Genomic DNA, 115343 nt, shown 5'->3' with positions numbered 1-115343 from the left:
GCGGAGAGCCCCGCCGCGACGGGGGAACGCGGCGGGGCCTGACGCACGAGTGCCCGTCCGGAGGCCGGTTCACACCTCCCCGGAACAGATTTTTCTGAATCCGGGGGGTTCCCGGCCTGAATCAGCTCTCGTCGAGCGGCTCCAGCACGAAGAGCGGGATCTCCCGGGACGTCTTCGTCTGGTACTCCGCGTACGCCGGGTACGCGGCCACCGCGCGCTCCCACCACTGATCCTTCTCGGCCCCGGTGACCTCCCGGGCCCGCATGTCCCGCTTGACCGGGCCGTCCTGCAACTCGACGTGCGGGTCGGACTTCACGTTGAAGTACCAGACCGGATGCTTGGGCGCGCCGCCGAGGGAAGCGACCGCCGCGTACCTGCCCTCGTGCTCCACCCGCATCAGCGGCGTCTTGCGGATCTTCCCGCTCTTCGCGCCCCGCGTGGTCAGCACGATCACCGGCAGCCCGGTGTCGAGCAGCGTCGTCCCCTTCGTCCCGCCCGAGCTCTCGTACAACTCGACCTGCTCGCGCACCCACTGCGTCGGGCTGGGCTCGTACTCGCCCTCAAGAGGCATGGGATTCCGTTCCCTTCGTCGGTCCAAACAGTGCCTGCCACCGTGACAACGCCGGTGACGCCGCGAATCATCCGTACCGCGCTCCGACTGCGCCGACGGGGTGACCGCCGTCCCTCGCTGATCACCTCTGCGGCCGCGGTGATGACCTCCGAGGTCATCGCGCAGCGCCGCCGCGCACGGCACAGTGGTCCGCGTCCCGATCACTGCCCACCCCGGGAGGGAACCACCCATGTCCGCAGACCGCACCGCCGCGACCCGCGCCGTCGTCCTGGAACTGCTCGACAGGATCGGCCAGGGCGATCCCGAGCGGATCGCCGAGCTGTACGCGGAGGGCTGCGACTGGCGGCTGGACTGGCCCGAGGAGGAGCACGGCCGCGCCGACACCCCGTGGATCCGGCACCGCTCCACCCGCGCCGACGCCGCCGCCCACTACCGTGAGCTGGCCGCCCACCACGTGCCCGAGGAGGCCGGCACCACGGTCGAGCGCGTCCTGGCCGACGGCGAGGACGCGGTCGTGCTCGGCGTCATCCGCCAGACCGCCGCCCCGACGGGACGCGCCTACGTCGCCCGGTTCGCCCTGCACCTCACCGTCCGCGAGGGCCTGGTCGTACGGCACCACGTGTACGAGGACAGCCTCGCCGTCGCCCGTGCCTTCGCCCCCGCGGACCGCGCCGTCCGGGTGCCGTGACCAGGCGCGACGAGGCGGACACCGGCCGCGGCACCCGTGCGTGCGCGCGGCCGTGGCCGGTTTCCGCCGGTCGGACCCCGGGTACTTCGGCCAGATGACGAAGGTCACCCATGTGGCCGAACTTGGCGTCGACCCATAGGTGCCTGGGGCATCTAATGAAGATCGGCACGACGCACCTCTTCGTCTGCGAGGTCTTTCCATGACGGAACTGACGGACACCACCGGCCCGGCTGCCCCGCCCGCCCCCGTCGCCTTCCCCCAGGACCGCACCTGCCCCTACCATCCGCCCACCGGCTACGGCTCGCTGCGCGACGGGCGCCCCCTGTCCCGCGTCACCCTCTACGACGGCCGCGAGGTCTGGCTGGTCACCGGCTACTCCACCGCCCGCGCCCTGCTCGCCGACCCCCGCCTGTCCACCGAGCGCCGCCGCCCGGGCTTCCCCATGCCCACGCCCCGCTTCGAGGCCGGCCGCGACCGCAGGGTGGCCCTGCTCGGGGTGGACGACCCCGAGCACCACCGGCAGCGGCGGATGCTGATCCCGTCGTTCACCGTCAAACGCGCGGCGGCGCTGCGCCCCTGGATCCAGCGGATCGTGGACGAACTGCTGGACGCGATGGTCGCCCAGGGGCCGCCCGCCGAGCTGGTCTCCGCCTTCGCGCTGCCCGTGCCGTCGATGGTGATCTGCGGCCTGCTCGGCGTGCCGTACGCCGACCACGAGTTCTTCGAGGAGCAGTCCCGCCGGCTGCTGCGCGGTCCGACCGCCGCCGACACGGTTGAGGCCCGCAACCGGCTGGAGGACTACCTCGGCGGACTGATCGACGCCAAGGCGGGAGAGGCCGAGCCCGGTGACGGCATCCTCGACGAGCTGGTCCACGACCGGCTGCGCACGGGGGAGCTGGACCGCGCCGACGTCCTGTCGCTGGCCATGATCCTGCTGGTCGCCGGCCACGAGACCACCGCCAACATGATCTCCCTCGGCACCTACACCCTGCTCCGGCACCCCGGCCGGCTGGCCGAGCTGCGCGCCGACCCGGCGCTGCTGCCCGCCGTCGTGGAGGAGCTGATGCGGATGCTGTCCATCGCGGAGGGGCTCCAGCGGGTGGCGCTGGAGGACATCGAGATCGACGGCACCACGATCCGGGCCGGTGACGGCGTGCTCTTCGGGACGTCCGTGATCAACCGCGACACGTCCGTGTACGACGACCCCGACGCCCTGGACTTCCACCGTTCCGACCGCCACCACGTCGCCTTCGGTTTCGGCATCCACCAGTGCCTGGGCCAGAACCTGGCCCGCGCGGAACTGGAGATCGCCCTCGGCAGCCTGTTCACCCGGCTGCCGGAGCTGCGGCTGGCCGCGCCGGCCGAGGAGATTCCCTTCAAACCCGGCGACACGATCCAAGGAATGCTGGAACTCCCCGTGACCTGGTAAGAGGCTCTGCTCATGCACATCGACATCGACAAGGACGTCTGTATCGGCGCCGGGCAGTGCGCGCTGGCCGCGCCGGGCGTCTTCACCCAGGACGACGACGGCTACAGCACACTCGTGCCCGGACACGAGGACGGCGGGGGCGACCCCATGGTCCGGGCGGCGGCCCGCGCCTGCCCGGTCAGCGCGATCACCGTCCAGGACAACACCGGCTGACGACCGCTCGGCGGTACGGCGCCCGGACCGACGGGCCGCCGTACCGCCGGACGGCCACCGCCGCGGCGACCGCCGTGCCAGCGCACCTCGCGGACGTACCCCGCGCTGCCCGGCGTGGACACGTCCCGGTCCCGGCGGACGATGCTCAGCCGCTTGCCCCAGCGGGCGCGGGCCGCGCGCAGCCCGGCGTCGGTGTACTCGATGTCCACCACCCGGTCGTCGAACGCCTTCGCGTACACCTCGCACTCGTCGTACTGCCCGCACTCCTCCGTCACCGCGAAGTCCAGACCGGCCCGCGCGCGCCGGCCGGCCAGCTCCGCGGTGTTCTTCTGCCCGACGGCCAGCCGCCGGGTGTGCGCGTGCCGGGACAGCAGGCGCATGAAGGCCGTCGCGTCGGACGCGGTGAGCAGTCCGTGGGAGCGGGTGTAGCTGTCGTAGTTGTCGGGCTCGACGGCGTCGAAGCCCTTGTCCGCGCAGGCGTCGATCCAGTCGTTCACCCGCCGTGCGACCCGCTCCCGCTTGGCTGGGGTGCCGATGTCGAGCAGCGGCTCGTTCCAGTCCTCGTCGACGACGGCCCGGCCCCGCGCGTCGCGCAGCAGCAGGCCGGCCGGCCAGGAGGAGCGCTCGGCGGGCTGGGCCTGGAAGGCGTTGACGTAGCAGATGTTGTACAGGCCCCGCGCGGGGGAGTCCGACCGGTCGCGGCTGACGATCCGCACGCCCGCGGGCGGGGGATAGGCACCGCCGATCTGGTAGTCGAACCCGGCGTGCCGCGGGGGCAGCCGCAGCGTGGTGCGGGGCGCCCCGTCCCCCTCCCGCTGCTCGCCGGAGGCGCACCCGGACAGCGCCGTCACCGCGACGACCAGGGCCGCCGCCAGGGCGCCCAGGGCCGTGCGCGCACCCGTCGCGCCGTGAACACGTGTCAGGGGCACGTCCGCTCCGTCCTGCCCGCGCCGGGCGGCGCGGACGTGAAAGGATCACATCGCCCGTACGCTCCGGACGTCAAGTCGGCCCCGGCCGCAGGCCGTAGGCTCGGCCGTGACCATCGTCCCGAAGGCAGGAGCAGCAACGATGCAGTACGTGAAGCTCGGTTCCACCGGCCTGGACGTCTCGCGGATCTGTCTGGGCTGCATGACCTACGGAGTGCCGGACCGCGGCACGCACGAGTGGACCCTGGACGAGGAGGCGTCCCGCCCGCTGATCCGGCAGGCGCTGGAGGCGGGCGTCACCTTCTTCGACACCGCGAACGTCTACTCCGACGGCACCAGCGAGGAGATCGTCGGCAAGGCGCTGCGGGACTTCGCCCACCGCGACGAGATCGTGCTCGCCACCAAGGTGCACGGCCGGATGCGGCCGGGTCCCAACGGGGCCGGCCTGTCCCGCAAGGCCATCATGAGCGAGATCGACCACAGCCTGCGCCGCCTCGGCACCGACTACGTCGACCTGTACCAGATCCACCGCTACGACCACGCGACCCCCATCGAGGAGACGATGGAGGCGCTGCACGACCTGGTGAAGGCGGGCAAGGTCCGCTACATCGGCGCGAGTTCGATGTACGCGTGGGAGTTCTCCAAGGCGCAGTACACCGCCGAGCGGCACGGCTGGACCAAGTTCGTGTCCATGCAGAACCACTACAACCTGCTCTACCGCGAGGAGGAGCGGGAGATGTTGCCCCTCTGCGCCGACCAGGGCGTCGGCGTGCTGCCGTGGAGCCCGCTAGCCCGTGGCCGGCTCACCCGTGACTGGGGCGCGGTGACCGAGCGCAGCGAGCACGACGACTTCGGCAGCCGGCTCTATCTGGAGAGCGACCGCGCGATCGTCGAGGCCGTCACCCGGATCGCCGGCGAACGGGGTGTACCGCGCGCCCAGGTGGCCCTCGCCTGGCTGCTGCACCAGGACACCGTGGCGGCACCGATCGTCGGCGCCGCCAAGCCGCACCACATCGAGGACGCGGTGGCCGCCGTCGAACTGAAGCTCAGCGAGAAGGAGATCGAGGAACTGGAGCGGCCGTACACGCCGCACGAGATCAGCGGCCACTGACGGGTCGGTGCGGTGCGGTCCGGGGCCTGTCGGGCGGGTGATCAGCGGTAGAGGGAGGAAATGGCGGCCTTTGACGAAATGTCAACAGAGGAAAAGCCGGGTGGGAAATCCCGAGAATCGGGAGATCGCTTGTTCCGGTGTCTCCGGCTGTGCGAAAGTGCCGCCTCAGGCGGACGTCGAGCTGCCATGACCTCGCCGTACCGTCTGGTACGGACTATTTCCGGTAATGCCCTGGAGGAATTCGGCCGTGACCGACGCAGTGCTGTCGGACGAGCAGCTCAGTGCCGAACTTAGAAAGTGGACGGGAGCGTCGCCCGCCCCGCACCCCGTCGGTGAACTCCTCGACCGGCACTGGGCGGCGGCCTTCGCCTACGCCCGGCTGTGCACCGACGGACCGCGTGCCGCCGGCATGCTCACCACCGCCGCCTTCACCCGGCTCTTCGGCGCCTCCCTCCGGCAGTCCGGCCCGACCGCCGCCTGGCGGCCCCATGTCCTGGTCGCCGTCCGCCGGATCGCGGCCGAGTGGGACACCGACGGCCGCCGGGAGCTGCTGCACCCGGCCCTGCGCTCCGGGCACGGCACCGGCGAGCCGGCCTCGGCCCGGCTGCTGCCGCCCTCGGGCCGGCGGCTGCTGTCCCGCGCGTTCCAGCGGGTCCCCGAGACCTCCCGCGCCCTGCTGTGGCACACCGAGGCCGAGGCCGAACCGCTGGCCGTGCCCGCCGCGCTGCTCGGCCTGGACGAGGACGGCGCCCGCGTCGAACTGCGCCGGGCCCGCGAGCGGTTGCGGGAGGAATGCCTCCAGGCGCACCGCGAACTCGCGCCCGAGGACGACTGCCAGCGCTATGTGCGCATGCTCGACGTGACCTTCCGGCGCGGCGGCACCGACGTCGACCCCGACCTGCGACAGCACCTGGCCGGCTGCTCCCACTGCGCCCGGACCGCCGACCAGCTCGCCCGCTTCAACGACGGCCTGGCCCTCGCACTCGCCGAGGCGGTCCTCGGCTGGGGAGCCGCCGGCTACCTGGAGTCCCGGGCGGCGGACACGGAGGAGCCGCCGGCCCCGGCCGCCGCCACCGTCGCGCCCGCGCGCCCCCGGGCCGGGGAGGACTTCGCCCAGGCCGGCTCCGCCGCACCGGGCGGGGGGTCCGTCCCCGGCCGTCCGGCCCACCGCCGCGCGTCGTCCGGCCGCCGTCCGGGAGGAGCACGGTCCACCGTTGCCGAGGGCACGGACGACGCCGGCGCGGGGGTCCCGGGTGCGGGCGGCGCCCGGCGGTCGGCGGGGCGTGGTGCGTCGCGTGTGCGGCGGGGACGAGGGGCCTCCTCCGCTGTGGCGGACGGCACCGGGTATACCGAACCGGGCGAACCGGGCGCGCGGGCCGCGGGTCGTGACGCGTTCCCTGTCCGCCGCCGAGACCGAGCCTCCTCGGCCGCCGCCGAAGGCGTCGAGCGCCTGGTGGCCGCCGTCTCCGGCGCGCGCAGCGCCCGGCGCCGCACGCCCGCCGGCCCCGTCACCGCCCCCGGCACGGACGGCGCCGGACCCGCCTCCCGCCGTTCCGTCCAGCGCGCCGCCCGCCGGGCCCGGCGCCGGAACCTCGCGCTGGCCGTCCTCACCGTCAGCGGCCTGGTCGTCGTCCCCCTGGCGCTGTGGTCGGCGCTCGGCTCCGACGACGTGCCGGCGGCGTCCGGTGCCGCCGGGACGCCCTCCCGCGCGCCGGGCGGGAACGCCGCGTCCCCGGGCCCCTCCTGGGCCGGCCGGCACACCCAGGGCCAGGGCGCCCTGCGGGGCCGGCTGCGCAGCCTCGCCTCCGGCCTGTGCGTCGGAGTCGTCGGCGACAAGGCCGTCCGGGGCGCCGAGACGGCACTCGCCGACTGCTCCGCCGCCCCGGCCCAGCAGTGGACGTACGAGACCGACGGTCTGCTGCGCAGCGCCGCCGCCCGCGACCTGTGCCTGGACTCCCGCCTCGGCTACTCCGTGCGCCTCGCCCCCTGCACGGCCACCGGCGAGGCCGCCCGCGACCTCCACTACGACTTCACCCCCCACGGAGCCCTGGTACCGCGCTCCGACCAGGAGCTGGCCCTCACCCCGGCCGCCACCGACGGCTCCGGCGCCCTCGTGCTCAAGACCCGCGTCGCGGGCACCGCCCAGCGCTGGGCCATCGACACCGCCCACCCGGACCTGCGGATGGAGAACGTCGACTGGGACGGCGGCAGGACGCCGGTCCCGACCCGGACGCCGTACCGGCCGTGACGGCGGGCGGCCCCGCAGGCAGCCACCGCGGCTGACTCAGGGGTGGTGCGGCGGCGGCGGGATCGTGTCCAGGCGCGGGGCCGGTTCCGGCCAGACCAGCAGGACCGGGCAGGGCGCGTGGTCGACGGCGAAGCGGACGGCGGGGCCGAGGCTCCGCGGACCCAGCCGGGAGCGGTCCCCGTCCCGCGCCAGCACGAGCAGCCCGGCACCCTCGGCGGCGGCCACGACCTCCCGTTCGACCCGGCCCGACCGCTCCTCGCGCACGCAGGGCCGGCCCAGCCGTTCGGCCGCCGCGCCGAGCAGGGCGGTCGCCGACGTGCCGCCGAGCGCTTCGAGGCGGTCGCCCGGGTCGTGGCCGCGCCGCCCGAGCAGTCCGGCGAAGGCACCGTGCGCCACCGCCGGCACGTCCGGTCCGCTCACATGGAGCAGCACCACCTCGGCGTCCCGCGGTGCGTGGGCGCGCACCGCGTCCACGCAGGCGGGCCAGGTGCCTTCCACGAGCCAGGCGATCACGCGCATTCGGCCTCCTGTCGCTCACTGCCCCTCACATGATGCGCAGCGACCCCCACAGTGCCACCACCGCCACGGCGAGGGAGGAGGGCACGGCGAGCAGTCCGAGCCGGGTGAACTCCCGCAGGTCCACGTCGTGCTCGTGCTGGTGGACGATGCGCCGCCACAGCAGCGTCGCCAGCGACCCGGCGTAGGTGAGGTTGGGGCCGATGTTCACGCCGAGCAGCACGGCCAGGACGGCCCCCGGTCCGGCGGGCGCCGCCAGTGGCAGCAGGACCAGCACGGCGGGCAGGTTGTTGATCAGGTTGGCCAGCAGGGCGGCCAGCGCGGCGATCCCGAGCAGCGCGGGCAGATCGGTGCCGCCCGGCACCACCCGCCCGAGCACGTCCGCGAGCCCGTTGTCGACCACCGCCCGCACCACGATGCCCAGCGCCAGCACGAACGCGAGGAAGGCCGGGGCCGCCGCCCGTACGACGGTCAGCGGACCCGCCTTCCGGCGCACCAGCGCACGCCCGGCCAGCACCAGCGCGCCCGCCGCGGCCACCCACGCGGGCTCCACGCCGAACGCCGAGGCCACCACGAACCCGGCCAGCGTGCAGCCCACGGTCACCAGCGCGAACAGGGGCAGCTCGGGCGGCTCACCGGTGTCCCGGTCCGCCGGGGCCGCCGCCGCCAGGTCCCGGGCGAAGAACCGCCGGAACACCAGGTACTCGACGCCGATCGCGGCCAGCCATGGCAGCGCCATCAGCGCCGCGAACCGGGTGAAGCTCAGCCCGCTCGCCGCGAACGCCAGCAGGTTCGTCAGATTGGACACCGGCAGCAGCAGTGACGCCGTGTTCGACAGGTGCGTACAGGCGTAGACGTGCGGCTTGGGCCGGACGCCGGTCCGCGCGGCCGTGGCGAAGACCACCGGCGTGAGCAGCACGATCGTCGCGTCCAGGCTGAGGACGGCGGTGATGAGCGAGGCCAGCGCGAACACCGCCGTCAGCAGCCGCACCGGACGGCCCGCCGCCCACCGCGCCGTCCACGCCCCGCACGCCTGGAACAGCCCCTCCACGTCACAGAAGTGGGCGAGCACCAGTACCGCCGCCAGGAACCCGACCACCGGGCCGAGCCGCTCCGCCTCGGCCCGCGCGTGGCCGAGGGAGATCGCGCCGGTCGCGACGGCGATGCCGGCGGCGGGCACGGCCATGACCGCCTCCGGCCATCCGAAGGGCCGTACGACGGCCCAGGCCAGCACGGCGACCAGCAGGACGGCGGACAACGCCTCGGCGAGCGCGGTGTTCAGGGCGGGTCCTTCCGGAGTGGTTGTGCGGGTGCCCGCCCATGAAAACAGATGTTCCTGAGCCGGTTACGACGCCCCGGCGCCCGCCGCGCCCAGGAACTCCGCCCAGCCGCCTTGCGGGGACTGTCCGGGCGCCAGCGTGCGCAGCGTGCGCAGCACCGCCGGGTCCTGCGCCTCCAGCCAGGCCACGAGCTGTCTGAAGGACACGAACCGCACGTCGTCGTAGGCGGCCATCCTCCCGATCGCCTCCTCGACGGCGTCCATGTAGATGCCGCCGTTCCAGCGTTCGAAGTGGTTGCCGACGAAGAGGGGCGCGCGGTTGGACTCGTAGGCCCGCCGGAAACCGGCCAGGTAGGTGTCGCGGGCCTGGACGCGCCAGGTGTCGTACCGCGCGCGGTCGCCGAGCGGGTTGCCGCCGGACTGGTTGAACATCATGTTGTAGTCCATCGAGAGGACCTGGAAGGAGTGGCCGGCGAACGGTATGGACTGGAGCGGGAAGTCCCAGAGTCTGCCGCCCTGCACCTTGCCCGGCCAGACCTGGAGGCCGCCGGGGGAGCTGGCGTCGTACTTCCAGCCGAGCGCGGCGGCGGTGGGCAGCAGCCGGGCCTGGCCCTCCAGACAGGGGGTGCGGCCACCGATCAGCTCCTTGCGGTAGTCGAAGGGCAAGGGGTCGAGGTCGGTGAACCCGGTGTTGGTCTTCCACTTCGTCACGAAGTCCACCGCCTGGTCGATCTCGCTGCGCCACTCGGCCGGGGACCAGTTGCGCACACCGGTCGCGCCGCAGAAGTGCCCGTTGAAGTGGGTGCCGATCTCGTGTCCCTCCAGCCAGGCCGCGCGCACCTGCTGGAGCGTGGCGTGGATGTGCCGGTCGGCGAGGTAGCCGATCGCGGAGGCGCCGACCGGGTGCTGCGGCGGCCGGTACAGGTGCTTCTTGGACTCGGGCAGCGTGTAGATGCCGCTGAGGAAGAACGTCATCGCGGCGCCGTGGTCGGCGGCCACCTTGCGGAACCGGGAGAACAGCTTGTTGCTCAGCTCGCCCGCGCCGTCCCACGAGAACACCACGAACTGCGGGGGCCGCCGGCCCGGACGCAGCCGCTCCGGCTTCGGCTGGTGCGGCTGGGCGCCGGTGTCGGCGGTGGAGCCGTCGCCGATCGGCTTCACCGGCCGGGCCTGCGCGGTGCCCTTCCCGTCCGCCGGGTCCGGTCCGCCGGTCCTGAGGCCGGTGCCGGTGGAGCAGGCGGCCAGTGTGCCGAGGGCGCCCGCCGCCGCCCCCGCCGTCAGCACCCGCCTGCGTGAGATCCCGCTCATCTTCTCCCCGATTCCCTGGTCGGGCCCCTGGTGGGGCCACTTCGCTGTGCGGTCGACCGGGTTCGATGACCGGGGGGCGGGAAAAGATCGCGGCCCGCGGCGGCTGTTGCCGTCCTGTGACAGTCGTGGCGCCGACAGGACGAACGAGGCCGCCCCGGCATGACGGACCCCGCCGGCCCGGGGGAGTGGCAGCGGGGTCCGCGCGCGGGGACGCCGGGTCAGGAGGGCCCGGCGCCGGGGCTGAACACCGTCAGACGGACGGTCGAGGAGTTCCCGGAGACCGGTACCGGCCCGCCCTTCCAGGCCACCTTCAGCTGGTCCCGCTCGTCCGGCGGGGTCACCAGCAGCGTGGCCGGCGTGGCCGTCTTCGCCCCGCTGACCCCCGGGTTGGAGAAGGTCAGGCCCGCCCAGGCGCTCTGCCCGGGCCCGAGCCTGACGGTCACCGGGGTGCCCGGGGACCGCTGCGGGTCCGGACCGAGCCGGCCGCCGGAGCCGCCCACGAAGGCCGCGCCCGGATAGCCGTGCAGGGTGCAGGTCCGGGCGGAGGTGTTGGTGAGGACCACGGGGAAGTTCTCCTGGCCGGCGCCCGGGTCGTTGCGGCCCACGGAGGCGCGCAGCTCGGAGGTGTGGCAGCGGGTGGTCGCCGCGGCCGGGGTGGTCGTGGCCGCGCCACCGCCCGGGGACGCCGTCGTCCGGGGGGCGTCCGGCGAGCCGGTGCCGGTGCCGGTGGCGGAGGAGGCCGTGGCGGGCGGCGCCGGGCTCGTCGTGCCGTCCGTCGCAGGGGCGGCCGTACCCGGGACGGTGGCCGGGGCCTCGCCGTGCGCGTTCGTGCCGTTGCCGCAGGCGGTCAGCAGGCCCAGCACGGCGGCCGTGCCCACGAGCAGGGCCCCGCGCCGCGCGGACCGGGGGACGGGCCGGGGGGTGTACACCATGTCGCTCAACACTCCTGGAGGTCACGGCACGCGACGGGAACGCGCGCCTGCGGCGCCGGGTGCGCCGTCCTCTCCGTCCGATGCACGGACCGCCGGAAAAGTTCGGGACGCGCCGGGTTCTGTCGGATTCTCTTCCCCGCTCCGCCCCCCGGAAGCCCCCTGTTCAGGCCACCCGCAGCGAACGGAGCACGCCGTCGGTCCCGTCGCCGGCGCCCCGCTCGCGCACCTGTACGTACACCTGCGGCCGCGCCGCCCCGCCCGCCGGGACCAGCGCGGACTCGGTGATCGAGCCGCCGTCCGGGCAGCGCCGCCAGGCCCGGACCAGCCCGTGCCAGTCGGCGTCCGTGAAGCTGTGGGCGCCCGCGTAGCGGCAGCCGGGGTGCGCGAGCGCCCTCACCTTCGCGGTGACGTCGCCCTGCCCGCCGGCGCCGACGAACACCCCGTCCACGGCCGCCTCCGGATCGGACCAGCGGGACAGGTCGTCGGCCACCACGAGACCCGGTTCGTGCCCCGCCGCCAGCCCGAGCGCGTGCGGGTCCCAGCCGGAGTCGCGCAGCTCGCGGCCCCAGCCGGCGGGCACCTTGAGGGTCACCCGCCCGGTGGCGTCCGCGACACGCACCCCGTCGTCCGCGCCGCCGTCCCGGTGCAGCGCCACGGTCACCGTCGCCGCGGCGGCGGTGGCGGCGAGGAGCGCGGCCACGGCCAGCGTCACGGTGCCGAGCCGTCCGCGCACCCCGTCCAGGGGCCGCGCCGGCCGCCCCGACGGACCCGCGGCCAGCCGGTCCAGCTCCCCGGCGAACGCCAGCGCGCCCGGCCAGCGCCGCGCCCGGTCCGGCTCCAGCGCGCGCAGCAGCACCCGCTCCACGTCCGCGCCGAGGTCCGGCCGCAGCCGCCGGGGCGGAACCACCTTCCCCGGTGGGCCCGGCACGGTCCCGGTGAGCAGTTCGTAACCGACCGCGCCCAGGCTGTAGACGTCGGCCCGCTCGTCGATGCCCTCGCCGGGCTCGGCCTGCTCCGGCGGCTGGTAGCCCGCCGAACCGGCCGCCAGGGTCAGCACCGACGCCTGCGCGAGGCTCTTGGCCAGCCCCAGGTCGGCCAGCAGCACCCGCCGGGTGCCGTCCGGAGCGGTGTGCAGCAGCACGTTGGTCGGCTTGATGTCGCGGTGGACTATCCCCGCCTCGTGCAGCGCGGCGGCACCGCGCGCCGCCTCGGCGGTCAGCGCGAGCGCCTCCCGCACCGGCAGCGGGCCGTCCGCCGGCAGATCGGCGAGGGTCCCCCCGGCGGCGTACTCCATCACGAAGTACGGCCTGCCGTCCGGGAGTTCACCGATGTCGTAGACCTGCACCACCCGGCTCGACCCGGCCCGGCGCAGCAGCCGCGCCTCGGACAGGAAGCGCTCCCTGATGTCGAGCCGGTGCGACCAGTTCTCGGCGAGGACCTTGACCGCCACCGGGGCCTGGAGCTCGGGGTCGTGCGCGAGCCACACCGTGGCGAAGGCGCCGCTGCCCAGCGGCCGTTCGAGGCGGTGGCGGCCGATCCGCTCCAGGGGGTGCATACGACTATCATGCCTGGCCTGGGACCGACGTGGAGGGGAGCCCGTCCGTGCAGGACCAGGCGCCGACGGAAGACCTCGCCCGGCGCGCCGCCGCCGGCGACAGCGAGGCCCTGGACCGGCTGCTGAGCGGGATCCGGCCCGAGGTGGTGCGCCGCTGCGCGCGCTTCCTGCCCTGCCGGGAGGACGCCGAGGAGGCCGCGCAGGACGTGCTGCTCCAGGTCGCCCGGCACATCACCGGCTTCCAGGGCCGCAGCCGCTTCGGCACCTGGCTGTACACCGTCGTCGCCAACTGCTGCCGGCAGAAGTACCGGGAGCTGAAACGGCGGGCCGCCGAACAGCCCGCGCCCATCGAGCCCGCACACGCCGTCGACCCGCGCACCACCAGCGTCATCGCCGGCTCCCGGGTGGACCTGCTGGAGGCCCTGGACCGGCTGGAGCGCGAGCATCCGCACCTGGTGGCGCCGCTGGTCTACCGGGACATCTGCCAGCTGGACTACGCCGAGGCCGCCGAGCGCGCGGGCATCCCGCTCGGCACCCTCAAGTCCCGCCTGCACGAGGCCCGCAAGCAGGTACGGCCCTGGCTGGCCGCCTCCTGAGGAACGTCCCCGCGCCTACTGGTCCTCCTCGTACAGCGGCAGCTCGGCCCAGATCGTCTTGCCCTCCGGGGTGTGCCGGCTGCCCCAGCGCTGGGTGAGCTGGGCGACCAGCAGCAGGCCCCGGCCGCCCTCGTCGAACGTCTTCGCCCGGCGCAGGTGCGGCGCGGTGTGGCTGGTGTCGGAGACCTCGCAGATCAGCGTGGTCGTGTCGTGGATCAGACGGAGCCGGATCGGCCGCGCCCCGTACCGGATGGCGTTGGTGACCAGCTCGCTGACCACCAGCTCCGCCGTGAACGTCGCCTCGCTCAGCGACCAGGCGTCCAGCTGGTCCACGACCTGCTTGCGGATCGGCGCGACCAGCGCCGGGTCGGCGGGGATGTCCCAGGTCGCCACCTGCGAGGCGGGCAGGCCCCGGGTGCGGGCCAGCAGCAGCGCCACGTCGTCCGGTGCGGCCCCGCCCGGCAGCAGGGCGTGCAGCACGCAGTCGCAAGCCTCGTCCAGGGAGGCCGCGTCCTGCCCCAGCGCCCGGTACAGCAGCTCGCGGCTGGCGTCCGGGTCCCGCTCCCGGGACTGCACCAGACCGTCCGTGTACAGGGCGATGACGGTGCCCTCGGGCAGGTCCACCTCGGTGGACTCGAACGGCAGCCCGCCGAGGCCGAGCGGGGGGCCGGCGGGCAGGTCGAGCAGCTGCGGCCGGCCGCCCGGCCGCAGCAGCACGGGCGGCGGGTGCCCGGCGCGGGCCAGCGCGCAGCGGCGGGACACCGGATCGTAGACGGCGTACAGGCAGGTCGCGCCGACCTCGCCCGGGCTGCCCTCCGCGCCGGCGTCCTCCGACAGCCGCAGCACCAGGTCGTCCAGGTGGGTGAGCAGCTCGTCCGGGGCCAGGTCGATGTCGGCGAGGGTGCGCACGGCGGTGCGGAGCCGGCCCATGGTGGCCGAGGCCTGGATGCCGTGCCCGACGACGTCCCCGACGACCATGGCGACCCGCATCCCGGACAGCGGGATCACGTCGAACCAGTCCCCGCCGACGCCGGCGCGCGCCGCCGGCAGATAGCGGGAGGACGCCTCCAGCGCGGCCGTGCGCGGCAGCGAGCGGGGCAGCAGGCTGCGCTGGAGCGCGAGCGCCGTCTCCCGCTCGCGCGAGTAGCGGCGGGCGTTGTCGATGGAGACGGCCGCGCGCGCGGTGATCTCCTCGGCCAGCAGCACGTCGTCCGCGGTGAAGGGGTCGGGGCGGCGGTGCCGGGTGAACACCGCGACCCCGAGGGTGAGTCCGCGTGCCTGGATCGGCACCGACATCGAGGAGTGGATGCGGAACCGCCGCACCCGCTCGCCGCGCTCCGGGTGCCAGGTCAGCCACCGGTCCATGTCACCGGCGGACACGCTGGCGGTGATCGTGCGGCCCGCGGTCAGCGAGTCGGCCTGCGGGGAGAGGGCCGGGTACGCCTCCGTCGTCCCGGGCCGGACCACCACCTCCGGCAGGCCCGGCAGCACCGACTGGTGGGCGGCGCGGCGCAGCCGCACCGGCGTGGTGATGCGGGCCGGGGGCTCACCGCCGTACTCCTGCGGGTCCAGCAGATCGATGGTGACGAAGTCGGCGAGCGCGGGGACGCACACGTCGGCCAGCTCCTGCGCGGTACGGGTGACGTCGAGCGTGGTCCCGATGCGCACGCCGGCCTCGTTGAGCAGTTGCAGCCGCTGCCGGGCGCGGTGGTTGTCGGTGATGTCGTGCGCGGCCAGGCACACGCCCCGGATCCGGCCGGCCGGGTCCCGGACCGGCGCCATGCTGGCGAGCCAGGCGTGGGCCCGGTCCTCGCCGCCGGTCCGCATGAAGGTCTGCACGTCCAGGGGCCGGCCCGAGGTCAGCACCCGGAGCATGTCCTCCTCCAGCTCCTCGCTCTGCGGTCCGCCGCCGATCTCGGCGAGCCGCAGCCCCCGTACCCGTTCCTCGGGCAGCCCGACGACGTCGGCCATCGCCTCGTTCATCCGGCACAGCCGCAGCCGGTCGTCGTACACGGCGACCGGGCACGGCGACTGGACGAGGGCCGCCCCGGTGAGCGGGTCGTCCCCGCCGGGCGGACCGGTGCCGGTGAGCGGGGTGACCACGAGCCAGTCACCCGGGTGCTCGTCGTGCGCCGGACGGTGGTGGGCGAGCAGCCAGACGGGGACGGTACGGCCGTCCCGGTGGCGCAATCCGACCGTTCCCGCCCAGCGGGGGCCCGTGGGCGGCACCGGGGTGCCGGCGCCGGCCAGCAGCTCGGTGGCGGGGCGGCCCAGGACGGCGCCGGCGGGGTGGCCGAGCAGGCGGCGGGCGCCCTCGTTCCACTCCACCAGCGTTCCGTCGGGGCCGATGACAGCCCGGGCCGTCGCCGCATCGTCGAACGGATAGACCCGGCTCATCGTCGCCGCTCCCAAGCGCACACTCACAGTGAACAGGTGGCACCACTCGCGTACCAGCCTAGTGCTTCGCGCCCGCCCATGAGCGCCGATCCGGGCCGCCGGGCCGACCCGTCGAACACGTCGGGGGAACGGTCAAGGGGGACATCCGGCCGATGTGCCGTCGGCGGTACTCCTGCGGTTCCGGACCCTTGACGATCGAGTGTGGCAGGACGTCAGAATCTGTTTGTTCGCGATCAGTTGTGAGTACTTCTGGCCCCTGATGAGGGAGAGCCGCCCCATGTCGGTCACACGCAGATCGGTCCTGGCCGCCGCCACGGCGGCGCCCGCGGCCGGAACGCTCCTGAACCTCTCCGCGGCTCCGGCCGCCCTCGCCGCCGACGCGCACGCCGCCGGGGGACGCCGCACCGTGCCCCTCAGGGACGGCTGGCGCTTCGCCCTGGCCGACCCGGACGGCATCACCGACCCCGCCGGTGCCTACGCCCGGGCCGCCGAGCCGGGCTACGACGACTCGGCCTGGCGCCGGGTCGCCGTACCCCACGACTGGAGCATCGAGCAGACGCCCACGACCGACCACGGGACCACCAGCGGCACCGGCTTCTTCCCGGGCGGGCTCGGCTGGTACCGGCTCGCCTTCACCCTCCCGCGCGACTGGGCCGGCAAGCGGATCTCGGTCGAGTTCGACGGCGTCTACATGGACGCCCACGTCTACTGCAACGGCACCGAGGTGGGCCGCCACCCCTACGGCTACACCGGTTTCGCCTTCGACCTCACCGACCTCGTCCACACCGACGGCACCACCGCCGACGCGCTCGCGGTCAAGGTCCACAACCAACTGCCCAGCAGCCGCTGGTACTCCGGCAGCGGCATCTACCGCGAAGCCCGGCTGGTCGTCACCGAGCCGGTGCACGTGGCCCGCTGGGGCACGTACGTCACCACGCCGGAGGTCTCCGCCGACCGGGCGCTGGTCCGGGTGCGGACCACCGTGCGCAACGCCTCCGGCGCCGGCGCGGACGTGGAGGTACGCTCCCGCGTCGTCGCCCCGGACGGCCGGACCGTCGCCCGCGCGGCCACCACCGCCGCCGTCCCGGACGAGGCCACCGCGACCCACGAACTGACCGTCCCCGAGCCCCTCCTGTGGGACTTCGCGACCCCGGAGCACCGCTACACCCTGCACACCGAGCTGCGCGTCGGGGGCCGCACCACCGACACCCACCGCACGCCCTTCGGCATCCGCACCTTCCGCTTCGACCCCGACGAGGGCTTCTCCCTCAACGGCGCGTACACCAAGATCAAGGGCGTCGACCTCCACCACGACCAGGGCGCGCTCGGCGCCGCGATCAGCGTCGACGCCGTGCGCCGGCAGATGCGGATCATGAAGTCGATGGGCGTCAACGCCTTCCGCACCTCCCACAACCCGCCCTCGCCGCAGATGATCCAGGTCTGCGAGGAGCTGGGCATCGTGATGATGGTGGAGGCCTTCGACTGCTGGCGCACCGGCAAGACGACGTACGACTACGGCCGGTTCTTCGACGAGTGGTGCGAACGGGACGCCACCGAGATGGTCCTGGCCGCCCGCAACTCGCCCGCCGTGGTGCTGTGGTCCATCGGCAACGAGATCCCCGACTCGACCTCCACCGCCGGACTCGCCATGGCGGACCGGATCATCGCCGCCGTCAGGGCCGCCGACGACACCCGGCCGCTCGTCATCGGCTCCGACAAGTACCGGCGCGTACCGGCCAAGGGCTCGGCGGCCGACCTGATGCTCGCCAAACTGGACGGCCTGGGCCTCAACTACAACACGGCCAAGTCGGTGGACGCCCTGCACGCGGCCTACCCGCACCTGTTCCTCTTCGAGTCCGAGTCCTCCTCGGAGACCTCGACCCGCGGCACCTATCAGGAGCCGGAGCACCTGAACACGGGGGAGAACCACACGCCCGGCAGGCGGGAGGTCTCCTCGTACGACAACAACCTCGCCTCCTGGACGATGAGCGGCGAGTACGGGCACAAGAAGGACCGGGACCGGAAGTGGTTCGCGGGCCAGTTCCTGTGGTCCGGCATCGACTACATCGGCGAACCGACGCCGTACGACGTCTTCCCGGTCAAGGCGTCCTTCTTCGGCGCCGTCGACACCGCCGGCTTCCCCAAGGACATGTACCACCTCTTCAGGAGCCAGTGGACGGACGAACCGATGGTCCACCTGCTGCCGATGACCTGGAACCACGAGGAGGGCGACACCGTCGAGGTCTGGGCGTACGCCAACGTGCCCGCCGTCGAGCTCTTCCTCAACGGGGAGTCCCTGGGCGTGCGGGAGTTCGACGCCAAGCGGACGGCCGACGGCCGCGGTTACCTGGAGACCACCGAACCCACCGGTGACGACAAGACCTTCGCCGACGGCCCCTACCCGGGCAGTTACACCAGCCCCAACGGCAGCGCGGGCAAGCTGCACCTGACCTGGAAGGTGCCGTACCGGCCGGGCGAGCTGAAGGCGGTGGCCCGGCGCGACGGCAAGGCCGTCGCCACCGACGTGCTGCGCACGGCCGGCGCCCCGCACGCCGTACGGCTCACCGCCGACCGCGCGTCCCTCGCCGCCGACGGCCGTTCGCTGGCCTTCGTCACCGCCGAGATCGTCGACGCCCACGGCGTGGTCGTGCCCGACGCGGACCACCTCATCGCCTTCGACGTCTCCGGCGGCTCCCTGGCCGGTGTCGACAACGGCCGCGAGGAGAGCGCCGAGCGCTACCAGGCGAGCACCCGCACCGCCTTCCACGGCAAGGCCCTCGCGATCGTCCGCTCCGGCACCAGGCCCGGCGCCCTCAAGGTCACCGCCCGGGTGGACGGCCTGCGCGCGGACACCGCCCGCCTGGTCACGAGCCCGGCCCGCTCGGCCTCGACGACCGCACCCGCCGGCTTCCGGCCCGGCCACCCGGCGCCGCCCGGCTACCCGCACGCGGACGCCAGTTACTCCGGCCGTCCGGACACCCTGCCCGCCGCCATGCTGGACGGCGACCCGGCCACCGGCTGGTCCAACGCCTTCGTCAAGGCGGCTACCGCGCTGCTGCCCGCGTTCGGCGGGGCCCGGCCGAAGGACTGGGTGTCGCTCGACTTCGGGCGCACCCGGAGCGTCGACCGGGTGGCGGTCTCCTTCACCGTCGACACCGGCCACACCCTGCCCGAACGGGCCGAGGTGGCGGTGTGGGACGGCCACGCCTGGGTCCCGGTGACCGGGACGAGGACGGAGTGGGCCACCGCCTCCGACAGCCCGACGGTCATCACCTTCGACGCGGTACGCGGCTCCCGGCTGCGCCTGACGCTCACCAGCGCGTACCCGGGCCAGCCGAAGGGAGCGGTGCGGATCAGCCGGCTGGAGGTGTGACGGTACGGCGTGCGCTCCGCGCTCCCGCCGCTGGGCCGGGGGTTCGGGGCCGCCGTGGGCGGCCGGCCCGCACCTCGTGACCGCTGCCGGGCGCGGAGTGGATCAGCGGATGGGCGTGTGCCAGCGGGGCTCAGCCGGCTGGAGGTGTGACCGTGCGGCAGCACCTCGTGCCGCCGCGGGGGGCGGTGCCGTCGGGGCCGAGGCGGGACGGGGTGCCGTGCCGCCGGGGCCGGGCGGCTGGCAGTGCGGCGGCGCGGGCATCGCCCGGGGGCGGTCAGGCGGCGTCGTGGAAGACCAGGCCCAGGGTGCGTCGCCGTCCCGACCGCACCGTGCTCACCCCGTGCCGCGTCGCCCCGGCCGACCAGCCGCGGCGGGTGCGCACGGGGCGGTCCCGGGTGGTGAACACCAGCCCGTGCCCCTGCCGCAGGACGCTCGCCGTGCCCCGCGACTGGGCGCGCGGGCGCTGCTCGACCAGCAGGAACTCGCCGCCGGTGTAGTCGGTGCCGTACGCGTCCAGCGCGATCACCACCTGGAGCGGGAAGACCAGCTCCCCGAACACGTCCCGGTGCAGCGCGTTCCAGTCGCCCGGACCGTAGCTGAGCAGGATCTGCGCCGACCGGTCCTGGCCGGCCGCGTGACAGCGCGCCAGCCACGCGTCGAGCGAGTCGGGCCAGGGCGCCGGGCGGTCCAGGCGGGCCGCCCAGTCCCGGGCGACCGGCAGCAGGCGCGGGTACAGCGCCGCCCGCAGCGCGGCGACCGGCGCGGGCAGGTCGTGCGTGAAGTAGCGGTACTCGCCGGAGCCGAACCGGTGCCGGCCCAGGTCGACCGTGGTGCGGAAGAGCTCCGGCTCGTCGTACAGCGCCGCCAGGTCCGCACACTCGGCGGGCGTCAGCAGCGGGCCCGTGGACGCGCTGCCGTGCTCGTCCAGCTCGGCGGCGAGCGCGGCCCAGTCGGTGCGGGCCGTCCGGCGGTGGGCCTCGGCCCGGGTGAGCGTCATGGGTGCTCCCGTCACCACAGCGCCGGCCGCAGCGCGCCCTCGTGCGCCAGCAGCCACCGCTTGTGCTCGACCCCGCCCGCGTACCCGCGCAGCGAGCCGTCCGCGCCGATCACCCGGTGGCACGGGCGGACCAGCAGATGGGGGTTGGCGCCCAGGGCCCGGCCCAGCGCGCGCAGTTCCGACCGGGGGACGCCGGCCCGGACGGCCAGCTCGCCGTACGTGGTCGTCGTTCCGTACGGCAGGTCGTCCAGCGCCTGCCACACGGCCCGCTGGAACGGGCTGCCGGTGGGGGAGAGCGGCAGGTCGAAGCGGGTCCGGCGGCCCGCGAAGTACGCCTCCAGCTGCCGGTGCGCCTCGGTGAACGGCCGGTCGTCGCGGTCCCCGGGCCGGACCGCCGGGGCTCCCCGCTGCCCGGGCAGCGACAGCGAGACGAGGGCGAGGCGGCCGGCCGGGGACACGGACCCGGTCAGCAGCAGGTCGCCCAGCGGGCTGGGGTGCAGGGTGTGCGCGGTGTACGTCTCCATCGGTGCTCCTATGTGTCTCCCCGGGTCGCCGGCTGCTTCCCGCGCTGTCGAGTCTGCTGCGCCACAGGCCGTGTCACCGGCGGGAATCGGACATGGCCCTCACCCCCGGCCGGTACCGCACTCAACCCATCTTGACCTGCGCGTATTTACGCGTGAGTACCCGCGCGGTACCGTGAGGGCATGCCAGCTCTCAACGTGGAGTTCAGCGAACGGGAACTAGAGGACCTGCGGCAGATCGCCAAGGAGCGCGGTACCTCGATGAAGGCCCTCGTGCGCGAGGCCGCCGCCGCCGACATCGCGCGCCACCGGGCCCTTCAGGAGGGCGCCGAGGCGTTCCGCCGCTTCTTCGCCGGCCATGCCGAGGAGTTCGCGGCGGCCTTCCCCGACGACGAGCGCCCCACCAGGGGCGCGGCCGCCTGAGCGATGCCCTCCGTCATCCATATCGACGTCCCCTGGCTGCTCCAGCGGCACGAGGAGGTCCTGCCCGACCAGCCCGCCGTGGACGACTTCTCCGCGCTGGTCGCGGCCGTCGCCCGGCACCGGGTGGACCCGCCCCGGCTCGGTGTGGACTCCGACGCCGCCTGGCGCGCCGCCGCGCTGCTGCACACCCTCGCCGTGCTCAAGCCGCTGCCCGCGGCCAACGCCCGCTTCGCCTGCGCGACCGCGGTGGCCTACATGTTCGTCAGCGGCGTCGGCATCGACCCGCCCTACGGCGCCCTCGTCGACCTGGCCCGCGACCTGATCTCCGGCAAGACCGACGTGTACGGCGCCGCCGACCGGCTCCGCTCCTGGCAGATCTGAGGCCGCCGGGGCCGTCCCGCTCCCGGCCGGCGGGGGAAGCCGCCGGGAGCCGCCGGCCGGGAGCGGGCCTTTCCGAGGTGGACCGGTGCCCAGTCCACCACCGGGCCGCCCGCCGCGGGAGCGTGCGCGTCCGGCGGACGCGTGCACGCGCTTCACACGGGGCGCATGGGAAATCCGGCCGCTTTCGCTGCAACCACCGGCCGGATCCGCGATTTTGACTTTCTTTCAATAAGGCCGATGTCCTCCGTGCGCCTTGTTGCCCCTGTGGCACTTGTGCAAGGGTTCAAACGCGGTGAATTTCCCGCTCGCACACGCGCCAGAAGGAATCCGCTCCGTGCTCACCCCCCACCCCCCTCGTCCTCCCTATCCGCCGTCCGGCGCCGATCCCGGGGAATGCGACGAGTTCCTCGCCGGCCCGCTGCGGGCCGGCTCCGACGCGGAGGCATCCCGGTCGGCCGCCCTGCTGATGGCCCGGCACTGGCAGCCGACCCAGGAGTACGCGGTCATCTGCCTGGCCGCCTCCGGACCCCTCGCCCACATGGTCACCGCGACCGCCTTCCACCAGGTCCTGGGCAGGCTGGCGCTCGGCGAAGCCGCCGACGCGCTGCGGCCCCGCCTGCTGGTAGCCGTGCGTGACACGGTCCTGAACTGGTCCGGCACCGACCGGATCACCGCCGTGCTCCCCGGGCTCGGCAAACCCGCCGGGGGACGCGGAATGCGCGCCGCGCAACCGCTCGTACCCGAGAACCGCGCCCTGTCCGACCGTTCCTTCCACGGCCTCTCCCGCCTGGAACAGGCCCTGTTGTGGCACGCCGAGGTCGAGGCCGAACCGGTGGACGTGCCCGCGGGACTGCTCGGCGTGGACCTCCGGAACGCGACCGCCGCACTCGAACAGGCCAGGGAGAAATTCCGCGAGGGCCTGGTGCGCGCCCACCGCGAACTCGCGCCCGGCAAGGAGTGCCGTTACTACAACCGCCTGCTCGACGTTCCGATCCGTCGGGGCGGCGCGCTGCTGCCCGACGTCCAGGAGCATCTGGCCGGCTGCCCCTACTGCCGGCACGCGGCCGAGCAACTCGGCCACACCGACGCGGCGTTGGGCGTGCTGCTCGCCGAGGCCGTGCTCGGCTGGGGCGCCCGCCGCTACCTCGAATCGCGCCCCGGCCGCCGGCCCGGCCCCGCCCGCGGCGGCTCCCGGCGGGCGGGCGGACGCCGGCGCGGCGGCTCCCGGCGCGGTGCCGAGGAGGACGGAAGAGGGCTGCCGGCCCGGTTCCTCGCCGGGGTGTCCGCGCACCGCGCCCCCGGCACCGCGTGGTCGTCCAGGACGCTGCTGACCGGGGTCGGTGTGGCCTCGGCCGGGCTGCTCGCCACCGTCCTCGCGGTCGGGATGTGGCCGGACGGCGACGACGGCACCGCCCCCGTCGCCACCAGCGCCACCCCCGGCGCGTCGGCCCCGTCGGGCACCCCGGGCCTGCCCGCCGCCGGCCGGCCCGGTCCGCTGCGCAACGCCGCCGGCCGGTGCCTGGACGTCAAGGGCACGCCGGAGGAGGGAGCGAGTGCGGTGCTCGCCGACTGCTCCGGCTCGGCCACACAGCGGTGGACGTACGGCACCGACGGGCTGCTGCGCAGTGCCGCCGGCACCGGTCTGTGCCTGGACTCGCACGCCGACGCCGGCGTGGTGCTCCTCGGCCGCTGCGCCGGCGCCGGGGCGGAGCGGGGCGACGACGTGCGCTACGACCTGACTCCCCGGGGCGAGTTGCTGCCGCGGTGGGACCGGACGCTCGCGCTCGCACCCGGCGGCGACCAGGCGGGGGCCGACCTCGTCGTCAAGGTCCGGGACGGGTCCCCCGGCCAGCGGTGGCTCTCCGGCGGCTCATCGTAGGGCGGCGGCAGGACGCCGCCCCTGCTGCCGGTCAGCCGGTCAGCCGGTCGGCCGGTCGGCCGGTCAGTCGCGGACCGGCGGCGGGGCGTGCGCGGTTCCGGCGCTGCGGTGCTCGCCGGGATGCGCGGGCCGCCGCGGCGGCGGAGTGCGTGGCGTCATGGGCGCTCCGGCCCGGCTGCCGAACGGCGCCCCGCGGCTGCCCGACGGCCCGGACGCCCCCGGCGGTCAGGGGCGTCCGGGCGGCCCCGGTCAGGGCCTCGGCCGGTCCGGCGGGCAGGGCCGATGGGCCAGGGCTCGGTGGGCCAGGGCCTCGGTGGGTCAGGGTTCCATGGCCCGAGGCCCGAGGCCCGAGGCCCGAGGTCCGACGGGCCAGGGCTCGATGGCGGCCGGCCGCCCGTGTGGCGGCGGATGGGCGGCCCCGGTCAGGCCCCGGTGGCGGAACCGCCGTCCGTGGCCCGGCTAGAGCCGCACGCCGGATCCGCCCCGCGTCCCTCAACAGGCCGCGGTGCCGTCCGTTTCCAGGTCCGACCGCGTCACCGTACCCGGGCGTGCGTGGCCCGACAGGGCCAGGGTCAGGTCGAACTCCGCGAGGAGGCAGCGGATGACGTGCTCCACGCCCGCCTGGCCGTCCAGGCCGAGGCCGTAGACGTACGGACGCCCGAGCAGGACCGCACGCGCGCCCAGGGCCAGGGCCTTGAAGACGTCGTCGCCGGTGCGCACCCCGCTGTCGAACAGCACCGTCAGCCGGTCGCCCACCGCGTCCGCGACCCGGGGCAGCGCGTCGGCCGCCGCGACCGAACCGGCCACCTGCCGGCCGCCGTGGTTGGAGACCACCACGCCGTCCATCCCGGCGTCGGCGGCGAGCCGGGCGTCGTCCGGGTGCAGCACGCCCTTGAGGACGATCGGCCCGTCCCAGTTCTCCCGCAGGAAGGCCAGGTCGGGCCAGGTGTGGCTCGCGTCCCCGAACAGACCGAGGAAGTGCAGCACCGCCGCGTTCGGGTCCTCGTGCACCGGCTTGGCGAGGCCCGCGCGGAACGCCGGGTCGGTGAAGTAGTTGGCGGTGCCCACGCCGTGCACGAACGGCAGGTAGGCCTGGTCCAGATCACGGGGCCGCCACGCCAGCAGCGGGGTGTCCAGCGTGACGACGAGCACCGAGAAGCCGGCCGCCCGGGCCCGGGCGAGGAAACTCCGGGTCACCTCGCGGTCCTTGCCCCAGTACAGCTGGAACCACCGCTCGGCGTCCCCCATCGCCTCCGCGACCTGCTCCATCGGCGTGCTCGAAGCCGACGACAGGACGTACGGCACGCCCTGTGCGGCGGCGGCCCGGGCGGCGGCCGTCTCGGCGTCCGGGTGCATGATCGACAGCACGCCGACGGGAGCGAGGGCGAGCGGTGCGGGCAGGGTCCGCCCGAGCACCTCGGTGGTGAGGTCGCGTTCGTGCACGTCCCGCAGCATGCGCGGCACGATCCGGCGCCGGGCCAGGGCCGCCCGGTTGGCGCGGGCCGTGCCGCCGTCGCCCGCGCTGCCCGCCACGTAGCCCACCGGGCCCGGGCCGAGCCGGTGTTCGGCCAGTTCCTCCAGCCGGGTCAGGTCGGTGGGGAGCCGGGGCACGGCCCCGGTCATCCCGTTCAGGTAGATCTCGTACTGGAAGTCCGCCCAGTGCTGTGCCATCCGTCAACTCCCGCGTGTCGTCGGCCGCATGCACCCCGACGATACCGACCGGTACGTCGGACGGAGCGCCGCGGGACCACGTCAGCCGGCCCCGCCCGCCGGCACGGGCGCCGGGGCGTCGGCGACGGCTCCCGGGCCGGTGATCGGCGGCACCGGGACCTCGACCGTACGGACCAGCCGCGCGCCCTCGGGGCCGTACGCGGCACGGGGTTCGGGGAACAGCCACAGCAGGGCCAGGAAGAGCACCGCGGCCGTGGCCAGCGACAGCGGCAGGCTGATGTCGACGCCGTGCGCCAGATCGCCCAGCGGACCCACGAACTGGCCCGGGATGTTCGTGAACAGCACACCGATGAGCGCCGACACCCACCACGCGGTCATGCCGCGCCAGTTCCAGCCGTGCGCGAACCAGTAACGGCCGCCGCGCTGACGGCGGTTGAAAACCTGGAGCGCGTCCGGGTCGTACCAGCCGCGCCGCGTCCAGAAGCCCAGCGTCATCACGACCATCCAGGGCGTGGTGCAGGTGACGATCATCGTGGCGAAGGTGGAGATGGACTGCACCAGGTCCAGGCCGAACCGGCCGGCGAAGATGAACGCGATCGACAACACGCCGACCAGCAGCGTCGCCTGGACCCGCGACAGCCTCGGGAACACCGAGGAGAAGTCGAGGCCCGTGCCGTACAACGAGGTCGTGCCCGTGGACATGCCGCCGATCAGCGCCAGCAGGCACACCGGCAGGAAGAACCAGCTCGGTGAGATCGCCAGCAGCCCGCCCACGAAGTCCGGCGCGGCCGGGTCGACGTAGTGCGGCGCCTTCGTCGCCACGATGCTGGCCGTCGCCAGACCGAACACGAACGGCAGCAGCGTCGCGAACTGGGACAGGAACGCGGCCCCGACCACCCGGCGGCGCGGGGTGGCGGCCGGGATGTAGCGCGACCAGTCGCCGAGGAACGCGCCGAAGGACACCGGGTTGGACAGCACGATCAGCGTCGCGCCGATGAAGGACGGCCAGAACATCGACCGCGTCGACGCGTCCGCCGAGGCGGTGAACACCCCGGCGTACGACGGGTCGAAGTCACCGGCGAACGCGACCGCGCCGAGCAGGAAGAGCACGCTCGCCGAGGTCACCGCGATCTTGTTGACGAACAGCATGAACCGGAAGCCGTAGACGCAGACCGCGAGCACCAGACCGGCGAAGAGCGCGTACGCGACGACGTACGACAGGTCGCCGCGCTCCAGGCCGAACAGCCGGTGCGCGCCGCCGACCAGGGCGTCGCCGGAGCTCCACACCGACAGCGAGAAGAACGCGACGGCCGTCAGCAGGGACAGGAACGAACCGACCACCCGGCCGTGCACACCGAGGTGCGCCGAGGACGACACGGCGTTGTTGGTGCCGTTGACCGGGCCGAACACCGCCATCGGGCACAGGATCAGCGCGCCCGCGAGGACACCGAGCACGGTGGCCGCGAGGCCCTGCCAGAAGGAGAGCCCGAACAGGATGGGGAAGGCGCCGAGGACGCAGGTGGAGAAGGTGTTGGCGCCGCCGAAGGCGAGCCGGAACAGGTCCAGCGGGGTCGCGGTGCGGTCGGCGTCGGGGATGCGCTCCACGCCGTGGGCCTCGACCTCGGTGAGGGCGGGTCCGGACGGGGAGGCGGACGCGGCGGGCGGTGCGGGCTGGTCGGACACGGGCGCTCCAGCAAGGACGGCAGCGGGGTGCGCTGACGGTACGGCGGGCGGAACCGTGTGATCCAGAGGACGGTTCGTCCAACTTTCGCGCCGCCGATGGATGAATCGCCCATCGGTGGGGCGGCGGAGGCCCCTCCGTCTGGTGATCACTTCATGAACACGAGGAGTCATGAAGGGGCGCGGCGCGGTCGGAGCCGGAATGTTTCAGGACGATTAACGAAGAGCTGTTTTTCGGCCATCCGGCCGCTGCCGCAGCGGGGGACCCGCCTGGTTCCGGGGGCGTGACGTTCGAATTCCGTGACTTCCCGCCACTGATTCAACACGAAAGGTTACTGAAACCCGTGGGTTCGATGTGAGTTTCCGCGACGGAGTCGGCAGAGTGGCGCTCGCCGCTCCGGCACCCGACCGGGCCGGAGCCGGCGACCCGACTGTTCGAGCGGAAGGATGCACACAATGCGGAACACCGCGCGCTGGGCAGCGGCCCTCGGCCTCACGGCCGCCGCCGTTTGCGGACCCCTGACCGGGGCCGCCGTCGCTGCACCGGGCGCCGCCCCGTCGTCGCTCTACGCCCCCTCGGCCCTGGTGCTCACCACCGGCCACGGCACCGACGCGGCCACGGCCACTCCGGAGCGCGCCGTCACCCTCACCTGCGCCCCCACCGCCTCCGGCACCCACCCGGCCGCCGCCCAGGCCTGCGCCGAACTGCGCCTCGCCGGCGGCGAACCGGAGGCCCTGAAGCCGGCCGGCGACGTGATGTGCACGAAGGTCTACGACCCCGTCGTCGTCACCGTCCAGGGCGTCTGGCAGGGCAAGCGCGTCTCCTACGAGCGCACCTTCGGCAACGCGTGCACGAGGGATGCCGCGGGCGGCGCTGTGTTCGCCTTCTAGGACCGGGATCGCACGGGTCCCCGTGGACACCGGATCAGGCCCGCAACTGGGGAGTGCGGCCCCTGGAGCGGGGAACCTGCGATCTCGCGCCGGGGCCGGCGGGCGGAGTGGGGCCGCCCGCCGGGCCCGGGCACACAGCCGCTCCCCGGGCCGGTCCGTGGGGGACCGCCCGGGGAGCGGCGAAAAACAATCCGTTTCAACCAGCCGTTCAGGCCTTGCGCCGGTGACTTGTGTCACACCAAGGGTAGCGGCGGCTGCGTCGGCAGGTACACAGAGCGACGCGGAAGCGGTCCGAGCAGACCGTGGTCCCGTCCTCCAGTTCGATCTCCACGGGCCCTTCCACGAGGAGGGGCCCGCGCCGCTGCATGGTGATCCGCCGCGCCCGGTCGGCCGAGGCCCTGGCCGCCGGACCGGCGGGGGCGGCGTCCGCCGGGGAGCCGGCGGAGCCCACCTCGGAGCCCACCTCGGAGTCCACGGCGTCCACGGCGTCCACGGCGTCAGCAGGGTCGTTCGGCACGGATGACCACCAGCTCTTCCCTGTCGTCGGCCGGCGCGAGCAGCCCGCGCCGGCGCAGCCAGTCCTCCCGGGAACGCAGCACCGGGCCGAAGGCGATCCAGCGGCGCCGGACCACCGACGCCTTCAGGCCCGCCGCCCGCAGCAGCTCCAGGGTGCGGTCGGGACCGCTCAGCGCCGAGTGCACCATCAGCAGCACCCCTCCGGGGCGCAGCAGCGCCGGCGCGTCCCGGCAGATCCGGTCCAGCAGCAGCCGCCCGTCGCACCCGGCGTCCCAGGCCCGGGCCCGGCCGTGCGGCCCGCGGCCGGCGTCGGGCGCCGGGACGTAGGGCGGGTTCGCCAGGATGAGGTCGTACGTCCGGCCGCGCACCGGTGCGAAGAGGTTGCCGCGCCGGATGCGCACCGGCAGCCGCCTCAGCCACGCGTTCAGCCGGGCCGTCCACACCGCCCGCCGGGACACGTCGACCGCTGTCACGGCCGCGCCCCGGCGGGCCGCCTCCAGGGCCAGCGCCCCGCTCCCGGTGCCGACGTCCAGCACCCGTGCGCCGGGCGGCGGCGCCTCTTCGTGGAGGGCCTCGGCCAGCAGCTCCGTATCGTCCTGCGGGGCGTACACACCCGGAAGCACCATAGCGATCACATCGCGCGGGTACCCCGGGAATCAGGATGTATGGGAAACCCCCTGTTTCACGGGTGTCTCCACGAGGGCTCCGGGGGCCGTGCGCACGGGGGAGTCCAGGGGGGTCCGCAGGGACGACCGTCCCGCGCGCCAGGCGTCCAGCAGCCGCCGCGCCAGCCGGTCCTCCAGGTACTCGGTCGCGTCGATCCCGAAGGCGATGTCCGGCGCCAGCTCCGGTTCCTCGTCGAGCAGTCCGCCGATCACCTCGTGCCGGACGACCTGCTCGTGCACCGCGTCCGCCTCCACGTGCTCGTCGTAGAAGAACTCCGCGGCCGGGCCGGCGCCGGTGCGGCGCATCGCCTCGGCCAGCCGGCGGGAGCCGGGCGAGGAGGTGATCTCCACCTCGGCGAAGTGGCCCACCAGCGCGCCGCGCAGGTCGCGGTGCAGGCCGAACAGGGACATCAGGTTGACGACGGCCAGCATCTCGGCCGGGGCCGCGTCCAGGTGACGGCCGTACGCGGTGTCCAGGCCCAGGTCCGTCATCAGGTCGGCGAACAGGCGCGCGTGCACCCGGTCGGCCCGGCCGCCGCCGAACTCGTCGTACTCCACCGCGGCCATCGCCGCCTTGGCCCGGCCCCACAGCCGCGGCAGCACCCAGGCGTGCGGGTCGGCCTCCTTCAGGTGGTACAGCGAGCGCAGCGCGGCGTACTCCCGCAGCTGCCACAGCTCGCCCTCGGCAGACAGGAAGTGGGTGACCCCCGTGCCCTCGGCCGGCTCGACGAGGAGGGCGGCCAGCGCGTCGTCCAGGCTGTCGTGGACCGGGGTGTCGGCGCGCAGGGCGGCGCCGAAGCGGTGTTCCAGCGCGGCCCTGACGCGCAGCAGCCCGGGGTCCCACTCGGTCTCCGGCGGGACACCGGCGAAGCCGCGGTAGTGCAGCTCGTAGCAGAGGTACAGGGCGAGCTGGAGGTCGTCGCCGTACGGATCGGCGGCCCCGGCGTCCGCGGGATCGGGAAGCGGGCCCGTGCCGCGCAGGTACGCGGTGACCGCGGCGGAGAGCGGGCCCCGGGGCGGGGGCAGCAGGGGTCCTCGCACATGGTGGTTCATGGGCATCGGGTACCCGCCGCGCGGGAAAGCACCAGTGATCGGCTGCGCTCCGGCCCGCCGTCCCGGCCCGGGTGCCGGCGGAGCGCCCCGTGGGCGCCCCGCCCGGCTGACCTCAGTCGCCCTTCGCCTGCTCCTGCGCCGTGGGGCTCGGGGTGATGGTGTCCCCGGCCTCACCCGAGGCGGACGGGTCCTCGTCGCGCTTCTCGGCGTCCTCGACCTCCCGGAGGACCTCCTCCAGGGCCGTGTCCGGCCGGTCCTCGTGGTCGTCGTGGCCGTTCCCGCCAGGCATGCCGTCTCCTTCCGTCGGCGAGGTGATCTCCTTGGCGGGTTACCCGAGCGAGGCGTCCCAAGCGTCCCCCGGACGGGGCGAGGGGCCGCCGTCTCCCTGCTGACGGCGGCCCCTCGGGCCCGGACCGCTACGGCTGTCACATGTGGACGACGGGTGCGGCGCCGGCGTCCTGCCGCGGCACCCCGCGCCGGTAGCAGACGAAGGCGATGACCGCGCCGGCGCCGAAGAGGACCGCCGACCACCAGAAGGCGGTGGTGTAGCTCTCGATCGTGGCCTGCCCCTGCACCAGCTTGCTGGTGGCGTCCCGGCCGGCCAGGTAGTCGGTGGCCGCGCTCGCCGCGAGGGTGTTCAGCAGGGCCGTGCCGATCGAGCCGCCCACCTGCTGCATGGCGTTGACGGTCGCGGAGGCCACGCCGGCGTCCTCGGCCGCGACCCCGCCGGTGGCCAGCTGCATGGCCGTCGGCATGACGAGGCCGAGGCCCACGCCGATCACGACGAGCTGCGGGAGCACCGCGCCGAGGTAGTGGGAGCCGAGGCCGATGCCGGTCAGCCAGGCCATGCCGGCCGTGGCGACCGCGAAGCCCAGCGGGATGACGACCTTGGGGCCGGTCCGGGGCAGCAGGACCGTGGTGCCCACCTGCGCGGTCACCATCAGCGCGCCGACCATCGGCAGGAACGCCACGCCGGTCTTCGTGGGGCTGAAGCCGAGGTTGAGCTGGAGGTAGTAGGTCAGGAAGAGGAACACGCCGAACATGCCGCCGGCGGCGATCAGCACCGCGAGGAACGAGGCCGCGCGGTCGCGGTCGAGCAGGATGCGCAGCGGCAGCAGCGGGTGCGCGGTCCGGGTCTGCCACCAGGCGAAGGCCGTCAGCAGCACGACGCCCGCGATCAGGAAGCCCCAGGTCAGCGGCGAGTCCCAGTCGTGGGTCTCGGCGTTGGAGAAGCCGTAGACCAGGGAAAACAGGCCGGCGGCGACCAGGACCGTGCCAGGGACGTCGAGCTTGGCGTGCGCCGCGTCGCGGTGGTTGCCCAGCAGCAGCCAGCCGCCCGCGAAGGCGACGACCGCGATGGCCACGTTCACGTACAGCGTCCAGCGCCAGTCCAGGGCGTCGGTCAGCACACCGCCGAGCAGCAGACCGAACGCACCGCCCGCGCCGGCGATCGCGCCGTAGACGCTGAACGCGCGTGCCCGCTCCCGCGCGTCGGTGAACGTGGTGTTGAGCAGCGAGAGCGCGGCGGGCGCGAGCAGCGCGCCGAAGACGCCCTGGAGGGCGCGGGCGACGACCAGCATGGTGAAGCCGTTCGCGGCGCCGCCGAGCGCGGAGACCGCGGCGAAGCCGACGACGCCGATGAGGAAGGCGGTCTTGCGGCCGAACATGTCGGCGATCCGGCCGCCGAGCAGCAGCAGGGAGGCGAAGGCCAGGGCGTAGGCGGTGACGATCCACTGCCGGTTGCCGTCGGAGAAGCCCAGGTCGCTCTGGGCGGACGGCAGGGCGATGTTCACGATCGTGGCGTCGAGCACCACCATCAGCTGAGCCGTCGCGATGACCGCGAGGATCCACCACCGCTTGGGCGAGGCCTCGGCGTGCTCCGGCGCCGCGGCTCCCGCACGGGAGCTCTCGGCCAGGGTCTTCTCGGGCATGCGGAACCACTCCAGGGAAGTCGTTCGGGTACGGGACGGCACAGGGGTACGACGAGGCGAACAGCTCGTAAACGAAACTGTTTCGTACACCGAGAGCCTAAGCCACCTCGAGCGAAACGGCAACGTTTCTTTATGGCGGCCCACTTCGCCGTGCGCGGTGTTTCAGTGTGTGGCGCCCTGGATACACCGCGAAGGTTCGGCCCCGGAGTTCGCGAGCCCGTGCAATGCCGTCGCAGTGAGGTCGTCACCATGTCCCATGCCCCGTCCCCCGCAGGACCGTCGAACGAGACCCGGCCGCTCCCGGCCCCGGCCGGAAGGGCCAGGACCGCCCCGCGCCCCGGCCGGGGCGGTGCCGCCCTGGTGACGGGCGCCTCCTCGGGCATCGGCGCGGCCGTGGCCCGCCGGCTGGCCGCCGAGGGCGGCTGGCGGCTGGCCCTGAACGGACGCGACGTCACCCGACTGGAGCAGGTCGCCGCACAGGCCGGTGCGGTCGCGCTGCCCGCCGACCTGACCCGGCCCGGCGCCGACCGCCGGCTCGCCGGCCTCGCGCTGGACCGCCTCGGACGGCTGGACCTGCTCGTCGCGGGCGCCGGCGTCGGCTGGGCCGGGGACTTCGCCGGCATGCCGGCCGCGCGGATCGACGAGATCGTGGGGGTCGACCTGCTGGCCACCGTGCACCTGGTGCGGACCGTCCTGCCGCACATGGTCGCCGCCGGATCCGGACGCGTCGTGCTCATCGGATCGCTCGCCGGCAGCGTGGGCGTGCGCGGCGAGGCCGTCTACTCCGCCGCGAAGGCCGCGCTGGCCACCTTCGCCGACTGCCTGCGCTACGAGCTCCGCGGCACCGGGGTGGGCGTCAGCCACGTCATCCCCGGCGTGGTCGCCACCCCCTTCTTCGACCGGCGGGGCACCCCGTACGCGCGGTCCTGGCCGAGGCCCGTGTCCGCCGAACGTGTGGCCGACGCGGTCTGCGCCGCCGTCCTGCACGGCCGGGACGAGGTGTACGTCCCCGGGTGGCTGCGGCTGCCCGCGCGGGTGCGTGGGGCCGCGCCCGGGGTCTACCGGCGGCTCGCCGCCCGCTTCGGGTGAGCGGTCATGATGGCGCTGACCGTCCTGCTCGCCCTGCTCGCGGCCCTGTCCAACGCGTCCGCGTCGGTGCTACGACGCCTGGTGGCCGTGCAGGAGCAGCCCTGCGGCTGCCCGCGCGGGTGCGTGGGGCCGCGCCCGGGGTCTACCGGCGGCTCGCCGCCCGCTTCGGGTGAGCGGTCATGATGGCGCTGACCGTCCTGCTCGCCCTGCTCGCGGCCCTGTCCAACGCGTCCGCGTCGGTGCTGCAACGCCGGGCCGCCGTGCAGGAGCAGCCGGACCAGGAGGGCGGGACCGAGTCCGTGGTGCGCCGGTTCGCCCATCTGCTGCGCAGACCCTCCTGGCTGGCGGGCGCCGGGCTGCTGGGGCTGTCCAGCCTGTTGCAGGCCGGGGCGCTGGCCGTGGGCAGCCTGTCCCTGGTCCAGCCCCTGCTCGCCGCCGAACTGCTGTTCACGCTGGCCGTGGGCAGCGTCGTCTTCCGGCGCCGCCCGCAGGCCCGCACCTGGCTCGCGTTCGTCGCCCTCGCCGGCGGACTTGCCCTGTTCCTGCTGGCGGCGGCGCCCTCCGCCGGCCGGCCCACCGCGCGGCCGGGGGACTGGCTGCTGGGCGGCGGCGGGGCGCTCGGCGTCGTCGTCCTGCTGGTCGCGGTCGCGCGCCCGGCCCGGGGCGCGTCCCGGGCCGCGCTGCTCGGCCTCGCCTCCGCCGTGTCCTTCGCCACGACCGCGGCGCTGCTGAAGGAGGCCGTGGGACGCCTCGAGCAGGGACCCGCGCAGATGTTCGGACACTGGTCGCTGTACGCCACGGGCGCCGCCGGACTCGTCGCGTTCCTGCTGCTCCAGGGCGCGCTCGGCGCCGGCTCGCTGACGGCCTCCCAGCCCGCCCTCACCCTCGGCGACGCCCTCACCAGCGTCGTGCTCGGCTGGGTGCTGTTCGGCGAGACGATCCACCTGGGCCTCAGCCTGCTGCCGGAGGCGATCGGCGTCGCCCTCATCGGCGCGGGCAGCATCGGCCTGGTCCACTCGCCGTCCGTCGGCGGGGAGTGGGACGCCACGGACCCGGAGGAGTCCCCCGGCTCCACCACCCCTCTCCCGCGCACCCCCAGGAGGTAGGTCACCCATGTCCCTCGTGTCCGGCCGCGCCGTACGCACGGCCGCCGTGCTGCTGCCCGCCGCGGTCGCCGCGGCCCACATCGGCCCGGCGGCCACCTGGCTCCCGGGCGTACGGCTGCCGCTCTTCCCCGGGCTCGCCGGTACCGGTCCCGGCAGGCACATCGCGCTCACCTTCGACGACGGACCCGACCCGGCGTCGACCCCGCGCTTCCTCGAAGCGCTCGACGAGCTCGGGGTGCGGGCCACGTTCTTCGTCCTCGGCGAGCAGGCGGTCCGCCATCCCGCGCTGGTCCGCGAGACGGTACGGCGCGGGCACGAGCTCGGCGTGCACGGCTGGACCCACGACCGGCCCTGGTGGCCGGCGTTCGCCCGGGACGCCGAGGAGGTCGCCCGGACCGTCCGCGCGGTGCACGGCCTCACCGGCCACCGCCCCCGGTGGTACCGCCCGCCGTACGGCATCCTCACCACGAGCCGCTGGCTGGCCGCCCGGCGGGCCGGACTGCGCACGGTGCTGTGGTCGGCCTGGGGCAGGGACTGGACCGCCGACGCGACAGCCGCGTCCGTTCGGGCCCGGGTCGCCGCGGACCTGCGCGGCGGCGGCACCGTCCTGCTCCACGACTCCGACCGCCACGCGGCCCCCGGCTGCTGGCGGGCGACCCTGGCCGCGCTGCCGCCGGTCGTCCTGGACTGCCGGGAGGCGGGGTGGACGGTGGGACCCCTGCGCGACCACGGGACGGTTCCGGTTCCGGTCCACTGCGGGGCGCCGGCGCCGGCCGGGCTGGTGGGGGAGTGACGAGGGCCTCCGGGGGCCGGGAGAACGGTTCGGCCGTTCCGGTGAGCTGACCGCGGGATGCCCGGCGAGCACGGGCCGGCTCCGCCGCCGACGTGGAGGCCGGCCCGCCCCGGGTGCGGTCCCAGCCCGCGGTGTGCGCGCCGGGCGCGCTCACGCACCCGTCGCCAGGTCCGTCACGCGGTCCAGCGCGTCCGTCCGGAACAGGGCGCGCCCACGGGCCACCCGGTCCGTGCGTTCCCGGGTGTGCTCCCCGAGCCGCCCGAGTGCCGCCAGCAGCGCGGGGGCGTCCGGGGCCGGTTCGGACAGGCCCAGCTCGGTCATGCGGCGCACGCCGTCCGTGCCGTGGCCGGGGAGCGGACGGTGGGCGATCACGGGCAGGCCCGCGGCGAGGGCCTGGACGGCGGTCTGGCCGGCCGCGTTGTCCACCAGGGCGTAGCACGCGCCCAGCAGGCCCGGCATGTCGTCGACCCAGCCCAGGACCAGCGCCGCCGGCTCCCGGGAGACCCGGGCACGCAGCCGCTCGTTGCGGCCGCACAGCACCACCGGCAGATAGCCGGCCGCCGCCAGCAGCCGGGCGGTGGCGGCCGGGCGGGACGCCGCGCCCCAGGCGCCGGCGGACAGCAGCACCGGGGGCCGGCCGGGCGCCCGCCGGGCGAACCGCTCCCGCCAGCGGGCCTCCCCGGCGGCCGGCGCGCGGAAGGCGGGCGCGACCACCGGGCCGGTCGTGACCACCGGCACGGTCAGATACCGGCGTACGTCCGCCGCCGCCGCGTCCGTGAGGCACAGATACCGGTCGTTGCCCGGATGCAGCCACTGCCGGTGCACCGCGAAGTCCAGCAGGAACACGGCGCTCGGCACCCGCAGCCCGCCCCGCTCCCGCAGATGCCCGGTCAGCTGCGCGGCCAGGTGGAAGACGGACACCACCACGTCGGCGCCCGTCCGGTCCACCAGCTCCGTCAGCCGGTCCCCGGCCAGCCGGGCGAGCGGCACCCCGCTGGGCCGCCGGCCGGGCCCGCCGCGCAGGAACGCGCCGTAGACCCCGCCGTACAGCCAGGGCAGGTGCCGTACCGACGCCTGGTAGCCGCGGCGCAGCCCCGTGCCCAGGCCGTACGGCAGCAGCGCCAGCACGTCGGCCACCCGGGCCTCGTGGCCCCGGCCGGCCGCCCGCCGCGCCAGCTCGGCGGCCACGGTGTCGTGACCGGCTCCCATGCTCGCGCTCAGGATCAGCATGCGCCGCCGGCCGTCCGGCGCGTCCTCGGTGGTAGGCACGGAGTCCGATTCTCCGCCGCCGTGCCGCGCAAACCGCACCGCCGGCCGTGTCGCCGGCCGGACGCTCACCCGTGCGCAGCAGCGCGCCGGGCCGGGGCCCGCCCTCCGGCTGCGAGTCGCGCGGCGCGTGCCAGGCTGGATGAATCGGCACGGGAGAGCGTGTGGTGGGCGGCGAGCGGCGGGAGGAGCCGTGAGGCGGTTGCGGCGCGGCCTGCACCGCGCGTGGCGGTGGCTGCGGGTCCAGGCCCTGATCGAGCACGGCCGGGAACTGGAGCTGATGCACCGGGCCATGGGCTTCGCCACCCTGGCGCTGGTCACGCTGGCCCCGCTGCTGATCGTGGTCGCCGCGGCCGATCCGCTGGTACGGGGCGGCTTCGCCTCCTGGCTCACCGACGGCATGGGCCTGTCCGGCCGGTCCGCCCACGTCATCACCGACGTCATCAGCCCCCCGCGCAAGGTCATCGGCACCACCAGCGTGTGGAGCGGCGTCCTGCTCGCCGTGTTCGGCATCTCCTTCGGCGGCAGCGTGCAGAACGCCTACGAGCGGATCTGGGGACTGGCCTCCGGGCCCTGGCACCGGGTGTGGCGGCAGGCGACCTGGCTGGTGGTGCTGACGGCGTACCTCTACCAGGAGGTCGCGACGAAGTCGACGCTGTACGGGACGCAGCGGATCGCGTTCTCCGCGCTGAGCGGCGTGCTGTTCTTCTGGTGGGGGCAGCGCTTCCTGCTCGGCGGGCAGATCCACTGGCGCTCACTTCTGCCCGGCGCGCTCGCCACGGTCGTCGGCCTGGCCGGCCTGCGCGCCTTCTCCTACCTCGTCTTCACCCCGCTCATCGTCACCAACGCCCTGAGCTACGGCGCCGTCGGCACCGTGCTCGTCGTCGAGTCCTGGCTCATCGGCGTCGGCTTCGTCATCTACGGCGGTGCCCTGTTCGGCCGCTGGTTCACCCAGCACCACTGGGTGCCGTCCCACCACCACGACGAGCCGGCTCCGCCGGACGGCGAGGAGGAGTGCTAGGCCAGCTGCCGGCGGACCAGTTCGTGCAGTCGGCCCCCGGTGTCCGCGAGCAGTTCGGCCGGGGTGCCCTGCTGGACGACCTTGCCGTCCTCCATCACGATGACCCGGTCGGCGTCCATGACGGTCGACAACCGGTGGGCGATGACGATCCGGGTGGCGTTCAGCTTGCGGGTGCTGTCGATGACGACGCGCTGGGTGTCGTTGTCCAGGGCGCTGGTCGCCTCGTCGAAGAAGAGGATGCGCGGGCGCCTGATGAGGGCCTGGGCGATCATCAGGCGCTGCCGCTGGCCGCCGGAGATCGCGCCGCTGCCCGCGACGATCGTGTGCAGCCCCATCGGCATCCGCTGGATGTCCTCGGCGAGCCCCGCCAGCTCGGCCGCCGCCATCGCCTCCTCCGGCGTGTACGGCTCGGTGCCGCAGATGACGTCCATGATCGAGCCGGTGAACGGCTGCGCGTGCTGGAGGACGACCCCGCACTGGCGGCGCACCGCGGACTGGTCGAGCGCCGCCAGGTCCTGCCCGTCGTACAGGACGCTGCCGGAGACCGGCCGGTCGAAGCCGATGAGCAGGCGCAGCAGCGTGGACTTGCCGCAGCCGCTCGGGCCGACGACCGCCACGAACTCGCCCGGCCGTACGGCGAAGGACACGTCGTCCAGCACGAGCGGGCCGTCGTCGGCGTACCGGAAGGACAGCCGGCGGGCCTCCACCGCGCCGGACAGCGGGCCGGGGCGGGTGCTCGCCGTGCGCACCTCGGGCGTGGCCTCCAGCACCGGCTTGATCTCCTCGAACAGCGGCAGTGCCGCCACCGCCGACACGAACGCGCCGGTCAGCTGGGTGACCGAGGTCAGCACCATGGTCACCGACGTGCTGAAGGCGAGGAAGTCCGCCGCCGACATCGCCCCCCTGGCCGGGCCCGCCAGCAGCATGAACATCAGCAGGGTGCACACCGGCAGGTAGACCGCGCCGAGGACCGTGGTGAGGTTCTTGATCCGGCCGGCCTTCTGCTGGAGCTCCCGGCTGTGCGCGAACTGGCGCGCCCAGGCCGCGTAGGCGTAGTTCTCGGCCGCCGCCACCCGCAGCTTCGGCAGCCCGCGCAGGGTCTGGAACGCCTGGTTGTTCAGCTTGTTGCCGAGCACCACCAGGCGCCGCTGCCAGCGCACCTGCCACAGCCCGAGCCCGCCGAACACCGCCGCGATGACGACGAGCATCCCGATCGCGGCCGTCGCCATCGCCGGGCTGTACCAGAAGAGCAGGGCGAGGTTCATCGTGCCGACGGTCACCGACTGGGCGACGACCGGTCCGACGCCCGCCAGCAGCCGGCGGATCGTGCTGATGCCCATCGCGGCGCTGGCCAGCTCACCCGTGGAGCGCTGGGTGAAGAAACGGGTGGGCAGCCGCAGCAGCCGGTCCCAGACGGCGGGTTGCAGCGCCGCCTCGATCCGGCCCTCGAGGCGCAGGATGGACAGGTTCTCCAGCAGCGTGAACGCCGCCGCGACCACCCCGCTCACCATGACCGCCAGACACACCTGGACGATCAGGTCCTCCCGCGCCCTCGGCACGTACTCGCCGAGCACTTTGCCGGTCGCGATCGGCACCAGCGCGCCGATCGCCACCGTCACCAGCCCCGCGAGGAGCAGGTTCAGCAGGTCGGCGCGGGTGCCGCGCAGGCTGAACCGCAGCAGCCCGAGCGGCCCGAGCCGCTTGTCGGGCAGCGGCCGGTAGAACATCACCGCGCGCGGCTCGAACTCCTCCGCGTTCGCCTTCTCCACGGGTGTCTCGCGCCCCGTGCCGGGGTGGACGGCGACGTAGCCGCCGCGCCGCCACAGCAGCGCGACCGGTGCCCCGGACAGCGCCCGGTGGCCGACGAGCGGGCCCACGTTCTCCCGCCACCAGCGCCCGTCCAGCCGGACGGCCCGCGTGCGGACCCGGGAGGCCAGCGCCACCCGCTCCACCGGGTCCAGCCGGTCGCTTTCCGTGCCGCTCTGCGCGGGCTCGGCCAGCCGGATGCCGGCCGCCCCGGCGACCAGCTTGCAGGCCGCGTAGGTGGCGTCGGCGTCGGCGGCGGTCGTACGGCGCGAGGAGCGCTTGCCGATGGAGGCCAGCAGGGTCCGGTCGGCCTGCGCGCGCACGGCCTCACCGGCCTTGATGCCGGCGGCCGTCCGCGTCTCGTGGGTGCGCTCCAGCTGCTCGATCCACCGGTCGAGCGCGGTCAGCAGCCGGTACTGCTGGTCCACCATGCTCTGCCACAGCGCCGGGTCCACCAGCAGATCGGCGGCGGCCTCCGCGCCGTACAGCGAGCCGTACTGCACGCTGCCCGGCGGGACCTGCATCCAGAACACGTCGTCGTCCGCGGGGGCCGCCGCCCGCTCCTCGGCCAGCGGGGCCTGGAAGAGGACGGACAGGCCGCGGCCGACACCGAGGGCGAGCGCGTACTCCAGCGGGCTCGACGTCGGCGGCACGTACTGCGGGGTGCCGTACTCGTCGTACGACCAGGTCTGGGTCTGCGCCGGCTGGTACAGCTCGCGCAGGTTGACGCGGTGCACCACGCAGTCCCGGACCGGCCGGGCCACCAGGGTGTGCTGGGGGCCGGCGACCGGGCCGAGCAGCAGCGTGCCCGCCTCCAGCCGGCCGAGGTGGTGCCAGTGGCCCTGCTGGGCGGCGTCCACCGCGTACAGGTCCAGGGCCCCGGCCGCGACCAGCCACAGCACCTGCGGACCCTCCAGGTCCAGGCGGCCCGTACCGGCGCAGTCGAGCCGCGTGCCGAGCGAGCCGAGCGCGCCCAGGACGAGGTCGCCTTCGTCTACGGAGGTCATCTCACCGCTCCCTGACCAGCGCCGCGTACGCGCCGCCGCGCGCCACCAGCTCCCCGTGCCGCCCGCGCTCCACGACCGTGCCGTGCTGGAGGACGACGATCTCGTCGCTGTCGCGGACCGTGCTCAGCCGGTGCGCGATCACCACGCAGGCGCAGCCGCGCCGCCGCAGGTTGTCCATCACGACCTGCTCGGTCTCCGCGTCCAGCGCGCTGGTCACCTCGTCCAGCACGAGGATGCTCGGCCGGCGCACCAGCGCCCGCGCGATCTCCAGGCGCTGGCGCTGCCCGCCGGAGAAGTTCCGGCCGTCCTGCTCGACCCTGCTGTGGATGCCGCCGGGCCGGCGCATCACCACGTCGTACAGCGCCGCGTCCTTCAGCGCCTCCACCACGGCCTCGTCCGGGATCGACGGGTCCCACAGGGCCACGTTGTCGCGGACCGAGCCCTCGAAGAGGAAGACGTCCTGGTCGACGAAGGAGACGGAGGCGGCGAGCGCGCCGCGCGGGATGTCCTCCAGCCGGCGGCCGTCGATGCGGATCACCCCGTCCCACGGCGTGTACAGCCCCGAGATCAGCCGGGAGACCGTGGACTTGCCGCTGCCCGAGCCGCCCACCAGCGCCACCTGCTGTCCGGGGCCGACGGTCAGGTCGAACCCGGTCAGCAGCGGCTGGTCCAGCGGGCTGTAGCCGAAGGTGACGTTCTCCAGCTCGACGTGCCCGTGCAGCCGCCGGGTCGAGTCGCCGCCGCCGGGGCGGGAGTAGAGCGGGTCGGCCTGGAAGTTCTCCACGTCCTTCAGCCGGGCCACGTCGGCCGCGAAGTCCTGGATGCGGCCCGCCACGCCGTTGAGCCGGGTCAGCGGCGCGGTGAACCGGGTGACCAGCGCCTGGAAGGCGACCAGCAGACCGACCGAGATGTGCCCCTCGACCGCGCGCATCCCGCCGATCCACAGGATGAGCGCGCTGTTGAAGGTGGCGAGCGTCGGCGCGACCACGCCGAGCCAGGCGCTCGGCACACCGAGCCGCTGCTGCTCCTCCAGCGTGGTGGCGTGCTGCCCGGCCCACTTGCGGAAGTAGCCGTCCTCGCCGCCGGTCGCCTTGAGCGTCTCGATCAGCTGCAGGCCGGTGTACGACGTGTTGGTCAGCCGCGCGGTGTCCGCGCGCAGCTTCGCCGTCCGGGTCGCGCGCAGCCGTACGACGAGCCGCATGGCGACCACGTTCAGCAGGGCCACGCCGATGCCGACGAAGGTCAGCTGCGGGTCGTAGGTGTAGAGCAGGACCGCGTAGAGGACGACCACGATCGCGTCGACGCCGGCCGCCGCGAGGTCGCGGGCCAGGGTCTCGGCGACCTGGTCGTTGGACTGCAGGCGCTGCACCAGGTCGGCGGGGGAGCGCTGGGCGAAGAACGTCACCGGCAGCCGCAGCAGATGGCGCAGGAAGCGGGCGCTGGAGAGGGTGGAGGAGATGATCCGGCCGTGCAGCAGGTTGGCCTGCTGGAGCCAGGTCAGCACCAGCGTGAGCAGCACACAGGCGGCCATCGAGGCGAACAGGACGCCCAGCAGCGAGGTCTGCCCGCCGATGAGGAACATGTCGATGTAGGTGCGGCTGAGCGCGGGTACGGCCGCGCCGACCGCCACCAGCAGCAGGCTGGCCAGCACGGCGGCGGGCAGCGTGCCCGCGGTGCCGCGCAGCCGGGCCGGCATCGCGCCGAGCACACCGGGTCTGCGGCCGCCCCTGGTGAAGCCCTCGCCGGGTTCCAGCACCAGCACGACACCGGTGAAGCTGCCGTCGAACTCCTCCATGGGCACGAAACGGCGGCCCTTGGCGGGGTCGTTGACGTACACCCCGCGCCGGCCGAAGCGGCGGCCCATGCCGTCGTAGACGACGTAGTGGTTGAACTCCCAGAAGAGGATGGCCGGGGCCCGCACCTCGGCGAGGGCCGCCAGGTCCATCTGCATGCCCTTGGCGGTCAGGCCGTAAGCGCGGGCCGCCTTCAGCAGGTTGGAGGCGCGGGAGCCGTCGCGGGAGACACCGCAGGCGATGCGCAGCTCCTCCAGCGGGACGTGCCGGCCGTAGTGGCCGAGCACCATCGCGAGGGAGGCGGCGCCGCACTCGACGGCCTCCATCTGGAGGACGGTGGACGTACGGACCGTGCCGGTACGGGACGTGGGGACCGGGCGCTTGGCGGGGGCCGCGCGTCTGCGGCCTCGGGTCTCCTGGGCGGTGGTCACGGGAGCAGCCAATCGACGGGATGCTGGTCGGCGAGCCGGACGGAGCCGGTGGCGAGCGTCATGGAGTCGAGCCGGAACGGCGGTCCGTCCTTGGACGACCAGCGGTAACCGCTCCTGGTCGAGGAGGACGCGGCCAGTTCCACCAGGACGGCCACCGGACGGCCCTTGCGGGTGAACTGCTCGCCTAGCTGGCTGTCGCCGAGGAACGCGGAGATCGACTGGGCGGACTGCGCCGTGCGGTCCACCGACTTCACCTCGCCGCGCAGCACGCCGTACCGCTGCGTCGGTACGGAGGACACGGTCAGGTCGACCGGGGCGTGCGCCGGGATGGCGGCGGCGTTCTCGGCCGGTACGTACACGGTCGCGTACAGCGGGTCGGAGGCGTGGGCGACCTTCTCGACCGCGGCGACGTCGGTGCCGGTCCGGACGATCTGGCCGAGGGTGGCGGCGAGCGTGGTGACGCGTCCGGCGGCGACCGTCCGCACCACGGTGTCGCCGTTGCCCGTACGGACCTTGAGCAGGGGCGCGTTCGCGGGCAGCCGCTGGCCCTGCCGGGCGAGGACGGCCGTCACCTGTCCGGCCACCGGGCTCTGCAGCACGTAGCTGCCCTGCCCGTGGGTGAGGACGGCGGGCGCGCTCACGGTGGAGGCGACCGAGCCGGTCACCGCCCAGACGGAGGCGGCGGCCATGACGACGAGGGTGACCCCGAGCGCGAGCCAGCCCTGCGGGCGGGCCAGCCGCACCGGGAGGTCCAGCTCCTCCGGCGACTGGAGCCTGGCGAGGGCCTGTTGGCGGAACTGCACGGAACTTCCCTCACCTGTGGGAGAGACGCGGGTGTTTCAGGGCACCGATGAGCCCCGGAGCCGTGGGACGGCTCCGGGACGTCGGTCACACCGGGGGTGCGATCAGAGACCGGCGACCAGGCCGTTGACCGGGGCGACGTTCAGGCCGGAGACGCCCTCGACGGTGCCGACGACCGTGTTGACCAGGCCGGTGACGCCCGGGGCCACCGCGTTCACGGTGCCCAGGGTGCTGTTGAGGGTGTTCACGGACAGACCGCCGGAGACGTTGTCCAGCTCGGCGTCCGAGATCTCGACGGTCTCGACCTGGGGGGTGGAGTTCATGATGGAACTTCCCTTCATATGGATATCTCACAAGGGGGGAGCGGCCCCCTCTGGGGACAGACGGACGGCCGCGGCCGCAGGCGCCGGGCACCCGTTTCCGGAGGCCCGCCGGACCCCCGCGGTGCGATGGATCAAAGCACGCACGCGGGCCGCGCTTCCAATCAACCACGGCTCCCACCTGGGGATTTGCGGCATGAGAGGGGTCCAACCGTGCAGGTGTGCGCACGGCATGTCGGCGACTCCTTCACATGCCGCACGGCATCGTCGCGCCGGGTGCCTTGCCCCTGGGATCGCGAATCCGGCACTCCTCGCCAAAGACGTGCCGGGGGGCGCGCGGATGTGCAGATCTCCGTGCGGCCGTGACGCGGCTGGGTATTCGGTGTGCAGATTCCCTGAAGGGTGGATTCCGCTTCGCGTTCGCAGCCGAGCGTTACTGATCGGTTGCTGACCGTGTCTGTGCGGAACCGTGTCAGCCGACGCGGTGTCAGCCGGCGTCATGTTGGGCTGACGGGGCATCCGCCGGCTATGCGTCGGCCGGCGTCGTGTCAGCCGAGGATCGCGTAGACCGTGTTCGCCCGGGCCGCCAGCGCGCCCGAGGCGGCGTCGCTCAGCGTGACGTCCGCGAAGGCCATCCGGCGGCCCAGTTTGGTGAGCACCGCCTCGATCAGGACATCCGCGCCGCTCACCGCCCGCTGGAACGAGGTCGACTGATGCACCGTCGTCATCGGCACGAATGCTGACCGTGTCGGTGCGGGACCGTGTCAGCCGACGCGGTGTCAGCGGCGTCCTGTGGGCTGACGGGCGTCGGCCGGCGTCGTGTCAGCCGAGGATCGCGTAGACCGTGTTCGCCCGGGCCGCCAGCGCGCCCGAGGCGGCGTCGCTCAGCGTGACGTCCGCGAAGGCCATCCGGCGGCCCAGTTTGGTGAGCACCGCCTCGATCAGGACGTCCGCGCCGCTCACCGCCCGCTGGAACGAGGTCGACTGCTGCACCGTCGTCATCGGCACGAACCCGCCCCGGGCGGCCGAGATGGCGATCACCGTCGCCGTGTCGGCCGCCGCCATCAGCGCCTGTCCCGACAGCCCGCCGCCCTCCCGCGCCAGCCGGTCCGACCAGGGCAGACGCAGCACGGCCCGGTCCTCGCCCACCGCTTCGACGGACAGGCCCAGATCGAGTACCCAGGGGGCGAAGTTGGCGGCGAGGATCTTGCCGGCATCGACGGTGGTCATCGTCATAGGGGGGATTGTTCCCCGGCCGCCCGCCACGGCACGCGGAGCACGGCCGGATCCCCGCGCCGGTGCGACCGCGCGGAAGCGGAATTGAACACACCGCGCGGCCGGTGCGTACGTACGGCCATCCAGGCGCCCCGGTACGCACCCGATACGCACTGCCCGTGAGCGGCAGACCCCGTGGAGGTCGAGAAGTTTGAGTCACAAGCGAATGCCCAAGCGCAAGGCCGCGATAGCGGTGGGCGGTGTCGCGGCGCTCGGGGCGGCGGCCCTCCTGCTGCCCAACGCCAACGCCTCCCAGGACCAGGACGACACGACCGCGGGCGGCACGGCGGACGTGAAGACCCTGAAGGCCACGGACGCCTCGGGCCTTGCCGGCCGGCTCCAGAAGGTCCTCGGCGACGCCTTCGCCGGGTCGTACTACGACAGCGGCAAGCAGCAGCTCGTCGTCAACGTCGTCAGCGGCGACGACAACGTCATCGTGCAGGCGAAGAAGGCCGGAGCGGTGGTCCGCAAGGTCGACAACAGCGCCGCCGAACTCCAGGCCGCCGCACGGACGCTGAAGGCCAGGGCGACCATCCCCGGCACCTCCTGGGCCGTCGACCCGCGCACCAACAAGGTCCAGGTCACCGCCGACTCCACCGTGACCGGCGCCGACTGGAACAGGCTCCGGTCGGCGGTGCGCGGCCTCGGCACCGGCATGGCGACCCTGAAGAAGTCCTCCGGCACCTTCAAGACCCTCGTCTCCGGCGGCGACGCCATCTTCTCCCAGGTACAGGGCGGCGGCGTCCGCTGCTCCCTCGGCTTCAACGTCACCGCCTCCGACGGCAGCCCCGCGTTCCTGACGGCCGGTCACTGCGGGGTCGCCGCCAAGCAGTGGTCCGACTCCGCGACCGGGCAGCCCATCGCCACCGTCGACCAGGCGACCTTCCCCGGCGAGGGCGACTTCTCCCTCGTCAAGTACGACGACCCGAACACCCAGGCGCCCAGCGAGGTCAACGCCGGCAACGGCCAGACCGTCCAGATCAAGCAGGCCGCCGACGCCACCGTCGGTGAGGCCGTGTTCCGGATGGGCTCCACCACCGGGTTGCACGACGGCCAGGTCACCGGCCTCGACGCCACCGTCAACTTCCAGAGCGAGACCGACCCGAACGGCGTCGACACCGTCACCGGCCTCATCCAGACCGACGTCTGCGCCGAGGCCGGCGACAGCGGCGGCTCCCTGTTCACCCAGGACGGCAGCGCCCTCGGCCTCACCTCCGGTGGCAGCGGCGACTGCACCAGCGGCGGTGAGACCTTCTTCCAGCCGGTGACCACCGCCCTCCAGGCCACCGGCGCGACGCTCGGCGACGGCGGCGCCGGCGCTGGCGGTGGCAATGGAGCGGGCGACCAGGCGGGCGCCGGTGACCAGGCCGGTGCCGGCGGTGACCAGATCGGCGGCGCCGATCCGTCCGGTGCCGGCGCGGCCGACGACGGGTCGTCGTCCCCCACCGGCTCCCACTGACCCGCCCTCCCGCTGACGGTCCGGCCCTCCGGCGGGAGGGCCGGACCGGTCGCGTGTCAGCCGTCGTCGCGTGCGCGCAGCAGCAGCACCGCGACGTCGTCCACCCGCCCCCGGGCCCCCGCGCTGTGCCGGACCACCTCGTCCGCCAGGCTCTCCAGCGGCTGGTCGCCGATCTCCGCGAGCAGCCCGCCGAGGCCGACCAGCGCGTCCTCGATGTCGATGCCCGGGGACTCCACCAGGCCGTCGGTGTACAGCAGGAGCACCGAGCCGGGGACCAGGGCGACCTCGGTCGTCGGATACCGGGCCGAGGCGTCGATCCCGAGGAGCGGGCCCCCGGCCAGGTCCAGCACCCGCACCCGTCCGTCCGGCCGGCGCAGCAGCGGCGGCGGATGACCCGCCCGCGCCATGACGGCCCGCCCGCGCGCCGGGTCCAGCCGCAGATACAGACAGCTGGCGAACAGTTCGGAACCGAGGTCGATGAGCAGCCGGTTGGTGCTGCTCATCACCTCGTGCGGGGCCTGCCCCACCGTGGTGTACGCGCGGACCCCGGTGCGGATCTGGCCCATCAGGCCGGCCGCGGTCACGTTGTGCCCCTGGACGTCACCGATCACCGCCGCCGCCAGCGGCCGGGTCGGCACCAGGTCGTAGAAGTCGCCGCCGATCTCCATGCCGTGGGTGGCGGGCAGATAGCGGGCCGCCGCCTCGATGCCGGGCGGGGGCGCCAGCGAGTGCGGCAGCAGCGCCTGTTGCAGGCCGTGCGCGAGGCGGTGCTTGGCGTCGTAGAGCAGGGCCCGCTCCAGGGCCTGTGCGATCAGCCCGCCGAGCGAGGTCAGCACCGCCCGCTCGTCGGCGGGGAAGACGTGCGGCGCGCTGTAGGCCAGCACACAGGTGCCGACCGGCCGCCCGGACGCGATCAGCGGCAGGTACGCCCAGGCCGCGAAACCGTCGGGGGTGTGGTGCCGGCTCGGATACAGCCGTTCCAGCTGCTCGCGGGAGTCGAAGAAGGCGGGCACGCCGTTGCTCAGGACGTGCGTGCCCGGGGTGCGCTCGGACAGCGGCAGCCCGTCGAACCGTTCCACGACGTGCGGGTCCCGATAGCCCCGGTGCCCCAGCACGTGCAGCCGCCCGCCTTGCGCCCGCAGCAGCGCCAGCGCCTGGCTGCCGACGGCCGGGACCACCTCGTCCCACACCAGCTGCACCACGTCCCGCACCCCGGCCGCCACGGTCAGCGCGCCCGCCAGACTCAGCAGCTGGGAGATCGTCACGAGCCGGGACGGCCCCGGGCCCGCCTGCGGGGCCACGCCCGTCATCTCCGCCACCGCCCGGGCGCGGGTGACGCGCACGCTCAGCCCGGTCGTGCTCGGATACATCCGGAACGACAGCCACTCACCGGGCGGGCGCAGCGCCACGAACGACGTCACCTGCTGGCTCATCAGCGCCGCCCGGTAACGGTCCTCGTACATCGGGTCGTTCAGCCAGGGCACCGACACCCAGGGCACCGTGCCCAGCAGTTCCCCGGCGGGCAGGCCGAGCAGTTCGGCGGCGGCCGCGTTCAGGAAGCCGATGCGGCCGCGCAGATCCAGGGAGACCAGTCCGTACGGCAGCCGGGACACCATCCGCGCGGCCTCGACCGAGCCCAGCGTTTCCGCCACGAACGACGCCGGTGCCGCGAGCACGTCCGGCTCGTTCCCGGGGGGGCGGTCCTCCCGCGCGGCCCGTTCCAGCCGCAGCGCCAGCTCTGCGCAGGCCGCCGTCAGATGCTCCCGCTCCCGGTCCGACAGCTCCGCGCGCGTGCCCGGCCAGGTCACGAACACCGCGCCGTACACCGTGCGCTCCGTCGCCACGGGCGCGGCGGCCAGCGCGAACGGGTACGGCAGCACCACCGAGATCCTCGGGTAGCTGCGGGCCATCTCCGCCTCGCCGCCCACCCACACCAGCCGTCTCTCCCGCGCAGCGTCCGCGACCGGGATCGGCGCGCTCAGCCCGACCCGCTCCCACGGGGCCGCGAAGGCGCGGGGCATGCCCGCCATGACCGCCATCTCCAGGACCGTCTCGTCGGGCCTGAGCAGGTAGACGGCGCCGGAGTGCGCCTGCACCCGCTCCAGCAGGGTGGCCAGCGCCAGCGACAGCACCGGCTGCCGGGCCGGCGCCGTGCCGGCCGCCGGTGCCCGTCCCGGCTCCGGCCCGTCGGACACGCCGACCACCTCCTCGTACGGCCGCGCGTCGCATCCCGGCCACAAGACTCCCTCGCGGCGGCGCCCCGCGCACGGTGAACGCTCACGGGGCTCCCTCCGCGCCCGCGCGGACCGGATGGCTCCGAATACCCCGCCCGGCCTTCTCCATGCGCCGGCGCGTAAGGGGAGGGTCGGCCGCGGACGAAGGGGCGGACGTGCCGCGGACGGGAGAACGGCGGGCGAGCGTGCCGTTCCGAGGGACCGGCCGGCGTTCCGGGGCGGCGCCCGGCGGTGGGCGGGAAGCACGGGTGGTGTTCGGGCTTCTTGTGTGCGCCCCCGCCGCGCCCGGATGGCCGAAATGATGCGCATCGGCACCGGTTCTAGCCCCGCGCGGTGCCCGAGCGGTCGCGTGCGGGGCGGCGGGACGGGTGACCGCCGGGCGTGTCGGCGGTGGGCCGGTGCGGCGCGCCGCGCGTGTCGCCGCCGTCGCCCTGCGGCGCCCGCGGTCCCCGCTGGCCGAATCATCACCCCTGATCAGGGGCAGTCCGGCCACCGGGTCTCACGGAGGGGCGGCACACCGGCCCGTGTGCGGGCGCGGCCCGCACGACCCGGCCTCCGGCGATCGATGACAGATTTTCTGCGTGTGCTCGGTTTGCGGGGGAGACGCCGGGGCACACGCGGGGGCGACGAACCGGCCGGGGGTCTCGTGTGCGCGGAGGCCCGGCGCAGTGGCCGGACAGTGACGCAAAAGCACCGCCAGAGTACTCTCCGTTCGACTTCAGGGGGTTGCTTGTGTGTGACTCGCCGTGAAGACTGTGGCCGAGTTCCATCGAAACGAAGGTGTCTCGGGGTACGCATCATGCCAATCGTGGGGCGGCACGCGCTGCGACTGCGTATTCTCACACCTCACTAGCCGGGAGGGTCCCGCGTGAGCCTGCGCGGGAGCTATCGCCGAGGGGGATCTGTTATGTCGGATCGGCGCGCCGCACGACAGCGCTCGCTACGGGGCCGTGGCCGGCCGCGCAGCGGCCACGTCCTACGCCGGATGTGCTGAGGACGCGCCACATGTCCGGGGGCCGCGCCGCACGGGCGGAGACCTCGTCGCCGGTGCCGGGCCTGCCCCGCTCGGGCTGAGGCCCACCCCACGGGTCGCGGGGGCCGGGTCCCGCCACGCGGGCCGAGACCTCGTCGCAGACGCGGAGGGTCCCCGGCCCACCCGGACACCAGTCCGACGGCGGCCGATGCCGCCGCGCCCGAGGAGGACACGGGGGTCACGCTCTACCCGTCTTCCCGTCCGGATGTCCCGCAGGCGGGGGCGCAGCCGTGCCCCGAACCCGCCCGGCCTGTGGCCGGCGGCGGTCCACGGCCTTCCCTGCACGCATGACTCCTCCATGCCCGCACGCGCCAGCAAGGAGACAAGGTGATCAGCAAGCAACCGACGGGCGAACGGCTCCTCCTGGAGGAGTTACCCGACCGCTGGCGTGGCTTACGCGAGGCCGGGCCGGTGCGGTACGACGAGACGCAGGGCGTCTTCCAGGCGCTGGACCACGAGACCGTCGCCACCGTGCTCGCCGATCCGGCGACGTACTCCTCCGACATGTCCTCCCTCGCACCCACCCAGTCCGACTTCGAGACCTTCCGGCAGGGCAACTTCGTCGGCATGGACCCGCCGGAGCACCGCAAGCTCCGCGCCCTGGTGAGCCAGGCGTTCACCCCCCGGGTGGTCCAGGGGCTCGGCCCCCGCATCGAGGCCGTCACCGCCCGGCTGCTGGACGCCGTCGCCGACCGCGACCGGTTCGACCTGGTCGACGCGCTGGCCTATCCGCTGCCGATCATCGTCATCGCCGAACTGCTCGGCATCCCGGCGCAGGAACACCGCCTCTTCCAGGAGTGGGCGAGCGTGCTGTTCGGCGGCGACCAGCTCGGCGAGGCGCCCGACATGGCCGACCTGGAACGGGCACTGGAGGCCATCGCGCCCACCGTGCGCGAGATGAACGGCTACATGCTCGACCACATCCGTGCCCGCCGCGCCGACCCCGGTGACGACCTGACCAGCAGACTCATCGCCGCCGAGGTGGACGGCGTCCGCCTCGCCGACCAGGAGATGGTCGGCTTCGTGGCCCTGCTGCTGGTCGCCGGGCACATCACCACCACCGCGCTGCTGGGCAACGCCGTCGTCACCTTCGACCGGCACCCCGGCACGAGCGCCGCGCTGCGCGCCGACCCCGCGCGGATCCCGGCCGCCGTCGAGGAGGTGCTGCGCTGGCTGCCCCCGTTCCCGGAGCTGGGCCGCCGCGTCACCCGGCCCGTGGTCCTCGGCGGCCACGAGATCGCGGCCGACACCCTGCTCATGGCCCATCTGGGCGCCGCCAACCGGGACCCCGCCCGTTTCCAGGCGCCCGACGTCTTCGACGTGACCCGGCACCCCAACCCGCATCTGACCTTCGGGCACGGCATCCACTTCTGTTTCGGCGCGCCCCTGGCCCGGCTGGAGGCGCGGATCGCCCTGCGGATGTTGCATGAACGATTCCGCATGCTGGCGATCCCCTCCTACGAGGACATCGCCTACCAGAATCCGGCCGTGATCATCGGCGTGCGGCACCTGCCCGTCGAGGTCCGCAGACCGTAGCCCGAGCGCGCGCAGCGCACCGGCCGGCCCCGTCCCCGCTCGGACACGGGCCCCGACCGGCACACCCGCACATGAGACCCATCCAACGGGAGTCCCCTTCTCATGCCGTACACCATCCCCACCGCTCCGGCCGCCTCCCGGACGCCGTCCCTGTTACGCCGGGAGATACAGGACCGCCTCGAAGCCCTCGCCCGTGCCCACCGGGTGCCCGGCGCCCAACTGGCCCTGGACACCGGCACGGACGTCATCTCCGTGCACACCGGTACCGCCGACGTCACGACCGGCAGCCCCTTCACCGAGGACACGGCGGTCCCGCTGGGCTCGCTCACGAAGCCCTGCACCGCGGCGCTCGTCATGCTCCTGGCCGACGACGGCGACCTGGACCTGGACGAACCCGCCGCCGCCCACCTCCCCGAGCTCGGCGCCGTACCGGACGTGACGATACGTCAGCTCCTGAGCCACACCGGCGGTCTGCCGACCGGACCGGACTCGGACACCGCCGCCGCGACCACCGCCCCCCGCTATCTCGCCGCCGTGTGCACCACCCGCGACACGCTGTTCCCGCCGGGGACCGACTTCTCCTACTCCAACGCCGGCTACGTCGCCGCCGGACGCCTGGTGGAGACCGTCACCGGCATGCCCTGGCACGAGGCGGTGAGTGCGCTGCTCCTCGAACCCCTCGGCGTCACGCCCGCGTTCATCGGCGACCCCGCGCCCGGTCGTCCCACGGCCATCGGGCACGCCGTCAACTCCGCGACCGGGCAGACCCGTCCGGCCCGGCAGAACCTGGCACCACTGGAGGCGCCGGCCGGAGCGCTGCTCGCGAGCGCCCGGGACCTCGTCGCGTTCGGCAACGCCCTGACCGGCCGCGCGGACCTGCTGCCGCCCGCCGTCGCCAAGGAGATGCGCCGCCCCGAGACCGCCGCCCGGCCGGGCACGCTGGCCGACGGCTGGAGCCCCGGGCTCGCCCTCTACGAGCGGGACGAGCGCGTCTGGTGCGGGCACGACGGCAACGCCCAGGGCACGTCCTGCCATCTGCGGGCCGACCCGGAGAGCGGGGTGGTGGTCGCCTTCACGGGCAACGCCGGGGGTGCCACCGCGCTGTGGCGCGACCTCACGGAGGAACTGGGCCGGCTGACCGGCGTACGGGTGCCCACCGGCACCCCGGTCGCAGACCGGGGGCGTCCCGTCGCCCTGCCCGAGTGCGCCGGCACCTACCGCAACGGCACCACGACCTATCACATCGCGCCCGGCCCCGACGGCTCGCCTGCCCTGTCGGTGGACGGTGACCTGCCCCTGCCGCTGGTCTGCTACGCCGACCTCTCCTGCGACCTGGTCGATCCCGGCACCGGGCGCCTGGAGCCCGGGGGCCGCTTCCACCGGGATCCGGCCACCGGAAGGATCGAACGGGTGCAGATCTCCGGCCGCACGGCCCGCCGCACCGACCCTGACTGAGCACGGGTGCCCACCGGTCGGGGGCCGTGGTGCCGCTTCCGCCGCACCGCGCCGGTGCCCTGGCCCACTGGGGCCCCGGCCGTGAGGCGACGGTGCCGGTTCCGGTCCGGCCGCTGATCCGGTGGCCGGCTCGGGCCTGCCCCCGCCCGGTCCGGGTTCCTCCCGGTGGCCTGACGACCGCCGGTCGCCGGGACCGGCGGCCGGCACCGGCCGGGCGGCGCCCCCGAGCGCGCCCTCCGCTCACCCCGGAGCACGCGACCAGCCGGCCCCGGCACGCCGTACCGCACCGCCCCGCCCGCACCCCCGGTGTGTCCCCCCGAGCCCACGCACGGCCCCCCGGTGGGGCCGGGATCGTCCGCGCCGCATCGTCCCGCTCTCCAAAGGACTTCACCCATGACGGACCTGCACGACAAGCCCGCACCGGCGTCCTCCCTGCCACCGCAGGCCGGCCCCGCCGCCGACGCCACGGAGAGCGCGGCCGCCGTGGCGTACCCGACGCTCGGCGAGCTGTTCACCGCGTGGGTGGCCCGTACCCCGGACGCCCCGGCGCTCACCGACGGCCGGCGGACCTGGAGCTACCGCGAACTGGCCGCCCGTGCCGACCGGTTGGCCGTCCACCTGACCCGAAGAGGAGCCGGTCCCGACCGGATCGTCGCCCTGGTCCTGCCGCGCTCCATGGAGCTGATCGCGGCCGAGCTGGCCGTCGCCCGGGCGGGCGCCGCGTTCCTGCCCGTGGACCCGGCCTACCCCGCCGAGCGCCGGGCGCTGATGCTCGCCGACGCCGCGCCCGCCGTCACCCTCGACGACCCGCGCCGCGTCCGCGAGGTGCTGGACACCGGCGACAGCGGGGGACACGAGGCCGGTGCGGGAGCCCCCGCCAACGCCGACCACGCCGCCTACGTCATCTACACCTCCGGTTCCACCGGTACCCCCAAGGGCGTGACCGTCACCCACCGCGGCATCGGCGGCTTCACCGCGGCCGCCGCCGAGCGGTACGCGGTGGGCCCCGGCGACCGCGTGCTCCAGTTCTCCTCGCCGAGCTTCGACGCCTCCGTGCTGGAGCTGTTCGTCTCCTTGCTGTCCGGCGCCACCCTCGTCGTACCGCCGCACGGCCCCTGGCTCGGTGACGAACTCGCCGCGGTCCTCGACGAGCACCGCATCACCCACGCCCTCATCCCGCCGGCCGCGCTGGCCACCCTGCCGGACCCCGCGCGGGGCACCGGCCGCCATCTGCGCACGCTGATCGTCGGCGCGGAGGCCTGCCCCGCCACGCTGGTCGACCGCTGGGCCCCCGGGCGCCGCATGATCAACTCGTACGGCCCGACCGAGGCCACCATCGTCGCCACCTGGACCGGGCCGCTCACCGCCGGCCAGGGCACGCCGACGATCGGCGGCGCCCTGCCGCACACCCGGGTGCACGTCCTCGACGCCGCGCTGCGCCCCGTACCGGCCGGCGCGGACGGCGAGCTGTTCATCGGCGGCGACGCGGTGGCCCGCGGCTACCTGGGCCGCCCGGGCCTGACCGCGGCCCGGTTCGTCCCCGACCCCTTCGGCCCGCCCGGCGCCCGTCTGTACCGCACCGGGGACCGGGCGCGCTGGACCGACGACGGGGAACTGGAGTTCCTGGGCCGGCTGGACCGGCAGGTGAAGGTCCGCGGCTTCCGCATCGAACCCGGCGAGATCGAGGCGGCGTTGCGCCGCGCGGGCGCCGGGAGCGTCGGCGAGGCGGTGGTCGTGGTCCGGGAGGACGAGCCGGGCCACCGGCGCCTCGTCGGCTACGTCACCCCCGCCGGACAGGGCGCCACCGACCCTGCCGACCCCTCCGCCCCCGCCCCCTCCGGCTCCCCGCGCCCCCTCGACCCGGCGGCGCTGCGCTCGGCCGTGGCCGCCGTGCTGCCCGCCCACATGGTGCCGTCCGCCGTCGTGGTGCTCGACCGCATGCCGCTCACCCCGCAGCACAAGATCGACCGGCGGGCCCTGCCCGCGCCGGGGCGGAACGTCACGGAGGACCGCATCGCGCCGCGGTCGGCGGGCGAGCGTGCCCTCGCCCGGATCTGGGCGGAGGTGCTGGGCGTCGACGCGGTCGGGGTGACGGACGACTTCTTCGACCTGGGCGGTGAATCGATCCTCGCCGCCCGCGCGCTGACCCGGATCCAGGAGGAGCTCGGTGCCCGGCTGACCGTCCGGGACGTCTTCACCGCACGGACGGTCGCCGCGCTCGCCCCCCTGCTGGGCGACCCGTCGGCCGCCGCACCGCCGGAGCCGATACCGCCGGCGCCGGGCGAGGGCCCCCTGCCCCTGTCCAGCGCGCAGCGGCGGCTCTGGTACCTCGACGACCTCACCGAGGGCGGCACCGAGTACAACACCGGCGTGTCCCTGCGGCTGCGCGGGCCCCTTGACCCCGACGCGCTGGGCCGCTCCCTGCACCGCCTCGCCGCCCGCCACGCCTCCCTGCGCACCACGTTCACCACGGCCGACGGACAGGGCGCCCAGCGTGTCGCGCCGGAGCCGGACCTGCCCCTGCGCACGGCCGACCTCACCGGCGTACCCGGGGCGCGCCGTGCGGACGCGGCGGAGGCGCTGCTCACCGAGGAGCTGGGCCGGCCCTTCGATCTGGCGGCCGGCCCGCTCACCCGGGCGCTGCTCGTCCGGCTCGCCGCCGAGGACCACCTGCTGCTCCTGGCCCAGCACCACATCGTCACCGACGGCTGGTCGGTGGGCATCCTCACCCGCGAACTCGCCGCCCTCTACCACGCGGAGACCACCGGCGAACCCGACGGCCTGCCGCGACCCGCCGTGCAGTACCCGGACTTCGCCGTGTGGGAGCGGCGGCAGCGCTCCACCGGGGCCGACACGGAGGACCTGGCCTACTGGAGACGCCACCTGGCGGGCATGCAGCAGCTGGAGCTGCCCACCGACCGGCCGCGTCCCGCCGTGCGCACCACCGCCGGAGCGGCCCACCGGCACCCGCTCCCCGCCGACCTGGTGACCCGGCTGCGGCAGCTGGCCGCAGGGCGCGGCACCACGGTGTTCACCCTCTTCGCGGGCGCCTCCGCGCTGCTGTTCTCCCGCTACTCGGGCCAGCGGGACGTCGCGTTCGGCACCGTCACCACCGGGCGCGGGCGGCGTGACCTGGAGGACGTGCCGGGCTTCTTCGCCAACACGGTGGTGCTGCGGGGCGAGGTCGACGAACGGGCCACCGTGGACCGGTTCGTGGAGAGCGTGCGGACGACCGTGCTGGACGCCTTCGCCCACGACGGGGTGCCGTTCGACCGGGTGGTCGAGGAGCTGGCACCGCCCCGCGACCCGAGCCGCACCCCGCTGGTGCAGGCCCTCGTCGTGCAGCAGACCGCGCTGCCCGTGCCGCCCCGGTCCGGCGGGCTGCGGCTCACCGAGCACCCGCTGCCCCGCCCCGCCGCCCGCTTCGACCTGGTCCTGGAGTTCTCACCGGACCAGGACGGCGGCTGCGTGCTGACCGCCGAGTTCAACACGGACCTGTTCGACGCCGCCACCGTGGCCCGGCTGACCGCCCATCTGCACCGCCTGCTGGAAGGCATGGCGGACGGACCGGGCCGCACGCTCGCCGAGCTGCCCATGCTCTCGGCCGAGGAGCAGCGCACCCTGGTCGACGCCTGGAACCCGCCCGCCCACCGCTCCCGGGACGCCCGCCACGGCACGCTGCCCGACCTGTTCCGCGCCCAGGCGGCCCGCACCCCCGGCCGTACCGCCGTGATCTGCGGCCCGGACCGGCTGGACTACGCCGAGGTGGCCCGGCGCGCCAACCGGCTGGCCCGGCTGCTCCTCGCGCGCGGCGCGGGCCCGGAGACCCTGGTCGCGCTCTGCCTGCCGCGCACCGCCGACCTCGTGCCCGTGCTGTGGGCCGTGCTCGCCTCGGGCGCGGGCTACCTCCCCGTCGACCCCGGCTATCCGGCCGAACGCGTCCGGTTCATGCTCGACGACGCCCGGCCCGCCCTCGTCCTCGCCACCCGGGAGACGGCCTCCGCCCTGCCCGCCGGCTGCGCGCACCTGCTCCTGGAGGACTGCGCCGACCCGGCCGTGCCCGACACGGACCTCACCGACGCCGACCGGCCCCGGCCGCTGCTGCCGGACCATCCCGCGTACGTGATCTACACCTCCGGTTCCACCGGCCGCCCCAAGGGGGTCGTGGTCACCCACCGCACGGTCGCCGCGCTGGCCGCGTGGACGAAGCAGCGGTTCGGGGCCGCCGGCCTGGACCACGTGATCGCCTCCACCTCCCTCAACTTCGACGTCTCCGTCTTCGAGCTGCTGTGCCCGCTGACGGCCGGCGGCACCGTCGAGGTGGTCCCCGACCTGCCGGCCCTCGCCGACGGCACCGGCCCCCGGAGTGCCGGGCTGCTCAGCGGCGTGCCGTCCGTCGTCTCCCGCCTGATCGCGGGCGGGACGGCACCCGTCGGCGCGGACACCGTCGTCCTGGCCGGTGAGGCGCTGCCCGAGCAGACGCTGCGAGACCTGCGCGCCGCCCTCCCCGAGTGCCGTGTCGCCAACCTCTACGGGCCCACCGAGGCCACCGTGTACGCCACCGCCTGGTTCGCCGGTGACCGGCTGCCCGAGCAGGCCCCGCCCATCGGCGGACCCGTGGCGCTCACCCGGGCGTACGTCCTCGACGCCTCGCTGCGGCCCCAACCAGTCGGTGTGACCGGCGAGTTGTATCTCGGGGGCGGTGGCCTGGCCCGTGGTTACCTGCACCGGCCCGGACTGACCGCCGCCCGGTTCGTCGCCGACCCGTTCGGCGCGCCGGGGGAGCGCATGTACCGCACCGGCGACCTGGTGCGCCGCCGTGCCGACGGCGCCCTGGAGTACGTCGGCCGCATCGACCAGCAGGTCAAGGTGCGCGGCTTCCGGATCGAACTGGGCGAGGTCGAGGAGGCGCTGCGCCGCTGCGCGGGCGTCACCGAGGCGGCGGCCACCGTCACCACCGACGCCGACGGCCACCGGCGGCTGGCCGGATACGTCGTCCCGGCCGCCGGGCAGCGCGTCGAACCCGAGGCCGTACGCCGGGAGCTCGGCCGTACCCTGCCCGCCTCCATGGTGCCCTCGGCCGTCGTCGTGCTCGACGCTCTGCCGCTCAACCCGAACGGCAAGCTCGACCGCGCCCGCCTCCCCGACCCGGGCCCCGCCGTGCGCGCGGTACGGCACGTCACGCCCCGCACGCCCACCGAACGTACGCTCACCGCGATCTGGGCCGAGGTGCTGCGCGTGGAACGCGTCGGCGTCGACGACAACTTCTTCGAACTCGGCGGCGACTCGATCCTCAGCATCCAGGTGGTGGCCCGCGCCCGGCAGGAGGGGCTGTCGCTGACCTCCCGGGACGTCTACCGGCACCAGACCGTCGCCGCCCTCGCCCGCTGCGCGGACGCCGCCCGCCCCCGCGAGGCCGCCCCCGCCCCGGAGGCGGCCACCGGCCCTGCCCCCCTGACCCCCATCCAGCACTGGCTGTTCGAGACCGCCGCAGAACGCGCCGGCCACTACGCCCAGGCGCTGTCCGTGCGCGTGCCGGACGACCTGGACCCGGCGGCGCTGGAAGACGCGCTGAACGACCTGGCCGCCCACCACGACGCTCTGCGCTCCCGCTTCGTCACCGGCGACGGCGGACCCGGCGTCCGCTGGCACATCGAGGACCGGGTGCCCCGGATCCACCTCGCCCGCCACACCGGCCCGGACACGGACACCCCGCACTTCGGCCCCTTCGACCTCGCCCGGGGCCCGCTGCTGCGGGCCGTGCTGCACGACGAGGCGACCGGCCGCCCCCGGACCCTCCACCTCGCCGTCCACCACCTGGTGGTCGACGGGGTGTCCTGGCGGGTGCTGCTGGAGGACCTGGACCGTGCCTACCGGGCCCGCCGGGCCGGCGACGACGGCGCGGCGGCGCTGCCCGCGAAGTCCTCGGCTCTGCGGGAGTGGGCCCGCCGGCTGGCCGCGCACGCGGCGGACGGCGGCTTCGACGACGAACGGGACTACTGGACCCGGGCCGTCCCGCGGACCGGTCCCGTGGTGCCGGCGAGCGGCCCCGGCGCGGACGACTCCCGCGCGAACACCTACGCCTCCCAGCGCGCCGTCACCGTCCGCCTGAGCCCCGAGGACACCTCCGCCCTGCTGCGCACCCTGCCCGACACCTACCGCACCCAGGCCAACGACGTCCTGCTCGGCGCCCTCGGCCGGGCCCTGTGCGCCTGGAGCGGCCGGGACCGGGTGGTGGTCGACGTCGAGGGGCACGGCCGCGAGGAACTCTTCCCCGAACTCGACATCAGCCGCACGGTCGGCTGGTTCACCACCCGGTACCCCGTCGCGCTCGCCGTCCCCGAGGACGCCGGCTGGGACGCCGTACTGAAGCGCGTCAAGGAGCAGCTGCGCGCCGTACCCCGGCACGGCCTGGGCCACGACGCGCTGCGCCACCTGACGGACCCCGCCACCGCCCCGGGCACCCCCGAGGCGCAGATCAGCTTCAACTACCTCGGCCGGATGGGGCTGCCGGAGGACCCCGACGGCCTCTACCGGGGCACCGTGCGGCCACTGGAGCTGGACGCCGACCCGGCGGCCGAGCGCCCGCACGCCCTGGAGGTCGTCGGACAGCTCACCGGCGACACGCTGGAGTTCACGTGGTTCTACTCCGGCCGGCTGCACCGGGAGGACACGGTCGCCGAGCTGGCGGGCCGCTTCGCCGACGCGCTCGCCGACCTGGCCCGGTACGCCGCCCGGCCCGGAGCCGCCGGGCGCACCCCGTCCGACTTCCCGCTGGCCCGGCTCGACCAGGCCGCCGTGGACCGGATCACCGGTGCGGACCCGGCGGCGGTGGCGGACGTGCACCCGCTCACGCCCACCCAGGCGGGCATGCTCTTCCACGGTCTGTCCCAGGACGACCGCGGTGTCTACTTCCAGCAGCTGACCTTCGTCCTGGACGGCGTGCCCGACCCGGGGGCCCTCGCCGCCGCCTGGCAGCACATCACCGACCGCACCGAGGTGCTGCGCGCCGGGGTCGTCTGGCAGGACGTGCCCGAGCCGCTGCTGGTGGTGCGGCGCCACGCGGCCGTACCGGTCACCCACCTGGACTGGCGCGACCTGACCGACGGCGAGCGCCGCGCCCGGCTGGACGACGTACTGGCCCGTGACCGCGCCGACGGCATCGACCTCGGCCGCGCCCCGCTCCAGCGGCTGCTCCTCGCCCGCCTCTCCGGCACCGAGGTGCGCGTGGTGTGGTCCTTCCACCACCTGCTCCTGGACGGCTGGAGCCTGTTCCAGGTGCTCTCGGACGTCTTCGCCCACCACGCCGGCGGCGACGCCGGCGCCCTCCCGGACCGCCCGCCCCACCGCGACTACGTCGGCTGGCTGCGCGGGCGCGACCCGGGCGCCGCCGAACGGCACTGGCAGCGCCGCCTGTCCGGCCTGACCGAGGCCACCCCGCTGCCGTACGACCGTGAGCCGCGCGAGGCCCACCGCGCCGAGTCCACGCACGCCGTCCGGGCGACGCTGCCCGCGGCCACCAGCAGGGCGCTGGAGGAGCTGGCCCGGACCTCCGGGCTGACCCTGAACACCCTGGTGCAGGGCGCCTGGGCGCTGCTGCTGGCCCGGCAGTCGGGCCGGGACGAGGTGGTGTTCGGCACCACCGTGTCCGGACGGCCGCCCGAGCTGCCCGGCGCCGAGGCCATGACCGGCCTGTTCATCACCACCCTGCCCACCCGCGTCACCGTCCCGGCGACCGGCACCCTGCTCGGCTGGCTGCGCGCGCTCCAGCAGGACCAGAGCGAGGACCGGCGCTTCGACCACCTGCCGCTGACCCGGATGCGGGCGTGCACCGGACTCCCCGAGCGGGTCGGCCTGTTCGACAGCATCGTCGTCTTCGAGAACTACCCGGTGGACGACGACCTCGCCGCCGCCCACGGACTGCGCCTGAGCGGCCTGGAGGGCATCGAGACCACCAACTACCCGCTGAGCCTCACCGCTTACCCGGGCAGCGAGCTGACCCTGCGCCTCGGCTACGACCCCGAGCTGTTCGACGAGGGAACCGCCGAGCGGATGGCCGAGTACCTGACCGTCCTGCTCGCCGGGATGCCCGCCGGCTCGGCCCGTCCGCCCGCCCGGCTCCCCCTGCTCACCGGGGACCGCCGCGCACAGGTGCTGCGCGCCTGGAACGACACCGCCACCGATCTGCCCGACGCCACCGTCGCCGGCCTCTTCGCCGCGCAGGTGCGCCGTACGCCCGGCGCGGTCGCCGTGGAGGCCGGTGCCGAGTGCCTGACGTACCGGGAACTCGACCTTCGGGCAGCGGAGTTGGCGGCGCGGCTGGCAGGGCTGGGCGTACGTCCGGAGTACCCGGTCGGGGTGCTCATGGACCGCCGCGTGGAGCTGATCGTCACCCAGCTGGCGCTCGTCCGCACCGGCGGGGTGTACGTGCCGCTGGACGGCCGGGCCCCCGTCGAGCGGCTGCGCCGGACGCTCACCGAGGCCGGGGCCCGGCTGCTGCTCACCGACGCCGGGTGGGAGGAGACGGCCCGGGAGGCGCTGCCCGGCGACGGCGTCCTGCGCGTGGACGACACCTCCGGCACCGACGGCCCCACGGCCCCCGCCCACGCCGTCCACCCCGACAACGTCCAGTACCTGATGTTCACTTCGGGCTCCACCGGCACCCCCAAGGGCGTCGCGGTGCGTCAGCGGGACGTCGCCGCGCTCGCCCTGGACCGCGCGTTCGCCGGGCACGACCGGGTCCTCGTGCACTCGCCGCACGCCTTCGACGCCGCCACCTACGAGGTGTGGGTGCCGCTGCTGCGCGGCGGTACGGCCGTGCTCGCCCCGCCCACCGACCTGGACGCCGCCCTGGTCCGCCGGGCCGTCGCGGAGCAGGGCGTCACCTGCCTGTGGCTGACGGCGGGACTGTTCCGCCTGCTGGCGCAGGAGGACCCCGGCTGCCTGCGCGGAGCACGTGAGGTGTGGACGGGCGGCGAGGCCGTGCCGGGCGCGGTCGTGCGCCGGGTGCTGGACGCCTGCCCCGGACTGACCGTCGTGGACGGCTACGGCCCCACCGAGACCACCACCTTCGCCACCCGCCGTGCCTTCCGCTCCGGCGACCCACTGCCCGCCGTCCTGCCCATCGGACGCCCGCTGGACAACACCCGCGTGTACGTCCTGGACGCCGCCCTCCAGCCGCAACCGCCGGGTGTCCCAGGCGAGTTGTACGTCGCGGGCGCCGGACTGGCGCGGGGCTACGCGGGCCGGCCCGGGGCGACCGCCGCCCGCTATGTCGCCGACCCCTTCGGCCCGCCCGGCACCCGGATGTACCGCACCGGCGACGTCGTGCGCTGGAGCGCCGACGGCGAGCTGCACTTCGTCGGCCGCGCCGACGACCAGATCAAGATCCGCGGCTTCCGCGTCGAACCCGCCGAGATCGAGGCCCGGCTCACCGCCCACCCCGGCGTCGCGGAGGCCGTCGTCTCCCTGTACGAGGACGCCGGGCGCAAGCGGCTGGCCGCCCACCTCGTGCCGGCCGGGGACGCCGAGGTGCCGTCCGCCGCCGAGCTGCGCGCCCACCTCGCGGCCGGACTGCCCGACTACATGCTGCCCGCCGCGTTCGTCACCGTGCCCGAGCTGCCGCTGACCGCCAACGGCAAGGTCGACCGGCGGCGGCTGCCCGCCCCCGACTGGTCGGCAGGCGGCGAGCGGGCCCACCGGGCACCGCGCACCGAGACCGAGCGCGTCCTCGCCGGGATCTGGGCCGAACTGCTCGGCCTCGAACAGGTCGGCGTCGACGACAACTTCTTCATGCTGGGCGGCGACTCCATCCTCAGCATCCAGGTGGTCTCCCGGGCCCGGGCCGCGGGGCTCACGCTCAGCCCGCGCGATCTCTTCCGGCACCCCACGGTGGCCGAACTGGCCGCCGCCGGCGGCGGTGCCGCGCCCGCCGTCGCCGGTACCGGGCCGGTCGCCGGACCGGCGGACCTCACCCCCATCCAGCACTGGTTCCTGGACCCCCGCCCCGCGCACCCCGACTTCTTCAACCAGTCCGTCGTCATCGAGACGGCGGGCCCCGTGGACGAGGACGCCCTGCGCCGCGCCCTGACCGCGCTGTGGACCCACCACGACGCCCTGCGCGCCCGGTTCCTCCCCGACGCCGACGCCGACGGCGCCGGCCGGCGCCAGGACGTCGCCGCCGCCGACAGCCCGGTCCCCGACCTGCTCCAGGTCCACGACGCCCGCGCCGAGGAACTCGTCACGGCGGCGGCCCACGCCGGACTCCGCCTGGACACCGGCCCGTTGTTCACCGCCCGCCTCTTCACCGCCGACGGCCCCCGCCCCGCCCGGCTGCTGCTGATCGCCCACCACCTGGTGGTCGACGGGGTCTCCTGGCGGATCCTGCTGGAGGACCTGGAGACCGCCTACCGGCAGGCCGCGTCCGGACAGCCCGTACGGCTGCCCGCGCGCACCACCTCCGCACAGGAGTGGGCCCGCCGGCTGCGCGAGCACGCCGACGTCTTCGCCGCCGGGCGCGCCCACTGGGAGCAGGCCGCCCGGGCCTGCGCCGTCCCGCTGCCCGTGGACGGCGACGGCGGCACCACCACGGCCGGCACCCGGGAGGTGACCGTACGGCTGGACCGCGACCGCACCGACGCCCTCCTGCGCCGCGTCCCCGGCGTCTACCGCACCCGCGTCGACGACGTCCTGCTCACCGCGCTGGGCCGGGTCCTCGCCGACTGGACCGGACGCGACACCGTCGCCGTCGGCCTGGAGGGGCACGGCCGCGAGGACCAGCTCTTCGAGGACGTCGACCTGTCCCGCACGGTCGGCTGGTTCACCTCGCTCCACCCGGTCGCCCTCACCGTCCCGGCCGGGGACTGGGGCACCGCCCTGAAGTCGGTGAAGGAGCAGCTGCGGGCCGTACCCGACCGGGGACTCGGCTACGGCGTCCTGCGCCACCTGGCCCGCGACGCAACGCTCACCGGCACGCCCGCGCCCGGCATCAGCTTCAACTACCTGGGCCGCTTCGACTGGTCCGCCGAGGGCGGCACCCTGATCGGGGCCGTGCCCGGCGGCCTGGGCGGCGCGGAGGCGCCCGGCACCGAGCGGCCGCACCTGCTGGACGTCGTGGCCCGGGTCGAGGACGACCGGCTGGAGATCACCTGGTACTACAGCGCGGGACGGCACCGGGAGCAGACCGTCACCGCGCTCGCCGAGGGCATGCTGCGGGCCCTCGGCGACATCGTCGCCCACTGCGCCCGCCCCGAGGCCGGCGGCCGGACCCCGTCGGACTTCCCGCTGGCCCGCCTCGAACAGGCCGCCGTGGACCGGATCGCCGGGGACGGCCGGGACGTCGCCGACATCTACCCGCTGACGCCGATGCAGGCCGGCATGCTCTTCCACAGCCTGCTGGAGCCGGCCGCCCGGACCTACGTCAACCAGGTGCAGCTCGTGCTGTCCGGCGTCACCGACCCGCACGCGCTCGCCGAGGCGTGGCAGCACACCGCCGACGCCAACCCGGTGCTGCGCACCCGCCTGGTGTGGCAGGAGACCCCGGAACCGCTCCAGGTGGTCCGGCACCGGGCCACCGTGCCCGTCACCCACCTCGACTGGTCCGGGTGGCCCGCCGACCGCGAGGCGCGCGAGCTGGACCGGCTGCTCGCCGAGGACCGGCGGACCGGCATCGACCTGGGCACCGCGCCCCTGATGCGGCTGACGCTGATCCGGCTGGCAGCGGACCGGGTCCGCCTGCTGTGGACGTTCCACCACGTCCTGCTGGACGGCTGGAGCGCGGCCCAGGTCTTCGACGAGGTGTGCGAGCGGTACGCGGCCCTCGTCTCCGGGCGCCGCCCGCAGGTGCCCGAGCGCCGGCCCTTCGCCGACCATGTGCGCCGGCTGGCCGGGCGGGACACCGGCCCGGCCGAACAGTACTGGCGGGAGGCCCTCGCCGGGTTCCAGGCCCCCACCGAGCTGCCGCGCGACCGGCGGCCCGCCGAGGCCCACCGCGCCTCCTCCTCCGGGTCGGTGCTGATGACCCTCTCCCCGGACGTCTCGGCGCGCCTGCGGGAGACCGCCCAGCGGGCCGGGCTGACCCTCAACACGGTCCTCCAGGGCGCCTGGGCGCTGCTGCTGTCCCGCTACGGGGGCGGCGACGACGTCGTGTTCGGTACGACCGTCTCCGGGCGGCCCGCCGACCTGCCGGGCGTCACCACGATGGTCGGCCTGTTCATCAACACCCTGCCCGCCCGGGCCCGCGTCGACGGGCGGCGCCCGCTGCTGGACTGGCTGCGCGACCTGCAGTCCGCCCAGTCCGAGGCCAGGCGCCACGACTTCGTCTCGCTGGCCCAGGTGCAGTCGTGGAGCGACGTGCCCGGCGGCACCGGCCTGTTCGACTCCATCGTCGTCTTCGAGAACTACCCCTTCGACGAGGGCGCGCTGGCCCGGCACGGCCTGGCCATCGAGCAGGAGCGGGACCTGGAGCCGACCAGCTACCCGCTCAGCGTGGTCGTCGAGCCAGGGGACACCCTGACCGTGCACCTGGACTACGACCCGGCCGCGTTCGACACCCCGACGGTGGAAGGGCTCGGCGAGAGCCTGCGCACCCTGCTGACCGGCATGGCCACCGACCCCGGCCGCCGCCTGGCCGACCTGCCGCTGCTGGACCCGGCCGCGGGGCGCGCGCTGGCCGGCCGGTTCTGCGGCCGGGTCGCCGAGGCACCGCGCGACACGCTGCCCGGGGCGTTCCGGCGCCAGGCCGAGCGCACCCCGAACGCCCCGGCCGTCCGCCACGGCGACACCTGCCTCACCTACCGCGAACTCGACGCGCGCTCCAGCCGGCTGGCCCGGCGGCTCATCGCCGCCGGTGCCGGACCCGAGCGCTTCGTCGCCCTGTGCCTGCCCCGCACCGCCGACCTGGTCGTGGCCCTCCTCGCCGTGCTGAAGAGCGGCGCGGCCTATCTCCCGGTCGACCCCCAGTACCCGGCCGAGCGCGTCGCGTTCCTCTTCGAGGACGTACGCCCCGACGCCGTCATCACGGCCACGCAGACCGCCGGCCGGCTGCCCGAGGGCCCGTTCACCCGCATCCTGCTGGACGCGGGCCCGGGCGCCGACGAAGTGCCGGACACCCCGGTCGGGGACGGCGAACGGCGCGGCCCGCTGCTGCCCGCACACCCCGCCTACGTCATCCACACCTCCGGTTCCACCGGCCGGCCCAAGGGCGTCGTCGTCAGCCACGCGTCCGTGCTGGCCCTGACCGACTGGGCGGCGGCCGAGTTCACCGGCCGGGGCCTGGCGCACGTGGTGGCCTCGACCTCGCTCAACTTCGACGTGTCGGTGTTCGAGATCTTCTCGCCCCTGCTGGCCGGCGGCTGCGTGGAGGTCGTCCGCGACCTGCTGGCCCTCGCCGAGCGTCCCGGACCCTGGCGCGCCGGACTGCTCAGCGCGGTGCCGTCGGCCCTGGACCGGCTGCTCGCGGAGGACGCCGTGCGCATCACCGCGGACACCGTCGTCCTCGCGGGGGAGGGGCTGCCCGCCCGGACCGTGCGCCGGGTGCGCGAAGCCGTCCCCGGCAGCCAGGTGCGCAACATCTACGGGCCCACCGAGGCCACCGTCTACGCCACCGCCTTCACCTGCGACCCGGCCGACCCCGACCGCGACCCGCCGATCGGCCGGCCGCTCGGCGGGGCCCGCGCCTACGTCCTGGACGAGCGGATGCGCCCGGTACCCGTCGGCGCCCCCGGCGAACTGTTCCTGGCCGGGACCGGCGTCGCCCGCGGCTATCTGCGCCGGCCGGGCCTGACCGCGAGCCGCTTCCTGCCCGACCCGTTCGGGCCGCCCGGCAGCCGCATGTACCGCACCGGCGACCTGGTGCGCTGGACGGCCGACGGCGACCTCGTCTACCTCGGCCGGGGCGACGATCAGGTCAAGGTGCGGGGGTTCCGCATCGAACTCGGCGAGGTGGAGGCCGCGCTGGCCCGCCACCCGGCCGTGGCGGCGGCAGCGGCCCGTGTGGTGGAGGACGCCGGCCACCGCCGCCTGGTCGGTTACGCGGTGCCCCGCGAGGCGGCCCTGCCGGACCCCGCCGAACTGCGTGCCTTCCTCGCCCGCGGCCTCCCCGACCACCTGGTGCCCGCCCTCGTCGTCCCGCTGGAGCGGCTGCCCCTCGGGGCCACCGGCAAGCTCGACCGGCGGGCGCTGCCCGCGCCCGAGTGGGCCGCCACGGCCACCGGTGAGACGGGCCGGCCGCCGCGCACCGAGGCCGAGCGCGTCCTCGCGGACATCTGGTCCCAGGTGCTCGGTGTGCCCGACGTCGGCGCCGACGACAACTACTTCACGCTCGGCGGCGATTCCGTCCTCGGCATCCAGGTCGTCTCGGCCGCCCGCCGGGCCGGGCTCGTCCTGACCCCCCGGCACCTGTTCACCCACCAGACCCTCGCCGACCTGGCCGCCGTCGCCGAACGGGCGCCGGACGGGCGGCGCCCCGGTGCCGCGGCCACCGCCGAGCAGGGCCCGGTGACCGGCGACGCCCCGCTCACTCCCGTACAGCACTGGCTCCTCGACACCCTCACCGGCGACCCCGCCCACTTCAGCCAGACGGTCGGCTTCGAGCTGGCCACGGACCCGGACGAGGACCTGCTGCGGGCCGCCCTGGCCGCCGTACTGGAGCACCACGACGCGCTGCGGCTGCGCTTCGAGCCGTGCGGCGACGGTCGCCGGCGGCAGTACGGCGCCGCGCCGGGGGAGGAGGTCCACCTGGAAGTGCACCGGGGGGCCGCGCCGCAGGAGGTGGCCGACGCGCTCGGCGCCGGGTTCGACCTGGCCGGCGGGCCGCTGCTGCGGGCCGCGCTGTGCCTGCCGGACGACGGCGGCGGCCGGCCGGTGCTGCTGCTGGCCGCCCACCACCTCGTCGTGGACGCCGTGTCCTGGCGGCTGCTCCTGGAGGACCTGGAGCACGCCCACCGCGCCCTGCGGAACGGCGAGCAGCCCGGTCTCGGCGCCAAGAGCACCTCGTTCCGGGACTGGGCCCGGCGGCTCGCCGCGCACACCGAGGCGGGCGGCTTCGACGGCGAACTCGCCCACTGGCAGGGCCTGGACGCCCCCGTCGCGCTGCCCGCCGACCACCCCGGCGGCGCGAACACCGTCGCCGACGAGGACAGCGTGACCGCGGGACTCGACGCCGACGAGACACGCCGGCTGCTCCAGGACGTGCCGGACGTGTACCGCACCCGCGTCAACGACGTCCTGCTGTGCGCGCTGGGCCGGGTCCTGGCCCGCTGGACCGGCCGGGACCGGGTGGCGGTGACCCTGGAGGGCCACGGCCGCGAGGAGCTGTTCGAGGACACCGACCTCGCCCGGACCGTCGGCTGGTTCACCGCGATGTACCCGGTCGCCCTGGACGTGCCCCGGGACGCCGGCATGGGCACCGCGCTGAAGACCGTCAAGGAGAACCTGCGGGCCGTACCGAACGGCGGACTCGGCTACGGCGCCCTGCGCTTCCTGCGCCCCACGGCCGGAGCCGGGCTGCCCGACCTGCCGCCGGTCTGCTTCAACTACCTGGGCCGGCAGGACGGCACGCCCGCCCCCGGCGGCCTGCTGCACGCACCCCACGGCGGCCTCACCGGCGGCATGGACCGCTCGGCGGACCGGCCGTACCTCCTCGACGTCCTCGGCCGGGTCGCCGACGACCGGCTGGAGTTCACCTGGTCGTACTCGCGGGAGGTGCACCGGCGCGAGACCGTCGCCCGGCTGGCGGCCGAACTGGCCGACGAACTGCGCGCGATCGTCCGCCACTGCGCCGAACCCGGCGCCGGCGGCCGCACCCCCTCCGACTTCCCGCTCGCACCGCTGGACCAGACGGCGGTCGACCGGCTCGCCGGCAGCGGAGCCGACGTCACCGACGTGTATCCGCTCACGCCCACCCAGACCGGCATGGTGATGCACGGCCTCGACGACGCCGAACACGGCCTGTACGTCGAGCAGATCACCTTCGTGGCGGACGGCGCCCGCGACCCGGGCACCCTGGCCGCGGCCTGGCGGCACGTCGTCGAGCGCACCCCCGTGCTGCGCACGTCCGTCGCGCTGCACGGCGTCCCCGTGCCGCTCCAGGTCGTCCACCGGAGCGTGACCCTGCCGGTCACCGAACTCGACTGGAGCGGGGTCCCGGCGGACCGGCGGGACGCGGAGCTGGAGCGCCTGCTCGCCGACGAGCGGGCCCGGGGCGTCGCCCTGGACCGGGCCCCGCTGCTGCGGCTCGCCCTGGTCCGGCTCGGCCCCGACGCGGTGCGCGTGGTGTGGACCTTCCACCACGTCCTGCTGGACGGCTGGAGCGTCTTCCACGTCCTGTCCGACGTCATGAACGCGCACGCCGCCCTCACCCGGGGCGAGCCGCCCCGGCTGCCCGAGCGCAGGCCGTTCGCGGACTACGCGGGCTGGCTGGCCGCCCGCGACACCGGCCCGGCGCTGGACCACTGGCGCGGTGTCCTGGCCGGCTTCGGCACGCCGACCCCGCTGCCCTACGACCGCAGGCCCGCCCCGGGCACCACGGCCCGCTCCGGGACCTGGCTGTCGCAGCGGCTCGACGCCGAACGGACCCGGCTGCTCCAGGAGTTCGCCCGCCGGCACCGGCTCACCCTCAACACCGTCGTGCAGGGCGCCTGGGCGCTGCTGCTGGCCCGTTGGAGCGGGGAACGGGAGGTGTGCTTCGGCACGACCGTCTCCGGGCGGCCCGCCGACCTGCCGGGCGCCGACGGCATCACCGGCCTGTTCATCACCACGCTGCCCGCCCGGACCGTCGTCGACGGCGCCGCCGACTGCGCCGGCTGGCTGCGCGCGGTGCAGGAGGCCCGGTCCGAGGACCGCCGGCACGACCACCTGCCCCTCAACACCCTGCACGCCCTCGGTGAACTGCCCCCCGGTGAGGCGCTGTTCGACAGCCTGGTGGTCTTCGAGAACTACCCGGTCGGCGACGCGACCGCCGGTGCGCACGGGCTCGCCCTGCGCGACCTGGACGCCCGGGAGGCCACCAACTACCCGCTCACCGTGGTCGTCTCGCCCGGTGACCGGCTGGCCGTCGAACTCGGCTACGACCCCCGGTACTTCGACGCGGCCACCGCCGAGTCCCTGGCCGGACAGCTGCTGCACACCGTCCACGCCCTGGCCGCCTCGGACGGCACCGCCCGCCTGGACGACATCGACGTACTGCCGCCCGGGCAGCGCGACCGGCTGCTGCGCGGTCCGGCCCGCCCGGCGCCCGCCCCGGTGCCCGCCGCCACCCTGCCCGCGCTGGTGGAAGCCGCCGTCGACCGGTGGCCCACCGCGCCCGCGCTGGACGCGCCGGGCACCCTCCTCACCTTCGCGGAGGCCGAGGCGCGGGCCAACCGGCTCGCCCACCGGCTCATCGCCCGGGGCGCCGGCCCCGGCGACCTCGTCGCGCTGCTGCTGCCCCGCTCGGCGGACATGGTGCTGGCCCAGCTCGCCGTGACCAAGGCGGGCGCCGCGTTCCTGCCCGTCGACCCCGCCTACCCGGAGGAGCGCATCGCCCTGATGCTGCGCGACGCGGCCCCCGCCCTCACCCTCGACGCCAAGGAGGTCGCGGACCTGCTCGCCGCCCCGCCGGACGACGTGCCGGCACACCGGCCGGGCGACGCCGACCGGACCCGCCCGCTCGACCTGGACGACCCGGCCTACGTCATCTACACCTCCGGCTCCACCGGCACCCCCAAGGGCGTCGTCGTCACCCACCGCGGGCTCGCCGCGTTCTCCGCCGCCGAGGCCGCCCACTACCAGGTGAGCGCGGGGGACCGGGTGCTGGCCTTCGCCACACCGAGCTTCGACGCCTCCGTGCTGGAGCTGTGCATGTCCCTGCCGCACGGCGCCCGGCTCGTCGTCCCGGCGCCGGGACTGCTGCTCGGCGCCCAGCTGGCCGACGTCCTGCGGGCCGGACGCGTCACGCACACCCTGCTGCCGCCGGCCGCGCTCGCCACCCTGCCCGCCGACACGCCCGGCACCCTGCCCGGCCTGAAGACGCTGATCGTCGGCGCCGACGCGTGCGGGGCCGAACTCGTCGCCCGCTGGGCACCGCACCACCGCATGGTCAACTCCTACGGCCCCACCGAGGCCACGGTCGTCGCCACCTGGTCGGCGCCCCTGCAGGCGGACGGCGCCGCACCGCCCATCGGCCGCCCGCTGCCCGCCACCCGCGCCTACGTCCTCGACACCCGGCTGCGGCCCGTCCCCGACGGCGTCACCGGTGAACTGTGGCTGTCCGGGCCGGCGCTGGCCCGCGGCTACCTCGGCCGGCCCGGGCTGACCGCCGACCGGTTCCGCGCCGACCCGTTCGGGCCGCCCGGCACCCGCATGTACCGCACCGGCGACCTCGTGCGCCGCGACAGCGCGGGCGAACTGCACTACCTGGGCCGCACCGACCACCAGCTGAAGCTGCGCGGCCACCGCATCGAGGCGGGCGAGGTCGAGGCCACCCTGGTCCGCCATCCGGGCGTGCTGGACGCCGTGGTGACCGTACGCGAGGACGAACCGGGCCTGCCCCGGCTGGTCGCCCACCTGCTCACGGCCCCGGGCGCCGAACCGCCCACCGCCGCCGGACTGCGCGAGCTGGCCGCCCGCTCCCTGCCCGCCCACATGGTGCCCTCGGCGTTCGTGGTGCTGGACCGCTTCCCGCTCACCGAGAACGGCAAGACCGACCGGGCCGCCCTGCCCGCCCCGGCGCCGGCCGAGGAGCGCGCACCGTCCGAGTACGTCGCACCGCGCACGCCCGCCGAGGAGGCGCTCGCGGCCCTCTGGGAGGAGGTCCTCCAGACGCCCGTGGGCGCCGAGGACGACTGGTTCGCGCTCGGCGGCGACTCCCTGCGCGCCCTGCTCATCGCCTCCCGCGCCAACGACGCCTTCGGCGTCACGCTCACCCCCCGCGACGTCCTGGTCTCCCGCACGGTCGCCGCCCTGGCCGACCTCGTGGAGGAACAGGTGCTCAGTGAGCTGGAGGGCGCCGCGTACGGCGACGACCCCGCGAACCGCCCCTACGAAGCCGACGCCGAAGACGCCGCTGCCGGCGGCCACGACCACGAACGGTGAGGATCCGACGACCATGACGTCTTCGACCCCTTCGAACCCCTCCGGCCCCGCGCGGCCCTCCAGGCGCGACCGTGCCGAGGCGCTGCCCGAGGAGCTGCGGGAGGCGCTGCGGCGGCGGCTCGCCGGACGGGCCGGCGGCGCGGCCCCGGCCGCCCGGCAGGGCATCCCGCGCGCCGACCGGGACCGCCCGCTGCCGCTGTCGTTCGCGCAGCAGCGGCTGTGGTTCCTGGCCCGGTTGCGCCCCGGCGACGCCCGCTACAACAGCGCCGTCGCCGTCCGCCTCACCGGCGCGCTGGACCACACGGCACTGGGCGGGGCGCTCGCCGCCGTCGTCGCCCGGCACGAGGCCCTGCGCACCACGTTCGAGGAGACCGACGGCCTGCCGGCGCAGCGCGTCCACCCGGCGGGCCCGGTGCCGCTGCCGGTACGCGACGCCGGCGACCTGGACGCGGACCTGCTCGCGGAGTACTCCCGCCCCTTCGACCTGCGGCACGGGCCGCTGCTGCGCGCCCTGCTGCTGCGCGAGTCGGCGACCTCGCACGTCCTGCTGCTGACGGCCCATCACATCGTCACGGACGGCTGGTCGATGGGCGTGGTCCTGGACGAGCTGTGCACCGCCTACGACGCCCTCGCGCGCGGCGCCCGGCCGGACCTGCCCCCGGTGCCCACGCAGTACCCGGACTTCGCGGTGTGGCAGCGCGAACAGCTCTCCGGGCCCCGCCTCGAACGCCGTCTCGGCCACTGGAGACGGCAGCTGGCGGGAGCGGTGGCACCCGAACTCCCCCTGGACCGGCCCCGGCGCGGCGAGGAGGCGGGCGCGGGCGCCGTCCACACCTTCACCGTCCCCGCCGCCCTCACCGCGCGGCTGCGCGACCTCGCCGCGGAACAGCACAGCACCCTCCACACCGCCCTGGTCGCCGCCACCCAGGCCCTGCTGGCCCGCTGGTCCGGCCAGGACGACATCACGGTCGGCTCCCTCACCCCCGGCCGGTCCCGCACCGACCTGGAACGGACCGTCGGCTTCTTCGTGAACACCGTCGTCCTGCGCACCCCGGTGGACGCGTCCGGTTCCTTCCGCGTCCTGCTCGCCAAGACGGCCGGCACGGTCAACGACGCCTTCGCCCACGGCGACACGCCGTTCGAGCGGATCGTGGAGGCGGTCGGCGCACCCCGCGAGGCGGGCCGCAACCCGCTGTTCGACGTGATGGTCCTGCTGCACCCCGACCCGCCCGCCGCGACCGCCCCGAGCGGCCTCGCCACCACCCCGGTCACCGTGCCCCGGCAGGCGGCCACCTTCGACCTGAGCATCGAGTTCGTGCCCGACGGCGCGGGCCTCGCCGGTCTGCTGGAGTACCGCACCGACCTGTTCGACCCGGCCACGGCCGAGCGGCTCGCCGGGCAGCTCCTGCGCCTGCTGGAGGGCGCGGCCGAGACACCGGACCGCCCGGTGGGCGCCCTGCCGCTGCTGTCCGAGGACGAGACACGGCGTGTCGTCCACGACTGGAGCACCGGCCCCCGGAACCCCGTGGACGACCTCACCCACCCGGAGATCTTCGAGCGCCGGGCGGCCCGCACCCCCGGCGCCCTCGCCCTCGTCGCGGGCGGCGAACGGCTGGACTACGCCACCCTCAACGCCCGCGCCAACCGGCTCGCCCACCACCTCATCGCGCTCGGCGCCGGCCCCGAACGGCTGGTCGCGCTGCGGCTGCCGCGCACCGCCGACATGATCACCGCGATCCTCGCCGTCTGGAAGTCCGGCGCCGGCTACCTGCCGCTGGACCCGGCCCTGCCCGAGGAGCGCGTCCGGTACCTGCTGGACGACACCCGCCCGGCCCTGGTCCTGGACGAGGCCGCCCTGCGCGCCGTACCCGCGAGCGCCCCGGACACCGACCCCACCGACGCCGACCGGCGCGCCCCGCTGGACCCCGGGCACCTCGCGTACGTCATCCACACCTCCGGCTCCACCGGCCGCCCCAAGGGCGTCGCCGTGTCCCACCGCTCGGCGGCGCACCTGCTGGCCGCGCACCGGTCCGGGTTCGTCGCCGAGGCGGGCGGCGGCCCGCTGCGAGTCGCGCTCACCGCGTCGTTCTCCTTCGACACCTCCCTCGAAGGCGTGCTGCTGCTGGCCGACGGCCACCCGCTGCACCTGGTCGACGAGACGACCCGGATGGACCCGGCCGCCCTGGTCGCGTACGTCGTCGAACACCGCGTCGACTTCCTCGACGTCACCCCATCCTACCTGCGCCAGCTGCTGCCCGCCGGGCTGCTCACCGACCCCCGGCACCGCCCCCGGGTCCTCATGCTCGGCGGCGAGGCGGTCGGGCCCGCGCTCTGGCGTGAACTGGCCGCCCACCCCGACGTGACCGCCCACAACTTCTACGGCCCCACCGAGTGCACGGTCGACGCGCTGTCCTGCCGCATCGACGGCGACCGCCCCCTGGTCGGCCGCCCCCTGCCCGGGGTGCGGGCCTACGTGCTCGACGACCGGCTCCAGCCGGTGCCGCCCGGCGTCGGCGGCGAACTGTACCTCGCGGGCCCCCAGCTGGCCCGGGGCTACACCGGCCGCCCCGGCCTGACCGCCGCCCGCTTCCTCGCCGACCCCTACGGGCCGCCCGGCACCCGCATGTACCGCACCGGCGACCTGGCCCGCTGGACCCCCGACGGCCGCCTGGACTACCTCGGACGCGCCGACGACCAGGTCAAGGTGCGCGGCCACCGCATCGAGCCCGGCGAGATCGAGGCCGCCCTGCTCGCGCTGCCCGGCATCGCCGCCGCCGCGGTCGCCGCCGTACCCGACGCGCACGGCCACACCCGCCTCGCCGCCTACGTCGTCCCCGCGCCCGGCGCGCCCCGGCCCGCCCCCGCCGACCTGCGCGCGGCCCTGCGCCGGGTGCTGCCCGACGCGCTGGTGCCGTCCTCCTTCACCCCGCTGGACGCGCTGCCGCTGACCACCAGCGGCAAACTGGACCGGCGCGCCCTGCCCGCGCCCGAGACCAGCGCCGCGGAACGGGAGTTCGTCGCTCCCCGCACCCCCGCCGAGGAGACCCTGTCCGCCGTCTGGGCCGAGGTGCTCGGCGTGGACCGGGTCGGCGTCACGGACAACTTCTTCGAACTGGGCGGCGACTCCATCCTGAGCATCCAGGCCGTCTCCCGGGCCCGCGCGGCCGGCCTCAGGATCGGCTCGCAGGACGTCTTCCGGCACCAGACGGTCGCCGACCTGGCCGCCGCCGCGGCCCGCCGCACCCCCGGCCCGTCCGCGCCCCGGCGCCCGCACGAGGACGGGCCCGCCCCGCTCACCCCGGTCCAGGAGTGGTTCTTCGCCACGCACGGCCCGCTGCGGCACTTCAGCATGTCGATGCTGCTCGACCTGCCCCAGGACCTCCACGAACCGGCACTGCGACGGGCGCTGGACGCCGTGGTGGACGCACACCCCGCCCTGCGCGCCCGCTTCACCCGCACCGGGGACACCTGGCGGCAGCACCCCGGCACCGGCCCGGCCACCGGACTGCTGACCCGCCACGGCCCCGGCACCCCGCCCGCCGAGGCCGCCGACGCCGCCCGCGCCGCCCTGGACCCGGCCACCGGGACCCTGCTGCGCGCGGCCATGCTCACCGGCGGGGAGCGCCCGCGCCTGTTCCTCACCGCCCACCACCTGGCCGTCGACAGCGTCTCCTGGCGGGTGCTGCTCACCGACCTGGCACAGGCCTACCGGCAGGCCGCGGCCGGGGAGGAACCCCGGCTGGAGCCCGAGCACACCCCGTTCGCCGGCTGGGCGCGCGAGCTGGCCGAGCGGGTGCGGGCCGGCGACCTGGACGACGACCTGCCCCACTGGACGCGGGAGACCGCGCCGCCGCGCACCCCGCTCCCCGTCGACCTCCCCGGCACCCCGCTCGCCGGGTCCGTGCGCACCGTCCGCACCCGGGTGGACCGGGCCACCACCGAGGCGCTGCTGCGGCGGGTGCCGGGCGTCTACCGCACCCAGGTCAACGACGTGCTGCTGAGCGCGCTGGCCCGGGTGCTCGCCGACTGGACGGGCGAGGACCGGGTGACCGTCGCCCTGGAGGGCCACGGCCGGGAGGAGGAGCTGGCCGAGGGCGCCGACCTGTCGCGCACGGTCGGCTGGTTCACCACCCAGTACCCGGTCACCCTGACCCCGGCGGGTCCGCGGGACTGGGGGGCCACCCTCAAGGCCGTCAAGGAGCGGCTGCGCGCCGTGCCCCGCCGCGGCCTCGGCTACCAGGCCCTGGGCCACCTCGGCTCGCCCCGGCCCGAGGCGAGGGCCCTCGGCGGACTCCCGCTGCCCCAGGTGTGCTTCACCTACCACGGCCAGTGGGAGGCGCCCGCCGGCGGGGACTTCGCACCCGTCGCCGACGTGCCCGGCCGGGACATCGACCCCGGCGCGCCGCTGGACCACCTCCTGGACGTCTCCGCCCTGGTCGCCGACGGCGAACTGGAGATCACCTGGCACTACAGCGACCAGGTGCACCGGGCCGGCACCGTACGGCGGCTGGCCGACGGCATGGTGCGGGCGCTCGCCGCCGTCGCCGAGCACTGCGCCCGGCCCGGCGCGGGCGGCCGCACCCCCTCCGACTTCCCGCTGGCCCGGCTGGACCAGGCCGGCGTGGACCGCCTGGCCGGCGACGGCCGGGACGTGGAGGACCTGCTCCCGCTCACCCCGCTCCAGGAGGGCATGCTCTTCCACCGGCTGGTCGGCGGGCCGGACGACGTGTACCTCGACCAGGCCGCGCTCCTGCTCGAAGGGGTGAGCGACCCCGACGCCCTCGCCCTGGCCTGGCAGCGCGTGACCGACCGCACCCCCGCGCTGCGCACCTCGGTGGTGTGGGAGGACGTGCCGGTGCCGCTCCAGGTGGTGCACCGCCGCGTCACCGTGCCCGTGGAGCAGGTGGACTGGCGGGAGCTGGAGGCGGGGGAGCGGGCCGAGCGGCTGGACCGGCTGCGCGCCGACGACCTCGCGCGCGGCCTGGACCTCGGCACGGCCCCGCTGATGCGGCTGACCCTGGTCCGGCTGCCCGGGGCCCGGCTGAAGCTGCTGTGGACCTCCCACCATCTGATCCTGGACGGCTGGAGCCTCGCCCAGGTGCTCACCGACGTCTTCGAGGAGTACGCGGCGCTCACCACCGGCACCGGGCACCGGCCGCCGGTACGGCGGCCGTTCGCCGACTACGTGCGCTGGCTGGCCGGCCAGGACACCGAGGCCGCACGCGCGCACTGGCGGACCGTCCTCGCCGGATTCGCCACCCCCACCCCGCTGCCCGCCGACCGCGTCCGCCGCCCGGGCCACGAGACCCGCTCCGCGGACGTGCACACCGCCGGGCTCTCCCAGGAGGTCTCGGCCCGGCTGGCGCGCACCGCCCGCGCGGCCGGACTCACCCTCGGCACCGTGGTGCAGGGCGCCTGGGCGCTGCTGCTGTCCCGCTACGGCGCCGAGCGGGACGTGCTGTTCGGGACCACCGTCTCCGGACGCCCCGACGACCTGCCCGGCGTCGAGTCGATGGTCGGCATGTTCATCAACACCCTGCCCACCCGCGTCCGCGTGGACGGCGGCCGTACCGCCGCCGCCTGGCTCCGGGAGCTCCAGGAGGCGCAGGCCGAGGCACGGCGGTACGCCGCGGTGTCCCTCGCCGAGCTGACCTCGCTGAGCGACGTACCCGCCGCCAGCCCCCTGTTCGACAGCATGGTGGCCTTCGAGAACTACCCCTTCGACCAGGCCCGTTCGGCAGGCACCGGGATACGCCTGACGGACGTGTCCGCCCGCGACGCCACCAACTACGCCCTCGTGCTGCGCGCCTACCAGGGCGAGCGGTTCGGCTTCGACCTCGCCTACGACCCCGCGCTGTTCGACGCCGCGACCGTGCGCGCCCTCGCCGGCCGGCTGTGCCTGCTGCTCACCGAGCTGGCCGACGACCCGGACCGGCCCGTGCGCGCGCTCGCCTGGACGACCGCCGAGGAGCGGCGGCGGATGCTGGCCGACTGGAACGGCACCGAGGAGGGCCGGCCCGCCGACACCCTGGACGCCCTCTTCACCGCCCAGGCCGCCCGCACCCCCCGCGCCGAGGCCGTCACCTGCGGCGACGACCGGCTCGACTACGCCACCCTGGACGAGCGCTCCGGCCGGCTCGCCCACCGGCTCGCCGAACTCGGCGCCGGGCCCGAGACGTTCGTCGCGCTCGCCCTGCCCCGCTGCACCGACCTCGTCGTGGCCGTCCTCGCCGTCCTCAAGACCGGCGCCGCCTACCTGCCCGTCGACCCCGCGCTGCCCGCCGAACGCGTCCGGGACCTGCTCGCCGACGCCGCCCCGGTGGCACTCGTGACCACCACCGGCACCGCCGTCGACACGGCCGTGCCGGTCCTGCCGCTGGACGACCCCGGCGTCCGCGCCGACCTGGCCCGCCGCCCGGCCGCCGGCCCGGTCCGCCGCGCGCTGCCCGAGAGCCCCGCGTACGCCATCTTCACCTCCGGCTCCACCGGCCGGCCCAAGGGTGTCGTCGTCCCGCACGCCAACGTGGTCCGGCTGTTCACCCGCACCCGGCCCTGGTTCGGCTTCGGACCCGGTGACGTGTGGACCCTGTTCCACTCCTACGCCTTCGACTTCTCGGTGTGGGAGCTGTGGGGCCCGCTGCTGCACGGCGGCCGGCTCGTCATCGTCCCCGAGGACACCGCCCGTTCCCCGGAGGACTTCCTGCGCCTGCTCGCCGACGAGCGGGTCACCGTCCTCAACCAGACCCCCTCCGCCTTCTACCCGCTGATCCGCGCCGACGCCGAACTGCCGGACGTCAGCGCCCGGCTGGCGCTGCGCACGGTGGTCTTCGGCGGCGAGGCCCTGGACGTGGCCCGGCTCGGCGACTGGTACGCCCGCCACCCGGACACCGCGCCCCGCCTGGTGAACATGTACGGCATCACCGAGACGACCGTGCACGTCACCTACGCCGCGCTGGACCGCCGGGCGGCCCACGCCGGCACCGCGAGCCCCATCGGTACCGGCATCCCCGACCTTCGGCTGTACGTCCTGGACGACGCGCTGCGGCCGGTGCCGCCCGGCGCCGTCGGCGAGCTGTTCGTCGCCGGCGAGGGCCTGGCCCGCGGCTACCTGAACCGGCCCGGCCTCACCGCGGCCCGCTTCCCCGCCGACCCGTTCGGCCGGCCCGGCACCCGCATGTACCGCACCGGCGACCGGGCCCGCTGGCGGGCCGACGGCACCCTGGAGTACCTGGGCCGCGCCGACCAGCAGGTGAAGATCCGCGGCTACCGCATCGAGCCCGGGGAGATCGAGGCCGCACTGCACCGCCACCCGGACGTGGGCGTGGCCGCCGTCGGCGTGTACGAGGACTCCGCCGGCACCCGCCGGCTGGTCGCCCACGTCGTCGGCACCGGCAGCGGCGACCGCGCCCTGCCACCGCCGCCCGCCGCCGGCCTCCGCGCGCACCTGGAGGGGTTGCTACCCGCGCACATGGTGCCGGCCGCGTACGTGCCGATGGCCGCGCTGCCGCTCACCGCCAACGGCAAGCTCGACCGGCGCGCCCTGCCCGCGCCCGGCCCCGACGGCTTCGCCGCCGACGGCACCCGGACCCCGCCGCGCACCCCGGCCGAGCGGCTGGTCGCCGCCGCGTGGGCGGACGTCCTGGACGCCGGGGAGGTCGGCGCCGACGACGACTTCTTCGCCCTCGGCGGCGACTCCATCCTCGCCGTCCGCGTCACCTCCCGGCTGCGCGCCGCCTTCGGCACGGACGTCTCGCCCCGGCTGCTGTTCACCCACCCCACGCTGTCCGCGCTCGCGGCGGCGCTGGGCGAGCCCCGGGACGGGAGCACCGCCAACGGCATCCCGGCCACCGACCCGGACACCTCGGCACCCCTGTCGTACGCCCAGCAACGCCTGTGGTTCCTCGACCGGTTCGAGCCGGACAGCACCGAGTACACGACCCTGTCCGTGCTGCGGCTGCGCGGCCCGCTCGACACCCCGGCGCTGCGCACCGCCCTGGACGGCCTGGTCGCCCGGCACGAGTCCCTGCGCACCACGTTCACTGAACAGGACGGCCGAGCCCGGCAGTCGGTCCGCCCCGCGCACCCCGTGGACCTGCGGGTCGACGACCTCGCGCAGACCGCCGGCGCGGACGCCGGCCCGCGAAGCGCCCTGGACGCCCTCCTGGAGCGCGAGGCCGCCACCCCCTTCGACCTGGCCACCGGGCCGCTGTTCCGCATCCGCCTGGTCCGGTGCGCCGCCGACGAGCACGTCCTCGTCCTCGCCCTGCACCACATCGTCACGGACGGCTGGTCCGCCGGTGTACTCGCCCGTGACCTGGGCGAACTGTACGCGGCGGCCCTGGAGGACCGCCGTCCCGACCTGCCCGCCCTGCCGGTTCGCTACGCCGACTACGCCTCCTGGCAGCGCGCCCGCGCCGAACGGGCCGAAGCCGAACTGGACTACTGGCGCGCTGTGCTGGACGGCGTCACCTCGCTGGAGCTGCCCACCGACCGGCCGCGTCCGGCCGTCCGCACCCGCGACGGCGCCCTGGTGACCTTCACCCTGCCCGCCGCGCTCACCGAGCGGCTGCGCGAGCGGGGCCGGGAGGCCGACGCCACCCTCTACATGACACTCGTGGCCGCCTGCCAGGTCCTGCTCGCCCGCTGGGCCGGCCAGGAGGACGTCACCGTCGGCACGGTCACCGCCGGCCGGGAACGGCCCGAACTGCACGACGTGGTCGGCATGTTCGTCAACACGCTGGTGCTGCGCGCCCGGGTACGCCCCGACCTGCCCTTCCGGGAGCTGCTGGCCGAGGTGCGCGACACCGTCCTGGAGGCGTTCGCCCACCAGGAGGTGCCCTTCGAGCGCGTGGTCGACGCCCTCCAGCCCGAGCGGGACACCAGCCGCACCCCGCTGTTCCAGGTCATGGTCGCCCTGCACAACCTCGGCGCCGCACCGCCCCGGCTGCCCGGCCTCGCGGTGGAGCCGGTCATCCCGCCGGTCCGCAACGCCACCTTCGACCTCGCCTTCGACTTCGCGGAGACCGACGGCGGACTCACCGGCTACCTGGAGTACAACACCCGGCTCTTCGACGCCGGCACCGCCGAAGGCCTGGCCGCCCGGCTGCGCGTCCTGCTGGAGGCCGCCGCCGGCGACCCGGAGCGGGCCGTGGGCCGGCTGCCGCTGATGACCGACGGCGAACGGCGCCAGGTCCTGCGGTACGGGCAGGGCGCCCGGCTGCCCGAGCCGGACACCACCTTCCCCGCCCTGTTCGAGGAGCGGGCCGCCCGCGGCCCGCACCACACCGCGCTGGTCGCCCGCGACACCACCCTGGACTTCGCCGCGCTGAACGAGCGCGCCAACCGGCTGGCCCACCACCTGATCGCCCGGGGCGCCGGCCCCGAGGACGTGGTCGCCGTACGGCTGCCGCGCACCTCCGGCCTGATGGTGGCGGTGCTCGCGGTCCTCAAGGCGGGCGCGACCCTGCTCTGCCTGGACCCCGGACTCCCCGAGGAGCGGGTGGACCTCCTGCTCGCCGACGCCCGGCCGCACACCCTGCTGACCGGCCTCGACGAGGTGCCCTGGGACCGGCTCCCCGCCCACGACCCGGCCGACGCCGACCGCGTCCGGCCGCTGCGGCCCGGGCACACCGCCTACATCGTCTACACCTCCGGCTCCACCGGCCGCCCCAAGGGCGTCGCCGTCGAGCACCGGCAGCTCGTCAACCTGTGCCACGACCACCGGGCGGGCCTGCTCGCCCCGCACACCCACGGCGGGCGGCGGCTGCGGGCCGCGCTCAGCGCCTCCTTCTCCTTCGACACCTCCTGGGAAGGTCCGCTGCTCCTCGCCCTCGGCCACGAGGTCCACCTCGTCGACGAGGACGCACGCATGGACCCGCAGGCGTTCTGCGCCCAGGTCGCCGCCCACCGCCTGGACCTGGTGAACGTCACCCCGTCCTTCCTGCGCGAACTGACCGCCGCGGGCCTGCTCGCCCCCGGCCGTCACCACCCCCGCCTGCTGCTCGTCGGCGGCGAGGCCGTCACCCCGGCCGACTGGCGCGCACTCCTCCGGGCCGAGGAGCGGTCGGACGTGACCGTGTACAACATGTACGGCCCCACCGAGTGCACCGTCGACGCCGTCTACGGCCGCTTCGCCGACCGGCCCGACCGCCCGGTCATCGGCCGCCCCGGCGGCAACCTGCGCGCCTACGTCCTCGACGGCGCCCTGCGGCCGGTGCCGCCCGGCGTGCCCGGCGAGCTGTACCTGGCCGGCGCCCAGGTGGCCCGCGGCTATCTCAACCGGCCCGGGCTCACCGCCGGCCGCTTCCTCGCCGACCCGTTCGGGGCGCCGGGGGAGCGGATGTACCGCACCGGGGACCGGGTCCGCTGGGACCGGGACGGGCTGCTGGAGTTCCTGGGCCGGGTGGACGAACAGGTCAAGATCCGCGGGTTCCGCATCGAGCCCGGCGAGGTGGAGGCCGCCCTCCTGGCGCACCCGGACGTCGCCGACGCCGCCGTCGCCGTGCGCGACCACGCCGGCCGCCCCATGCTGGTCGGCTATGTGGTGCCCTCCGCCGGCCGGGTGCCGTCCGCCGACGACCTGCGCCTCGCCCTGCGCCGTACCCTGCCCGGCCACATGGTGCCCGCCGCGTTCGTCCCGCTGGCCCGCATCCCCCGCACCACCAGCGGCAAGACCGACCGGCGCGCCCTGCCCGCGCCGCCCGCGCAGCCCGACAGCACCACCCCCTACGTGGCCCCCCGGCCCGGCACGGAGGAGCGCCTCGCCGCGATCTGGGCCCAGGTGCTCGGCGTCGAACGGGTCGGCGCGCGCGACAACTTCTTCGCGCTCGGCGGCGACTCCATCCTCAGCATCCAGATCGTCTCCCGCGCCCGGCAGGCCGGACTCGCCCTCACCACCAAGGACGTCTTCCGTCACCAGACGATCGCCGAACTCGCCCTGCACGTACGGGAGTCGGCGCCGAGTCCGGTCGCCGCCGAGGAGACCGGCGAGGCGCCGCTGACCCCGATCCAGCACTGGTACCTCGACGGCCGCGACCCCGGGCAGCGGCTCCGGTTCACCATGACCCAGCGCCTGGAACTCGCCGCCGGCACGGACGGGCCGGCGCTGCGCACCGCCGCCGACGCCCTCGTCCACCACCACGCCGCCCTGCGCACCCGCTTCCGCCGCACCGCCGACGGCTGGCGCCAGGAGGTGCTGCCCGAGGCCCCGGACGGCGTCTTCACCCGGCACGACGCCACCGGGCTGGACGACACGGCACTGGAGAGCGAGGTCCAGCGGCTCACGGAGGAGGCCCAGGCCGCGCTCGACCCCGTCGAGGGCCGGGTCGTCCGCGTCCTCTTCTTCGACCGGGGCCCGCGGCGGGCGGGCCAACTCGTGATCACCGCCCACCACCTGGTGATCGACGGCGTGTCCTGGCGCATCCTGCTCGCCGACCTGGAGACCGCCCACGCGGCGGCCGCGGCCGGCCGGCCCTGCGAACTGCCCGCCACGGGCACCTCCTACGGCACCTGGGCCGCCCGGCTCGACCGGCACACCCGCTCCGGCGCCCTGGACGCGGACCTGCCGTACTGGACGCGCACCGCCGCGGCCCCGGCCGAGCTGCCCGCCGGACGGCCCGGCCCCAACACCCACCGCACCGCCGCCACCCTCACCGTCACGCTGGACGCGGAGACGACCGACGCCCTGCTGCGCCAGGTCCCGGAGGTCTACCGCACCCAGGTCAACGACGTCCTGCTCAGCGCCCTCGGCCGCACCCTGGCCCGCTGGGGCGGGCGCGACACCGTCCTGCTCGGCGTGGAGGGACACGGCCGGGAGGACCTGTTCGCGGACGTCGACCTGGCGCGGACCGTCGGCTGGTTCACCGCAGAGTTCCCGCTCGCCCTGCGCGTCGGCCCGGACGCCGGCTGGCACGACACCCTCCGCTCGGTCAAGGAGCAGCTGCGCGCGGTACCGCTGCGCGGCCTGAGCCACGGCGCCCTGCGCCACCTCCTGCCCGGCAGCCCCCTCACCGGCGCCCCGACACCCCGGGTCGGCTTCAACTACCACGGCCAGTGGGATGCGGACGGCACCGGCGGGCTGCTGCGCGGCTCCCTGCCCCCGGCCGGCCGGGACACCGACCCCGACGAACCCCGCCCCTACCTGCTGGACGTCACCGGAGTGGTCCAGCGGGGCCGCCTCGAACTCGGCTGGACCTACCCGGCGGCCGTCTACGACGAGGCCACCGTCCGCCGGCTCGCCGACGAGACCCTCGCGGCCCTCCGGGACATCGTGGCGTACTGCGCCCGGCCCGGAAGCGGCGGCCGTACGCCCTCCGACTTCCCGCTCGCCGGCCTCGGCCAGGACCAGCTGGACCGGCTCGTCGGCACCGGCCGGCACGCCGAGGACGTCCTGCCGCTCACCCCGCTCCAGTCCGGCATGCTCTTCCACGGCCTCGTGGACACCGAGCACGCCTACTTCGACCGCACCGCCGTACGCCTGTCCGGCGTGACCGACCCGCGCGCGTTCGCCGCCGCCTGGCAGCAGGTCGCCGACCGCACCCCGGTGCTGCGCAGCAGCGTGCACTGGCAGGGCCTGCCCCACCCGGTCCAGGTGGTCCACCGGCACGCCGAGCTGCCCGTCACCCACCTCGACTGGCGGGCGCTGACCCCCGAGCGGCGCGCCGAGGCCACCGAGCGGCTGCTCGCCGAGGACCGCGCGGCGGGCATGGACCTCACCACCGCGCCGCTGACCCGCCTCACCCTGGCCGCCCTGCCCGGCGACGAGGTGCTGCTGCTCTGGTCGACGCACCACATCGTGCTGGACGGCTGGAGCACCGGGCAGCTCCTCACCGAGGTGTGCGAACGCTACGCCGCCCTCACCGGCGGCCCCGACCCGGCGCCCCCGGTACGGCGGCCCTTCGCGGACTTCCTGCACTGGCTGCGCGAGCAGGACGAGCAGGCCGCCGAGCGGTACTGGGCCGACACCCTGGCCGGGTTCACCGCCCGCACCCCGCTGCCGTACGACCGCACGCCCGCCGAGGCCCACCGCGCCCGCTCCGCCGCCGCCGTCCACCACGAACTGGACGCGCGGGTCTCGCAGCGGCTGCGGGAGGGCGCCGCCCGCGCCGGACTCACCGTCAACACCGTCGTGGAGGGCGCCTGGGCGCTGCTGCTGGCCCGCTCCAGCGGCCGGGACGACGTGGTGTTCGGCACCACGGTGTCCGGCCGCCCGGCCGAACTGCCCGGCGTCGAAGGCATGATCGGCATGTTCATCAACACCGTGCCGGCCCGTGTCCGCGTCCCGGCCGGGCCCGTGCTGCCGTGGCTGCGCGGGCTCCAGGACCGGCAGAGCGACGCCCGCCGCTTCGACTTCCTCGCCCTGCCCCGCATCCAGGGCGTCAGCGAAGTCCCGCCCGGCGAGCCGCTGTTCGACAGCATGGTGGTGTTCGAGAACTACCCCGTGGACGAGTCGGCCACGGCCCGCACCGGCGTCCGGGTCGAGGAGGTGCGCGCCGACGACGCCACCACCTTCCCCTGGTGCCTCCGCGCCCACCTGGCCGAACGGCTCGCCTTCGACCTGGCCTACGACCCCGCCCTGTTCGACCCCGCGACCGCCGAGCGCGCCGCCGGCCGGCTGGCGGCCCTGCTCACCGGCCTCGCCGACGGGTTCGACACCGACCTGGCCGCCCAGGACCTGCTCACCCCGGCCGACCGCGACCTGCTGGCCGCCTGGAACACCACCGCCCGCCGGGCCGCCCCGCGCAGCCCGGTGGACCTGTTCGCCGAGCAGGCCCGCCGCACCCCGGACGCGGTCGCGGTCCGCGACGGCGCGCGCGAGCTGACGTACCGCCACCTGGCGGACTGGGCGGCTTCGCTGGCGGCCCGGCTGGTGGCCGGCGGGCTGGCGGCCGAGGACCGGGTGGCGCTGCTGATGGACCGCTCCGCCGAACTCGTCGTCGCCCAGCTCGCCGTGCTCATGGCCGGCGGCGCCTACGTCCCCGTCGACACCCGGGCGCCCGAGGAGCGCCGCCGCATCCTGCTCGCCCAGGCGGGCGCGACCGTCCGGCTCACCCCGGCCGAGGTGACCGCCGCCCGCGCCGGCGCCGGCGCGGAGCAGGAGCCGATACCGGCCGCCGACCCCGACCGGCTGGCGTACGTGATGTTCACCTCCGGCTCCACCGGCCGGCCCAAGGCGGTCGCCGTACGGCACCGGGACGTGGCGGCACTGGCCACCGACAGCCGCTTCGCCGACGGCGCGTGCGCGCGGGTGCTGCTGCACTCGCCGGTGGCGTTCGACGCCGCCACCTTCGAGGTGTGGGCGCCGCTGCTGAACGGCGGCCGCGTCGTCGTGGCCCCGGCCGGCGGCGTGGACGCGGCCCTGGTGCGCCGGCTGGCCGGCGACGGCGAGCTGACGGCCCTGTGGCTGACCGCCGGACTGTTCCGGCTGCTCGCGCAGGACGCCCCCGACTGCTTCCGGGGCCTGAGGCAGGTGTGGACCGGCGGTGACGTCGTCCCCGCCCCGGCCGTGCGCCGGGTGCTGGCCGCGTGCCCCGGCCTGACCGTCGTCGACGGCTACGGCCCCACCGAGACCACCACCTTCGCGACCTCCTGCGCCCTCACCGACCCGGCGGCCGTGCCCGGCACCGTCCCCATCGGCCGGCCGCTGGACGACATGCGGGTGCACGTCCTCGACGCCCGGCTGCGGCCCGTACCGCCGGGCTGCCCCGGCGAGCTGTACGTGGCGGGCGAGGGCGTCGCCCGCGGCTACCTGGACCGCCCCGGCGACACCGCGGCCCGCTTCCTCGCCGACCCCTGCGGCCCGCCCGGCACCCGGATGTACCGCACCGGCGACCTGGCCCGGCGACGGCCCGACGGCACCGTCGAGTTCCTGGGCCGCGCCGACGACCAGGTGAAGATCCGGGGCTTCCGGGTGGAGCCCGGCGAGGTCGAGGCCGCCCTCGCCGCCCACCCGGGCGTCGTGGACGTGGCCGTGCTGGCCCGCGAGGACCGGCCCGGCGCCAGGCGGCTCGTGGCCTACGTCGTCGGACCGGCCGGACAGGACGCCGAGGAGCTCAGGGAGTTCGCCGCCCGCACCCTGCCCGACTACCTCGTCCCCGGTGCCGTCGTCCCGCTCGCCGCCCTCCCGCTCAGCCGCAACGGCAAGGTCGACCGCGCGGCGCTGCCCGCACCCGAGGCCCTGCCGGGCCGCACCCGGGTCGAGCCCCGCACCGAGGCCGAGCGCCGCACGGCGGCCGTCTTCGGCGAGGTGCTGGGCAGCGAACCGCCCGGTGTGGAGGACGACTTCTTCCAGCTCGGCGGCGACTCCATCCTCAGCATCCGGCTCGCCTCCCGGCTCGCCGAGACCTTCGACACCGACGTCACCCCGCGCGCGGTGTTCACCCACCCCACCCCGGCGGGACTGGCCCGGCTGCTCGACGCCCGGCGGGGCACCGGCCGGTCGGCGATCGCCCCGGCCGGCCGCGACGGGGCCGCGCCGATGTCGTACGCCCAGCAACGCCTTTGGTTCCTTGAGGAGTTCGCACCCGGCGGCGCCGAGTACGTCACCGCGCTCGCCCTCCGGCTGCGCGGCGGCCTGGACACCGGTGCCCTCCGCGCGGCCCTGACCGCCCTGGCGGCCCGGCACGAGTCGCTGCGCACCACCTTCGACAGCGTCGACGGGCACGGCGTCCAGCGCGTCCACCCGCCCCACGAGGTGCCGCTGCCCGTACGCGACCTGTCGCGGACCGCCGACCCCGAGTCCGCCCTGCGCGGGCTGCTCGCCGAGGAACGCTCCCGCCCCTTCGACCTGCGCCAGGGCCCGCTGCTGCGCACCGGTCTGATCCGGCTCGCCGACAACGACCACGTGTTCACGCTCACCCTGCACCACATCGTCACCGACGGCTGGTCCACCTCCGTCCTGCTCGGCGACCTCGCCCACCTCTACCGCGCACAACTGGGCGCCGAACAGGGCGAACTGCCGGCACTGCCGGTGCAGTACGCCGACTACGCGCGCTGGCAGCGCGGCACCGGGGACACCGGCGCCGACGAGCACCTGGCCTACTGGAAGGAGCAGTTGGCGGACGCCCAGCCGCTGGAGCTGCCCACCGACCGGCCCCGGCCGCCGGTGCGCACCAGCGCCGGCGCGACCACCCGGCTGGTGGTGCCCGCCCGGACCGTCCGGCGGCTGACCCGGCTCGCCCGCGACCACGGCACCACCCTCTTCACCGCGCTCGTCGCCGCCGCCCAGGCCCACCTCGCCCGGCTCTCCGGCGCCGAGGACATCACCGTGGGCACCGTCGCCTCCGGCCGCGAGCGGCCCGAGACGCAAGGTCTCGTCGGGTTCTTCGTCAACACCCTGGTGCTGCGCTCCCGGGCCGGGGCGCGGGAGCCGTTCACCGGGTTCCTCACCGCCGTACGGCAGACCGTCCTCGACGCCTTCGCCCACCAGGACGTGCCGTTCGAACGGGTCGTGGACGCGGTGGACCCGGTCCGCGACACCAGCCGCAGTCCCCTCTTCCAGGTCATGGTCGTCCTGCAGAACACCCCGTCCGCCGGTCTCGACCTGCCCGGCCTGGACGTCACCGACGTCGAACCGGAGTCGGAGCAGGCCGCGTTCGACCTCACCTGGGAGTTCGCCGAGGCCGGCGACGGAGCCCTGCACGGCCTGCTCACCTACAACACCGACCTGTTCGACCCGGCCACCGCCGACCGGATGGCCGGACAGCTCGGCACCCTGCTGCACGCCGTCGCCGAGGACCCCGGCCGTCCGCTCGGCGCCCTGCCACTGGCCTCGGGCGACGAGCTGAAGACCCTGCTGGACCAGGGCCGCGGCACCTTCCGCCCGGTGCCCGAGACGACCCTGCCCGCCCTGTTCGAGCGGCAGGCGGCCCGTACCCCGGACGCGGTCGCGCTGCTCGACGGCGACCGGGAGCTGACCTACGCGGAGGTGGACCGGGCGGCCAACCGGCTGGCCCACCGGCTCGTCCGGGACGGCGTCGGACCGGAGCGCGTGGTCGCCCTGGCGCTGCCCCGCTCGGCGGCGACGGTCGTGGCCCAGCTCGCCGTCGCCAAGGCCGGGGGCGCCTTCCTGCCCGTCGACCCCGACTACCCGCCGCAGCGCCGGGAGTTCATGATCCGGGACGCGGGCGCCCACCTGGTCCTCGCCGATCCGGCCCAGGTGTGGTCCGCCGACGGACCGGACACCGCACCCGCGGACACCGACCGCACCGCGCCTCTCAGCCCCGCCCACCCCGCCTACGTCATCTACACCTCCGGCTCCACCGGCACCCCGAAGGGCGTGGTGGTCACCCACCGGGGCCTCGCCTCGTTCGCCGCGGCGGCCGCCGAGCAGTACGCGGCGGGCCCCGGCGACCGGGTCCTGCAGTTCGCCTCGCCCAGCTTCGACGCCTCCGTGCTGGAGCTGTGCGTCTCCCTGCTCAGCGGCGCCGCGCTGGTCACCGGCGAGGAGGGACCGCTGGTCGGGGAGCGGCTGGCGGAGGTGCTCGCCGAGCGCCGTGTCAGCCACGCCCTGATCCCCCCGGCGGCGCTGGCCACCGTCCCGGCGGAGACCGCCGCAGCCCTGCCCCGCCTGCGCACGCTCATCGTGGGCGCCGAGGCATGCCCGGCCGACCTGGTCGACACCTGGGCCCCCGGCCGGCGGATGATCAACTCCTACGGACCGACGGAGGCCACCGTCGTCGCCACCTGGACCGGCCCGCTCACCCCCGGCACCGGCGCCCCGTCCATCGGGCGCCCCGCCGGCGGCATCCGCGTCCGCGTGCTCGACGCCGCCCTGCGTCCCGTACCGCCCGGCGTGACCGGCGAGCTGTACCTCGCCGGGCCCGGGCTCGCCCGCGGCTACCTGGGCCGGCCGGGACTCACCGCCCAGCGGTTCGTCCCCGACCCGTTCGGCGCGCCGGGGGAGCGGATGTACCGCACCGGGGACCTGGTCCGCTGGACCGCCGACGGCCGGCTCCGGTTCGCCGGACGCGCCGACGACCAGGTCAAGCTGCGCGGCTTCCGCATCGAACCCGGCGAGATCGAGAGCGCGCTGCGGCGCAGCCCGCTGGTGCGCGACGCGGTCGTGGCCGTACGCGCGGGGGAGACACCGGACGCGCCGTCCCGGCTGGTCGCCTACGTGGTTCCGGCGGAGGGGAGCGCGCTGGACGCGCCGGCCACCGGTCCGGCGGTCGCCGGCCGGCCCGCCGCCGGGCCGGCCGCCGGCGAGCCGCCGCTGCCCGTGGGGGAGTTGCGGCTGCACCTCGCCGGGCTGCTGCCCCCGCACATGGTGCCGTCCGCCTTCGTGCCGCTCGACCGGCTGCCGCTCACCCCGAACGGCAAGACGGACCGGCGGGCCCTGCCCGCACCCGGGCCCGCGCGGCACGCGGACGGCCCGAGGACCGCGCCGCGCACCGACACCGAACGCCGGATCGCCCGCATCTGGGCCGACGTGCTGGGCATCGACGAGGTCGGCGCCGACGACAACTTCTTCGCGCTCGGCGGCGACTCCATCCTGAGCATGCAGGTCGTCTCCCGGCTGCGCCGCGACGGCCTGCACGTGGCCACACGCGACCTGTTCACGCACCAGACCGTGGCCGCACTGGCCACCGTGGTCCGCGCCGCGCCCCGGCGCTCGGGGGACGGCCCGGTCACCGGCGAGGTGCCGCTCACCCCGATCCAGGAGTGGTTCCTGACCACCCCGCGCGCCGCACACCACCACTTCAACCAGTCCGCCCTGCTGGAACTCGACGGCGCCCCCGACCCGCAGGCGCTGGGCACCGCCCTGGACGCACTGCTGGAGCACCACGACGCGCTGCGCATGCGGTTCACCCGGGACGCCGACGGCTGGCACCAGTTCAACCCGCCGCCCGCCGCCGCCCCCGGCATCCTCGTCCGCCACGACCTGACCGGGCTGTCCGCCGAGGAGGCCGACGCCGCCATGGCCAAGGCCGCCGACGAACTGCACGCCGGCTTCGACCTGGCCCGCGGCCCGCACCTGCGCGCGGCCCTGTTCACCGGGGAACCCGACCGGCCCGCGTTCCTCCTGCTCGTCGCCCACCACCTGGTCGTGGACGCCGTCTCCTGGCGCATCCTGCGCGACGACCTGGAAACCGCCTACCAGCAGGCCCTCAAGGGCGGACCGGTCACGCTGGGGGAGCGCGGCACCAGCTTCCGCGCGTGGTCGCGGGGACTGGCCGCCTACGTCGCCGAAGGCGGCCTCGACCACGAACTGCCGTACTGGGAGAAGGCGGTGGACACCGAGCCCGCGCCACCCGCACCCCCCGCCACCGCACCGGCCGCCACCGTGAGCGTGGAACTCGGCGAGGAGGACACCACGGCCCTGCTGCGCTCGGCACCCACCGCCTACCGCACCCGGGTCAACGACGTGCTGCTCACCGCGCTCACCCTGGCGCTGGCCCGCTGGACCGGACGCGACCGGGTCCGCCTGGACCTGGAGGGCCACGGCCGCGAGGACCTGCTGGACGGCGTCGACCTGTCCCGCACCGTCGGCTGGTTCACCACCGTGTACCCGGTCGCCGTCCACGTGCCCGACCCCGGCGACCTCGGCCCCGATCGCGACTGGCGGTTGCTGGTGAAGTCGGTGCGCCGCCAGCTGCGCGCCGTACCCGGCAACGGCATCGGCTTCGGCGCGCTGCGCACCTTCGGGCCGCCCGAGGTCCGCGAACGCCTCGGCGCCAGTGCGCACAGCCAGGTGGTGTTCAACTACCTCGGGCAGTGGGACGCCCGCCCCGAGGCCGCGTCGGGCGGCCTGGTCCGCGCCGAGCACGGCTCCCTCGGGCAGGACCACGACCCCCGGGACCCCGGCTCGCACCTGCTGGAGGTGGTGGGCGCGGTGCAGCACGGCCGGCTCGCCTTCACCTGGCACCACCGGCCCGGCGTCCACGACACCGCGACCGTGCGCCGGGTGGCCGAGGAGTTCGCCGAGGCCCTGCGGCACCTCGCCCGGCACGCCAGGGGAGGCCGGTGACGCACTTCCGGCCCCGCGAGGCCCCGCACCGGCGCACCACCCCCCGGTACGGGCCGCGCGCACCCCGCGCCCCGACCGCCCGCCCCCGCACCACCCCGGCACACCCCGAACCGATCCCCGAGGAGACCGACATGGACGAGAACACCCGCTACCAGGTGCTGCGCAACGACGAGGAGCAGTACTCCCTCTGGCCCGCCGACATCGAGGTGCCCGCCGGCTGGGAGCCCGTCGGCAAGGAGGGCACCGAGGCCGAGTGCTCCGCGTACGTCGACGAGGTCTGGACCGACATGCGGCCCAAGAGCCTGCGCGAGCGCATGGAGAACGCCGGCGCCTGACGCCACGCGTCCACCACGACCGACACGCCGGGCCGCCCCCACAGGGCGGCCCGGCACCTCCCCCCACTCCTCCCCCCCCACGCGCCGCCGGTCGCCCGGCACCCGCCGCACCGCATCACTTCCGAGGAGTCCGTCATGACGTCCGTGACCCCCGTCCTGCACACCGAACGCCTGGAGTTCCTCCCCTACCGGCCCGAACACGAGGACGCCTTCGTCGCCCTGCTGCGCGACGAGGAAGTGTGCCGCTGGATGGGCCAGGAACGCGTGCCCGAACAGCAGGTCCGCGAGCTGTTCCGCGCCATCCTCACCGACGTCTACCCGCAGCGCCGCTTCGACGTGTGGGGCCTGTGGCACGCGGGCGTCTACGTCGGCCACGCCGAGGTGAAGCCGACCGGCAACGTCGACGGCCACGAACTCGTCACCGCGCTCGCCCCCGGGCACTGGGGGCGCGGACTGGGCGGCGAGGCGGTCCGCGGGCTGCTCCGCCACGCCGCCGACAACCTCGGACTCACCGAGGCGTACGGCATGGTCGGCGCCGACAACACCGCCAGCCTGGCCATGTGCCGCCGCCTGGGCTTCCGCCATGTCCGCGACGTCGTGGGGGACGACGGCACGGTGACCAAGCTGGTGGTCATCTCCACCAAGGAGCCGGGGGAGCCGGCGTCCGCCGAGGGCGCGGGCGCGGTGACCGCCGCCGAGGATCCCGTGTGAGCCCCGGCGCCACCTGATGCGCCGACGCCGCTTTCGACGGACCGCCGCCGGGAGGCACCCCCGCGTGGCGGTCCGCCGCCGGCCCGGGGCGCCTTCAGCCGCGGGCTGACGGACGGCCGAGGGGGGCGGGGATCACCGCCGCCGGCCGCTTCACGGGACGTGTCCCCGCTCCCGACCGCCTCCGCCCGTCGGCGGTCACCCTTCGCCAGGGGGCCGTGCGGCGTCCGTGCGGCGCGGTCCACAGGGGCTGCGCAGGCGGCTCATACGCGCTGTAATGGCGACGTGGTGAGCGAAGGCGCTGCGATCAGCGGGACGAGAACGGCGCCGGAGCGTGCCGAAGCCGCCCTTGCGTCGCTGATGGCCTCGCCGGCCACCCCCGACCGGCTCCGCCGGGTGCTCGAACAGGCGCTCGTGTTCGCCGGTGCGTCCTTCGTCGGGGTGTACACGCCCGGCCACGACGCCACGGAACTCTGCCTCGCCGAGTCGGCCGGTCTGCCCCGCACCCTGTACGGCCTGCGGGACTGCTACCCGGTCGCCGGCACCTCCCCGGTCGCCGAGACGCACCGCACCGGACTCCCGCGCTGGCTCGGCCCCGCCGAACTGGCCGCCGGCCCGGACTCCCGCCGTACCCCCTCCCCGGACTTCTCCGTGGCCGTCCTGCCGCTCGGCCCGGCGGGCGCCGGCTGTCTGCTGGCCGTCGGAGAGCACCCGGGCGGCTTCGGGACCGACGACCGGACCAGCCTGGAGCTGATCGCCCGTGCCGTGGCCGTACCCGCCCCGGCCGTCGCCCGGGACACCGGCGAGCTGCCCGAGGACGCCTTCAGCCTGATCATGGACACCGGCCGGGTGAAGGTCGGCGAGGCGATCCTGCGGCTGTTCGGCATCGACCGGGAGAGCTTCGACGGCCGCGTGGAGACCCTGCTCGGCCGCACGGTGCCGGAGGATCTGCCCGCGCTGATGTCGGTGGTCGAGGCCGACCACCTGTCCATCGGCGACCGCGAGCTGGAGTTCCGCATCCTGCAGCCCGCCGGGCCGCCCAGGTGGCTGCGGTTGCGCGGCCGGCTGCTGACCGGCGGCGAGGGTCGCTCCGCCCGGCTCGTCGGCACGGTCGCCGACGCCTCCAGCCTGCGCTCCGACGTCACCGACGTCGCCCGCGTGCAGCGCCTCGCCGCCGCCCTCGCCACCGCAGGCACCGTCAAGGACGTCGGCCAGGCCGTCGTGGCCGCCCTGCGCAAACCCCTGCGGGCCGACCGGATCGCCCTGGCCGAACTGGAGAACGACCGGCTGGTCGTCACCGTCCTCGACCCGCCCGAACCCGAGGCCTGGCCCGAGGTGTGGCGCAGCGAGTGGCGCACCGAATGGCCCGACGCGCCGGTGCGCGCCATGCCCACCCTGGCCGCCGCGCTGCGCGAGGGCCGCGCCAGGATCTGGCCCGCCGGCTCACCGCTGGAGCCCGCACTCGCCGAGGTCGGGCCGGGCGGCCTCGCCGTCCTGCCGCTGCCCGCCGGCAGCCGCATGGCCGGCGCCTGCCTGGTCGGCTGGGACCGCCCGCACGACTTCGCGCCCGACGAACGCGCCCTGCTCACCGCCTGCGCCGGCCTGACCGGCCAGGCCCTGCTGCGCGCCCACGCCTTCGACGCCGAGCACGAACTCGTCGGCATGCTCCAGCGCACCCTGCTGCCGCGCCGGCTGCCCCGGCTGCCCGGCGTGGTCGCCGTCGCCCGCTACCTGCCCACCACGGCCGGCCTGGAGGTCGGCGGCGACTGGTACGACGTGATCCCGCTGGCCGACAACCACGTGGCCCTGGTGATCGGCGACGTCCAGGGCCACAACGCGGGCGCCGCGACCCTGATGGGCCAGATGCGCACCGCGCTGCGCGCCTACGCCGCCGAGGGCCACCCCCCGGACGTCGTCGTCGCGCACGCCAACCGGCTGCTGCTGGACATGGAGACCGACCTCTTCGCCACCTGCGCCTACGTCGACGTCGACGTGGAGCAGGGCACCGCCTGGTGCGTCCGCGCCGGGCACGTGCAACCGGTGCTGCGCCACCCGGACGGCACCGCCGAGATCGTCCTGGCGGAGGGCGGCCCGCCGCTGGGGGTGCTCGCCCAGGCCGAGTTCCCGATGACTCCGCTGCGGCTTCAGCCCGGCACCGTGATCGCGCTGACCACCGACGGCCTGGTGGAGTCCTCGGACACCGACCTCGACGCCGGCATGGACCGGCTGGCCCGCGAACTGGCCGCCGCCGACCCCGGCCACCTCGGCCTGGTCGCCGACGCCCTGCTCACCGGCGCGCACCGCGACGACGACGTGGCGCTGCTGCTCATGCGCTACGACGGACTGGCCGTACGCCCGCTCCGGGAGAGCTGGACGGTGTGGCGGGTGCCGGAGGCGGTCCGGCACGCCCGCCGCTTCACCCGGCGCACCCTGCGCGCCTGGGGCCTGCCCCGCGACACGGTCGACGCGGCCCTGCTGGTCGTGTCCGAGCTCGTCACCAACGCCCTGGTGCACACCGGCGGCCAGGTGCGGCTCGACCTCAGCCTGGTCAGCCACCGGCTGCGGCTCGCCGTCGCCGACACCTCCCCGCGCAGCCCCGTCAAGCCCACCAGCATCGGCTGGGAGGCCACCGGCGGCCGGGGCATCCTGCTGGTGGAAGCGGTGTCGGCGGCCTGGGGCACGGTCCCGGTCAGCGGCGGCAAACAGGTCTGGGCGGACCTCGTACCCGGCCGCTGACCCGCCACTCGGGTACGGGTGGCGGCGATCCCGGCAGGTCGCGGCGGGCCCGCGGCCCGCACCTGCCTAGGGTCGGTTGGCGTGTCGCACACCTTCGAAGAACTGGTCGCCAAGCAGCGCGCGGCCGCCGCAGCCCACGCCCAGGTGCAGGAACTGCGGGAAACCTACGGTCCGCCGGCCGAGCGGCGGATGACCGGCGTCCAGTCGGGCACCTACGAGACCGCCCTGCGGGCCTGGCGGGACCTCGCCCGCGAAGTGCAGACGGCGGTGAGCGAGTACGCCCGGCAGACCGGCCGGCCACGGGCCGAGGTCGAGGCGGAGGTGGAACGCGCGGCGACGGAGGAAACGGACTGATCCACAGCCGGGTCTCGTGGTGACCTGCGGCCGTACCTGCCCAGGGCCCGCGGCCGCATCGCCCACGACCCACGGCCCCACCTGGCCGTGGCCCACAGTCCCACCTGGCGAAGATCCCCGTCCGCACCTGCCCGCGACCCACGGCCGCTCCCAGTCAAGACCCTGCGCCGCACCCGCCCGTGACCCACCGGCGGCCCGGTCCCGGCCGGACGGGGCCGTCGGACCGGCCGCCCGTTCGTGTGGGTGCGCGCATCCGTCGCGCCGCGCCGGGTACCCGGCGGACATGAACAATGCCATGTACGAAGCGGCCACGGGCGCCCAGGTCTTCGGTTACGCCCTGATCCTGATCGCCGGAGTGGCCTGCGTCGCGGGACTCATCTGGGCCTTCCGGCTGGGCTTCAAGGTGCGCGAGCGGGAGCCGGCACCGCCGCGGCCCGAGGAGCAGCCGAAGCTGCCGCCGTCCGGGCCGGTGTACGAGACCCGCGAGGTCCGTGAGCCCGACGAGGTGCCCCGGGCCGCCGGCGAGGGCGAGCGCCTCACCCCCCACCAGCTCGGCAACGTCGGCACCAAGCGCGCCGACGACCAGCGCCGCCCCCGCTGGTCGCCCGGGTCCAGCGGATCCTTCGGCGGTGGCGGAGGCGGTCGTACCTGACCCGGCGGCCGTGCCCGACCCGGTGCGCGGCGCCGCCGTGTTTGCGGGCCGCCCGGCCCGGGGACCCGGCCGGGCACACAGCCCACCCCGGGCCCGGGCGGTCCGGCGAACGGTGCCCGCGGCGAGCGGGACGCAGAAGGAAGATGAACGACGTGACCGCGCATGCCAGCGAGAAACCAGCCATACCCGACGCGGAGACGGGCTGGGCCCAGGCCCGCCGCCGACGGAACCGGGGAGTGCGCACCTGCGTGCCCGCCGTCCTGGACCGCGCCTCCGCGCAGCGGCAGGGCCCGGGCCCCGAGGACAACATCGTGCGCGGCGAGGACTGAACCCCCAGTGGGGAGGAGAGCAGGCGCTCCGCGGTCATACTCCCGGTCATGAACCTGCTCGTCACCGGCGCCGCCGGCTTCATCGGCTCCCACTACGTCCGCGGGCTCCTCGCCGACGACGCGCCGGACGCACCCCGCGTCACCGTGCTCGACAAGCTCACCTACGCGGGCACGCTCACCAACCTCCCCGTCGGCCACCCCCGGCTGGACTTCGTGCACGGGGACGTCTGTGACGCCGGCCTGGTCGGCGAACTGATGGCGGACGCCGACCAGGTGGTGCACTTCGCCGCGGAGTCGCACGTCGACCGGTCGATCGAGGAGGCCGGGGAGTTCGTCCGCACCAATGTGCTCGGCACCCAGACCCTGCTGGACGCGGCCCTGCGGCACGGCACCGGCCCGTTCGTGCACGTCTCCACCGACGAGGTCTACGGCTCCCTGAGCAGCGGCTCCTGGTCCGAGACCCAGCCGCTCGCGCCGAACTCGCCGTACGCCGCGTCGAAGGCCGCCGCCGATCTCATCGCCCTCGCCCACCACCGCACCCACGGCCTGGACGTCCGGATCACCCGCTGCTCCAACAACTACGGGCCGCGCCAGTTCCCCGAGAAGGTGATCCCGCTCTTCGTGACCAACCTCCTCGACGGCCAGCCGGTCCCGCTGTACGGCGACGGGAACCACGTCCGCGACTGGCTGCACGTCGACGACCACTGCCGCGGCATCGACCTGGTCCGCACGCAGGGCCGCCCCGGCGAGGTCTACCACCTCGGCGGCGGCACGGAGCTGACCAACAAGGAGCTGACCGGCCTGCTGCTGGAGGCGTGCGGGGCGGGCTGGGAGCACGTGGTGCACGTGCCCGACCGCAAGGGCCACGACCTGCGCTACTCGCTCGACTGGAGCAAGGCCCGCGACGAACTCGGCTACCGGCCGCGCCGCGACTTCACCACGGGCCTCGCCGAGACGGTCGCCTGGTACCGCGCCCACCGGTCCTGGTGGGAGCCGCTCAAGCGGCGCACCGCCCGCTGAGCGGGCAGTGCGCCGCGGCCCTCGCCCCGGCCGGGGGACGGCGCCCGGCCCGGCGGTCAGGCGTGGGTCTTGGCCAGCAGTTCCAGGATCTCGTCCGTCGTGCCGGACTCGCCGAGCCGCGGGAAGATGCGCTCGACGCTGTTCGCGTGCGCCTCCGCGTCCGCGTCGGCCATGGCGTCCGTGGCGAGGGTGACGTGGTAGCCGTGCGCGTAGGCGTCGCGGGCGGTGGACTCCACGCCGATGCTGGTGGCGATGCCGGTCAGCACGATCTGCGTGATGCCCCGGCGGCGGAGCTGGACGTCCAGGTCGGTGCCGTGGAAGGCGCTCCAGTTGTGCTTGGTGACACGGATGTCGCCGGGGTGCCCGGACAGGTCGTCGACGACGACGTCCCAGCCCTCCGGGAAGGCGAGCCCGCGCGGCTGGCGCTCGGTGCGGCCGGGAACGGCGTCCGCCCCGTCCGGCGCGAAGGAGACCCGCACCAGGACCACGGGCAGCCCGTGCGAGCGGAAGGCGTCGGCGAGCGCGGACGTGCGGGAGACGACCTCGGCGCCCGGGTACGGCTGGGTGGGCATGGCCACGATGCCGTTCTGGAGGTCGATCGCGACGAGGGCGGTACGGGGGTCGAGCGTGGTGAGCGACATGGGTCGGTCAGGCCTTTCGGGTGTCTCGGGTGGCCGGCCGGCCGAGGGACCGGTCGGGCAGGATCGTCGCCAGCAGCAGTGCGGAGCCGGCGAGCATGAACAGGGCCAGGCCGTGCAGCCCGGCCGTGTCGGCGCGGTGCGGGTAGAACGCCGCGGTGGCGGCGGACGCGCCCAGCGCGCCGAGGTACGTGAAGGTCCGCAGCAGCCCGGCCGCGGAGGCGATCCGCTCCGGCTCGGCCTGCCGGTACAGCGCGTTCTGCGTGGCCAGGCCGATCAGCCCCTGCGGGACGCCGAGCAGCACACCGACCGCGAGCAGCAGCCAGAACGGGCTGCGGTCGCCGATCACGAGCAGCACCGCGCAGCCCACGAGCTGGAGGACGGAAGCGGTGAGCAGTTTGGCGCGCACCGCCTCGCGGCGCCCGGTCAGCGCGGAGGCGGTGAGCGCCGCCGCCGACAGCGGCAGCAGCGTGAGCCCGGCCGTTGAGGCGCCGAGCCCGCGGCCCTGCTCCAGCCACTGCGTGTAGCCGTACATGAAGGCGTAGGCGGTGGTGTAGCCGAGCAGCTGGCGCACGTAGGTGGCGAGCAGCGGGCCGTTGCCGCCGAGGACGCGCAGGTCGATGAACGGGTCCGGCGTCCGCAGCTCGCGCAGCGCGAAGCCGGCGGCGGCCGCGGCGGACAGCACCGGCAGGTACCAGCGGCCGGTCCGCGGCTCCATCAGGAACAGCATCAGCGCGACGAGCAGGACGGCGAACAGCGCCATGCCGGGCACGTCCAGGCCGCGCCGCCGGGTCACGGACCGGGGCAGCCGCAGCGCGCCGAGCACCAGACAGGCCGCCGACAGCGGCACGTTGACGGTGAACACGGCCCGCCAGCCGCCCAGTTGGATCAGCAGCCCGCCGAGCGCGGGCCCGACGACGGCGACCGTCTGGTTGGCCACGGCGAGCGCGGTCAGCACGCCCGCCGGGCTGTCCTGCCCGGTGCGTTCCGCCTCGGCGCGGGTCAGCCGCATCGCCGCCGGGTACGCCGCCGACGTGCCGAGGCCCAGCAGTACGCGGGCCGCGATCAGCACGCCGAGCGAGGGGGCGAGCGCGCCGAGCAGACCGGCGACGCCGACCAGGGCCGTACCGGCGAGGTAGAGCCGGCGCGGGCCGTACATGTCCACCAGGCGGCCGATGACGGGCTGGCCGACGGCGGTGGCCACGTAGAGCGCCGAGACCAGCCACACCGTCTCGGCGGGCGGGGCGCCGAACGCCACGCCGATCGGCACGAGCGTCACGGCGATCATCGAGGAGTTGACCGGGTTCAGGACCGAGCCGAGGATCATCGGCGGGATGAGCCGGCGGTCGAACCCGGCGGGGGAGGGGCCGGCGGCCCGGCTGCGGGCGGTGAGCCTCGGTATCACGGCCGGGACAGCCGTTCCATCAGCTCCAGCGCCGCGAGGACGGTCTGCCGCTCCTCCTCGGTGTAGCGGTCCTGGAAGGCGCGGGCCAGCCACTCCTCGCGCACCTGCCGGTTGCCCTCGACGCGGGCCCGGCCGGCGTCGGTCAGGGTGACCAGCTGGCGGCGGCCGTCGTCGGGGTCCGGGGCACGGCGGACCAGCCCGTGCTGCTCCAGGGCGGCCAGCGTGGTGGCCATGGACTGCGGGCGCACCCCCTCCGCGGCGGCGAGCGCGCTCGCGGTGGCCGCGCCGTGCTTGCCGACCAGGGTGAGCGCCGACTCCTGCGACGGGCTGAGGTCGGCGTCCCGCGCCACCTCGCGGATACGGCGCCGCAGCCTGCTGAACACCACGCGCAGGTCGCGTGCGGCGCGGGCGGCGGAGTCGGAGATGTCAGCCATGCCGCCAGACTAGGACCGACAGCGCAGACTGTCCAGTTGGAACTGTTCAGTTTTGCCTGTCTGTTTGTCGGGGTACTCGCCGGGCCTCGGACAGCGCGGCGGCCCGGCACCACGCCGCGCGCACGGAGCGAAGCGAGGAGCGCACATGACCCCTCCGGACAGGTCCGGCCTGGAGGCGGCCCTATGCGCCGAGGTGGACGGCGAAGTCCGCTTCGACGCGGGCAGCCGCGGCGCCTACGTCACGGACGGTTCGAACTACCGGCAGGTCCCGCTGGGCGTCGTCGTACCCCGCACCGTGGAGGCGGGCGCCCGGGCGGTCTCGGTGTGCGCGCGCTTCGACGCCCCCGTCCTCTCCCGGGGCGGCGGCACCAGCCTGGCCGGACAGACCACCAACACCGCCGTGGTGATCGACTGGAGCAAGTACTGCACCGGTGTGCTCTCCGTCGACCCCGAACGGCGCACCTGCGTGGTGGAACCGGGCATCGTCCTGGACGAACTCAACCGGTACCTCGCCCGCCACCAGCTCCAGTTCGGCCCCAAACCGTCCACCCACAGCCACTGCGCGATCGGCGGCATGATCGGCAACAACTCCTGCGGCGCCTCCGCGCAGGCCTACGGCAAGACCGTCGACAACGTCCGGCGCCTGGAGATCCTCACCTACGACGGACAGCGCGCCTGGGTCGGCCCCACCCCGCCCGGCGAACGCGCCCGGATCACCGCCGACGGCGGCCGGCTCGGCGAGATCTACGCCGGCCTCGAACGCATCGCCACCGAGTACCTGGCCGACATCCGCCGCGGCTACCCCAAGATCCCCCGCCGCGTCTCCGGCTACAACCTGGACTCCCTGCTGCCCGAGAACGGCTTCGACGTCGCCAAGGCGCTCGTCGGCAGCGAGGGCACCCTGGTGACCGTCCTGCGCGCCGAACTCGACCTCGTGCCCGTGCCGCCGTACCAGTCGCTGCTCGTCCTCGGCTACGACGACATCTGCGCCGCCGGCGACGACGTCTCCCGCCTGCTGGAGCACTGCTCGCCCAGCCAGCTGGAGGCCCTGGACGGACGCATGGCCCAGCTGATGCGCGAGGAGGGCGCCTACCTGGACTCCCTCGCCATCCTTCCCGAGGGCGACAGCTGGCTGATGGTGCAGTACAGCGGCGACAGCCAGGAGGACGTCGACGAGCAGGCGCACGCGCTGCTGCGGGCCATCGGCCGCGACGAGAAGGACGCCAACGTCGCCTTCTCCGACCACCCCGAACGCGAGCAGAAGATGCTCAGGGCCCGCGAGGCGGGACTCGGCGTGACCGCGCGCCCGCCGGACGGCCGGGAGACCTGGGAGGGCTGGGAGGACTCCGCCGTACCGCCCGAACGGCTCGGCGACTACCTGCGCGACCTGAAGGACCTGTTCACCGAGTTCGACTACGGCCACCCGTCCCTGTACGGGCACTTCGGCCAGGGCTGCGTGCACACCCGCATCCCCTTCGGACTGCGCAACGCCCAGGGCGTGGCCGGCTTCCGGCGGTTCGTGGAGCGGGCCGCCGATCTCGTCGCCTCCTACGGCGGCTCCCTCTCCGGCGAGCACGGCGACGGCCAGTCCCGGGGCGAACTGCTCACCCGGATGTTCGGTGAACGGCTCGTCACCGCGTTCGGCGAACTGAAGGCCCTCTTCGACCCCGGCAACCGGATGAACCCCGGCAAGGTCGTCCACCCCCACCCCGTCGACGGACAGCTGAGGCTCGGACCCACCTGGCGGCCCGCCACCCCGCAGACCCACTTCGGCTACCCCGAGGACGACCACTCCTTCAACCGCGCGGTGATGCGCTGCGTCGGCATCGGCAACTGCCGCGGCCACTCCGGCGGCGTCATGTGCCCCTCCTACCGGGCCACCAGGGAGGAGGAACACTCCACCCGCGGCCGGGCCCGGCTGCTGTTCGAGATGCTCGACGGGCACGCCGACTCCGCCGTGAAGGACGGCTGGCGCTCCACCGCCGTACACGACGCCCTCGACCTCTGCCTGGCCTGCAAGGGCTGCAAGTCCGACTGCCCGACCGGTGTCGACATGGCCACCCTCAAGGCCGAGTTCATGTCCCACCACTACGAGGGGCGGCTGCGCCCCATGGCCCACTACTCCATGGGCTGGCTGCCGCTCTGGGCCCGGCTGTCCCGGACCGCTCCCTCCCTGGTCAACTCCGCGCTGCACGCGCCCGGCCTCGCGGCGCTGGGCAAGCGGCTCGCCGGGATCGACGAGGCCCGCCAGGCCCCGGTGTTCGCCGACCAGTCCTTCCTCCAGTGGTGGCGGGCCCGCGGCCGGGACGAGCCCGACCCGGCCGACCCGCGCACCGTCGTGCTCTGGCCCGACACCTTCAGCACCTACTTCCACCCCGCGATCGCGATCTCCGCCGTACGGGTCCTGGAGGACGCCGGCTTCCGGATCGCCGTTCCGTCCGAGCCGGTGTGCTGCGGCCTGACCTGGATCTCCACCGGACAACTGCCCACCGCCAAACGGGTGCTGCGAAACACCCTCGACGTGCTGCGCCCCTACCTGACCGCCGGCACCCCGGTGATCGGCCTGGAGCCCTCCTGCACGGCCGTCTTCCGCGCCGACGCCCCCGAGCTGATGCCCGGCGACCAGGACGTGGAACGGCTCGCCGCCCAGACGCGCACCTTCGCCGAACAGCTCGTCCACCACGCCCCCGACGGCTGGCGGCCCCCGCGGCTCGCCCGGCAGGCGACCGTGCAGACCCACTGCCACCAGCACGCCATCATGAAGTTCGACGCCGACCGGGAACTGATGCGCCGCGCCCACCTCGACGCCGAGGTGCTCGACGAGGGCTGCTGCGGCCTGGCCGGCAACTTCGGCTTCGAGCGCGGCCACCACGAGGTGTCCATGGCCGTCGCGGAACTGGGCGTCCTGCCCGCCGTGCGCGGTGCCGCCCCGGACAGCCTGGTCCTCGCCGACGGCTTCAGCTGCCGCACCCAGATCGAGCAGGGCAGCACCGGCCGCCGCGCCCTGCACCTAGCCGAGGTCCTCGCGCTCGCCCTCGACGGCAACCTGCCCGGCGACCACCCGGAGCGGCTCGCCGACCGCCCCGCCGAACCGTCCCGCACGGCCTGCTGGGCGACGACCGCCTCCCTGGCCGCCCTCTCCCTGGGCGCCGTGGCCGGACTGCGGCGGCTGAGGAGGTGACAGGAGGTGACCACAATCGGCCGGCCGGCCGCCGGGGCCCCGGACACCGCCGTCCCCGCCGTGCCCACCGGCACACCCTGTCCCGTCCCGGCCCCCGTGGAGGAACGGGCGGCGCCCCACCGGGCGGACCGACAGACACCGCGTACGCAGGAGGAGAGGAACATGCCCCCCACCGTCGTCATCACCGGCGCCAGCGCCGGCATCGGCCGCGCCACCGCCCGCCTGTACGCCAGGCGCGGCGCCGACGTCGTCCTGGTCGCGCGCGGCGAGGGCGGCCTGGAGGCGGCGGCCGACGAGGTCGCGGCGCTCGGCGGTCGGCCGCTGGTACAGCCCGCCGACGTGGCCGACCCGGCCCGGACGGAGGCCGTCGCGGAGGCCGCGGAGAAGGAGTTCGGCCCCATCGACACCTGGATCAACTGCGCCTTCGCCAGCGTGTTCGCGCCGTTCGAGGAGATCACCCCCGAGGAGTACCGGCGGATCACCGAGGTGACCTACCTCGGCTTCGTCAACGGCACCCGCTCCGCCCTGAAGCGGATGCTCCCGCGCGACCAGGGCACGATCGTGCAGGTCGGCTCCGCGCTCGGGGAACGGTCGATCCCCTTGCAGTCGGCGTACTGCGGAGCCAAGCACGCCATCAACGGTTTCACCTCCTCCCTGCGCACGGAACTGCTGCACCGCGGCAGCAACGTGCGCGTCACCGTCGCCCAGATGCCCGCCGTCAACACGCCCCAGTTCGAATGGGTCCGCTCCCGCCTCGCCAGGCACCCCATGCCGGTCCCGCCGATCTACCAGCCCGAGGTGGCCGCACGGGGCGTGCTGTACGCCGCCGACCACCCGGGCCGCAAGCAGTACTACGTCGGCGCGTCCACCGTCGCCACCATCTGGGCCAACCGGTTCGTCCCGGCGCTGCTCGACCGCTACCTGGCCCGCACCGGCTTCGACTCCCAGCTGACCGACCGCATCCCGCCCGCCGGCCTGGACAACCTCTTCGAACCGGTGGACCGCGAACCCGCCGACGACCAGGGCGCCCACGGCTCCTTCGACGACACCGCCCACGCCCGCTCCTGGCAGGAGACCCTGGTCCGGCACCCCGCCGCCACCACCCTCGGCGCGGGCGTCGCCCTGCTGGGCACCGTACGCGGCATCCGCCGCCTGACCTCCTCCTCCGCATAAGCTGGCGAGGTGCGCCTCCTGCTCATGTCCGACACGCACCTGCCCAAGCGCGCCAAGGCGCTGCCGGAACAGCTGCTCGCCGAACTCCCGCGCGCGGACGTCGTGTTCCACGCCGGGGACTGGGTCGACACCGCCACCCTCGACCTGCTGGAGAGCCGCAGCCGCCGGCTGGTCGGTGTGTACGGCAACAACGACGGCCCCGCACTGCGCGCCCGGCTCCCCGAGGTGGCCCACGCCGACCTGGGCGGCCTGCGCTTCGGGGTCGTCCACGAGACGGGCCCCGCCCAGGGCCGCGAGGCCCGCTGCGCCGCCCGCTTCCCCGACCTGGACGTCCTGGTCTTCGGGCACAGCCACATCCCCTGGGACACCACCGCCCCCGGCGGCCTGCGGCTGCTCAACCCCGGTTCCCCGACGGACCGCCGCCGCCAGCCCCACTGCACGTACCTCACGGCCACGGTCGCCGAAGGAGCCCTCACCGAGGTGACCCTGCACCGGCTGCCGCGACGGTAGCCGCCGGAAGCGGGGACGCGGGGGTCTCCGCGGGCGGCACCGGTCCGGGCCTTCCGTGATCCCGGCCCGCGGCGGCGCACCGGTGGGCGCGCCCGCCGTGACGGCCCCGCCGGTGATCACCCGCTGTGGCAGGATGCGTCGGTGATCTCCAGCTCAGGCATACCCGCCGTCGTGCCCCCGGGCCGCCTCGCCGAGCCCGGCCAGCCCGTACTGCCGCTGGCCGATGGTCTGGAGCTGCGGCCCTGGCAGTCGGCCGACGCCGACGCGGACGCCCTGCTCGCCGCCGGGCGGGACCCGGACATCAGCAGGTGGAACCTCTTCTCCGTCGCCGACCGCGCGGAGGCAAGGGCCCGGATCGAGCGCCTGCACGCGCGCCGGCGGGCCGAGACCGGAGTCATCTGGGCCATCGCCCCGCACGGCGGCGCGCCCGTCGGCCTCGCCGGACTGAACGACGTCGACCTCGCCGCCGGAACCGCCGAAGTCCTGTACTGGGTGCTGCCCGCGGCGCGCGGAACGGGCCTCGCCGTCCGGGCGGCACGCCGGCTGAGCCGGTGGGCCCTGGACGACCTCGGTCTGCACCGCCTGATCCTGTGCCACTCCGTCGCCAACCCGGCGTCCTGCCGGGTCGCCGAGAAGGCCGGATTCGGCTACGAGGGCACCCAGCGCAGCGCCCTGCTGCACGCCGACGGCTGGCACGACCAGCACCTCCACGCGCGCGTGGCCGGAGACCCCGACTAGGCCCTGTCACCTGAATCCCCCCGGCCGCACGCGGGCGCCCGGCGAGGATCGGCGGTGCCGGGTGGTACCCGTGGTGTCCGGCGCGCTCGCGGGCAGCACCCCTGCGGCGGGCGATACGTCCCGCCTCTCCCGCCGGTTCCCCGTACACCGTCCTCCACGCGGTGGCCGCCGGCTCCGCCGTCCTGTGCGCGGCCACCGCCGCCCTCGCGTCGGCCCTGTTGCCGGGGGCGCTGTCGCCGCGACGGCGGTGAAGGGGGAGCCGCGGGGTGGCCGGCGGTGCTGGTGCCGATCCGGGTGCCAGGCGGGGCACCCCGGCCGGACGCACCCGTCGTGCGCGTCCGCCCAGTCCCGGCAGGACGTTCCCGCCGGCACCAACCGCCGGGCACCGACCGGCAGCACCGCCGGCCCCCGGGACGGTTCATCGTGTCGGCGCCCACCCGGCGCACCCCGGCCGCAGCGGTCACCCCACTCCCCGGGGATGGATCGCCCCCCTCGTCCCGCTCAGCGGTGACCCGGTGCCGCCCCACCTCAGGGCCACGATCTCCGCCGCCACCGACACCGCCACCTCCTCCGGCGTGCGGGCGCCGAGGTCCAGGCCGAGCGGCGAGCGCAGGCGGGACAGTTCCCGGTCGGTCAGGCCCGACTCGATCAGGCGGCGGAGCCGGTCGTCGTGGGTGCGCCGGCTGCCCATCGCCCCGATGTACGCCGCCGGCCGCCGCAACGCCTCCAGCAGCACCGGCACGTCGAACTTCGGGTCATGCGTGAGGACGCAGATCACCGTCCGCTCGTCGGTGTGCGTGCCGCGCAGATAACGGTGCGGCCAGTCCACGACGACCTCCGACCCCGCCGGGAACCGGCGGGGCGTGGCGAACACCGGCCGGGCGTCGCACACGGTGACCCGGTAACCGAGGAAGTCCCCGATCCGGGCCACGGCGGCGGCGTAGTCGATGGCCCCGAACACCAGCATGCGCGGCGGCGGCGCGAAGGACTGGAGGAACACCGTGACGGTGTCCTCGCGACGCTCCCCGTGCGGGCCGTAGTGCCGCAGTCCGGTCACGCCGAGGGCGAGTTCGCCGCGCGCGTCGGCGGCGACGGCCGCGTCGAGCCCCGGGGTCCCCAGGGTGCCGGCGGCCGTGCGGGGCCACACCGCGAGCGTCGACCCGCAGGGCGCCGGCCCGTCGACCACGGTGGCCACGGTGACCGGCTCACCACCCGCGACGGACGCGGCGACCGCGCCGAACGCCGGGTCCCGGGCCGGGGTCACCGGCCGTACCAGCACGGTGATCTCGCCACCGCAGGTGAGCCCGACCGCGAAGGCGTCCTCGTCGCTGTAGCCGAACGTCTCCAGCCGTGCCGCTCCGCTCTCGACGGCCTCCTGGGCCAGCTCGAACACCGCGCCCTCCACGCAGCCGCCGGACACACTGCCGACCACCTCGCCGTCCGGGCCGACCGCCATCGCGGCGCCGGGCCCGCGCGGCGCGCTGCGGCTGACCGCGACGACCGTGGCCAGCCCGAACGGCACACGGGCGGCGTACCACCGGTCCAGCACGGCGAGAATCTCACGCATCGTCGGCTCCTCGGCTCACACCTGCCACGGCACCTGGTTGAACGTTAATCCGTTGGCGGTGAGGCCGCCGCTCTGCTGCACTGCACCGGTCGGCTTCCCGAGAGAACCAGGAGCGATCATGCGCACACCGTCCATGTCCGGCCCGGAAGGAACCACCCACACTCTCAAGGACATGACGCTTCGTGCCATTGCTCAATCTGGGAATCCTCGCCCATGTCGACGCGGGTAAGACGAGCCTGACCGAACGGCTCCTGCACACCGCCGGAGTGATCGACGAGATCGGCAGCGTCGACGCCGGCAGCACCACCACCGACACCCTCGCGCTGGAGCGGCGGCGCGGCATCACCATCAAGTCCGCCGTCGTCTCGTTCCCGCTCGACGGCGTCACCGTCAACCTCATCGACACCCCCGGTCACCCGGACTTCATCGCCGAGGTGGAGCGGGTGCTCGGCGTGCTGGACGGAGCCGTCCTGGTCGTCTCCGCCGTCGAAGGCGTCCAGGCGCAGACCCGGGTGCTGATGCGCACCCTGCGCCGGCTGCGCCTTCCGACCCTGGTCTTCGTCAACAAGATCGACCGGCGCGGCGCCCGGGACACGGCGGTGCTCCGCCAGTTGGCCCAGCGGCTCGCCGTACCGCTCGTCCCCATGGGGACCGCCGCCGGACTCGGCACGCGTGCCGCCCGCTTCCTGCCCGGCCTCGGCCCGGCAGCGCTGGAGGCACTGGCGGACCAGGACGACGTCCTGCTCGCCGCCTTCCTCGACGGCGCGGTCCCCGAGGCCCGGCTGCGCGGCGCGCTCGCGGCACAGACCCGCGACGGCTCCGTCCACCCGGTGTACTTCGGCTCCGCGATCACGGGCGCGGGCGTGCCCGAGCTGGTCGAGGGCATCCAGCGGCTGCTGCCCACCGCCGCCGGCGACCCGCACGGCCCCCTCTCGGGCACCGTCTTCAAGGTGGAGCGGGGCCCGGCGGGGGAGAAGGTGGCCTATGCCCGCCTCTTCTCCGGCACCCTGCGCGTCCGCGACCGCATCCCCTTCGGCGACGGCGGCAAGGACGCGGGCGGGGAAGTGAACGACCGCCGGGAGCCCACCACCGGCCACGACGCCCACACCACCGGAGCCCGTGCCACCGATGCCCGCGCGAGCGGCGCCGCCCGCGTCACCGCGCTCTCCGTCTTCGACCACGGCACGGACATCCGCGCGGACAGCGCCGGGGCGGGGCGGATCGTCAAGGTGTGGGGCCTCGGCGGCATCCGGATCGGTGACGCGCTGGGCACGCCGGGACGGTCGTACGAGCACCACTTCGCGCCGCCCACCCTGGAGACGGTCGTCGTACCCGGCCCCGGCACGGACCGCCGCTCCCTGCACCTCGCGCTCACCCAGCTGGCCGAACAGGACCCGCTCATCGGCGTCCGCCACGACGGGCCGCGCGGGGAGACCTCCGTGTCCCTCTACGGCGAGGTGCAGAAGGAGGTCGTCCAGGCCACTCTCGCCGAGGAGTACGGCCTGGCCGTCACCTTCCGCGAGACGACGACCCTGTGCGTCGAGCGCCCGGCCGGCACCGGGCACGCCGTCGAGTTCGACAAGAAGGACGCCAACCCCTTCCTCGCCACGGTCGGCCTGCGCGTCGACCCCGCCCCGCCCGGCACGGGCGTGGCGTTCCGGCTGGAGGTGGAGCTGGGCTCGATGCCGTACGCCTTCTTCAAGGCGGTTGAGGACACCGTCCGGGAGACGCTCGGCCAGGGGCTGCACGGCTGGCAGGTCATCGACTGCGCGGTCACCATGACCCACTGCGGCTACTCGCCCCGGCAGAGCCACGCGCACCAGGGTTTCGACAAGAGCATGTCGAGCACGGGTTACGACTTCCGGGGCCTGACCCCGCTGGTCCTGACCGAGGCGCTGCGCCGGGCCGGCACCCTGGTGCACGAGCCGGCGCACCGCTTCCGCCTGGAGGCGCCGGCCGACACCCTCGGCGCGCTGCTGCCGGTGCTGGCCGGGCTCGGCGCCGTGCCCGAGGCCACCGGCACGCACGGGACCACCTGTGTCCTGGAGGGAACCGTGCCGGCCGCCCGGGTGCACGCGCTGGAGCAGCGGCTGCCGGGGCTGACCCGGGGCGAGGGCGAGCTGGAGACGGCCTTCGACCACTACGCGCCGGTCACCCGCGGCACGGTCCCCGAACGTCCGCGCACCGACCACAATCCGCTGAACCGGAAGGAGTACCTGCTGAACGTGACGCGCCGGGCCGGGGAACGAGCCGACCGCCCCGGAGGCTGACCCGCAGTCGGCTCACCGGTCCCTGCCGAACGTGGCGGGACGGGTCGGCTGCGGTCAGTGCGGGCTGCCGGTGCGGCGCTCCGGCGGCGGCACCGCACCCAGCCGGACCGCACCTGCCGGCGTCCTTCCCGGCGGCCGCCACCACGGTCGTCCCCGGCCTCGGCACGGCGTCCGCCCCGCCCGCGTACACCGCCGCCGCCCCGGTCGCCGTGGCCCCGGAGCCGGGCGGCACGGGCAGGCGCCGGCCGCCGCGGACCGACGCGGACTCCGGTGTGCCGCACTACGCGCTGGTCGCCAACGGCGCGACGGCACCCTCCGCGCGCCTGCCGAGCGCGGCGAAGGCCGAGCCGGCCGCGTGGGCGGCGGCGCGCCCGTGACGGCAGGGGTGTGGCCTCCGGAGTGAGTGGGGACGCCCCGGAGGCCACGGCCCGGTGGGGCGTCAGCCCCCGCTGGGGCCGGTCCAGTCGGCCTGGACGTGCCCGAGACGGACGCGCTGCGGATGGTCGCCGACCGGGACCGACGTCACCTTCCTGCCGGTGGCGAAGTCGATCGCCGTCACCTGGTCGGCGCCGCTCTCGGAGACGATGCAGTCCTTGCCGTCCCCGCTGACCGTCGCCCAGTACGGCTTGGACGCCGCGACGAGCGGACCCTCCTGGAGCGAGGCGCGGTCGACCACGGTCGCGTAGTCGTCCATGGTGCCGGCGACGCAGAGCTTGGTGCCCTCGGGGTTCATCGAGATGCCGTGGTGACGCGAGTCGTTGACCCAGGTGGTGCGGTCCTCGCTGGTCGCCGGGTTCTTCGGCAGCGTCTTCATCCGGGTGATCTTGTCCGTGGCGACGTCGTACTCCAGGAAGCCGTTGAAGAACGACACCTGGAAGTACAGCTTGGACTCGTCGGCGGAGAACACGGCCGGGCGGACCGCGTCGGAGAAGTCCTTCAGCCCGAACGCGTCCAGCCGCTGCCGCATGTCGATGACCTTGACCTGCTTGTACGTCGTCGCGTCCACGACGGTGATGTGCCGGTCGCCCTTGGTCCAGTCCCAGCCCGGGCTGTCCAGGTCGGTGTTGACGTCGCCGATGGACATGTTCCAGATGTACTTGCCGTCCTTGGTGAAGATGTTCTCGTGCGGCTTGTCACCGGTCGCGAAGGAGCCGAGCTGCTTGCCGGTGTCGATGTCCAGGACGTGCACGGTGTTCGCGGTCGAGGCGGAGACCGCCACCCGGGTGCCGTCCGGGGAGACCGCCATGTGGTCGGCGCGGTAACCGGCCACCGGGAAGCGCCAGTTGACCTTTCCGGTGGCGAGGTCCAGGGAGACGACGTCCGCGAAACTGGGCCGGGACACCACCACGGACCTGCCGTCGGGCGTGGAGTACATGTCGTCGGCGAACTGGTCGTGGCCCTCGCCGACGCTGTTGCGGATCGCCTGGAAGTAGATCCACTTGATCGGGTCCGCGTTGATCTCGGCCATCCGCGCGGCCTTGTCCGGGATGACGTTGATCCGGCCGATCTTCGCGAAGTCGCCGGAGGAGCGGATCACATCGGCCGTGCCGTCCCAGTTGTTGCCGACGAACAGCACCTCGCGCAGCCCGGCGGGGGCGGCGGAGCTTGCGGAGGCGGCGGTCGCCGGCGCGGCGACGGTCAGGACGAGGGCGGCGGTCACGGAGCACAGGTGCCTGGTTCTGGAGGCAGCCATGACGGCTCTCTTTCCTCGGGGGAATCTGAACACGGGTGCTTTCACAGTGAACTTACTGAAAAGTAAGGAAGGGACGGCCTTCTCGACAAGATGTGTGCACGACAAGATTGAGGGAGCGGCGGAAGGACCGAGGGGGACGCGTGGAAGGCAGGCTCAGGGCGCCGACGGGGCGCTACGGCGGACGGTCCGCCGAGGAACGGCAGGCCGAGCGCCGCCGCCGCTTCCTGGACGCGGCACTGGGGCTGTTCGGCGACACCCCCGGCTACCGGGGCACCACGGTCGCCGCGCTGAGCCAGGCCGCCGGCCTGTCCACGCGCCAGTTCTACGAGGAGTTCCGCACGCTGGAGGACGTGCTCGCCGCCCTCCACCTCCAGGTCAACGGCTGGGCCGAACAGGCCGTCCTGGACGCGCTCGCCGCCGCGGAGGGGCTGCCGCTCGCCCAACGCGCCACCGTGCTCTTCCGGGCCTACGCCCACGGCGTCACCCGTGACCCGCGCCGCATCCGCATCGCCTTCGTGGAGATCGTCGGCGTCAGCCCCCGGCTGGAGGAGCAGCGCCTGGCCCGCCGCGCCCGCTGGATCGACCTCATCCGCGCCGAGGCGGACGCGGCCGTCGCCCGCGGGGAGGCGGCGCCGCGCGACTACCGCCTCGCGGCCACGGCCTTCATCGGCAGCGTCAACGGCCTGCTGCACGACTGGAGCGCCGGCTGGGTGGACGCCACACTGGACGAGGTGGTGGACGAACTGGTGCGGCTGCTGCTCGGCATGCTCCGTCCGGAGGGCTGGCGCCCCGGGAGCCCCTGAAGCGCGAGCGCCCCGGGCCGGGTGGCGCGGGCCGGCGGGGGCGCGGTCGGTTCGGCGCGCGGGATCGGGCCGAAGCTGCTCTGCTGGCTCTGAGGACGCCGCCGTACCCGTTCCCGGAGAGAGCCATGAGCACCTATCGAGCCGCACAGGTCACCGCTCCGAACGGCACCTTCGAGCTGGTCGAACGCGAGGTCCGGCCGCCCGGGCCGGGCCAGGTCGGGATCGCCGTGGAAGCGTGCGGCGTCTGCCACAGCGACGCTCTCTTCGTGAGCGGCGGGCTACCGGGCGTGTCGTTCCCGGAGGTACCCGGGCACGAGATCGCCGGGCGCCTGGAGGAACTCGGCGAGGGCGTGCGGGAACGGGGCTGGCAGGAGGGCGACCGGGTGGCCGTCGGCTGGTTCGGCGGCAGCTGCGGGCACTGCCGGCCCTGCCGCGAGGGCGACTTCATCGTGTGCCCGAACCTGAAGGTCCCCGGCTGGGCCTACGACGGCGGCTTCGGCGAGAAGGTGATCGCCCCCGTCGACGCCCTGGCCCGGATCCCCGAAGCGCTCTCCGCGAGCGACGCCGGACCGATGGCCTGCGCGGGCGTGACCACGTACAACGGGCTGCGGCGCAGCTCGGCACGGCCCGGGGACCTGGTCGCGGTGCTCGGGATCGGCGGTCTCGGCCACCTCGGCGTGCAGTACGCGGTGGCCATGGGCTTCGAGACCGTGGCGATCGCGCGGGGCGCGGCGAAGGCCGGCTTCGCGGAGCAACTGGGCGCCCACCACTACGTCGACAGCACCTCCGGCACCCCGGTCGCCGAGGCGCTCAAGTCCCTCGGCGGCGCCAAGGTCGTCCTGGCCACCGCGGGGCACTCCGAGGCCATCACGGCCACCGTGGACGGCCTGGCCCCCCGCTGCGAACTGGTGGTCATCGGCGCGGACACCGCGCCCCTCGGCATCAGCCCGGCCCAGTTGCTCATGGCCGGCCGCGTGGTGCGCGGCCACCCGTCCGGTACCTCGCGGGACGTGGAGGACACCATGGCCTTCAGCGCCCTGCACGGCATCCGCCCCCTGACCGAGAACGTGCCGCTGGACGACGCGGACGAGGCGTACCAGAAGATGCTGTCCGGCAAAGCCCGCTTCCGGATGGTGCTCACCACCTGACGGGCCGGCGCCGGCCCGTCACCCGGTCAGCCCGTCCAGCGCGGCGAGCACGGGCGCGGCGCCGTCCTCGTCCCGGACCCGCGCGCCCAGGGCGGCGGCGCGCCGCCGGTACGACGGGTCCCGGGTGGCCCGCAGCAGCGCCGCGGACAGCGCCTCCACGGTCAGGCGGCGCAGCGGTACGACGGCCGGGGCGACGCCCAGGGCGACCAGCCGGGCCGACCAGAAGCCCGCGTCGAACTGGACCGGGACCGGCACCGCCGGCACCCCGGCGCGCAGCCCGGCCGCCGTGGTGCCCGCGCCCGCGTGATGGACCACGGCGGCCATGCGGGGGAAGAGCAGCGCGTGCGGTACCTCGTCCACGGTCAGCATGTCGTCCCCGTCGGCCGCGAGCCCGCCCCAGCCGCGCTGGACCACCCCGCGCAGCCCGGCGCGGCGCAGCGCCGCCACCACCCGCGCGCTGAGCCGCCCGGGGTCCGGCACGGTGGCGCTGCCCAGCCCGACGAACACCGGCGGCGGCCCGGCGTCGAGGAACTCCAGCACCGCGTCCGGGAGTTGTGCCCGGGTGTCGTACGGCCACCAGTAACCGCCCACCTCCAGACCCGCCCGCCAGTCCCCGGGCCGGGGCACCACCAGGGGACTGAAGCCGTGGTGCACCGGCCAGAGCCGTCGCTCCCGGGCCCGCCGCGCGGCACCGGGCCGCAGCGGGGGCAGGCCGAGCCGCTTGCGCAGGGCCGGCACGGCGCCGGCGAACACGTGCTCCACGGCCAGGCCGACCCCGTGCCCGGCGAGCAGGTTGACCGGTCCGCCCCAGGAGTCGCCGCCGAGCACCGGCGGGGCGAACTCGCGCGTGGGGGCGAGGGGTTGCAGATAGACACCGAGGCTCGGCACACGCAGCCCCTCCGCGATGGTGTGACCGAGCGGGGCCAGGGAGGAGGACAGCAGCAGCACGTCGCTGTCCCGCGCCGCGCCCAGCAGGTCCTCGGTGAGCCGGCCGACGAGGCGCCGCGCCAGGTCCACCACCCGCAGCAGCTTCCCCGGGCCGCTGGCGCTGCGGTGCAGACCCCGGCCGCGCGGGGACCGCAGTTCCGCCAGTGGGTCCACCGGCAGCGCGTGGAACCGCACCCCGGAGCCGGCCGCCAGCGGGGCGAAGCGGCCGTGCGTGACCAGGGTGACCTCGTGCCCGGCCAGCGCCAGCCGGTGCCCGAGCCCGGTGTAGGGGGCGGCATCGCCCCGGGATCCCGCCGTCATGATGGCAACGCGCACGACGGACAGTATGGCCGGTCGGCACGGTCGGCGGGCGCGACGCGACCACATCGGCACCGGCGGCGGCACCCCCGTGCGGACCCTGCGCAGGCCGCGCCGGCCGGGAGCGGTCCCGCACCTGACGGCCGGTGCTACACGGCGGCGAACACCACCACCAGCAGCACCGCCGCCGCGAGCACCGCGCAGCCCAGCACGCAGCAGGCCAGCAGCCGGCGGCGCAGCGCCCGGTAGCGCGACTCGTACGCCTGCCGCAGCTCCCGAGCGCGCTCGGCCGTGCGGTGCCACGAGAGCCGGGCCAGCGCGAGGTACTCGGCCTCGAACTGCCCTTGCACGTCCTCCCGTTGGCTGTCGGTGAGCCAGCCGAGCCGGGAACTGAGGCGTACGGCGGCGGTACGGCCCTCCTCCCGTGCGGCGGCCAGCAGCAGATGGCCCTCGATCTGCCGGACGAGGTCCCGCTCGTCGTGGGCCGTCACCGCGCGGTCAACTCCCGCTCCGGCGACGGGACGCCGGGGTGGTGCAGGTCGAACGCCGGGGACTCGCTGCGGATGCGGGGCAGGGTGACGAAGTTGTGCCGGGGCGGCGGGCAGGAGGTCGCCCACTCCAGCGAACGGCCGTAGCCCCACGGGTCGTCGGTCTCGACCGGCTCGCCGTACCTGGCCGTCTTCCAGACGTTGTAGAAGAACGGCAGCAAGGAGGAGCCGAGCAGGAACGAGAAGACCGAGGACACCGTGTTGAGCGTGGTGAGCCCCTCGGCCGCGAGGTAGTCCGGGATGCGCCGCTGCATGCCCTCCGCGCCCAGCCAGTGCTGGACCAGGAAGGTGCCGTGGAAGCCGGTGAACAGCGTCCAGAAGGTGATCTTGCCGAGACGCTCGTCGAGCATCTTGCCGGTCCACTTCGGCCACCAGAAGTGGAACCCGGCGAACATCGCGAAGACCACCGTGCCGAAGACCACGTAGTGGAAGTGGGCCACCACGAAGTACGAGTCGGAGACGTGCAGGTCGATCGGCGGGGAGGCGAGCATGACCCCGGTCAGCCCGCCGAAGACGAAGGTGACGAGGAAGCCCATCACCCACAGCATGGGTGTCTCGAAGGACAACGAGCCCTTCCACATCGTGCCGATCCAGTTGAAGAACTTCACACCGGTCGGTACGGCGATCAGGAAGGTCATGAAGGA

The 115343-nt window shown here is 75.2% G+C and carries 68 protein-coding genes and 2 pseudogenes (1 of these 70 running past the window's edge); 37 read left to right on the top strand and 33 right to left on the bottom strand.

Annotation, left to right across the window (positions count from 1 at the left end):
- Nucleotides 1-42, top strand: partial view of a cation diffusion facilitator family transporter gene (locus AB0947_RS05110; protein ID WP_366749176.1) — the 3' end only. Its footprint begins 885 nt before the window's first position; 42 of the gene's 927 nt are visible here — the last part of the coding sequence; its start codon lies beyond the left edge, outside the window; its stop codon occupies nucleotides 40-42.
- A gap of 79 nt (nucleotides 43-121) precedes the next feature.
- Here AB0947_RS05110 and AB0947_RS05105 read toward each other — a convergent pair whose 3' ends face one another.
- On the bottom strand, nucleotides 122-571 hold the full coding sequence (locus tag AB0947_RS05105; RefSeq protein ID WP_366748868.1) for a nitroreductase family deazaflavin-dependent oxidoreductase: 450 nt from the start codon (nucleotides 569-571) through the stop codon (nucleotides 122-124).
- 229 nt (nucleotides 572-800) lie between these two features.
- Between AB0947_RS05105 and AB0947_RS05100 the strand changes: the two genes are divergently transcribed.
- The 3 genes from AB0947_RS05100 to AB0947_RS05090 all read left to right on the top strand — a co-directional run bounded on the left by AB0947_RS05100 (nucleotide 801) and on the right by AB0947_RS05090 (nucleotide 2901).
- Entirely contained in the window at nucleotides 801-1259 is a 459-nt protein-coding gene (locus AB0947_RS05100; protein ID WP_366748867.1) for a nuclear transport factor 2 family protein, read from the top strand.
- 199 nt (nucleotides 1260-1458) lie between these two features.
- Nucleotides 1459-2688 carry a cytochrome P450 gene (locus AB0947_RS05095; RefSeq protein ID WP_366748866.1) on the top strand — a complete coding sequence of 410 codons (1230 nt, stop codon included), beginning with the start codon at nucleotides 1459-1461 and terminating at the stop codon, nucleotides 2686-2688.
- 12 nt (nucleotides 2689-2700) lie between these two features.
- The gene (locus AB0947_RS05090) at nucleotides 2701-2901 is read left to right on the top strand and encodes a ferredoxin (RefSeq protein ID WP_366748865.1); all 201 of its coding nucleotides are present in this window, start codon (nucleotides 2701-2703) and stop codon (nucleotides 2899-2901) included.
- Nucleotides 2902-2981: 80 nt separating this feature from the next.
- Here AB0947_RS05090 and AB0947_RS05085 read toward each other — a convergent pair.
- Nucleotides 2982-3830 (bottom strand): annotated as a pseudogene (locus AB0947_RS05085) (endo alpha-1,4 polygalactosaminidase); the annotation flags it as partial.
- Nucleotides 3831-3969: 139 nt separating this feature from the next.
- Between AB0947_RS05085 and AB0947_RS05080 the strand changes: the two are divergent.
- On the top strand, nucleotides 3970-4938 hold the full coding sequence (locus tag AB0947_RS05080; protein ID WP_366748864.1) for an aldo/keto reductase: 969 nt from the start codon (nucleotides 3970-3972) through the stop codon (nucleotides 4936-4938).
- Between the two features lie 247 nt (nucleotides 4939-5185).
- The gene (locus AB0947_RS05075) at nucleotides 5186-7186 is read left to right on the top strand and encodes an RICIN domain-containing protein (RefSeq protein WP_366748863.1); all 2001 of its coding nucleotides are present in this window, start codon (nucleotides 5186-5188) and stop codon (nucleotides 7184-7186) included.
- Nucleotides 7187-7222: 36 nt separating this feature from the next.
- Here AB0947_RS05075 and AB0947_RS05070 read toward each other — a convergent pair whose 3' ends face one another.
- The 5 genes from AB0947_RS05070 to AB0947_RS05050 form a co-directional block, all read right to left on the bottom strand.
- Nucleotides 7223-7705, bottom strand: a complete 483-nt coding sequence (locus tag AB0947_RS05070; protein WP_366748862.1) for a universal stress protein — start codon at nucleotides 7703-7705, stop codon at nucleotides 7223-7225.
- 25 nt (nucleotides 7706-7730) lie between these two features.
- Nucleotides 7731-8984, bottom strand: a complete 1254-nt coding sequence (locus AB0947_RS05065; RefSeq protein WP_366749175.1) for an SLC13 family permease — start codon at nucleotides 8982-8984, stop codon at nucleotides 7731-7733.
- Nucleotides 8985-9047: 63 nt separating this feature from the next.
- On the bottom strand, nucleotides 9048-10289 hold the full coding sequence (locus tag AB0947_RS05060; protein WP_366748861.1) for a hypothetical protein: 1242 nt from the start codon (nucleotides 10287-10289) through the stop codon (nucleotides 9048-9050).
- 218 nt (nucleotides 10290-10507) lie between these two features.
- Entirely contained in the window at nucleotides 10508-11221 is a 714-nt protein-coding gene (locus AB0947_RS05055) for a DUF4232 domain-containing protein (RefSeq protein ID WP_366748860.1), read from the bottom strand.
- A gap of 163 nt (nucleotides 11222-11384) precedes the next feature.
- Nucleotides 11385-12776, bottom strand: a complete 1392-nt coding sequence (locus AB0947_RS05050) for a serine/threonine-protein kinase (protein ID WP_366748859.1) — start codon at nucleotides 12774-12776, stop codon at nucleotides 11385-11387.
- Nucleotides 12777-12823: 47 nt separating this feature from the next.
- On the opposite strand from AB0947_RS05050, the gene AB0947_RS05045 reads away from it, so the two are divergent.
- Nucleotides 12824-13372 (top strand): RNA polymerase sigma factor, encoded by a 549-nt coding sequence (locus AB0947_RS05045; RefSeq protein WP_366748858.1) that lies wholly within the window; start codon nucleotides 12824-12826, stop codon nucleotides 13370-13372.
- Nucleotides 13373-13387: 15 nt separating this feature from the next.
- On the opposite strand, the gene AB0947_RS05040 is transcribed toward AB0947_RS05045, so the two are convergent.
- A complete protein-coding gene (locus AB0947_RS05040; protein WP_366748857.1) occupies nucleotides 13388-15769 on the bottom strand; it encodes a SpoIIE family protein phosphatase in 2382 nt (793 codons plus the stop codon).
- A gap of 277 nt (nucleotides 15770-16046) precedes the next feature.
- Between AB0947_RS05040 and AB0947_RS05035 the strand changes: the two genes are divergently transcribed.
- The gene (locus tag AB0947_RS05035) at nucleotides 16047-19142 is read left to right on the top strand and encodes a glycoside hydrolase family 2 TIM barrel-domain containing protein (RefSeq protein WP_366748856.1); all 3096 of its coding nucleotides are present in this window, start codon (nucleotides 16047-16049) and stop codon (nucleotides 19140-19142) included.
- Between the two features lie 274 nt (nucleotides 19143-19416).
- Here the strand turns inward: AB0947_RS05035 and AB0947_RS05030 are convergent, their stop codons facing one another.
- The gene (locus AB0947_RS05030) at nucleotides 19417-20139 is read right to left on the bottom strand and encodes a 2OG-Fe(II) oxygenase (protein ID WP_366748855.1); all 723 of its coding nucleotides are present in this window, start codon (nucleotides 20137-20139) and stop codon (nucleotides 19417-19419) included.
- Between the two features lie 11 nt (nucleotides 20140-20150).
- Nucleotides 20151-20663 (bottom strand): methylated-DNA--[protein]-cysteine S-methyltransferase, encoded by a 513-nt coding sequence (locus AB0947_RS05025; RefSeq protein ID WP_366748854.1) that lies wholly within the window; start codon nucleotides 20661-20663, stop codon nucleotides 20151-20153.
- Nucleotides 20664-20843: 180 nt separating this feature from the next.
- Between AB0947_RS05025 and AB0947_RS05020 the strand changes: the two genes are divergently transcribed.
- The 3 genes from AB0947_RS05020 (at nucleotide 20844) to AB0947_RS05010 (ending at nucleotide 23343) form a co-directional block, all read left to right on the top strand.
- Nucleotides 20844-21083, top strand: a complete 240-nt coding sequence (locus AB0947_RS05020; protein ID WP_366748853.1) for a hypothetical protein — start codon at nucleotides 20844-20846, stop codon at nucleotides 21081-21083.
- Nucleotides 21084-21086: 3 nt separating this feature from the next.
- Nucleotides 21087-21464 (top strand): toxin Doc, encoded by a 378-nt coding sequence (locus tag AB0947_RS05015; protein ID WP_041666033.1) that lies wholly within the window; start codon nucleotides 21087-21089, stop codon nucleotides 21462-21464.
- 334 nt (nucleotides 21465-21798) lie between these two features.
- On the top strand, nucleotides 21799-23343 hold the full coding sequence (locus AB0947_RS05010; protein WP_366748852.1) for an RICIN domain-containing protein: 1545 nt from the start codon (nucleotides 21799-21801) through the stop codon (nucleotides 23341-23343).
- 492 nt (nucleotides 23344-23835) lie between these two features.
- Here the strand turns inward: AB0947_RS05010 and AB0947_RS05005 are convergent, their stop codons facing one another.
- The gene (locus AB0947_RS05005) at nucleotides 23836-25014 is read right to left on the bottom strand and encodes a lactate 2-monooxygenase (RefSeq protein ID WP_366748851.1); all 1179 of its coding nucleotides are present in this window, start codon (nucleotides 25012-25014) and stop codon (nucleotides 23836-23838) included.
- 81 nt (nucleotides 25015-25095) lie between these two features.
- Complete coding sequence (locus AB0947_RS05000) at nucleotides 25096-26697, bottom strand: cytosine permease (protein ID WP_366748850.1); 1602 nt, start codon at nucleotides 26695-26697, stop codon at nucleotides 25096-25098.
- A 453-nt stretch (nucleotides 26698-27150) separates the two neighbouring features.
- On the opposite strand from AB0947_RS05000, the gene AB0947_RS04995 reads away from it, so the two are divergent.
- Complete coding sequence (locus AB0947_RS04995) at nucleotides 27151-27585, top strand: protease inhibitor (RefSeq protein WP_366748849.1); 435 nt, start codon at nucleotides 27151-27153, stop codon at nucleotides 27583-27585.
- A 208-nt stretch (nucleotides 27586-27793) separates the two neighbouring features.
- Here AB0947_RS04995 and AB0947_RS04990 read toward each other — a convergent pair whose 3' ends face one another.
- From AB0947_RS04990 to AB0947_RS04970, 5 genes are all read right to left on the bottom strand, one after another.
- The gene (locus AB0947_RS04990) at nucleotides 27794-27952 is read right to left on the bottom strand and encodes a CDGSH iron-sulfur domain-containing protein (RefSeq protein WP_366749174.1); all 159 of its coding nucleotides are present in this window, start codon (nucleotides 27950-27952) and stop codon (nucleotides 27794-27796) included.
- Nucleotides 27953-28082: 130 nt separating this feature from the next.
- Nucleotides 28083-28727: a HemK2/MTQ2 family protein methyltransferase gene (locus tag AB0947_RS04985; protein WP_366748848.1), complete on the bottom strand. Its 645-nt coding sequence runs from the start codon at nucleotides 28725-28727 to the stop codon at nucleotides 28083-28085.
- A gap of 30 nt (nucleotides 28728-28757) precedes the next feature.
- Entirely contained in the window at nucleotides 28758-29819 is a 1062-nt protein-coding gene (locus AB0947_RS04980) for an iron-containing redox enzyme family protein (protein ID WP_366748847.1), read from the bottom strand.
- A 112-nt stretch (nucleotides 29820-29931) separates the two neighbouring features.
- Nucleotides 29932-30108 carry a hypothetical protein gene (locus AB0947_RS04975; RefSeq protein WP_171150470.1) on the bottom strand — a complete coding sequence of 59 codons (177 nt, stop codon included), beginning with the start codon at nucleotides 30106-30108 and terminating at the stop codon, nucleotides 29932-29934.
- A gap of 136 nt (nucleotides 30109-30244) precedes the next feature.
- Nucleotides 30245-31750 (bottom strand): MFS transporter, encoded by a 1506-nt coding sequence (locus AB0947_RS04970; protein WP_366748846.1) that lies wholly within the window; start codon nucleotides 31748-31750, stop codon nucleotides 30245-30247.
- A gap of 249 nt (nucleotides 31751-31999) precedes the next feature.
- Here AB0947_RS04970 and AB0947_RS04965 point away from each other — a divergent pair, with 249 nt between their 5' ends.
- Genes AB0947_RS04965 through AB0947_RS04950 form a run of 4 tightly spaced genes read left to right on the top strand, consistent with a single transcriptional unit; the run spans nucleotide 32000 to nucleotide 34738 of the window.
- Nucleotides 32000-32839, top strand: a complete 840-nt coding sequence (locus tag AB0947_RS04965; protein WP_366748845.1) for an SDR family NAD(P)-dependent oxidoreductase — start codon at nucleotides 32000-32002, stop codon at nucleotides 32837-32839.
- Between the two features lie 6 nt (nucleotides 32840-32845).
- On the top strand, nucleotides 32846-33022 hold the full coding sequence (locus AB0947_RS04960) for a hypothetical protein (RefSeq protein WP_366748844.1): 177 nt from the start codon (nucleotides 32846-32848) through the stop codon (nucleotides 33020-33022).
- On the top strand, nucleotides 33019-33945 hold the full coding sequence (locus AB0947_RS04955) for a DMT family transporter (RefSeq protein ID WP_366748843.1): 927 nt from the start codon (nucleotides 33019-33021) through the stop codon (nucleotides 33943-33945). The genes AB0947_RS04960 and AB0947_RS04955 overlap by 4 nt, the downstream gene beginning before the upstream one ends.
- Nucleotides 33946-33952: 7 nt before the next feature.
- Nucleotides 33953-34738: a polysaccharide deacetylase family protein gene (locus AB0947_RS04950; RefSeq protein ID WP_366748842.1), complete on the top strand. Its 786-nt coding sequence runs from the start codon at nucleotides 33953-33955 to the stop codon at nucleotides 34736-34738.
- Between the two features lie 150 nt (nucleotides 34739-34888).
- On the opposite strand, the gene AB0947_RS04945 is transcribed toward AB0947_RS04950, so the two are convergent.
- Nucleotides 34889-36007: a galactosyldiacylglycerol synthase gene (locus tag AB0947_RS04945; protein ID WP_366748841.1), complete on the bottom strand. Its 1119-nt coding sequence runs from the start codon at nucleotides 36005-36007 to the stop codon at nucleotides 34889-34891.
- Nucleotides 36008-36197: 190 nt separating this feature from the next.
- On the opposite strand from AB0947_RS04945, the gene AB0947_RS04940 reads away from it, so the two are divergent.
- Entirely contained in the window at nucleotides 36198-37025 is an 828-nt protein-coding gene (locus tag AB0947_RS04940; protein ID WP_366748840.1) for a ribonuclease BN, read from the top strand.
- On the opposite strand, the gene AB0947_RS04935 is transcribed toward AB0947_RS04940, so the two are convergent.
- The 6 genes and pseudogenes from AB0947_RS04935 to AB0947_RS04910 all read right to left on the bottom strand — a co-directional run bounded on the left by AB0947_RS04935 (nucleotide 37022) and on the right by AB0947_RS04910 (nucleotide 44419).
- Nucleotides 37022-39838 carry an NHLP bacteriocin export ABC transporter permease/ATPase subunit gene (locus AB0947_RS04935; protein ID WP_366748839.1) on the bottom strand — a complete coding sequence of 939 codons (2817 nt, stop codon included), beginning with the start codon at nucleotides 39836-39838 and terminating at the stop codon, nucleotides 37022-37024. The genes AB0947_RS04940 and AB0947_RS04935 overlap by 4 nt on opposite strands.
- Before the next feature lies 1 nt (nucleotide 39839).
- Nucleotides 39840-42062 carry an NHLP family bacteriocin export ABC transporter peptidase/permease/ATPase subunit gene (locus tag AB0947_RS04930; protein ID WP_366748838.1) on the bottom strand — a complete coding sequence of 741 codons (2223 nt, stop codon included), beginning with the start codon at nucleotides 42060-42062 and terminating at the stop codon, nucleotides 39840-39842.
- A complete protein-coding gene (locus tag AB0947_RS04925; RefSeq protein ID WP_366748837.1) occupies nucleotides 42059-42865 on the bottom strand; it encodes an HlyD family efflux transporter periplasmic adaptor subunit in 807 nt (268 codons plus the stop codon). The genes AB0947_RS04930 and AB0947_RS04925 overlap by 4 nt, the downstream gene beginning before the upstream one ends.
- 102 nt (nucleotides 42866-42967) lie before the next feature.
- Nucleotides 42968-43186, bottom strand: coding sequence for a hypothetical protein (locus AB0947_RS04920; RefSeq protein ID WP_014676668.1), 219 nt, complete (start codon nucleotides 43184-43186; stop codon nucleotides 42968-42970).
- 545 nt (nucleotides 43187-43731) lie between these two features.
- A pseudogene (locus AB0947_RS04915) lies at nucleotides 43732-43920 on the bottom strand (hotdog domain-containing protein); the annotation flags it as partial.
- Nucleotides 43921-44005: 85 nt separating this feature from the next.
- Nucleotides 44006-44419, bottom strand: coding sequence for a PaaI family thioesterase (locus tag AB0947_RS04910; RefSeq protein ID WP_366748836.1), 414 nt, complete (start codon nucleotides 44417-44419; stop codon nucleotides 44006-44008).
- 205 nt (nucleotides 44420-44624) lie between these two features.
- On the opposite strand from AB0947_RS04910, the gene AB0947_RS04905 reads away from it, so the two are divergent.
- Nucleotides 44625-45917, top strand: coding sequence for a S1 family peptidase (locus AB0947_RS04905; RefSeq protein WP_366749173.1), 1293 nt, complete (start codon nucleotides 44625-44627; stop codon nucleotides 45915-45917).
- Between the two features lie 56 nt (nucleotides 45918-45973).
- On the opposite strand, the gene AB0947_RS04900 is transcribed toward AB0947_RS04905, so the two are convergent.
- Nucleotides 45974-48112, bottom strand: coding sequence for a SpoIIE family protein phosphatase (locus tag AB0947_RS04900; RefSeq protein ID WP_366748835.1), 2139 nt, complete (start codon nucleotides 48110-48112; stop codon nucleotides 45974-45976).
- Nucleotides 48113-49511: 1399 nt separating this feature from the next.
- Here AB0947_RS04900 and AB0947_RS04895 point away from each other — a divergent pair.
- The 11 genes from AB0947_RS04895 (at nucleotide 49512) to rfbB (ending at nucleotide 97346) form a co-directional block, all read left to right on the top strand.
- Nucleotides 49512-50720, top strand: a complete 1209-nt coding sequence (locus AB0947_RS04895; RefSeq protein ID WP_366748834.1) for a cytochrome P450 — start codon at nucleotides 49512-49514, stop codon at nucleotides 50718-50720.
- 102 nt (nucleotides 50721-50822) lie between these two features.
- Nucleotides 50823-52175, top strand: a complete 1353-nt coding sequence (locus tag AB0947_RS04890) for a serine hydrolase domain-containing protein (protein ID WP_366748833.1) — start codon at nucleotides 50823-50825, stop codon at nucleotides 52173-52175.
- A gap of 393 nt (nucleotides 52176-52568) precedes the next feature.
- A complete protein-coding gene (locus AB0947_RS04885) occupies nucleotides 52569-71246 on the top strand; it encodes a non-ribosomal peptide synthase/polyketide synthase (protein ID WP_366748832.1) in 18678 nt (6225 codons plus the stop codon).
- 13 nt (nucleotides 71247-71259) lie between these two features.
- Nucleotides 71260-91212: a non-ribosomal peptide synthase/polyketide synthase gene (locus AB0947_RS04880; RefSeq protein ID WP_366748831.1), complete on the top strand. Its 19953-nt coding sequence runs from the start codon at nucleotides 71260-71262 to the stop codon at nucleotides 91210-91212.
- Between the two features lie 131 nt (nucleotides 91213-91343).
- Complete coding sequence (locus tag AB0947_RS04875; RefSeq protein ID WP_171150454.1) at nucleotides 91344-91547, top strand: MbtH family NRPS accessory protein; 204 nt, start codon at nucleotides 91344-91346, stop codon at nucleotides 91545-91547.
- A gap of 135 nt (nucleotides 91548-91682) precedes the next feature.
- A complete protein-coding gene (locus AB0947_RS04870; protein WP_366748830.1) occupies nucleotides 91683-92258 on the top strand; it encodes a GNAT family N-acetyltransferase in 576 nt (191 codons plus the stop codon).
- A gap of 285 nt (nucleotides 92259-92543) precedes the next feature.
- A complete protein-coding gene (locus tag AB0947_RS04865) occupies nucleotides 92544-94991 on the top strand; it encodes a SpoIIE family protein phosphatase (protein ID WP_366749172.1) in 2448 nt (815 codons plus the stop codon).
- A gap of 81 nt (nucleotides 94992-95072) precedes the next feature.
- On the top strand, nucleotides 95073-95345 hold the full coding sequence (locus AB0947_RS04860) for a hypothetical protein (RefSeq protein WP_366748829.1): 273 nt from the start codon (nucleotides 95073-95075) through the stop codon (nucleotides 95343-95345).
- Nucleotides 95346-95640: 295 nt separating this feature from the next.
- Complete coding sequence (locus tag AB0947_RS04855; RefSeq protein ID WP_366749171.1) at nucleotides 95641-95997, top strand: DUF6479 family protein; 357 nt, start codon at nucleotides 95641-95643, stop codon at nucleotides 95995-95997.
- Between the two features lie 152 nt (nucleotides 95998-96149).
- Nucleotides 96150-96326 (top strand): hypothetical protein, encoded by a 177-nt coding sequence (locus tag AB0947_RS04850; protein WP_366748828.1) that lies wholly within the window; start codon nucleotides 96150-96152, stop codon nucleotides 96324-96326.
- 48 nt (nucleotides 96327-96374) lie between these two features.
- On the top strand, nucleotides 96375-97346 hold the full coding sequence (gene rfbB, locus AB0947_RS04845; protein WP_366748827.1) for a dTDP-glucose 4,6-dehydratase: 972 nt from the start codon (nucleotides 96375-96377) through the stop codon (nucleotides 97344-97346).
- Nucleotides 97347-97402: 56 nt separating this feature from the next.
- On the opposite strand, the gene AB0947_RS04840 is transcribed toward rfbB, so the two are convergent.
- From AB0947_RS04840 to AB0947_RS04830, 3 genes are read right to left on the bottom strand one after another with little or no spacing between them, the layout of a single operon-like run.
- Nucleotides 97403-97987, bottom strand: a complete 585-nt coding sequence (locus AB0947_RS04840) for a hydrolase (RefSeq protein ID WP_366748826.1) — start codon at nucleotides 97985-97987, stop codon at nucleotides 97403-97405.
- Nucleotides 97988-97994: 7 nt separating this feature from the next.
- A complete protein-coding gene (locus tag AB0947_RS04835; RefSeq protein ID WP_366748825.1) occupies nucleotides 97995-99389 on the bottom strand; it encodes an MFS transporter in 1395 nt (464 codons plus the stop codon).
- On the bottom strand, nucleotides 99386-99823 hold the full coding sequence (locus AB0947_RS04830; RefSeq protein ID WP_366748824.1) for a MarR family transcriptional regulator: 438 nt from the start codon (nucleotides 99821-99823) through the stop codon (nucleotides 99386-99388). The genes AB0947_RS04835 and AB0947_RS04830 overlap by 4 nt, the downstream gene beginning before the upstream one ends.
- 145 nt (nucleotides 99824-99968) lie before the next feature.
- Between AB0947_RS04830 and AB0947_RS04825 the strand changes: the two genes are divergently transcribed.
- From AB0947_RS04825 to AB0947_RS04810, 4 genes are all read left to right on the top strand, one after another.
- Nucleotides 99969-103004 (top strand): FAD-linked oxidase C-terminal domain-containing protein, encoded by a 3036-nt coding sequence (locus AB0947_RS04825; protein WP_366748823.1) that lies wholly within the window; start codon nucleotides 99969-99971, stop codon nucleotides 103002-103004.
- 162 nt (nucleotides 103005-103166) lie between these two features.
- The gene (locus AB0947_RS04820; protein WP_366748822.1) at nucleotides 103167-104177 is read left to right on the top strand and encodes an SDR family oxidoreductase; all 1011 of its coding nucleotides are present in this window, start codon (nucleotides 103167-103169) and stop codon (nucleotides 104175-104177) included.
- Nucleotides 104178-104186: 9 nt separating this feature from the next.
- Nucleotides 104187-104687: a metallophosphoesterase gene (locus tag AB0947_RS04815; protein ID WP_366748821.1), complete on the top strand. Its 501-nt coding sequence runs from the start codon at nucleotides 104187-104189 to the stop codon at nucleotides 104685-104687.
- Nucleotides 104688-104828: 141 nt separating this feature from the next.
- Nucleotides 104829-105425 carry a GNAT family N-acetyltransferase gene (locus AB0947_RS04810; RefSeq protein WP_366748820.1) on the top strand — a complete coding sequence of 199 codons (597 nt, stop codon included), beginning with the start codon at nucleotides 104829-104831 and terminating at the stop codon, nucleotides 105423-105425.
- Between the two features lie 460 nt (nucleotides 105426-105885).
- Here AB0947_RS04810 and AB0947_RS04805 read toward each other — a convergent pair whose 3' ends face one another.
- On the bottom strand, nucleotides 105886-106992 hold the full coding sequence (locus AB0947_RS04805) for an XdhC family protein (RefSeq protein WP_366748819.1): 1107 nt from the start codon (nucleotides 106990-106992) through the stop codon (nucleotides 105886-105888).
- A gap of 182 nt (nucleotides 106993-107174) precedes the next feature.
- Here AB0947_RS04805 and AB0947_RS04800 point away from each other — a divergent pair, with 182 nt between their 5' ends.
- Together AB0947_RS04800 and AB0947_RS04795 are read left to right on the top strand one after the other, a co-directional pair.
- Complete coding sequence (locus AB0947_RS04800) at nucleotides 107175-109262, top strand: translation factor GTPase family protein (RefSeq protein WP_366748818.1); 2088 nt, start codon at nucleotides 107175-107177, stop codon at nucleotides 109260-109262.
- Nucleotides 109263-109471: 209 nt separating this feature from the next.
- Nucleotides 109472-109639, top strand: a complete 168-nt coding sequence (locus tag AB0947_RS04795) for a hypothetical protein (RefSeq protein WP_366748817.1) — start codon at nucleotides 109472-109474, stop codon at nucleotides 109637-109639.
- 62 nt (nucleotides 109640-109701) lie between these two features.
- Here AB0947_RS04795 and AB0947_RS04790 read toward each other — a convergent pair whose 3' ends face one another.
- Nucleotides 109702-110955, bottom strand: a complete 1254-nt coding sequence (locus AB0947_RS04790; protein WP_366748816.1) for a YncE family protein — start codon at nucleotides 110953-110955, stop codon at nucleotides 109702-109704.
- Between the two features lie 140 nt (nucleotides 110956-111095).
- Here AB0947_RS04790 and AB0947_RS04785 point away from each other — a divergent pair, with 140 nt between their 5' ends.
- Together AB0947_RS04785 and AB0947_RS04780 are read left to right on the top strand one after the other, a co-directional pair.
- Complete coding sequence (locus tag AB0947_RS04785; protein ID WP_366748815.1) at nucleotides 111096-111758, top strand: TetR/AcrR family transcriptional regulator; 663 nt, start codon at nucleotides 111096-111098, stop codon at nucleotides 111756-111758.
- Nucleotides 111759-111883: 125 nt separating this feature from the next.
- Nucleotides 111884-112906: an alcohol dehydrogenase gene (locus AB0947_RS04780; protein ID WP_366748814.1), complete on the top strand. Its 1023-nt coding sequence runs from the start codon at nucleotides 111884-111886 to the stop codon at nucleotides 112904-112906.
- Between the two features lie 18 nt (nucleotides 112907-112924).
- On the opposite strand, the gene AB0947_RS04775 is transcribed toward AB0947_RS04780, so the two are convergent.
- The 3 genes from AB0947_RS04775 to AB0947_RS04765 all read right to left on the bottom strand — a co-directional run.
- Entirely contained in the window at nucleotides 112925-114154 is a 1230-nt protein-coding gene (locus AB0947_RS04775; RefSeq protein ID WP_366749170.1) for a glycosyltransferase, read from the bottom strand.
- A gap of 146 nt (nucleotides 114155-114300) precedes the next feature.
- On the bottom strand, nucleotides 114301-114642 hold the full coding sequence (locus AB0947_RS04770; protein ID WP_366748813.1) for a hypothetical protein: 342 nt from the start codon (nucleotides 114640-114642) through the stop codon (nucleotides 114301-114303).
- On the bottom strand, nucleotides 114639-115343 hold a 705-nt coding region (locus tag AB0947_RS04765), incomplete at its 5' end, for a cbb3-type cytochrome c oxidase subunit I (protein ID WP_366748812.1). The genes AB0947_RS04770 and AB0947_RS04765, both read right to left, overlap by 4 nt.

Origin of the sequence: Streptomyces sp. NPDC047841, assembly GCF_040704085.1 — a bacterium.
Lineage (GTDB): Bacteria > Actinomycetota > Actinomycetes > Streptomycetales > Streptomycetaceae > Streptomyces > Streptomyces argyrophylli.
The sequence above is the reverse complement of the archived record's forward strand: the minus strand, read 5'-3'. Positions and strand labels throughout refer to the sequence as shown.

Coding starts and splice junctions, on each gene's coding strand:
- AB0947_RS04820 (WP_366748822.1), top strand. CDS start 103,167: ATGCCCCCCACCGTCGTCATCACCGGCGCCAGCGCCGGCATCGGCCGC.
- AB0947_RS05040 (WP_366748857.1), bottom strand. CDS start 15,769: ATGAGCCGGGTCTATCCGTTCGACGATGCGGCGACGGCCCGGGCTGTC.
- AB0947_RS05055 (WP_366748860.1), bottom strand. CDS start 11,221: ATGGTGTACACCCCCCGGCCCGTCCCCCGGTCCGCGCGGCGCGGGGCC.
- AB0947_RS04875 (WP_171150454.1), top strand. CDS start 91,344: ATGGACGAGAACACCCGCTACCAGGTGCTGCGCAACGACGAGGAGCAG.
- AB0947_RS04805 (WP_366748819.1), bottom strand. CDS start 106,992: ATGCGTGAGATTCTCGCCGTGCTGGACCGGTGGTACGCCGCCCGTGTG.
- AB0947_RS04920 (WP_014676668.1), bottom strand. CDS start 43,186: ATGAACTCCACCCCCCAGGTCGAGACCGTCGAGATCTCGGACGCCGAG.
- AB0947_RS04855 (WP_366749171.1), top strand. CDS start 95,641: ATGTACGAAGCGGCCACGGGCGCCCAGGTCTTCGGTTACGCCCTGATC.
- AB0947_RS05005 (WP_366748851.1), bottom strand. CDS start 25,014: ATGGCACAGCACTGGGCGGACTTCCAGTACGAGATCTACCTGAACGGG.
- AB0947_RS04990 (WP_366749174.1), bottom strand. CDS start 27,952: ATGCAGCGGCGCGGGCCCCTCCTCGTGGAAGGGCCCGTGGAGATCGAA.
- AB0947_RS04965 (WP_366748845.1), top strand. CDS start 32,000: ATGTCCCATGCCCCGTCCCCCGCAGGACCGTCGAACGAGACCCGGCCG.
- AB0947_RS04960 (WP_366748844.1), top strand. CDS start 32,846: ATGATGGCGCTGACCGTCCTGCTCGCCCTGCTCGCGGCCCTGTCCAAC.
- AB0947_RS05035 (WP_366748856.1), top strand. CDS start 16,047: ATGTCGGTCACACGCAGATCGGTCCTGGCCGCCGCCACGGCGGCGCCC.
- AB0947_RS04980 (WP_366748847.1), bottom strand. CDS start 29,819: ATGAACCACCATGTGCGAGGACCCCTGCTGCCCCCGCCCCGGGGCCCG.
- AB0947_RS05020 (WP_366748853.1), top strand. CDS start 20,844: ATGCCAGCTCTCAACGTGGAGTTCAGCGAACGGGAACTAGAGGACCTG.
- AB0947_RS04830 (WP_366748824.1), bottom strand. CDS start 99,823: ATGGCTGACATCTCCGACTCCGCCGCCCGCGCCGCACGCGACCTGCGC.
- AB0947_RS05050 (WP_366748859.1), bottom strand. CDS start 12,776: ATGCACCCCCTGGAGCGGATCGGCCGCCACCGCCTCGAACGGCCGCTG.
- AB0947_RS04890 (WP_366748833.1), top strand. CDS start 50,823: ATGCCGTACACCATCCCCACCGCTCCGGCCGCCTCCCGGACGCCGTCC.
- AB0947_RS04975 (WP_171150470.1), bottom strand. CDS start 30,108: ATGCCTGGCGGGAACGGCCACGACGACCACGAGGACCGGCCGGACACG.
- AB0947_RS05025 (WP_366748854.1), bottom strand. CDS start 20,663: ATGGAGACGTACACCGCGCACACCCTGCACCCCAGCCCGCTGGGCGAC.
- AB0947_RS04950 (WP_366748842.1), top strand. CDS start 33,953: ATGTCCCTCGTGTCCGGCCGCGCCGTACGCACGGCCGCCGTGCTGCTG.
- AB0947_RS04910 (WP_366748836.1), bottom strand. CDS start 44,419: ATGACGATGACCACCGTCGATGCCGGCAAGATCCTCGCCGCCAACTTC.
- AB0947_RS04880 (WP_366748831.1), top strand. CDS start 71,260: ATGACGTCTTCGACCCCTTCGAACCCCTCCGGCCCCGCGCGGCCCTCC.
- AB0947_RS04995 (WP_366748849.1), top strand. CDS start 27,151: ATGCGGAACACCGCGCGCTGGGCAGCGGCCCTCGGCCTCACGGCCGCC.
- AB0947_RS05070 (WP_366748862.1), bottom strand. CDS start 7,705: ATGCGCGTGATCGCCTGGCTCGTGGAAGGCACCTGGCCCGCCTGCGTG.
- AB0947_RS04775 (WP_366749170.1), bottom strand. CDS start 114,154: ATGACGGCGGGATCCCGGGGCGATGCCGCCCCCTACACCGGGCTCGGG.
- AB0947_RS05080 (WP_366748864.1), top strand. CDS start 3,970: ATGCAGTACGTGAAGCTCGGTTCCACCGGCCTGGACGTCTCGCGGATC.
- AB0947_RS04970 (WP_366748846.1), bottom strand. CDS start 31,750: ATGCCCGAGAAGACCCTGGCCGAGAGCTCCCGTGCGGGAGCCGCGGCG.
- AB0947_RS04790 (WP_366748816.1), bottom strand. CDS start 110,955: ATGGCTGCCTCCAGAACCAGGCACCTGTGCTCCGTGACCGCCGCCCTC.
- AB0947_RS05105 (WP_366748868.1), bottom strand. CDS start 571: ATGCCTCTTGAGGGCGAGTACGAGCCCAGCCCGACGCAGTGGGTGCGC.
- AB0947_RS04870 (WP_366748830.1), top strand. CDS start 91,683: ATGACGTCCGTGACCCCCGTCCTGCACACCGAACGCCTGGAGTTCCTC.
- rfbB (WP_366748827.1), top strand. CDS start 96,375: ATGAACCTGCTCGTCACCGGCGCCGCCGGCTTCATCGGCTCCCACTAC.
- AB0947_RS04905 (WP_366749173.1), top strand. CDS start 44,625: ATGCCCAAGCGCAAGGCCGCGATAGCGGTGGGCGGTGTCGCGGCGCTC.
- AB0947_RS05090 (WP_366748865.1), top strand. CDS start 2,701: ATGCACATCGACATCGACAAGGACGTCTGTATCGGCGCCGGGCAGTGC.
- AB0947_RS04825 (WP_366748823.1), top strand. CDS start 99,969: ATGACCCCTCCGGACAGGTCCGGCCTGGAGGCGGCCCTATGCGCCGAG.
- AB0947_RS05015 (WP_041666033.1), top strand. CDS start 21,087: ATGCCCTCCGTCATCCATATCGACGTCCCCTGGCTGCTCCAGCGGCAC.
- AB0947_RS05100 (WP_366748867.1), top strand. CDS start 801: ATGTCCGCAGACCGCACCGCCGCGACCCGCGCCGTCGTCCTGGAACTG.
- AB0947_RS05060 (WP_366748861.1), bottom strand. CDS start 10,289: ATGAGCGGGATCTCACGCAGGCGGGTGCTGACGGCGGGGGCGGCGGCG.
- AB0947_RS05095 (WP_366748866.1), top strand. CDS start 1,459: ATGACGGAACTGACGGACACCACCGGCCCGGCTGCCCCGCCCGCCCCC.
- AB0947_RS05030 (WP_366748855.1), bottom strand. CDS start 20,139: ATGACGCTCACCCGGGCCGAGGCCCACCGCCGGACGGCCCGCACCGAC.
- AB0947_RS04955 (WP_366748843.1), top strand. CDS start 33,019: ATGATGGCGCTGACCGTCCTGCTCGCCCTGCTCGCGGCCCTGTCCAAC.
- AB0947_RS04885 (WP_366748832.1), top strand. CDS start 52,569: ATGACGGACCTGCACGACAAGCCCGCACCGGCGTCCTCCCTGCCACCG.
- AB0947_RS04840 (WP_366748826.1), bottom strand. CDS start 97,987: ATGTCGCTCACCACGCTCGACCCCCGTACCGCCCTCGTCGCGATCGAC.
- AB0947_RS04985 (WP_366748848.1), bottom strand. CDS start 28,727: ATGGTGCTTCCGGGTGTGTACGCCCCGCAGGACGATACGGAGCTGCTG.
- AB0947_RS04935 (WP_366748839.1), bottom strand. CDS start 39,838: ATGACCTCCGTAGACGAAGGCGACCTCGTCCTGGGCGCGCTCGGCTCG.
- AB0947_RS04780 (WP_366748814.1), top strand. CDS start 111,884: ATGAGCACCTATCGAGCCGCACAGGTCACCGCTCCGAACGGCACCTTC.